104 protein-coding genes and 2 pseudogenes (2 of these 106 only partly in view) are annotated in these 112,013 nt (G+C 74.0%); 66 read left to right on the top strand and 40 right to left on the bottom strand.

Annotated features, from left to right (window positions below; genetic code table 11):
• Together ACWCHM_RS14395 and ACWCHM_RS14390 are read left to right on the top strand one after the other, a co-directional pair.
• On the top strand, positions 1-2,984 hold the 3' portion of the coding sequence (locus tag ACWCHM_RS14395; RefSeq protein WP_454222726.1) for a non-ribosomal peptide synthetase. It extends 154 nt beyond the left edge of the window; 2,984 of the gene's 3,138 nt are visible here — the last part of the coding sequence; its start codon lies off the left edge, out of view; its stop codon occupies positions 2,982-2,984.
• Positions 2,981-8,497 carry a non-ribosomal peptide synthetase/MFS transporter gene (locus tag ACWCHM_RS14390; protein WP_454222724.1) on the top strand — a complete coding sequence of 1,839 codons (5,517 nt, stop codon included), beginning with the start codon at positions 2,981-2,983 and terminating at the stop codon, positions 8,495-8,497. The genes ACWCHM_RS14395 and ACWCHM_RS14390 overlap by 4 nt, the downstream gene beginning before the upstream one ends.
• Before the next feature lie 216 nt (positions 8,498-8,713).
• Here the strand turns inward: ACWCHM_RS14390 and ACWCHM_RS14385 are convergent, their stop codons facing one another.
• Together ACWCHM_RS14385 and ACWCHM_RS14380 are read right to left on the bottom strand one after the other, a co-directional pair.
• Positions 8,714-10,045: a hypothetical protein gene (locus tag ACWCHM_RS14385; RefSeq protein ID WP_454222723.1), complete on the bottom strand. Its 1,332-nt coding sequence runs from the start codon at positions 10,043-10,045 to the stop codon at positions 8,714-8,716.
• A gap of 40 nt (positions 10,046-10,085) precedes the next feature.
• The gene (locus ACWCHM_RS14380; protein WP_454222722.1) at positions 10,086-10,601 is read right to left on the bottom strand and encodes an NUDIX hydrolase; all 516 of its coding nucleotides are present in this window, start codon (positions 10,599-10,601) and stop codon (positions 10,086-10,088) included.
• A 54-nt stretch (positions 10,602-10,655) separates the two neighbouring features.
• Here ACWCHM_RS14380 and ACWCHM_RS14375 point away from each other — a divergent pair, with 54 nt between their 5' ends.
• From ACWCHM_RS14375 to ACWCHM_RS14360, 4 genes are all read left to right on the top strand, one after another.
• Entirely contained in the window at positions 10,656-11,417 is a 762-nt protein-coding gene (locus ACWCHM_RS14375) for a class I SAM-dependent methyltransferase (protein ID WP_454222721.1), read from the top strand.
• A gap of 95 nt (positions 11,418-11,512) precedes the next feature.
• Positions 11,513-11,932 carry a YciI family protein gene (locus ACWCHM_RS14370; RefSeq protein WP_204961092.1) on the top strand — a complete coding sequence of 140 codons (420 nt, stop codon included), beginning with the start codon at positions 11,513-11,515 and terminating at the stop codon, positions 11,930-11,932.
• A 5-nt stretch (positions 11,933-11,937) separates the two neighbouring features.
• A complete protein-coding gene (locus tag ACWCHM_RS14365; protein WP_454223083.1) occupies positions 11,938-13,212 on the top strand; it encodes an RNA polymerase sigma factor in 1,275 nt (424 codons plus the stop codon).
• Positions 13,213-13,242: 30 nt separating this feature from the next.
• A complete protein-coding gene (locus tag ACWCHM_RS14360) occupies positions 13,243-13,728 on the top strand; it encodes a type II toxin-antitoxin system PemK/MazF family toxin (protein WP_204961093.1) in 486 nt (161 codons plus the stop codon).
• 53 nt (positions 13,729-13,781) lie between these two features.
• Here the strand turns inward: ACWCHM_RS14360 and ACWCHM_RS14355 are convergent, their stop codons facing one another.
• Positions 13,782-14,432 (bottom strand): GGDEF domain-containing protein, encoded by a 651-nt coding sequence (locus tag ACWCHM_RS14355; RefSeq protein WP_204961094.1) that lies wholly within the window; start codon positions 14,430-14,432, stop codon positions 13,782-13,784.
• 268 nt (positions 14,433-14,700) lie between these two features.
• Between ACWCHM_RS14355 and ACWCHM_RS14350 the strand changes: the two genes are divergently transcribed.
• The 3 genes from ACWCHM_RS14350 (at position 14,701) to ACWCHM_RS14340 (ending at position 16,922) form a co-directional block, all read left to right on the top strand.
• Positions 14,701-14,940 (top strand): DUF397 domain-containing protein, encoded by a 240-nt coding sequence (locus tag ACWCHM_RS14350; protein ID WP_204961095.1) that lies wholly within the window; start codon positions 14,701-14,703, stop codon positions 14,938-14,940.
• Positions 14,941-15,088: 148 nt separating this feature from the next.
• A complete protein-coding gene (locus ACWCHM_RS14345; protein ID WP_374760088.1) occupies positions 15,089-15,970 on the top strand; it encodes a helix-turn-helix domain-containing protein in 882 nt (293 codons plus the stop codon).
• 97 nt (positions 15,971-16,067) lie between these two features.
• Positions 16,068-16,922 (top strand): SAM-dependent methyltransferase, encoded by an 855-nt coding sequence (locus tag ACWCHM_RS14340; RefSeq protein WP_454222719.1) that lies wholly within the window; start codon positions 16,068-16,070, stop codon positions 16,920-16,922.
• A 45-nt stretch (positions 16,923-16,967) separates the two neighbouring features.
• Here ACWCHM_RS14340 and ACWCHM_RS14335 read toward each other — a convergent pair whose 3' ends face one another.
• Positions 16,968-17,786 (bottom strand): MOSC domain-containing protein, encoded by an 819-nt coding sequence (locus tag ACWCHM_RS14335; RefSeq protein ID WP_454222718.1) that lies wholly within the window; start codon positions 17,784-17,786, stop codon positions 16,968-16,970.
• A 71-nt stretch (positions 17,787-17,857) separates the two neighbouring features.
• Here ACWCHM_RS14335 and ACWCHM_RS14330 point away from each other — a divergent pair, with 71 nt between their 5' ends.
• The 3 genes from ACWCHM_RS14330 to ACWCHM_RS14320 all read left to right on the top strand — a co-directional run bounded on the left by ACWCHM_RS14330 (position 17,858) and on the right by ACWCHM_RS14320 (position 20,734).
• Positions 17,858-18,685 carry a DedA family protein gene (locus tag ACWCHM_RS14330; RefSeq protein ID WP_454222717.1) on the top strand — a complete coding sequence of 276 codons (828 nt, stop codon included), beginning with the start codon at positions 17,858-17,860 and terminating at the stop codon, positions 18,683-18,685.
• 107 nt (positions 18,686-18,792) lie between these two features.
• On the top strand, positions 18,793-19,710 hold the full coding sequence (locus ACWCHM_RS14325; protein ID WP_454222716.1) for a hypothetical protein: 918 nt from the start codon (positions 18,793-18,795) through the stop codon (positions 19,708-19,710).
• Positions 19,711-19,759: 49 nt separating this feature from the next.
• On the top strand, positions 19,760-20,734 hold the full coding sequence (locus tag ACWCHM_RS14320) for a pirin family protein (protein WP_454222715.1): 975 nt from the start codon (positions 19,760-19,762) through the stop codon (positions 20,732-20,734).
• A 190-nt stretch (positions 20,735-20,924) separates the two neighbouring features.
• Here the strand turns inward: ACWCHM_RS14320 and ACWCHM_RS14315 are convergent, their stop codons facing one another.
• On the bottom strand, positions 20,925-21,197 hold the full coding sequence (locus tag ACWCHM_RS14315; RefSeq protein ID WP_281898200.1) for a DUF2795 domain-containing protein: 273 nt from the start codon (positions 21,195-21,197) through the stop codon (positions 20,925-20,927).
• A 159-nt stretch (positions 21,198-21,356) separates the two neighbouring features.
• On the opposite strand from ACWCHM_RS14315, the gene ACWCHM_RS14310 reads away from it, so the two are divergent.
• The 5 genes from ACWCHM_RS14310 to ACWCHM_RS14290 all read left to right on the top strand — a co-directional run bounded on the left by ACWCHM_RS14310 (position 21,357) and on the right by ACWCHM_RS14290 (position 24,788).
• The gene (locus ACWCHM_RS14310; RefSeq protein WP_204961100.1) at positions 21,357-21,770 is read left to right on the top strand and encodes a DUF2267 domain-containing protein; all 414 of its coding nucleotides are present in this window, start codon (positions 21,357-21,359) and stop codon (positions 21,768-21,770) included.
• Between the two features lie 233 nt (positions 21,771-22,003).
• The gene (locus tag ACWCHM_RS14305) at positions 22,004-23,023 is read left to right on the top strand and encodes a TerC/Alx family metal homeostasis membrane protein (RefSeq protein ID WP_204961101.1); all 1,020 of its coding nucleotides are present in this window, start codon (positions 22,004-22,006) and stop codon (positions 23,021-23,023) included.
• A 110-nt stretch (positions 23,024-23,133) separates the two neighbouring features.
• Positions 23,134-23,724: a sulfite oxidase-like oxidoreductase gene (locus ACWCHM_RS14300; RefSeq protein WP_204961156.1), complete on the top strand. Its 591-nt coding sequence runs from the start codon at positions 23,134-23,136 to the stop codon at positions 23,722-23,724.
• A 1-nt stretch (position 23,725) separates the two neighbouring features.
• A complete protein-coding gene (locus tag ACWCHM_RS14295; protein WP_454222714.1) occupies positions 23,726-24,481 on the top strand; it encodes a ferredoxin reductase in 756 nt (251 codons plus the stop codon).
• A 16-nt stretch (positions 24,482-24,497) separates the two neighbouring features.
• The gene (locus tag ACWCHM_RS14290; RefSeq protein ID WP_204961103.1) at positions 24,498-24,788 is read left to right on the top strand and encodes a DUF6510 family protein; all 291 of its coding nucleotides are present in this window, start codon (positions 24,498-24,500) and stop codon (positions 24,786-24,788) included.
• Here ACWCHM_RS14290 and ACWCHM_RS14285 read toward each other — a convergent pair whose 3' ends face one another.
• Together ACWCHM_RS14285 and ACWCHM_RS14280 are read right to left on the bottom strand one after the other, a co-directional pair.
• Entirely contained in the window at positions 24,789-25,820 is a 1,032-nt protein-coding gene (locus ACWCHM_RS14285) for a LacI family DNA-binding transcriptional regulator (RefSeq protein ID WP_454222712.1), read from the bottom strand.
• 196 nt (positions 25,821-26,016) lie between these two features.
• Entirely contained in the window at positions 26,017-27,102 is a 1,086-nt protein-coding gene (locus ACWCHM_RS14280; RefSeq protein WP_204961105.1) for a hypothetical protein, read from the bottom strand.
• 255 nt (positions 27,103-27,357) lie between these two features.
• Here ACWCHM_RS14280 and ACWCHM_RS14275 point away from each other — a divergent pair, with 255 nt between their 5' ends.
• Together ACWCHM_RS14275 and ACWCHM_RS14270 are read left to right on the top strand one after the other, a co-directional pair.
• Positions 27,358-28,659, top strand: coding sequence for an NAD(P)/FAD-dependent oxidoreductase (locus tag ACWCHM_RS14275; RefSeq protein ID WP_454222711.1), 1,302 nt, complete (start codon positions 27,358-27,360; stop codon positions 28,657-28,659).
• Positions 28,660-28,794: 135 nt separating this feature from the next.
• A complete protein-coding gene (locus ACWCHM_RS14270; RefSeq protein ID WP_239486105.1) occupies positions 28,795-29,130 on the top strand; it encodes a hypothetical protein in 336 nt (111 codons plus the stop codon).
• Between the two features lie 75 nt (positions 29,131-29,205).
• Here the strand turns inward: ACWCHM_RS14270 and ACWCHM_RS14265 are convergent, their stop codons facing one another.
• Together ACWCHM_RS14265 and ACWCHM_RS14260 are read right to left on the bottom strand one after the other, a co-directional pair.
• Positions 29,206-29,562 (bottom strand): STAS domain-containing protein, encoded by a 357-nt coding sequence (locus ACWCHM_RS14265; RefSeq protein WP_204961107.1) that lies wholly within the window; start codon positions 29,560-29,562, stop codon positions 29,206-29,208.
• A gap of 113 nt (positions 29,563-29,675) precedes the next feature.
• On the bottom strand, positions 29,676-30,023 hold the full coding sequence (locus ACWCHM_RS14260; protein WP_204961157.1) for an STAS domain-containing protein: 348 nt from the start codon (positions 30,021-30,023) through the stop codon (positions 29,676-29,678).
• A gap of 249 nt (positions 30,024-30,272) precedes the next feature.
• On the opposite strand from ACWCHM_RS14260, the gene ACWCHM_RS14255 reads away from it, so the two are divergent.
• The 5 genes from ACWCHM_RS14255 (at position 30,273) to ACWCHM_RS14235 (ending at position 34,749) form a co-directional block, all read left to right on the top strand.
• Positions 30,273-32,048, top strand: coding sequence for a SpoIIE family protein phosphatase (locus ACWCHM_RS14255; protein WP_454222710.1), 1,776 nt, complete (start codon positions 30,273-30,275; stop codon positions 32,046-32,048).
• A complete protein-coding gene (locus ACWCHM_RS14250; protein ID WP_454222709.1) occupies positions 32,045-33,082 on the top strand; it encodes a cobalamin B12-binding domain-containing protein in 1,038 nt (345 codons plus the stop codon). Before ACWCHM_RS14255 ends, ACWCHM_RS14250 begins: the two co-directional genes overlap by 4 nt.
• 85 nt (positions 33,083-33,167) lie before the next feature.
• Entirely contained in the window at positions 33,168-33,515 is a 348-nt protein-coding gene (locus ACWCHM_RS14245) for an STAS domain-containing protein (RefSeq protein ID WP_204961110.1), read from the top strand.
• A 128-nt stretch (positions 33,516-33,643) separates the two neighbouring features.
• Positions 33,644-34,090, top strand: a complete 447-nt coding sequence (locus tag ACWCHM_RS14240) for a response regulator (RefSeq protein ID WP_454222708.1) — start codon at positions 33,644-33,646, stop codon at positions 34,088-34,090.
• Between the two features lie 143 nt (positions 34,091-34,233).
• Complete coding sequence (locus ACWCHM_RS14235; protein ID WP_281898183.1) at positions 34,234-34,749, top strand: ATPase; 516 nt, start codon at positions 34,234-34,236, stop codon at positions 34,747-34,749.
• A gap of 66 nt (positions 34,750-34,815) precedes the next feature.
• Here the strand turns inward: ACWCHM_RS14235 and ACWCHM_RS14230 are convergent, their stop codons facing one another.
• The 3 genes from ACWCHM_RS14230 to ACWCHM_RS14220 all read right to left on the bottom strand — a co-directional run bounded on the left by ACWCHM_RS14230 (position 34,816) and on the right by ACWCHM_RS14220 (position 37,374).
• Complete coding sequence (locus ACWCHM_RS14230) at positions 34,816-35,646, bottom strand: hypothetical protein (RefSeq protein WP_454222707.1); 831 nt, start codon at positions 35,644-35,646, stop codon at positions 34,816-34,818.
• 274 nt (positions 35,647-35,920) lie between these two features.
• Entirely contained in the window at positions 35,921-36,346 is a 426-nt protein-coding gene (locus ACWCHM_RS14225) for an OsmC family protein (protein ID WP_454222706.1), read from the bottom strand.
• Positions 36,347-36,423: 77 nt separating this feature from the next.
• Positions 36,424-37,374, bottom strand: coding sequence for a serine/threonine-protein kinase (locus ACWCHM_RS14220; RefSeq protein ID WP_454222705.1), 951 nt, complete (start codon positions 37,372-37,374; stop codon positions 36,424-36,426).
• Between the two features lie 198 nt (positions 37,375-37,572).
• Between ACWCHM_RS14220 and ACWCHM_RS14215 the strand changes: the two genes are divergently transcribed.
• The 5 genes and pseudogenes from ACWCHM_RS14215 to ACWCHM_RS14195 all read left to right on the top strand — a co-directional run bounded on the left by ACWCHM_RS14215 (position 37,573) and on the right by ACWCHM_RS14195 (position 43,972).
• Positions 37,573-37,806 (top strand): hypothetical protein, encoded by a 234-nt coding sequence (locus ACWCHM_RS14215; RefSeq protein ID WP_204961115.1) that lies wholly within the window; start codon positions 37,573-37,575, stop codon positions 37,804-37,806.
• A 154-nt stretch (positions 37,807-37,960) separates the two neighbouring features.
• Positions 37,961-38,707: a response regulator transcription factor gene (locus ACWCHM_RS14210; protein WP_454222704.1), complete on the top strand. Its 747-nt coding sequence runs from the start codon at positions 37,961-37,963 to the stop codon at positions 38,705-38,707.
• A 37-nt stretch (positions 38,708-38,744) separates the two neighbouring features.
• Positions 38,745-40,208: pseudogene (locus tag ACWCHM_RS14205) on the top strand (HAMP domain-containing sensor histidine kinase); the annotation flags it as partial.
• A gap of 167 nt (positions 40,209-40,375) precedes the next feature.
• Positions 40,376-42,746 (top strand): annotated as a pseudogene (locus ACWCHM_RS14200) (glycosyltransferase family 39 protein).
• Complete coding sequence (locus tag ACWCHM_RS14195; RefSeq protein WP_281898174.1) at positions 42,746-43,972, top strand: glycosyltransferase; 1,227 nt, start codon at positions 42,746-42,748, stop codon at positions 43,970-43,972. The pseudogene ACWCHM_RS14200 and the gene ACWCHM_RS14195 overlap by 1 nt, the downstream one beginning before the upstream one ends.
• Before the next feature lie 87 nt (positions 43,973-44,059).
• Here ACWCHM_RS14195 and ACWCHM_RS14190 read toward each other — a convergent pair whose 3' ends face one another.
• Genes ACWCHM_RS14190 through ACWCHM_RS14145 form a run of 10 tightly spaced genes read right to left on the bottom strand, consistent with a single transcriptional unit; the run spans position 44,060 to position 53,741 of the window.
• On the bottom strand, positions 44,060-45,163 hold the full coding sequence (locus ACWCHM_RS14190; protein WP_454222702.1) for a LacI family DNA-binding transcriptional regulator: 1,104 nt from the start codon (positions 45,161-45,163) through the stop codon (positions 44,060-44,062).
• A gap of 39 nt (positions 45,164-45,202) precedes the next feature.
• A complete protein-coding gene (locus ACWCHM_RS14185) occupies positions 45,203-45,865 on the bottom strand; it encodes an SDR family NAD(P)-dependent oxidoreductase (RefSeq protein WP_281898170.1) in 663 nt (220 codons plus the stop codon).
• Positions 45,862-46,644, bottom strand: coding sequence for an HpcH/HpaI aldolase family protein (locus tag ACWCHM_RS14180; RefSeq protein WP_204961122.1), 783 nt, complete (start codon positions 46,642-46,644; stop codon positions 45,862-45,864). Before ACWCHM_RS14180 ends, ACWCHM_RS14185 begins: the two co-directional genes overlap by 4 nt.
• The gene (locus ACWCHM_RS14175; RefSeq protein ID WP_204961123.1) at positions 46,644-47,723 is read right to left on the bottom strand and encodes an ABC transporter substrate-binding protein; all 1,080 of its coding nucleotides are present in this window, start codon (positions 47,721-47,723) and stop codon (positions 46,644-46,646) included. Before ACWCHM_RS14175 ends, ACWCHM_RS14180 begins: the two co-directional genes overlap by 1 nt.
• The gene (locus ACWCHM_RS14170) at positions 47,720-48,580 is read right to left on the bottom strand and encodes an ABC transporter permease (RefSeq protein ID WP_454222701.1); all 861 of its coding nucleotides are present in this window, start codon (positions 48,578-48,580) and stop codon (positions 47,720-47,722) included. The genes ACWCHM_RS14175 and ACWCHM_RS14170 overlap by 4 nt, the downstream gene beginning before the upstream one ends.
• The gene (locus tag ACWCHM_RS14165) at positions 48,577-49,368 is read right to left on the bottom strand and encodes an ABC transporter ATP-binding protein (RefSeq protein ID WP_228544614.1); all 792 of its coding nucleotides are present in this window, start codon (positions 49,366-49,368) and stop codon (positions 48,577-48,579) included. The genes ACWCHM_RS14170 and ACWCHM_RS14165 overlap by 4 nt, the downstream gene beginning before the upstream one ends.
• A gap of 2 nt (positions 49,369-49,370) precedes the next feature.
• The gene (locus ACWCHM_RS14160) at positions 49,371-50,309 is read right to left on the bottom strand and encodes a polysaccharide deacetylase family protein (protein WP_088645263.1); all 939 of its coding nucleotides are present in this window, start codon (positions 50,307-50,309) and stop codon (positions 49,371-49,373) included.
• Positions 50,303-51,739, bottom strand: coding sequence for an MmgE/PrpD family protein (locus tag ACWCHM_RS14155; RefSeq protein ID WP_454222700.1), 1,437 nt, complete (start codon positions 51,737-51,739; stop codon positions 50,303-50,305). Before ACWCHM_RS14155 ends, ACWCHM_RS14160 begins: the two co-directional genes overlap by 7 nt.
• The gene (locus tag ACWCHM_RS14150) at positions 51,736-52,767 is read right to left on the bottom strand and encodes a quinone oxidoreductase family protein (RefSeq protein WP_421488561.1); all 1,032 of its coding nucleotides are present in this window, start codon (positions 52,765-52,767) and stop codon (positions 51,736-51,738) included. The genes ACWCHM_RS14155 and ACWCHM_RS14150 overlap by 4 nt, the downstream gene beginning before the upstream one ends.
• Entirely contained in the window at positions 52,764-53,741 is a 978-nt protein-coding gene (locus ACWCHM_RS14145) for an asparaginase (RefSeq protein WP_454222699.1), read from the bottom strand. Before ACWCHM_RS14145 ends, ACWCHM_RS14150 begins: the two co-directional genes overlap by 4 nt.
• Positions 53,742-53,970: 229 nt before the next feature.
• On the opposite strand from ACWCHM_RS14145, the gene ACWCHM_RS14140 reads away from it, so the two are divergent.
• A complete protein-coding gene (locus tag ACWCHM_RS14140) occupies positions 53,971-54,660 on the top strand; it encodes a helix-turn-helix domain-containing protein (RefSeq protein WP_454222698.1) in 690 nt (229 codons plus the stop codon).
• A 1,401-nt stretch (positions 54,661-56,061) separates the two neighbouring features.
• Here ACWCHM_RS14140 and ACWCHM_RS14135 read toward each other — a convergent pair.
• Complete coding sequence (locus ACWCHM_RS14135; protein ID WP_454222697.1) at positions 56,062-56,472, bottom strand: VOC family protein; 411 nt, start codon at positions 56,470-56,472, stop codon at positions 56,062-56,064.
• Positions 56,473-56,663: 191 nt separating this feature from the next.
• Between ACWCHM_RS14135 and ACWCHM_RS14130 the strand changes: the two genes are divergently transcribed.
• From ACWCHM_RS14130 to ACWCHM_RS14115, 4 genes are all read left to right on the top strand, one after another.
• Positions 56,664-56,975 (top strand): hypothetical protein, encoded by a 312-nt coding sequence (locus ACWCHM_RS14130; RefSeq protein WP_204962142.1) that lies wholly within the window; start codon positions 56,664-56,666, stop codon positions 56,973-56,975.
• 15 nt (positions 56,976-56,990) lie between these two features.
• Positions 56,991-58,409, top strand: a complete 1,419-nt coding sequence (locus tag ACWCHM_RS14125) for a class I SAM-dependent methyltransferase (protein ID WP_454222696.1) — start codon at positions 56,991-56,993, stop codon at positions 58,407-58,409.
• On the top strand, positions 58,402-60,459 hold the full coding sequence (locus tag ACWCHM_RS14120; protein ID WP_454222695.1) for a sulfatase-like hydrolase/transferase: 2,058 nt from the start codon (positions 58,402-58,404) through the stop codon (positions 60,457-60,459). The genes ACWCHM_RS14125 and ACWCHM_RS14120 overlap by 8 nt, the downstream gene beginning before the upstream one ends.
• Before the next feature lie 214 nt (positions 60,460-60,673).
• Entirely contained in the window at positions 60,674-61,957 is a 1,284-nt protein-coding gene (locus ACWCHM_RS14115) for a citrate synthase (protein WP_281898154.1), read from the top strand.
• Positions 61,958-62,027: 70 nt separating this feature from the next.
• On the opposite strand, the gene ACWCHM_RS14110 is transcribed toward ACWCHM_RS14115, so the two are convergent.
• Positions 62,028-63,434 carry a glycosyltransferase family 4 protein gene (locus tag ACWCHM_RS14110; protein ID WP_281903086.1) on the bottom strand — a complete coding sequence of 469 codons (1,407 nt, stop codon included), beginning with the start codon at positions 63,432-63,434 and terminating at the stop codon, positions 62,028-62,030.
• 325 nt (positions 63,435-63,759) lie between these two features.
• Here ACWCHM_RS14110 and glgX point away from each other — a divergent pair, with 325 nt between their 5' ends.
• Genes glgX through treZ form a run of 3 tightly spaced genes read left to right on the top strand, consistent with a single transcriptional unit; the run spans position 63,760 to position 69,954 of the window.
• Positions 63,760-65,880, top strand: coding sequence for a glycogen debranching protein GlgX (gene glgX, locus ACWCHM_RS14105; RefSeq protein WP_281898152.1), 2,121 nt, complete (start codon positions 63,760-63,762; stop codon positions 65,878-65,880).
• 1 nt (position 65,881) lies between these two features.
• A complete protein-coding gene (gene treY, locus ACWCHM_RS14100; protein WP_454222694.1) occupies positions 65,882-68,224 on the top strand; it encodes a malto-oligosyltrehalose synthase in 2,343 nt (780 codons plus the stop codon).
• The gene (treZ, locus tag ACWCHM_RS14095) at positions 68,221-69,954 is read left to right on the top strand and encodes a malto-oligosyltrehalose trehalohydrolase (protein ID WP_281898148.1); all 1,734 of its coding nucleotides are present in this window, start codon (positions 68,221-68,223) and stop codon (positions 69,952-69,954) included. The genes treY and treZ overlap by 4 nt, the downstream gene beginning before the upstream one ends.
• A 290-nt stretch (positions 69,955-70,244) precedes the next feature.
• Here treZ and ACWCHM_RS14090 read toward each other — a convergent pair whose 3' ends face one another.
• Positions 70,245-70,481 carry a GntR family transcriptional regulator gene (locus ACWCHM_RS14090; protein ID WP_204924556.1) on the bottom strand — a complete coding sequence of 79 codons (237 nt, stop codon included), beginning with the start codon at positions 70,479-70,481 and terminating at the stop codon, positions 70,245-70,247.
• Positions 70,478-70,711, bottom strand: coding sequence for a GntR family transcriptional regulator (locus ACWCHM_RS14085; RefSeq protein ID WP_204924555.1), 234 nt, complete (start codon positions 70,709-70,711; stop codon positions 70,478-70,480). Before ACWCHM_RS14085 ends, ACWCHM_RS14090 begins: the two co-directional genes overlap by 4 nt.
• A gap of 321 nt (positions 70,712-71,032) precedes the next feature.
• Here ACWCHM_RS14085 and ACWCHM_RS14080 point away from each other — a divergent pair, with 321 nt between their 5' ends.
• A complete protein-coding gene (locus tag ACWCHM_RS14080; protein WP_454222693.1) occupies positions 71,033-72,217 on the top strand; it encodes a helix-turn-helix domain-containing protein in 1,185 nt (394 codons plus the stop codon).
• 64 nt (positions 72,218-72,281) lie between these two features.
• Here the strand turns inward: ACWCHM_RS14080 and ACWCHM_RS14075 are convergent, their stop codons facing one another.
• On the bottom strand, positions 72,282-73,907 hold the full coding sequence (locus ACWCHM_RS14075; RefSeq protein WP_454222692.1) for a cellulose-binding domain-containing protein: 1,626 nt from the start codon (positions 73,905-73,907) through the stop codon (positions 72,282-72,284).
• A 366-nt stretch (positions 73,908-74,273) separates the two neighbouring features.
• On the opposite strand from ACWCHM_RS14075, the gene ACWCHM_RS14070 reads away from it, so the two are divergent.
• The 4 genes from ACWCHM_RS14070 (at position 74,274) to ACWCHM_RS14055 (ending at position 78,831) form a co-directional block, all read left to right on the top strand.
• The gene (locus tag ACWCHM_RS14070) at positions 74,274-75,206 is read left to right on the top strand and encodes a hypothetical protein (RefSeq protein WP_454222691.1); all 933 of its coding nucleotides are present in this window, start codon (positions 74,274-74,276) and stop codon (positions 75,204-75,206) included.
• 55 nt (positions 75,207-75,261) lie between these two features.
• On the top strand, positions 75,262-76,530 hold the full coding sequence (locus tag ACWCHM_RS14065; RefSeq protein ID WP_454222690.1) for a sensor histidine kinase: 1,269 nt from the start codon (positions 75,262-75,264) through the stop codon (positions 76,528-76,530).
• A complete protein-coding gene (locus ACWCHM_RS14060) occupies positions 76,527-77,153 on the top strand; it encodes a response regulator transcription factor (RefSeq protein WP_204960303.1) in 627 nt (208 codons plus the stop codon). Before ACWCHM_RS14065 ends, ACWCHM_RS14060 begins: the two co-directional genes overlap by 4 nt.
• A 103-nt stretch (positions 77,154-77,256) precedes the next feature.
• Positions 77,257-78,831: a pentapeptide repeat-containing protein gene (locus ACWCHM_RS14055; RefSeq protein WP_454222689.1), complete on the top strand. Its 1,575-nt coding sequence runs from the start codon at positions 77,257-77,259 to the stop codon at positions 78,829-78,831.
• A gap of 79 nt (positions 78,832-78,910) precedes the next feature.
• Here the strand turns inward: ACWCHM_RS14055 and ACWCHM_RS14050 are convergent, their stop codons facing one another.
• Positions 78,911-79,402, bottom strand: a complete 492-nt coding sequence (locus ACWCHM_RS14050; protein WP_281898140.1) for an FBP domain-containing protein — start codon at positions 79,400-79,402, stop codon at positions 78,911-78,913.
• 65 nt (positions 79,403-79,467) lie between these two features.
• Here ACWCHM_RS14050 and ACWCHM_RS14045 point away from each other — a divergent pair, with 65 nt between their 5' ends.
• Positions 79,468-80,022: a TetR/AcrR family transcriptional regulator gene (locus tag ACWCHM_RS14045; protein ID WP_454222688.1), complete on the top strand. Its 555-nt coding sequence runs from the start codon at positions 79,468-79,470 to the stop codon at positions 80,020-80,022.
• A gap of 41 nt (positions 80,023-80,063) precedes the next feature.
• On the opposite strand, the gene ACWCHM_RS14040 is transcribed toward ACWCHM_RS14045, so the two are convergent.
• The 4 genes from ACWCHM_RS14040 to ACWCHM_RS14025 are packed head-to-tail and all read right to left on the bottom strand — an operon-like array spanning position 80,064 to position 82,438.
• Positions 80,064-80,228 carry a hypothetical protein gene (locus tag ACWCHM_RS14040; protein WP_454222686.1) on the bottom strand — a complete coding sequence of 55 codons (165 nt, stop codon included), beginning with the start codon at positions 80,226-80,228 and terminating at the stop codon, positions 80,064-80,066.
• On the bottom strand, positions 80,225-80,446 hold the full coding sequence (locus tag ACWCHM_RS14035; RefSeq protein WP_088645242.1) for a helix-turn-helix domain-containing protein: 222 nt from the start codon (positions 80,444-80,446) through the stop codon (positions 80,225-80,227). The genes ACWCHM_RS14040 and ACWCHM_RS14035 overlap by 4 nt, the downstream gene beginning before the upstream one ends.
• On the bottom strand, positions 80,446-80,925 hold the full coding sequence (locus ACWCHM_RS14030; RefSeq protein WP_454222685.1) for a DUF2975 domain-containing protein: 480 nt from the start codon (positions 80,923-80,925) through the stop codon (positions 80,446-80,448). Before ACWCHM_RS14030 ends, ACWCHM_RS14035 begins: the two co-directional genes overlap by 1 nt.
• 31 nt (positions 80,926-80,956) lie before the next feature.
• On the bottom strand, positions 80,957-82,438 hold the full coding sequence (locus tag ACWCHM_RS14025) for a glutamate--cysteine ligase family protein (RefSeq protein WP_204960297.1): 1,482 nt from the start codon (positions 82,436-82,438) through the stop codon (positions 80,957-80,959).
• A 162-nt stretch (positions 82,439-82,600) separates the two neighbouring features.
• Between ACWCHM_RS14025 and ACWCHM_RS14020 the strand changes: the two genes are divergently transcribed.
• Positions 82,601-82,936: a DUF3817 domain-containing protein gene (locus tag ACWCHM_RS14020; RefSeq protein WP_204960296.1), complete on the top strand. Its 336-nt coding sequence runs from the start codon at positions 82,601-82,603 to the stop codon at positions 82,934-82,936.
• Positions 82,937-83,010: 74 nt separating this feature from the next.
• Here ACWCHM_RS14020 and ACWCHM_RS14015 read toward each other — a convergent pair whose 3' ends face one another.
• Positions 83,011-83,553 (bottom strand): hypothetical protein, encoded by a 543-nt coding sequence (locus ACWCHM_RS14015; protein WP_454223081.1) that lies wholly within the window; start codon positions 83,551-83,553, stop codon positions 83,011-83,013.
• Positions 83,554-83,698: 145 nt separating this feature from the next.
• Here ACWCHM_RS14015 and ACWCHM_RS14010 point away from each other — a divergent pair, with 145 nt between their 5' ends.
• The 4 genes from ACWCHM_RS14010 to ACWCHM_RS13995 all read left to right on the top strand — a co-directional run bounded on the left by ACWCHM_RS14010 (position 83,699) and on the right by ACWCHM_RS13995 (position 89,618).
• Positions 83,699-84,817, top strand: a complete 1,119-nt coding sequence (locus ACWCHM_RS14010; protein WP_454222684.1) for a baeRF2 domain-containing protein — start codon at positions 83,699-83,701, stop codon at positions 84,815-84,817.
• Positions 84,810-86,573: a thiamine pyrophosphate-binding protein gene (locus ACWCHM_RS14005; RefSeq protein ID WP_454222682.1), complete on the top strand. Its 1,764-nt coding sequence runs from the start codon at positions 84,810-84,812 to the stop codon at positions 86,571-86,573. Before ACWCHM_RS14010 ends, ACWCHM_RS14005 begins: the two co-directional genes overlap by 8 nt.
• Before the next feature lie 203 nt (positions 86,574-86,776).
• Entirely contained in the window at positions 86,777-88,159 is a 1,383-nt protein-coding gene (locus tag ACWCHM_RS14000; protein ID WP_281898127.1) for a hypothetical protein, read from the top strand.
• A gap of 319 nt (positions 88,160-88,478) precedes the next feature.
• The gene (locus ACWCHM_RS13995; protein ID WP_204960293.1) at positions 88,479-89,618 is read left to right on the top strand and encodes a SigB/SigF/SigG family RNA polymerase sigma factor; all 1,140 of its coding nucleotides are present in this window, start codon (positions 88,479-88,481) and stop codon (positions 89,616-89,618) included.
• 74 nt (positions 89,619-89,692) lie between these two features.
• Here ACWCHM_RS13995 and ctaD read toward each other — a convergent pair whose 3' ends face one another.
• The 4 genes from ctaD to ACWCHM_RS13975 form a co-directional block, all read right to left on the bottom strand.
• On the bottom strand, positions 89,693-91,693 hold the full coding sequence (gene ctaD, locus ACWCHM_RS13990) for an aa3-type cytochrome oxidase subunit I (RefSeq protein ID WP_281898124.1): 2,001 nt from the start codon (positions 91,691-91,693) through the stop codon (positions 89,693-89,695).
• An 88-nt stretch (positions 91,694-91,781) separates the two neighbouring features.
• The gene (locus ACWCHM_RS13985; protein WP_281898123.1) at positions 91,782-92,510 is read right to left on the bottom strand and encodes an ATP-binding protein; all 729 of its coding nucleotides are present in this window, start codon (positions 92,508-92,510) and stop codon (positions 91,782-91,784) included.
• A 112-nt stretch (positions 92,511-92,622) separates the two neighbouring features.
• The gene (locus ACWCHM_RS13980) at positions 92,623-93,780 is read right to left on the bottom strand and encodes a glycosyltransferase (protein ID WP_454222680.1); all 1,158 of its coding nucleotides are present in this window, start codon (positions 93,778-93,780) and stop codon (positions 92,623-92,625) included.
• 88 nt (positions 93,781-93,868) lie between these two features.
• On the bottom strand, positions 93,869-94,849 hold the full coding sequence (locus tag ACWCHM_RS13975) for a glucosyl-3-phosphoglycerate synthase (RefSeq protein ID WP_281903084.1): 981 nt from the start codon (positions 94,847-94,849) through the stop codon (positions 93,869-93,871).
• A gap of 248 nt (positions 94,850-95,097) precedes the next feature.
• On the opposite strand from ACWCHM_RS13975, the gene ACWCHM_RS13970 reads away from it, so the two are divergent.
• The 8 genes from ACWCHM_RS13970 (at position 95,098) to ACWCHM_RS13935 (ending at position 103,410) form a co-directional block, all read left to right on the top strand.
• Entirely contained in the window at positions 95,098-96,132 is a 1,035-nt protein-coding gene (locus tag ACWCHM_RS13970; protein WP_204960288.1) for a Gfo/Idh/MocA family protein, read from the top strand.
• Entirely contained in the window at positions 96,125-97,213 is a 1,089-nt protein-coding gene (locus ACWCHM_RS13965; RefSeq protein ID WP_421488547.1) for a zinc-dependent alcohol dehydrogenase, read from the top strand. The genes ACWCHM_RS13970 and ACWCHM_RS13965 overlap by 8 nt, the downstream gene beginning before the upstream one ends.
• A gap of 136 nt (positions 97,214-97,349) precedes the next feature.
• On the top strand, positions 97,350-98,093 hold the full coding sequence (locus ACWCHM_RS13960) for a DUF5753 domain-containing protein (protein WP_454223079.1): 744 nt from the start codon (positions 97,350-97,352) through the stop codon (positions 98,091-98,093).
• Complete coding sequence (locus ACWCHM_RS13955) at positions 98,084-98,293, top strand: DUF397 domain-containing protein (protein WP_454222679.1); 210 nt, start codon at positions 98,084-98,086, stop codon at positions 98,291-98,293. Before ACWCHM_RS13960 ends, ACWCHM_RS13955 begins: the two co-directional genes overlap by 10 nt.
• Before the next feature lie 307 nt (positions 98,294-98,600).
• Positions 98,601-100,892, top strand: a complete 2,292-nt coding sequence (secA2, locus tag ACWCHM_RS13950; protein ID WP_421488545.1) for an accessory Sec system translocase SecA2 — start codon at positions 98,601-98,603, stop codon at positions 100,890-100,892.
• A 177-nt stretch (positions 100,893-101,069) separates the two neighbouring features.
• Positions 101,070-101,810, top strand: coding sequence for a GAF and ANTAR domain-containing protein (locus ACWCHM_RS13945; RefSeq protein WP_204960284.1), 741 nt, complete (start codon positions 101,070-101,072; stop codon positions 101,808-101,810).
• A gap of 214 nt (positions 101,811-102,024) precedes the next feature.
• Positions 102,025-102,528 (top strand): DUF2231 domain-containing protein, encoded by a 504-nt coding sequence (locus ACWCHM_RS13940; RefSeq protein WP_204960283.1) that lies wholly within the window; start codon positions 102,025-102,027, stop codon positions 102,526-102,528.
• A 111-nt stretch (positions 102,529-102,639) separates the two neighbouring features.
• Positions 102,640-103,410 (top strand): class I SAM-dependent methyltransferase, encoded by a 771-nt coding sequence (locus tag ACWCHM_RS13935; RefSeq protein WP_454222678.1) that lies wholly within the window; start codon positions 102,640-102,642, stop codon positions 103,408-103,410.
• A gap of 72 nt (positions 103,411-103,482) precedes the next feature.
• On the opposite strand, the gene ACWCHM_RS13930 is transcribed toward ACWCHM_RS13935, so the two are convergent.
• A complete protein-coding gene (locus tag ACWCHM_RS13930; protein ID WP_454222677.1) occupies positions 103,483-103,881 on the bottom strand; it encodes an ankyrin repeat domain-containing protein in 399 nt (132 codons plus the stop codon).
• Between the two features lie 143 nt (positions 103,882-104,024).
• Here ACWCHM_RS13930 and ACWCHM_RS13925 point away from each other — a divergent pair, with 143 nt between their 5' ends.
• The 10 genes from ACWCHM_RS13925 (at position 104,025) to ACWCHM_RS13880 (ending at position 110,838) form a co-directional block, all read left to right on the top strand.
• Positions 104,025-104,477 carry a cysteine dioxygenase gene (locus ACWCHM_RS13925; protein ID WP_204960280.1) on the top strand — a complete coding sequence of 151 codons (453 nt, stop codon included), beginning with the start codon at positions 104,025-104,027 and terminating at the stop codon, positions 104,475-104,477.
• A 56-nt stretch (positions 104,478-104,533) separates the two neighbouring features.
• Positions 104,534-105,025: a rhodanese-like domain-containing protein gene (locus ACWCHM_RS13920; protein WP_204960279.1), complete on the top strand. Its 492-nt coding sequence runs from the start codon at positions 104,534-104,536 to the stop codon at positions 105,023-105,025.
• Between the two features lie 51 nt (positions 105,026-105,076).
• Positions 105,077-105,667 (top strand): winged helix-turn-helix domain-containing protein, encoded by a 591-nt coding sequence (locus ACWCHM_RS13915; protein WP_454222676.1) that lies wholly within the window; start codon positions 105,077-105,079, stop codon positions 105,665-105,667.
• 284 nt (positions 105,668-105,951) lie between these two features.
• The gene (locus ACWCHM_RS13910; RefSeq protein WP_204960277.1) at positions 105,952-106,560 is read left to right on the top strand and encodes a winged helix-turn-helix domain-containing protein; all 609 of its coding nucleotides are present in this window, start codon (positions 105,952-105,954) and stop codon (positions 106,558-106,560) included.
• 350 nt (positions 106,561-106,910) lie between these two features.
• Positions 106,911-107,579: a uridine kinase gene (locus tag ACWCHM_RS13905; protein ID WP_454222675.1), complete on the top strand. Its 669-nt coding sequence runs from the start codon at positions 106,911-106,913 to the stop codon at positions 107,577-107,579.
• Positions 107,580-107,790: 211 nt separating this feature from the next.
• A complete protein-coding gene (locus ACWCHM_RS13900) occupies positions 107,791-108,189 on the top strand; it encodes a TraR/DksA family transcriptional regulator (RefSeq protein ID WP_088647439.1) in 399 nt (132 codons plus the stop codon).
• 271 nt (positions 108,190-108,460) lie between these two features.
• Positions 108,461-108,652, top strand: a complete 192-nt coding sequence (locus ACWCHM_RS13895; RefSeq protein ID WP_281898105.1) for a hypothetical protein — start codon at positions 108,461-108,463, stop codon at positions 108,650-108,652.
• Positions 108,653-108,656: 4 nt separating this feature from the next.
• On the top strand, positions 108,657-109,085 hold the full coding sequence (locus tag ACWCHM_RS13890) for a DUF2267 domain-containing protein (protein ID WP_204960274.1): 429 nt from the start codon (positions 108,657-108,659) through the stop codon (positions 109,083-109,085).
• A 166-nt stretch (positions 109,086-109,251) separates the two neighbouring features.
• Positions 109,252-109,557 carry a hypothetical protein gene (locus tag ACWCHM_RS13885; protein WP_145920322.1) on the top strand — a complete coding sequence of 102 codons (306 nt, stop codon included), beginning with the start codon at positions 109,252-109,254 and terminating at the stop codon, positions 109,555-109,557.
• 9 nt (positions 109,558-109,566) lie between these two features.
• Positions 109,567-110,838, top strand: coding sequence for a cupin domain-containing protein (locus ACWCHM_RS13880; protein ID WP_454222674.1), 1,272 nt, complete (start codon positions 109,567-109,569; stop codon positions 110,836-110,838).
• Between the two features lie 107 nt (positions 110,839-110,945).
• On the opposite strand, the gene ACWCHM_RS13875 is transcribed toward ACWCHM_RS13880, so the two are convergent.
• The gene (locus ACWCHM_RS13875) at positions 110,946-111,605 is read right to left on the bottom strand and encodes a hypothetical protein (RefSeq protein ID WP_454222673.1); all 660 of its coding nucleotides are present in this window, start codon (positions 111,603-111,605) and stop codon (positions 110,946-110,948) included.
• Positions 111,602-112,013, bottom strand: the 3' end of a protein-coding gene (locus ACWCHM_RS13870; protein WP_454222672.1) for an FtsK/SpoIIIE domain-containing protein. It continues 2,273 nt past the right edge of the window; the window shows 412 of its 2,685 coding nt (coding positions 2,274-2,685); its start codon lies off the right edge, out of view; it ends in the stop codon at positions 111,602-111,604. The genes ACWCHM_RS13875 and ACWCHM_RS13870 overlap by 4 nt, the downstream gene beginning before the upstream one ends.

Raw genomic sequence — 112,013 nt, 5'->3', positions numbered from 1 at the left:
AGGTGGTCGCCCGGCACGAGGCGCTGCGTACCCACCTGCGGGTCGACGACGGCACCCTGGTGCAGGTGGTCCGGGAGCACGAGCCGCCCCGGCTGCCCGTCGACGACCTGCGCGGGCTGACCGAGCCGGAGCGGCTGCGGCGGTCCAACGCGCTGCGCGCCGAGCTGGCCCGGACCCCGATCCCACTGGACGCGCCGCCGCTGTGGCGGGCCCGGCTGATCCGCTTCGACGACGGGTGGACGCTGCTGCTGGTGGTGCACCACGCCGTCTTCGACAGCCACTCGGCGGTGCTGTTCGGTGCCGAGGTCGCCGCGTTCGCGCGGACCGCGTCGACCGGTGTGCCGGCCGCCGTGCCGGAGCTGCCCATCCAGTACGCCGACTTCGCGGTGTGGCAGCGCGACCAGCTCGCCGGCGTGGAACGGGACCGGCAGCTCGCGTTCTGGACCGGGCACCTCGCCGGTGCCCCGAAGGTAACCGGCCTGCCGCTGGACCGGCCCCGCCCGGCGCAGCTCGGCTTCGCCGGTGACGAGGTGCGCTTCGACCTGCCCGCCGGCCTGCTGGACCGGGTCACCCGGCTGGCGGCCGGGTCGGCGGCGACGCCGTACATGGTGCTGCTGGCCGCTTTCGCGGCGCTGCTGTCGCGGATCTCCGGCGACACCGACGTGGTGGTCGGGGTCTCCACCGCCGGCCGGGAGACCGCCGAGCTGACCCCGCTGATCGGCATGTTCGTCAACCCGGTGGCGTTGCGCTGCGACGTCGGCGGCGACCCGCGCTTCACCGACCTGCTCGGCCGGGTCCGCGACGGGCTGGTCGACGCCCTGGAGCACGGGCAGACCCCGTTCCAGGCGATCGTCGAGGCGGTCGCCCCGGAGCGGGACCCGTCGGTGCAGCCGATCTTCCAGACCGCGCTGAACTTCATCCCCGACTCCGGGCTGGACCCGGTGGAGCTGGGCACCACCAAGGACGACCTGGCGTTCGACATCACCACCGGGGAGAGCCGGCTGGTCTACCGGACTGCGCTGTTCGACCGGGTCACCGCCGAGGCGGTGGTGGCCCGCTACGTCCGGCTGCTCGACGCGGCGGTGGCCGACCCGCGCCAGCCGGTCTCCGCGCTGCCGCTGCTCGCCGACGCCGAACGGGACCTGGTGCTCGGCGGCTGGGCCGGGACGGCCACGGCCGGACCGTCGGCCACGGTCGTCGACGAGGTGCAGCGGCAGGTGGCGGCCACGCCGGCGGCCACCGCGCTGGTCTGCGACGATGTCAGCCTCACCTACGCGCAGCTCAACGCCGCCGCGAACCGGCTGGCCCGGGTGCTGGTGGGCCGGGGTGTCGGCCCGGAGTCCCGGGTGGCGTTGGCCCTGCCGCGCGGCCCGGAGCTGCTGGTGGCGATCCTCGCCGTGCTCAAGGCGGGCGGCGCGTACGTGCCGGTGGACACCGGCTACCCGGCGGGCCGGATCGGCTACCTGCTCACCGACGCCGCGCCGGCGCTGGTGCTGGCCGTGACGGAGACCGCCGCCCTGGTGCCGGCCGACGCGCTGCTGGTCGACGGGGTCGCCGGCCCGCACGCCGACAGTGGTGCCGCCGCCGACGGGGCGGACCTCACCGACGCAGACCGGGTCGCCCCGTTGCGCCCGGAGCACCCCGGCTACGTGCTCTACACCTCCGGCTCGACCGGCCGTCCCAAGGGTGTGGTGGTGGAGCACCGGGCGATCGCCGCGTACCTGGCCTGGGCCCGGGACACCTACCCGGGACTGGCCGGCACCGCCCTGCTGCACTCGCCGGTCTCGTTCGACCTGACGGTCACCGGGCTGCTCGGTCCGCTCACCGCCGGGGGCACCGTGCGGCTGGCCGGGATCGACTCCCCGGCGGCGCGGGTGGGTGGCCGGCCGACCTTCCTCAAGGTCACCCCGAGTCACCTGCCGCTGCTGGAGGAGGCCCTGTCGCCCACCACCGACCTGGTGATCGGCGGCGAGGCGCTCACCGGTGAGCAGCTCGCCGACTGGCGGGCCGCGCACCCGGACGTGGCGGTGGTCAACGAGTACGGCCCGACCGAGGCCACCGTCGGCTGCGTCGCCGCCCGGATCGCCCCCGGGCAGCCGGTGCCCGCCGGCCCGGTGTCGATCGGCCGGCCCACCGCCACCAGCCGGGTGTACCTGCTCGACGCGGCGGGGCAGCCGGTCCCACCGGGGGTGGTCGGTGAGCTGTACGTCGCCGGTGACCAGCTCGCCCGGGGATACCTGGGCCGGCCCGGCCTGACCGCCGAGCGGTTCCTGCCCTGCCCGTACGGCCCGCCGGGGCAGCGGATGTACCGCACCGGTGACCTGGCCCGGTGGCGGGCCGACGGCACCCTGGACTACCTGGGCCGCCGCGACGACCAGGTCAAGGTGCGGGGGATGCGCATCGAGCTGGGCGAGATCGAGGCGGCGATGCGGGAGCACCCGGAGGTGCACCAGGCGGCGGTGGCCGTCCGCACCGACTCGGGTGAGCCGACCCTGGTCGGCTATCACGTCGGCACCGCCGAGGAGACGCACCTCGCCGCCGAGCTGGCCCGGGAGCTGCCGGCGCACCTGGTGCCGGCGGCGTTCGTCCGGCTCGACGCGTTGCCGTTGACCCCGAACGGCAAGCTGGACCGGGCCGCGCTGCCCGCCCCGCCGGAGTCCGTCGCCGGGGACGGCTACGTCCCCCCGCGCACCGACGCCGAGACCCTGGTCGCCGAGGTGTACGCCGACATCCTCCAGGTGGAGAAGGTCGGCGCGCTCGACGACTTCTTCGCCCTCGGCGGCAACTCGCTGCGCGGCATGCGGGCGATGGCCCGGATCCGGGCCGAGGTGGACGTCGACCTGCCGATGCGGGCGCTGTTCGGCAGCCCCGTGGTGGCCGACCTGGCCGCCCAGATCGAGGCGCAGATCGCCGCCGAACTGGACGAGCTTTCCGAGACCGAGGTCGCCGCGTTGCTGGCGGCGGAGAAGGACACCCCCACATGACGGACCTGAAGGATTCCCGGGAGGCCGCCCGGGCGGCGTTGATCGCCCAACGGTTACGCCGACGGCAGGCCACGCCCGCCGCCCGCATCACGCCCAGGCCCGAGGGTGTCGAGGTGCCGCTGTCGTACGCCCAGGAGCGGGTCTGGTTCATGGACCAGCTCGCCCCGGGTGAGGCGGCGTACCACATCGCGGTGCCGTTGCGGGTGCGTGGCCCGCTCGACGTCACGGCGCTGCGCGCCGCCCTGGCCGCGCTGACCGCCCGGCACGAGTCGCTGCGCAGCCGGTTCCCCGCCGACGCCGACGGCAAGCCGACCGTGGTGGTCGCCGACGCGGTCGAGGTGCCGTTGACCGTGGTCGACGCCCCGGACGAGCGGGCCGCGCAGGAACTGGTGGAGGCGGCCTCGCTCGCGCCGTTCGACCTGGCGGCCGGGCCGCTGCTGCGGGCCCTGCTGATCCGGCTGGCCGCCGACGACCACGTGCTGTTCCTCAGCAAGCACCACATCGTCGGCGACGGCTGGTCGGTCGACGTGCTGCTGCGCGATCTGATCACCGCCTACCAGGGGGGTGAGCTGCCCACCCTGCCCGTGCAGTACGGCGACTTCGCGGTCTGGGAGGCGCAGGAGCTGGGCGGCCCGGCGGCCCGGTCGCATCTGGACTGGTGGAAGTCCCGGCTGGCCGGGATCACCCCGCTGGAGCTGCCGCTGGACCGTCCCCGCCCGGCCACCCAGACCTACCGGGGCGACTTCGTCGAGTTCCGGCTCGACCCGGCGCAGACGGGACGGCTGACGGCGCTGACCCGGGAGTCCGGTGGCACCCTGTTCATGACCCTGCTCGCCGCCTACCAGGTGTTCCTGGCCCGGCACGCCGGGCAGGAGGACTTCGCGGTCGGCGCGTCGGTGGCCGGCCGGTCGGCCCCGGAGCTGGAGAACGTCGTCGGCATGTTCATCAACATGCTGCCGCTGCGGGCCGAGCTGGGCGGTGACCCGACCTTCACCGAGCTGCTGGAACGCACCAGGCGCAGCGTGCTGGACGGCTTCGAGCACGCCGAGGTGCCGTTCGCGAAGGTGGTCCACGAGTTGGGCCTGCCCCGTGACGTCAGCCGCTCGCCGGTGTTCCAGGCGATGTTCGTGTTGCAGAACTACGAGATGGGCCGGTTCACCGGGGTCTCCGACGCCACCGACGTGACGTTCGACTGGACCCCGATGGAGCTGCGGGCCACCCGGTTCGACTTCGAGCTGCACGCCGTGGAGACCGTCGACGGGCTCTGGGGCAAGCTGGTCTTCAACACCGACCTGTTCGACCGGGACACGGTGACCCGGATGGCCGACCGCTGGTGCACCCTGCTGCGGGCGGTCGCGGCCACCCCGGACGTGCCGGTCTCGGCGGTGGATCTGCTCCCCGCCGACGAGCGGGCGCTGCTGGCGTCCTGGAACGACACCACCGCCGACTTTCCGACCGCCGAGACGCTGCACGGCCCGATCGAGGCGGCCGCGGCGGCCACCCCGGACGCGGTGGCCGTCACCATCGAGGGCGTCTCGACGACGTACGCGCAGCTCAACGCCGCCGCGAACCGGGTGGCGCACCGGCTGCGGGCGGCCGGCGTCGGCCCGGAGACCCTGGTCGGGGTCTGCGCGGAGCGCTCCGTGGAGCTGGTCGCCGGGCTGCTCGGGGTGCTCAAGGCCGGTGGGGCGTACCTGCCGTTGGATCCGGAGTACCCGGCCGACCGGCTGGCGTTCATGCTGACCGACGCGGCAGCGCCGGTGGTGCTGGTGCAGGAGCAGTTGCGTGACGTGCTGCCCACCGTCGACGCGACGGTGCTGGCGCTGGACGACCCGACCCTCTGGGCGGACCAGCCGTCGACCGACCCGACCCCGCTGGCCGGCCCGGAACACCTGGCGTACGTGATCTACACGTCGGGGTCGACGGGTCGCCCGAAGGGCGTGCCGAACACCCACCGGGGCATCGTCAACCGGCTCGACTGGATGCAGAAGACCTATCGGCTCGACGCCGACGACGCGGTGTTGCAGAAGACCCCGGCCAGCTTCGACGTGTCGGTGTGGGAGTTCTTCTGGCCGCTGCGTACCGGGGCCCGGCTGGTGCTGGCCAAGCCCGGCGGGCACAAGGACGCCGGCTACCTGCGTGACGTGCTGGTGGCCGAGCGGGTCACCACCGCCCACTTCGTCCCGTCGATGCTCACGGTGTTCCTGGCCGAGGAGGGGGTGGAGGCGGCCACCGCGCTGCGCCGGGTGATCTGTTCCGGTGAGGAGCTGCCGCTGGCCTCGGCGGTCGACTTCACCGCCCGGCTGCCGCACTGCGCCCTGCACAACCTGTACGGCCCGACCGAGGCGGCGATCGACGTCAGCGCCTGGCACTGCGACCCGGCGCTGCTGGCCGGGTTGACCGGTGTGCCGATCGGTGGGCCGATCGCCAACCTGCGGCTGCACGTGCTCGACCCGGCCGGTCGGGAGTGCCCGGTCGGGGTGGCCGGTGAGCTGCACATCGGCGGGGTGGGCCTGGCCCGCGGCTACCACCTGCGGCCGGCGCTGACCGCCGAACGGTTCGTGCCGGACCCGTTCTCCGGCGAGCCGGGCGCCCGGCTGTACCGCACCGGTGACCTGGCCCGCTGGGTGCCCGACCCGGCGGGGCCGACGACCGGGGCCGACCCGGCCGGGGTGATCGAGTTCCTGGGCCGGATCGACCACCAGGTCAAGCTGCGTGGCCTGCGCATCGAGCTGGGCGAGATCGAGAGCGCCCTGCGCGAGCAGCCCGGGGTGGCCGAGGCGGCGGTGATCGTCCGCGAGGACAGCCCCGGCGACAAGCGGCTCACCGCCTACCTGGTGGGTGCGGCCGAGCATGCCGCGCTGAAGACGGCGCTGAAGGAGACCCTGCCGGAGTACATGGTGCCGGCCGCGTTCGTCACCCTGGACGCGTTGCCGCTGACCCCGAACGGCAAGCTCGACCGCAAGGCGCTGCCCGCGCCGGTGGTCACCCGCGAGGCGTCGGTGGCCCTGGTGGAGCCGCGCGACGACACCGAGCGGCTGCTCGCCGGGATCTGGTCGGAGGTGCTGGGCGTGCCGACGCTCGGCATCGACGACGACTTCTTCGACCTGGGCGGGCACTCGATGCTCGCCACGCAGGTGGTGGCGAAGATCCGCCGGGCCGAGCACGGCGGCCGGGCGGTCGGCGTGATGGACCTGTTCCAGCAGCGCACCATCCGCGAGCTGGCCGCGTTCATGACCGGTGACGCCGAGGCGGCCGGCCCGCGTCGGCTGCTCTACGAGCTGACCAAGCCGATCCCGGCCGGCAGGCGGGTGCTCAGCTACGTCTGCGTCCCGTACGGCGGCGGCAGCGCCATCGTCTACCAGCCGCTGGCCGACGCGCTGCCCGCCGGGCACGCGCTGTGGTCGCTGGCGATCCCCGGCCACGACGTCGGGCTGACCGAGGACGCCCTGCCGTTCGACGAGCTGACCAGCCGGGTGGCCGCCGAGATCGTGGAGCGGATCGAGGGTCCGCTGGCCCTCTACGGCCACTGCGGGGTGGGCAGCGCGATCATCGCCGAGGTGGCCCGCAAGGTGGAGGCCGCCGGGCGGGAGCTGGAGGTCGTCTACATCGGGGCGATGTTCCCGTTCGCCCGCCCGAAGGGCGCGTTCGCGGCGTTGCGTAACCGGCTGGAGCAGTTGAGCAGCAACCGGCACTACGCGAGCTGGCTCAAGAGCATGGGGGTGGACACCGACGAGCTGGAGCCGGAGCAGGCCGACCGGATCATCAGCAACATGCGGGCCGACTCCCGCGCGTCGGAGGAGTACTTCACCGGGCTGCTCGACCGGGGCGCGGAGAAGCTGCGGGCGCCGATCGTCTCGGTGGTCGGCTCCGAGGACCCGGTGACCGACTACCACTCCGAGCGGTACGCGGAGTGGCAGTTCCTCAGCGACACCCTGGGCCTGGTGGTGCTCGACCAGGCCGGGCACTTCTTCCTCAAGTACCGGGCCGACGAGCTGGCCGAGATCGTCACCCAGGTGCACCCGGCCGTGCGGGCCGGGGACGTGACGGCGTTGGGCCCGGCGGTCCGGGGTGAGGACGCCGGCTGGGTGGTCACCGACCATCAGCGCGTCGGCGACACCGACCGGCCGGCCCCGGCGGTGGTGAAGCCGAGCATGGCCCGGTTCGTCGCGGTCACCGCCGGGCAGCTGGTCTCCACCACCGGCTCGGCGTTGACCGCGTTCGCCCTGCCGATCTGGCTGTTCACCCGGACCGGGTCGGTGGCCGACCTGGGCCTGCTGTGGGCGTTGGCGCTGATCTGCGGGGTGCTGATGCTGCCGGTGGCCGGCGCGCTCACCGACCGGGTCAGCAGGCGACGGATCATGATGATCGCCAGCTGCGTGTCCGGCTCCATCCAGCTCGTGTTGGCCGCCCTGCTCTGGACCGACAACCTGGCGCTGTGGCACATCTACGGGCTGGTGGCGTTGAGCCAGGTGGCCGGGTCGTTCCAGCGGATCGCCTTCCAGTCGGCGGTGCCGCAGCTGGTGCCGAAGCGCTACCTCGGGCACGCCATGGGCATCACCCAGCTCTCCAGCGGGTTCGCGATGCTGCTGATGCCGGTCTTCGCGGCCGGTCTGCTCGCCGCGATCGGCCTCAAGGGCATCCTGCTGATCGACGTGGCGAGCTACCTGGTGGCGGTGCTGACGCTGGCCGTGGTCCGCTTCCCCGACCTGCTCGGCTGGCGGCCCCGGGAACGGCTGCTGGTGGCGATCGCCAACGGCCTGCGCTACTCGTGGCGGCACCGGGGCTTCCGGCTGATGCTCGGCTACTTCGCGCTGGGTAACGTCTTCCTGGCCCCGGCGCTGGTGCTCACCACCCCGCTGGTGCTGTCGTTCGGCACCGCCACCCAGGTGGCGCAGGTGGCGCTGGCCGAGGCGATCGGCGCGGTGACCGGCGGGGTGCTGATGTCGCTGTGGGGCGGGCCCCGGCAGCGGCGGATGATCGGGGTGCTGATCGGCAACCTGGGCACCGCCGTCGGCTGTGTGCTGATCGGCCTGGACGCCTCCGTCGTCATGATCGCCTTCGGGGCGTTCTGGCTGGCCATGGCGATGACCACCGCCCAGTCGATCTACGCCACGATCGTCCAGGTGAAGGTGCCGCAGCGGTTCCACGGCCGGGTGTTCAGCCTGAACCAGACGATCTCCTGGTCGACCCTGCCGATCGGTTTCGCGCTGCTCGCCCCGGGTGCGACCGCGCTGTTCGAGCCGATGCTCGCCGACGGCGGGGCGCTCGCCGGTTCGGTGGGCGCGGTGATCGGCACCGGTCCCGGCCGGGGCATCGGCTTCGCGTACGTCTGCTTCGGGTTGGCCCTGGTGCTGATCACGCTCGGCGGGTTCGCGATCCGGACGCTGCGCCGGTTCGACATCGAGGTGCCCGACTCGCTCCCCGACGACCTGATCGGGGCGCAGGAGCGGCAGCGGCGGCTCGCCGAACGGGCGAAGGCCCGCCCGGAGCCGGCGTCGGTGGCCGGCTGACCATCCGCGCGGGCACGACGACACCCGTCGTGCCCGCGCGGCAGCGGGACCCCCGACCGCGGCGGTCCCCGGGGACGGTGCCGCCCCGGGGGCGTACGTCGCGGTCGGGCCTGGTCGCGGCGGCCGGTCCCCGTACGCCGCAATCCGGTGGCGTCGGCCCCTCGACAGTGCCGGCTCCCGGGCGGTGCCGGCCGGGTCAGGTCGCCCCGGTGCCGGTCACCAGGACTCGACCGGGTCGGCGAGGTCGGTGTCCGCCGGCTCCCGGGGCTCGGCCACCCAGGCGGAGAAGACCGGCAGCCCGTGCCACGGCCCCGGTTCGCCGTCGCGGCGGTCGGTGGCCACCGCCAGCACCGCGTACGGGTGCCCGAACCGCAACTCGACGCTGCGGCGTACGCCCTGCGGCGGGAGGCTGGTCAGGGCGAACGCCCCGGTCACGGCGGCGGCCTCGAAGCCGTACCGGCCGTAGTCGGCCACCACCGCCTGCCGGGCCTCGACGCCCACGTCGACGCCGAGCAGCCCACCCAGCGCCCGCCCCACCGCCGCGAACCCCAGCCCGGGGGCGGTCAGGTCGTGCTCGTCGCGGGCCGACCAGCAGGGCAGCACCGCCCGGTGCCGTTCCTCCCGGCCGTCGCGGGCGGCGGTGCGTACCGGCTCCTCACGCAGGGTGCCGAGGGGACCCGTGCCCAGCGGCAGGTCGAACAGCGACCGGCGGGCCGGCTCGCCGTCGACCGCCGCGCCGGCCAGCGCGTAGCCGGCGGCGAGCACGTCGGCCGGCGGGACCGCCGGGTCGGCGAGCACCGAGAGCACCACCAGGCCGGCCCCGTCGCGTTCCACCGCACCGGCGGCGTGCACGGCGACGTCACCGGCCGGCCCGGTCGCCGCGATCCAGGCCCGGTGCCCGTGCTCCGGGCTGCGCAACGCCCGGGTCAGCCGCCCGGCCCAGCCGCCGCCCGACCCGGCCGGTCCGTGCCCCTGGTCCGGCCCGTGCCCCGCGCCCGGCCGGTGGGCGGGCCCGTCGTCCGGTAGGGCCGCCTCGCGGGGGGCGTCGGGGCCGAGTGCCGTGCCGGGCACCAGGTCGAACGGGGTGGCCCAGGAGATCCGGGTGGCCAGGGCGCTGGCCAGCGCCAGTAGCACCCGGGGGGAGACGGTCAGCGGGAACCTGTCGATCAGCCCGAGGGTGTGCTCACGGGCCCAGGCGTCCAGGCCCGCCCGGTCGGGCAGCGGGCCGGTGGCGGTGCTCCGGGGCAGCCCGTCCCACCAGCCGGCCAGCGGGCCGGGGTCCGTGCCGGGCCGGTGCCAGACGGCGGTGGCCGACGGCACCAGCGGGTGCGGCCGGTCCAGCAGCGTGGCGGCGGCCCGCGCGGCGACCGCCCCGTCGACACCGAGCACCTCGGTCAGTTCGGCCTGTTGTGCGCCGGTGGCGGCCGGTGCGGCGAGCGCCAGCAGCAGCCAGGCCCCGAGCGGGGAGGCGACGTGGTGCCGGTCGCCGAGGTCGGCGTGCAGCCGGGCGGCGTACCGGGCCAGCGGGTCGTACGGGAGCGTCGTCATGCCCCCACTGTGCCCACCGGGCGGGCCGGTGGCACCCCGGTCAGGACCAGAGTTCGAACGGTTCGTCGATCCGTTCGCCAGCCAGGAACGCGGTGAGCAGCGCGGGCAGTCGACCCGGGTAGAACCGGGCGGTGCTGGTCACGATCTCCTCGGCCGGCCACCAGCGGAACCCGAAGTAGTCCTCCACCTCGTAGTCGAGCCGGTCCGCGCCGTCGACGTCCGGCGCGGCGGCGTCGAGGCGTACGGTCAGCACCACCTCGTCCTGGACGTGGCGCAACCGGCGGTGGATGAAGCTGGCCCGCCGTCGCCAGGTCGGCGGGCCGAGCTGCGCGGCGGTGACCACGAAGCCGGTCTCCTCCCGCAGCTCCCGCAGAGCCGTCTGCGGGTACGTCTCACCGGGGTCGACGCCCCCGCCGGGCAGCTCCCACCAGGTGCCCAGCCGGGGATGTTCCGGGTCACGGGTGTGGAACAGCAGGATCAGGCCGTCCCGGTCGCGGACCACCAGCCGGACGGCGGTGCGTTCGACCACCGGCAGGTCCCGGGGCAGTTCGGTCATGGGCCTCCCTCGACGGGGCACCGGCCGGGCGGCGGCGGTGCGACGATGGCGATCATGGTGGAGCTCTTCGGTGCGGTGGCGGACGACTACGACGAGATCCGGCCGGGCTATCCGGCCGCCCTCGCCCCGACCATCCTCGCCTATCACGGCGGACCCCCGTCCCGGCTGGTCGAGGTCGGAGCGGGCACCGGCCTGGCCACCGCGCTGCTGCGCGACCTGGTCGCCCCGGACGCAGCGGCCCACCCGGCGCGGGTGACCTGCGTCGAGCCGGACCCGCGGATGGCGGCGGTGCTGTCCGCCCGGTTCCCCGACGTCGAGGTCGTCCTCGCCCGGTTCGAGCAGTGGTCGCCGCCCCCGGCCGGGGTGCCCCTGCTGGCCTGCGCGTTGGCCTGGCACTGGCTCGACCCGGGCACCCGCAACCGGCGGGCCCACGACGCGCTGACCCCCGGCGGCACCCTGGCCGTCTTCGCCCACCGCTACGACTACGTCGACCCGGCCCAGTCGGCGGCGATCCGGGCGGCGTTCGAGTCGGTGGACCCGGTGCCGCACCACGACCGGCCGGAGGACTGGTTCCACGCCGACATCACCGACAGCGGGCTGTTCACCGACGTCCGGTCGGTGGCGTTGCGCCGGGCGGTGCCGCTGACCACGGCGCAGTACCAGCGGCTGGTCGGCACCTTCTCGCCGCAGTTGCGCCGGCCACCGCGGTTGCGGGAGCGGGTCGTCGAGGCGATCGGCGGTGCGGTCGACGGTTTCGGCGGCACGGTCACCCTCGACCTGCGGACCACGCTGGTGCTGGCCCGCCGACCCGGCTGAGAAAAAGTCGTCGGGTGGTCGTGTCGATCCGGCCGGGTGCCCGTTCGACCTGGGGGTGAGAGGGTCGAACGGCGACCCGGTAGCGAGGAGCGACGATGGCCAAGTACATGCTGATCATGCGGAACACCGACGATTCCCTGGCGGCGATGATGAAGATCCCCTTCGAGGAGATGCTGGAGACGATGGGGCGGTTCAACGACGAGTTGATCCGCGCGGGCGTACTGGTCGCCGCCGAGGGCCTGGAGGACCCGGCGCAGGGCGTGGTGGTCGACTACAGCGGGGAGACCCCGGTCGTCACCGACGGCCCGTACGGCGAGACGAAGGAGCTGTTCGGCGGCTTCTACCTGCTCGATGTGGCGTCCAAGGACGAGGCCGTCGAGTGGGCCCGGCGGATGCCGGCGCTGCCCGGCAGCAAGTGCGAGGTGCGCCGGGTCCCCGGTATCGACGAGTTCCCGCAGGACAACGAGTTCATCGTCCGGGAGCGGGCGTGGCGCGAGCGGACCGGCCAGCTCTGAGCACGGTGCCCACCGACGACCCGCCGGGTGCCGAGTCGGCCCGGCGGGCCGTCGAGGCGCTCTGGCGTATCGAGTCGGCCCGGATCGTCGGCGCGCTGGCCCGGTACACCGGCGACTTCGCGCTCGCCGAGGACGTCGCCCAGGAGGCGGTGGCGCAGGCCCTGGTCGGTTGGGCGCGTGACGGGGTGCCGGCGAACCCGGTGGGGTGGCTGCTCACCACCGCCCGGCGGCGCGCGGTCGACGCGTTCCGCCGTCGGGCCGCGCTCGACGACCGGTACGCGGTGCTCGCCGGCCAGCTCGCCGGTCCGGTGTCCGGGGCCGGGGAACTGCCGTGGGACCCGGACCGGGTCGACGACGACGTGCTGGCGCTGATGTTCGTGGCCTGCCATCCGGTGCTCGCGCCGCCGGCCCGGCTGGCGTTGACGCTGCGGGTGGTCGGCGGCCTGTCCAGCGAGGAGATCGCGCGGGCGCTGCTGGTGCCGGTGCCCACCGTGCAGGCGCGGATCACCCGGGCCAAGAAGGTGATCGCCGCCGCGCGGGTGCCGTTCGCGCTGCCGGAGCCACCGCAGCGGCGGGAACGCCTCGGCGCGGTCCTGGGCGTGCTCTACGTGATCTTCACCGAGGGGTCGACGGCGACGACCGGTGACGACCTGCTCCGCCCCGACCTGGCGTACGAGGCGATCCGGCTGTGCCGGATGTTGGCCGCGCTGCTGCCCGGCGAGCCGGAGGTGCACGGCCTGCTCGCCCTGTGCGAGCTGACCGCCGCCCGGTTCCCGGCCCGGGTCGACGCCGACGGCGAGGCGGTGCTGCTGGCGGACCAGGACCGGCGGCGGTGGGACCGGTCGGCGATCCGTCGGGGGACGGCCGCGCTGCGCCGGGCCATGGCGTCGGGGCGTGGCCTCGGGCCGTACGGGTTGCAGGCGTCGATCGCCGCCTGCCACGCCGCCGCCCCCTCGGTGGAGCGCACCGACTGGGCCCGGGTGGTGCTGCTCTACGAGGCGTTGGGCCGGGTGGCGCCGTCGCCGGTGGTCGAGCTGAACCGGGCGGTGGCAGTGGCGATGGCCGACGGGCCGCAGCCGGCGCTGGCCGTGGTGGACGAGGTCGCCGCCACCGGCCGTCTCGCCGGGTCGCACCTGCTGCCCGGCGTCCGGGGTGAGCTGCTCGCCCGGCTCGGCCGGACCGCCGAGGCGCGGGCCGAGTTGGAGTTCGCCGCCAGGCTGTGCCGCAACGTGCGGGAACGGGCGGTGCTGCTGCGCCGGGCGGACGGCCTCGACGGGTGATCCGGCCCGGCTGGCGGTAGGCTGCCCGCCGTGGCAGGTCTGTTGAGGAACGTGGCGTCCCGGTTGAGCCGGGTGACCGGCGCGCAGCGCGCCACCCCAGGTCCGATCCCGGCGCAGCTGGCCCGGCGGCGTCAGGTCAGCGCCCTGCAACGGCGGGAGCTGTCGTACGCCCCGGAGCCGGACGGACAGGCCGACCCGGGGGAGATCGTCTGGACCTGGGTGCCCTACGAGGACGACCCGAAGCAGGGCAAGGACCGTCCGGTGCTGGTGGTCGGCCGGTCCAGCCGCACCCTGTTCGGGTTGATGCTGTCCAGCCAGAGCGAGCGGGACGGCCAGCGGCACTGGCTGGCGCTGGGCCCGGGGGAGTGGGACCGGGAGGCCCGCCCGAGCTGGGTACGGCTGGACCGGGTGCTCACCATGCGCGAGGACGGCATCCGCCGCGAGGGCGCGGTGCTGGACCGGGGGCGTTTCGACCGGGTCGGGCAGGCGCTGCGGGCCGGCTACGGCTGGCGCTGACCCGTCCCGTCATGCCGTCACGTCGTGGCGCGGTGCCGCCTCGGCCGGGCGGCTCAGCACTCGGCGAGGCGGGCGACGTCGAGCAGTTGCCGGGGTGACTGCCGGCTGGTGACGCCCTTCGCCCGGTACATCGCGGCGTCGGCCTGGCAGAGCGCGTCGGCGAGCTGGGTGGGGCCGGTGACCGGGGCGAGCCCGACCGAGGCGGTGACCCGGACGCTGCACGGGCCCAGCGGGATGGGTGCGGCCATGGCCTCGCAGAGCCGCCGGGTGGCGTGGTCGATCCAGCGCCGGTCGACCGAGGGGCTGGCCAGCAGGCCGGCGAACTCGTCGCCGCCGAGCCGGGCGACCAGGTTGTCACCGGCGAAGGCGGCCAGCCGCTGGGCGACGCTGATCAGCACCTGGTCGCCGGCGGCGTGCCCGTAGCTGTCGTTGACCTGCTTGAAGTCGTTGAGGTCGAGGACCACCGCGATGAGGGGCTGCCCGCCGGCGTCGGTGAGCAGCGCGGCGGCCAGCCGGTAGAAGGCCCGCCGGTTGGGTAGCCCGGTGAGCGGGTCGTGGCTGGCGGCGTGCCGTTCCGCGGCCAGCTCGGCCTGCAGGTGCTCCAGTTCCGCCTCGGCCTGTAGGGCCCGGCGGCGTAGCTGCCACACCGAGACCAGGGCTCCGGCTGCGGAAACGCCGGACGCGACGGTCAACGGATCCGGCACGGGTCCTCCCTCGCATGTCGGCGCACGACCCGCGCGGCGGCGGCCGTCGTGCCCCGCCGGGTCGTCGTTTGCCCAGGTGAAGCCCTGAGTCTGGTAACCCAAAGTGAACGGATAAGTACCCGTCCATGTGCGCTATCATGCTCGCTGTCCGAAGCAGATGCAATAGCAGATGCACGTGCAGCACGGCCGGATCTGATGTCGCAGCGCCCCTTCGACACCGCAACGTCCCCTCGCGACAGTGGTTCCGCACCCCGACAGAAAGACACCCATGCAGCAGCCTGAGAACGGCGTCCCCACCACCCAGCTGCCCCCGCTGAGGTGGGAGAAGAGCCGGCGCAGCAACCCCAGCGGCAACTGCGTCGAGTTGGCCGAACTGCCCGGCGGAGCCGGCATCGCCGTGCGCAACTCTCGCCACCCCGAGGGGCCCGCCCTGATCTACACGGTGGACGAGATAACGGCGTTCGTCCTCGGCGCCCGCGACGGTGACTTCGACCATCTGATCGACTGAGGCCCGGCGGTCCCGCCCACGGGACCGTATCCGTCCGGAGGATGTTCACCTCACCGTCGGTTCATGGCATGCTTACTCGTCGGTCGGGCGGGGGCCAGGGACCGTGATCGGGTGTAAGGGCATGCGCGGAGGGGCGGGGCACGTGACGATGGTTGCCGCCGAGGGGGGACCGGCCACCGGCCCCACGGTGTTGCGGATGCTGCTCGGCGCGCAGTTGCGCCGGCTGCGGGAGGCCAAGGGTGTCACGCGGGAGGGCGCAGGCTGGGAGATCCGCTCCTCGGAGTCGAAGATCAGCCGGATGGAGCTGGGCCGGGTCGGCTTCAAGGAACGCGACGTCGCCGACCTGCTCACCTTCTACGGGGTGACCGCCGTGCAGGAACGCGAGGCACTGCTCAAGCTGGCCCGCGACGCCAACAGCCCCGGTTGGTGGCACCGATACGGCGACGTCCTGCCCGCCTGGTTCCAGTCCTACCTGGGCCTGGAGGCCGCCGCCGCGCTGATCCGCAGCTACGAGGTGCAGTTCGTCCCCGGCCTGCTCCAGACCCCGGAGTACGCCCGCTCGGTGGTCCTGCTCGGCCACCGGGGGGCCGCGGTCGACGAGGTCGACCGGCGGGTGGAGCTGCGTATCCAACGCCAGCAGGTGCTGCACCGCACAGACCCGCCGCAGCTGTGGGCGGTGGTCGACGAGGCCGTCCTGCGCCGACCGATCGGCGGCCCAGAGGTGATGCGCGGGCAGTTGACCGCGCTGATCGAGGCGACCCGCTCGTCGCACATCCGACTCCAGATCATCCCGTTCGACGCCGGCGGCCACGCCGCCGCCGGTGGGGCCTTCACCATCCTGCGCTTCGGCGACGACGACCTGCCCGACATCGTCTACATCGAGCAGTTGACCAGCGCCCTCTACCTCGACAAGCGGGAGGACCTGGACTACTACGCCGCCGCGATGGAGCGGCTCTGCGTCGAGGCCACCCCGCCGGAACGTACGCCCGAGGTGCTCACCCGGCTGCGTGACGAGCTGTACCCGCAGTGACTGCCGCACCGGGTCGCCGGCCCCGTCAGGGCGGCCTCTACGATGATCGACCGGAGACAGTGGACGGACGCCATCGACGATCGGATGGCGCGGAGTCATGGAGGACCCTGTGACCGCCGATGCCCCGACGGGCGCCGCCCAGCACCCCAGCGACCGGATCGACACCTCGGTCGCCCATCCGGCCCGCCGCTACAACTACTGGCTGGGTGGCAAGGACAACTTCCAGGCCGACCGGGACTCCGGCGACGCGATGGCCGCGGCCTTCCCGACCGTGCGTACCGCCGCCCTGGAGAACCGCCGGTTCCTGCAACGCGCCGTCGCCCACCTGGCCCGCGAGGCAGGCGTACGGCAGTTCCTGGACATCGGCACCGGCATCCCCACGGCCAACAACACCCACGACGTGGCCCAGGCGATCACCCCGCAGGCCCGGGTGGTCTACGTCGACAACGACCCGATCGTGCTGGCCCACGCGCGGGCGCTGCTGACCAGCTCGGCCGAGGGGGCCACCGCCTACATCGACGCCGACCTGCGCGAGCCCGAGAAGATCCTGCACCACCCCGAACTGCGCCGCACCCTCGACCTGGACCAGCCGGTCGCCCTGATGCTGGTGGCCATCCTGCACTTCGTGACCGAGACCGAGGACCCGTATGGGGTGGTCGGCCGGTTGCTCGCGGCGCTGCCGTCGGGCAGCTACCTGGCCGCCTCGCACGCCACCTACGACCACCTGCCACCCGCCGTGGCCGAGCAGGCCCGGGCGGGCAACCGGAGCGGCAACCCGCCCGGGATGATCAACCTGCGCAGCCGGGACGAGTTCGCCCGCTTCTTCGACGGCCTCGACCTGGTCGCGCCCGGCCTCGTCTCGGTGGCCGAGTGGTGGGCCGAGGACGAACCGCAGCCCCGGCCGACGGTCGAGGAGGTCAGCGTGTACGGCGCGGTCGCCCGCAAGCCCTGACCGGAAGCCGGCCGTCCGTGCGCGGCCGGGCACCCGTCCGTGCGGTCAGGCCGGCTCGACCCGGTCCCCGACGGCCACCCGGCCGCCCCGTAGCACCACCGCGTACGCCCCCACGCAGGGCTGTGGCCCCAGGCCCGGCAGCGGGACCACCCGGTTGCGTCGTGCCGGCTGCCGCAGTGCCTGCGGGGCACGGGGGAGCGGGCCGTGGGCCAGGGTGGGCACCGCGCAGCGGGGCGTCGGCGCGAGCACCCGCAGCACCACCTCCGGGCCGATCCGCAGTTCCCGGCCCACCCAGTCGTTCTCCACGAACCCCCGGGCTTCGGTCGCGACGACCAGGTTGGGCCGGTAGCGCGGCACCGCCTCCCGGGGCAGGTCGAGCGCGTCCAGGCTGGCCGTGGTGACCAGGTGCACCGGCGCGAAGTCGACCAGGCTGCCCGGCGGGGCGACGCCGCCGAGCGGGTTGCCGGTCACCGGCACGTCCGCGTCCACCCCCTCGGCCAGCACCGCGTCCGGGTCGGCCCGGTCCAGCAGGGCGTCGGCGGGCACCGCGTCGGTGAGCGTGACGTCCCGGCCGAGCAGCCGGGACAGGGCGGCGTCCAGGCCGGCGTCGGGATGGTCCAGGACGGTGCCGTCGGGGAAGGTGAGGCGTGCCCGGTCGGGGGCGTCGCCTGTCGCACGGACGCCGAGCAGGGCCGACCAGCGTCGGGGCCGCTTCGCGCTGCCCACCCGCCCGGTGTCGTGGTCGAGCACGGCGAGTCGACGGTCGCCGGCCACCCCGCGACCGTCCACCGTGGCGTCGGGCAGCGCCTCGCCCAGCATCGACTTGACCGGATACCGCCACAGTTCGGTCAGTCGTCCCGGCACCGGCCCAGCGTACCGGTGCGGTGTCGCCGGTACGCGTGGTCGATTCGTCGACCGGCTCGTAACTTTGTCGGATGATCCCACGCTCCCTGGCGCTCAGCCCCCGTACGGTCGTCTCCGCCGCCGAGCCCCCCTCGGACGGGCCGGTGGGGTTCGTCACCGGTCTGGTGGAGCGGCTCGGCGGGCCCGGCGCGGGGCTGGCGGTGGCGCTGGAGAACCTCTTCCCGCCGATCCCCAGCGAGGTGATCCTGCCGCTGGCCGGCTTCGCCGCCGCCCAGGGGCGGATCAGCCTGGTGTCGGCGATCCTCTGGACGACCCTCGGGTCGGTGGTCGGCGCGTGGATGCTCTACGGCATCGGCGCCGCGCTGGGCCGGGACCGGATGCGGGCGATCGCGGCCCGCCTGCCGCTGGTGAAGCTGAGCGACGTGGACCGTACCGAGGCGTGGTTCCTCAAGCACGGGGTCAAGGCGGTGTTCTTCGGCCGGATGATCCCGATCTTCCGCAGTCTGATCTCCATCCCGGCGGGGGTGGAGCGGATGCCGATCATGACGTTCCTGCTCTACACCACGCTGGGCAGCCTGATCTGGAACACCACCTTCGTGATGGCCGGGTTCCTGCTCGGCGACAACTGGCACGTCGTCGAGGAGTACGTCGGGTCGTTCCAGAAGGTCGTCATCGTGGTCTGCGTCGCCGCCGCCTGCTGGTTCGTGGTGACCCGGGTCCGCCGGGCGCGGGCCGCCCGCGCCGACGCCCCGGCCGCCGACGCCCGGTCCGCCAACGCCCGCCCGGCCGCCGATGCCGCGCCCGGGGGTGACGTCGTGGGGCAGCCGGACGTCGCCGACGGCACGCCCTACCGGGGGACCGTCTACCGGGGCGGACTCTGGGGCCGCGACACCGACTGACCGGCGCGGCGACCGGGTGGCGGCCGGGCACACCGACCGCGCCCGGAATGATCCGTTGCGGCGGCCGGGCCGTACTGCTGTGCGGGGACCGGGACAGGGGAGGCACGATGGCGGAGCCGGGGCAGGAGCACCGTCCGACGACAGGGGAGCAGCGACCGGTCTTCGAGCCGGTGATCGAGGTGACCGGGGAGCCGGTCGGGGTGACGGCGGAACCGGCGTACCGCTCACCCTGGCCCCGCAGCGCGCGGCTGCTGGCCGCCGCCGCGGTGCTGGTGGTCGCGCTCGGTGCGATCGCGGTGGTGGTGACCATGGCGAACCCCGACCGGCTGGGGATCGTCTCCTCCGGGGACCGCGCCGCCGCACCCCCGGCGTCGGTGAGCGCCGACCCCGGCGGCGCGGGCGCCGCCGAGGCCGACGGGCGGACCCTGACCGCGCCGGTCGACGGGCTGCGCCGGGCCACCTTCGAGCTGGTGGACGGGGTGACCTCGTTCCGGCTGCGCACCGACGACCTCGGTGCCGACCTGTACCGGATCAGCAGCCCGGCCGACGCCGGACTCACCCCCCGGCCCCAGGTCGCGGGTGAGCGGGTGCAGCTGCGGGTGACTCGCAAGGACCGGCCCGGCCGGGGCGTCGTCGACGTGACGCTCAACGCGCGGCTGACCTGGCGGTTGCGGCTGGTCGGCGGGGTCAGCGACCACGTCCTCGACCTCACCGGCGCGCGGCTGTCCGGGGTGGAGTTGATCGGCGGCGCGGCCCGGATCGACCTGCGGCTGCCGCCGACCACGGGCACCCGCACCGTCCGGATGACCGGCGGCGTCAACCAGTTCGTCGTCCACGCGCCCGACGGCCCCCCGGTCCGGGTCCGCGCCGCCTCCGGCGCGGGCAGCGTCGTCTGGTACGGCGACCGGCGCGACGGGTTGGCCCGGGGCGCGACGGTCGGCTCGCCGAACTGGGACCGGTCACCCGACCGGCTCTACCTCGACCTGGTGGCCGGGGCGAACACCGTCACCGTCGTCGAGGACTGAACCGCCCGGGACCGGAGCCGTCGCGGGCCGGCCGGCATAGAGTCGGGCGGTGGACCGTACCGAATCGTTGCCGGCACAGACCCGACCACCCGGCGTCGCCGCCGAGGACCCGGGCAGCGTGCTGCTGCCCGGCCACGACGTGCCGCTGGGCCGGTACACCACCGTGCGCCGGCTGTTGCCGCAGCGGGCCCGCCGGATGGTCGGGGCGTGGTGCTTCGTCGACCATTTCGGCCCGGACGACGTGGCGCAGCGGCCCGGCATGGAGGTGCCGCCGCACCCGCACACCGGGTTGCAGACGGTGACCTGGCTGCTCGACGGGGAGATCGTGCACCGCGACAGCCTCGGCAACGTCCAGCCGATCCGTCCCGGCCAGCTCAACGTGATGACCTCCGGGCACGGCATCGCCCACTCCGAGCGGTCCCCGGCCAGCCATCCGCCGCTGATGCACGGGGTGCAGCTGTGGGTGGCGCTGCCCGACCCGGCGCGCGCCGGTGCCGCCGGCTTCGCCCACCACGCCGATCTGCCCCGCTGGCGCTCCGGCGACTGGGAGCACACCCTGCTCGTCGGCGAGCTGGCGGGCGAGGCGTCCCCGGCGGTGGTGCACACCCCGCTGCTCGGCGTGCAACTGGCGGCGCACGGCCCGGGCCCGGCGACGCCGCGCCTGCGGCCCCGCTTCGAGTACGCCCTGCTGGCGATGTCCGGCCGGGCCCGGGTGGACGGCGTGTCGCTGGAGCCCGGCGCGCTGCTCTACCTCGGCACCGGGCGGGACGGGTTGGAGTTGACCGCCGAGCCGGGCAGCCGGCTGATGCTGCTCGGCGGCGAGCCGTTCGACGAGCCCCTGGTCATGTGGTGGAACTTCGTCGGCCGCTCGCACGAGGAGGTGGCCACCGCCCGGGCGGACTGGATGGCCGGTCGGGACCGGTTCGGGCGGGTCACCGACGACCCGGCCCCGCCGCTGCCCGCCCCGGAACTGCCGACCGTCCGGTTGAAGGCCCGGGACCGCCGGGGTGACCTGCACGGTTGACCGATCCGCCCCGGTGGTGTGCTCGCCCACAGTCTCGCCGAAATCAGCCGTACGGGTGATGGCGTGACCTATGATGATCGTGGCAGCGATGCCCACCCGGTTCGGGTGGCCACCCGGCGGTTCGCCGGTGAACAGGCACGCGTGCGCCCCAGGTCGCGGTTCGTGACCCGGGGCGCCCGCCTGTTCGGGGTCAGATGCTCCGCAGGTGCTGCGCGACCCGCTGGTGCTGCTTCTCCCTCGCCTGCTGTGCCCGCCGGGCGGGGTCGACCTCCGGGGCGGGATCGATCCGGGCCGAGCGGGCCACCTCCGCGTCGTTGGCGTAGTCCACCGGCGGCAGCGCCCGCAACGCCCGCAGCACGTCAGGTGGTGCGCCCTCCCGTTCGGCCTGACGCACCACGGCGTCCTTCGCCGCCGGGTAGTCCAGGCTGGACAGGTACCGCAGGACTTCGGTCCGACTGGCCATCGGTGGGCCTCCTCGCCGCCTCGATCCGGTCACGATCGGCGGCGGTTACCCGTCCGGTGGCAGGTCACGCGCCCACGGGCGGAAAACCCCGGTGGGCGGTGTCGTTTCCGGGTCGTCCCGGCGGGTAACCGGGCCGCCTCATGTCGAAGGGAGCCCCGCATGAACTACGACACCTTCGTCGACCAGGTGGCCCGGCGGGTCCGTACCGACCCGGAGCGGGCGGTGGTGCTGGTCCACGCGACGCTGGCCACCCTCGCCGAACGGTTGACCGGGGGTGAGGTGCTCGACCTGGCGACGCAGCTGCCCGCGCCGTTGCGGCTGGCACTGCGGCCGGGCCCCGGCACGGAGGCGGCCGAGCAGTTCGGCGCGGCCGAGTTCGTGGCCCGGGTGGCGCGGCGGGCCGAGCTGGACGAACCGGCCGCCCGGGACGGGGTGCGGGTGGTCTTCGGCGTCGTGCACGAGGCGGTCAGCGGTGGTGAGTTCGACGATCTGGTGACCCGGCTGCCCCGCGACTACCGCGACCTGGTGGAGCCGGCCCTCGCCCCCGGAATGGGCGCCCCGCGCCGGGCCTGACCCACGGTCGGGCCCGGGTCGGTGGGCGGCGCACAGCGGTTGACCAGGGCAACCACGGTGGGACTGGCTTGGCGGGTCGTCCGGATCTGGCCTAACCTGGTCGGCACGAGGGGAGTACTTCCCACGAACCATTCCGGTCAGTACGGCGCGCTCCGGGTGCGCCTCGGGTGGTTGCCCACGACGAACGTGGGTGAAGGAGACCTCGAACATGGCACGGTGTTCGAGGAGGCTCCATGACCGATCTGTCGTACTTTGCCGCCGGTGGGTTGTCGTCGGTCGGCACCCCCACCCTGTGGGCGGTGACCATCGTCGGCGTGCTCGCCCTGCTGGTGCTCGACTTCCTGGTCACCCGACGCCCGCACGAGGTGTCGATCCGGGAGGCGCTGGGCTGGTCGGCGTTCTACATCGCGCTGCCGTTGGCGTTCGGCGGGTGGGTCTGGTGGCGCTTCGGCTCCCAGCAGGGCGTCGAGTACCTGACCGGCTACCTGGTCGAGAAGTCGCTGTCGGTCGACAACCTCTTCGTGTTCATGCTGCTGCTGGCCGCCTTCGCGGTGCCCGCCGTGCTCGCCCAGCGGGTGCTGCTCTACGGCATCGCCGGCGCGCTGGTGCTCCGTGCGGTCTTCATCGCCCTCGGCGCGGCGGCCTTGCAGACCCTCGACTTCGCGTTCCTGATCTTCGCCGTCATCCTCATCGCCACCGCGGTCAAACTCCTGCGCGACGCCCTCACCGGGCACGAGCAGGAGGTGGACATCAACAAGATGCGGTCGGTGCGGCTGCTGCGCCGGTTCATGCCGGTGGTCGAGGAATACCACGGCACCCGGATGACGATCCGGCAGCACGGCCGACGGGCGCTCACCCCGTTCGCCCTGGTGGTGGTCGCGGTGCTCGCCACCGACATCGTCTTCGCGGTCGACTCGGTGCCCGCCGTCTACGGCATCACCGAGGACCCCTACCTGGTCTTCGCCACCAACGCCTTCGCCCTGCTCGGGCTGCGGGCGCTCTACTTCGTGCTGCACGCCGCGCTGAGCCGGCTGGTGCACCTCAGCTACGGCCTGGCGATCATCCTGGCCTTCATCGGCGTCAAGCTCGGCCTGCACTGGGCGCACGGCATCTGGCCGGGCGTGCCGGAGATCCCCACGCTGGCCTCGCTCGGGGTCATCATCGGCGTGCTGGTCGTGGTCACCCTCACCAGCCTGCGGGCCACCCGTGACCGGGAGCCCGGCGACGCCGAGGTGGTCGTCGACAAGCACTGACCGTACGCGACCGGCGGCGGCCCGCGACGGGGCCGCCGCCGGTCGTGGCCCGGTCCGCCGGAACCCTCCCGCCAACGCCTCCCAGGTGGTACGACTGACGGGTGGGCATCGTGTCACCGGGCTTCCAGGGCCGCCGTCGGACGACCGACCCGGCCCTGCCGCCGGGGCAGTACCTGACCGAGGACTTCCCGGTGCTGTCCGCCGGGCCGACCCCCCGGGTCCCCCTGGACCGGTGGGAGTTCGTCCTCACCACCGAGACCGGCGACGAGGTCCGCTGGTCCTGGGCGGAGCTGATGGAGCTGCCCCAGGAGACCCCCACGGTGGACATCCACTGCGTCACCCGGTGGTCGAAGTTCGGCACCAGCTGGCAGGGCGTCTCGCTGGACGTGCTGCTCGACGGCGTGGACACCGCCGCCGACTACGCCCAGGCCCACTCGTACGGCGGCTACACCACCAACCTGCCGCTGGACGACCTGCGCGACGGGCAGGCGTGGGTGGTGCACGGCTACGACGGCGAACCGCTGCCCGCCGAACACGGCGGTCCGGCCCGGCTGCTGGTGCCGCACCTCTACTTCTGGAAGTCCGCCAAGTGGGTACGCGGGCTGCGGCTGACCGTCGAGGACGAACCCGGGTTCTGGGAGACCGCCGGCTACCACGACTACGGCGACCCGTGGCGCGAGCAGCGCTACCAGGGCGACTGAGGTGACCTCGGCGGGTGGTCGGCCGGCCACGCCGCTGGGCTGGCGGGTGGCCCGGCTGGCGCAGCGCCGCGTCGAGACGCCCACCGCGCAGACCCTGGTCCTGTCGGTGCCCGGCTGGCCGGGGCACCTGCCGGGGCAGCACGTCGACGTCCGGCTCACCGCCCCCGACGGCTACCAGGCGGCCCGGTCGTACTCGCTCGCCGGGCCCGTCGACGGCGACCGGATCGCGCTGACCGTGCAGCGGGTGCCCGACGGCGAGGTGTCGCCGTACCTGACCGACACCTGGGCCGAGGGCGACCCGGTGGAGGTGCGCGGCCCGGTCGGCGGCTGGTTCGTCTGGCGGCCCGAGCGGACCGCGCCGGTGCTGCTGGTCGCCGGGGGCTCCGGGGTGGTGCCGCTGATGGCGATGGTGCGGGCCCGCCGGGCCGCCGGCAACCGGGTGCCGTTCCGGCTGATCTACTCCGTCCGCACCCCGGCGGACGTGATCTACGCCGACGAGCTGCGTACCCGGGCCCGCGACGACGCCGGCCTGGACGTCAGCTACGTCTACACCCGGCAGGCCCCCGACGGGTGGCGGGGCGAGCCGCACCGGATCGGGCTGGCCGACGTGAACACCCACGGCTGGCCGGCCGACCTGGAGCCGCTGTGCTACGTCTGCGGCCCGACCGGCTTCGTGGAGACCGTCGCGGATCTGCTGGTGGGGCTGGGTCACCCGACCCGCCGGGTCCGCACCGAACGGTTCGGGCCGACCGGCTGACCGGCGAGGAGAACCGATGACCGAGATGTCCTACCTGGACGGCAACATGCTCGACGGGCCGCTGCGGGAGCTGTTCGCGGTGGACCTGAGCGCGGCGACCGGACGGTGCGCGTCCTGCGGCATGGTCGGCCCGCTGGCCGGCCTGCGCGTCTACGCCCACGCCCCCGGGCTGGTGGGGCGCTGCCCGGCCTGCACCGAGGTGATGCTCCGGCTGGTCCGGGCCCCCGACCGGGCCTGGCTGGACCTGCGCGGCGCCAGCTACCTCCGGGTGCCGGTGCCGCCGACCACACCGCCGTCCCTGCGCTGATCAGCGCGGCGCGGCGGCGACCGACGCCCGACGCACCAGCTGACCCGGCAGGGCCACGTGCCGGGCCACCCGACGGCGGGCGCCCTTCGGCCGGTCGAGCAGCTCCACCATGGTCTCGACCGCCCACGCGCCCATCCCGTGGTGCGGCAACGCCACGCTGGTCAGGGCGGGGAACAGCCCGTCGGCGACGACCTCCTGGTTGTCGTGGCCGACCACCGAGAGTTCCTGCGGGACGCGCAGACCGAGTTCGGCCGCCGCCCGGTAGACGCCCATCGCCATCGCGTCGGTGAAACAGAACAGCGCCGTCGGGCGGTCGGCCGCGGCGAGCAGGGCCCGGGCCGCCCGGTGCCCGCCGACGGGGTCACCGGCGTCAGCGCGCACCAGCTCCGGCCGGTACGGCACCCCGGCCGCCCACAGCGCCTCCCGGTAGCCGAGCAACCGGCCCTGAGCGGCGGGGACGTCGTCGACGGTGGTGACGAAGCCGATCCGCCGGTGCCCGTGGGCGAGCAGCTCCCGTACCGCCGTCGCCGCACCGCCGCGCTCGTCCGGCACCACCGAGGGGAGCGTGGCGTCGGCGCTGCGGGCGTTGAGCAGCACCACAGGCATCGGGCGCAGCTCGTCGGGGACCCGCACCACCCGGTGGTCCGTGGTCGCGTAGAGCACCCCGTCGACCCGGTGCCGGGCCAGCGCCCTGATCTCCCGCCGTTCGACCTCGGGATCGCGGCCGGTGGTGAGCAGCAGCACCCACCCGCGCGCCGACGCGGTCTCCTGCGCGCCCAGGACGAGCCGCCCGGCCCGGCCGGTGGCCGCGACGACGTCACCGAGCAGCCCCAGGGCGTACGACCGTTGCAGCCGCAGTCCCCGGGCCAGCCCGTTGGCCGCGTAACCGAGCTGGCGGGCCACCGTCTCGACCCGTTCCCGGGTCTGTGCGCTGACCCGGGTGCCGGACTTGTTGTTCAGCACGTGGGACACGGTGGTCACCGAGACGCCCGCGGCGGCGGCGACGTCCCGGATGCTCGCCTTCGGTCCCATCGCTTCACCTTCGCGTCGTTCGTGGCTCGGCCGTCGGGCCCGACGGTCCGACAACGCTAGCCGACCGGATCCACCCGTGGAGATCACCAGCGGCCCACTTGCGGGATGGTCGCCCGGCGGTGCCGGCGGGTCGCCGGGCGGTGGTCCGCCCACGCGGCACCGCCCGCCGGCCCACCGGCGGGCGGCACCGTCCGGTTCAGATCCGCGAGGTGAAGGCGACGAGCACCTGGTACGGCGCGGGCGTGCCGGTGTTGTCGAAGCAGATCACGTCCACCGGGGCGTCCACCGCGTACGACCACGGCTGGGTCAGGTTGCAGTAGTTCGGTCCGGTGCCCTGCGCGGTGACCTGGGCGTGCGTCTCCTTCTGCCCGAGCTGCTTGAAGGTGACCAGGTAGCGGCCGGCCGGGGCGAGCGGCGCGATGGTGTTCACGCCCACCCCGAGCTGGGAGTTGTCGTTGGTGGGGCCGCCCGCCGCGCTGGCCAGGTGACCGAAGAACGTCGGCGGGGCCAACGACCCGACCACCGACCGTCCCCGGTGGTAGGACAGGGTGAAGTCGGTGTTCACCGGCGCGCCGGCCTGGTCGAAGCAGAACACGTAGACCAGCACGTCGGAGCCGGAGGCGCCCCACCTGGCGACGGTGCACCGGCGCGGCGCGGCGTTCGGCTGGATCGCGGTGGCCTGCACGTTGCCGGCCAGCACCCCGGCCAGCCCGACCCCGGGCAGCTTCACCGACCACTGTCCGACGCCGACCGGGGCCAGCGCGGCGGGGGCCCCGGTCGACACGTACGACTGGACCAGGCCGCTGACCCCGCCCTGGACGTAGGCGTGTGCGGTGCCGGCCGGCAGCACCCCGGAGCTTGCGGTCCACAGCACGGTGAACCGGCTGTCGTCGCGGGTGCCGCCGGGGGCGAAGCACTGCACGTCGACGATCTCGTCGGTGCCCGACTGGAACCAGCGCACCACCGTGCAGTAGTGCCCGGCCCGGTCCACCGGGGTCACGTGCGGCACCCCGCGCGCACCGGCGCCGATCTGCGGGAAACGCACCTGGAAGCGGCCCGGGGCGAGTTTGATGCCGGTGGCCCAGGCGGCCGGGAAGGCGGTCTTCCAGGTGCCCCACTGCCGGCTCGTGTCCAGCACGGTCCAACTGGTGACGGTGGGGTTGTCGACGTAGGCGAAGCCCCAGCGGTCCGCGGTGGCCGCCGTGGCGGGTGCGGTCGGCGCGAGCCCCACGGCCGCCAGCAGGGCGGCCAGTACGACGGCGACGACACGACGAACTCTCATCTGTCCCTCCTTGGTGGTGGTCGAACAGAAACTCAGCGTGAGCGGAAGGCGTGCCGAAAGCAACGGTGTCGCCTACCCGGTGTGACTACAGTCGGGAGCCCGTCACTGAGGTATCAAACGGGCCGCGACGGCCTCGTCCACCGGCGGCGTGGGCGGCGCGGACGGTGACCCCGGGTCGCCCGCCGCCCGCCCCGGCGCGCGGGTGCCGGGGCGGGCGCCACGTTTGTCAGGCGGACCGCCGGGAAGGGAACGGACATGACGAAACCTCGGGTGGTGATCGTGGGGGCCGGTTTCGCCGGTTACCACGCGGCGAAGACGTTGCGTCGGCTGGCCGGCGGGCGGGCCGAGATCGTGCTGCTGAACTCGACCGACTACTTCCTCTACCTGCCGCTGTTGCCCGAGGTGGCCGCCGGGGTGGTCGAGCCCACCCGGATCTCGGTCCCGCTGACCGGCACCCTGCCCGGGGTCCGGGTGGTCGTCGGCGAGGCCGACCGGGTCGACCTGCGCCACCGCTGGGTCGGTTTCACCAACCCGGAGGGGGAGCGGGGTCAGCTCGCCTACGACCGGCTGGTGCTCTGCGTCGGCAGCGTCAACAAGCTGCTGCCCATCCCCGGTGTGACCGAGTACGCCCACGGTTTCCGGGGCCTGCCCGAGGCGGTCTACCTGCACGACCACGTGGTCCGCCAGATCGAGCTGGCCGAGCAGGCGCAGGACCCGGCCGAGCAGCAGGCCCGCGCCACCTTCGTGGTGGTGGGCGCGGGGTACACCGGCACCGAGGTCGCCGCGCACGGGCAGCTCTTCACCGACGCGTTGCACGCCCAACGTCCCCGGTTGACCGTCCGGCCCCGGTGGATGCTGCTGGACGTCGCCCCCCGGGTGCTGCCGGAACTGGACGAACGGATGTCGCGCACCGCCGACCGGGTGCTGCGCCGCCGGGGGGTCGACGTCCGGATGGGCACCTCGGTCGCCGAGGCCACCGCCGACGGGGTGCACCTCACCGATGGCGGGTACGTCCCGACCTGCACGCTGGCCTGGTGCGTCGGGGTCCGCCCCGACCCGTTCGTGGCCGAGTTGGGCCTGCGTACCGAGAAGGGCCGGCTGGTGGTCGACGAGTACCTCAACGTCCCCGGCTTCCCCGAGGTGTACGCCTGCGGCGACGCCGCCGCCGTGCCGGACCTGACCCGCCCCGGGCAGCTCTGCACGATGACCGCCCAGCACGCCCAGCGGCAGGGCAAGCTCGCGGCACACAACATCGCCGCCTCCTACGGGCACGGCAGGCGTCGTCCGTACCAGCACCACGACCTGGGCTGGGTGGTCGACCTGGGCGGAAAGGACGCGGCGGCGAACCCGCTGAAGGTGTCGCTGTCGGGGTTGGCCGCCAAGGCGGTCACCCGGGGCTACCACCTGCTGGCGATGCCGGGCAACCGGGCGCGGGTGAGCGCCGACTGGGTGCTCGACGCCGCGCTGCCCCGCCCGGCGACGCAGCTCGGCCTGGTCCCGGCCCACGCCGTGCCGCTGGAGAGTTCCTCGCCCGAGGTGCCGATGCGCACCCGCTGAGCCGGTGCCGGCCGGACGGCCCCGGTACGCCCGGGGCCCGGCTTCACTCCCGTGGGGTGAGGGGTGCTCACCCGCCCGGGACGGACCATCGGGGCGACCGGAGGTCTTCCGAGGAACGCGGAAGGGTAGGTCGTCATGAAGAGGATCGTGGAGATCGTCCCGGCCCGTCCCGGCTGGTACTCCCGCTGGCAGGTCGGCCCCGAGGTGACCCGGTGCTACCCGGTGAGCCTCTGGGCGCTGGTGGAGGAGGCCGACGGCTCAGGCCGCGAGGTGGTGGGGATGGACTGCGCCGGGCAGTGGCCCGGGGCGGAGCACAACGAGTCGGGTGGGGGATTCGTCAGGTACCTGTTCCAACTGCCCGATTCCGGTCCTCCGGAGGACGTCGAACCCCCGTCGTCCGCCGCGCCCCGGTCGACCGGGCCGCGCCGGCAACCGGCAGTCGAGGCACAGGAGGCCGCCGTCAGCGCGTGACGGCGAGCCGCCCGGGCCCTCCTCCCGGCCCCCGGCCCCTGGTCCCAGGGTCGGGGGCCACTGCGGCCGGACGGTTCAGCCCACCTCGGGGACGTCGTCGACGGCGCCGGCCGCCGGCTGCTCCTGCCCCGCCAGCAACTCGGCCAGGCCGGTGCGGTCGAGCAGTTGCTGGAGCCGGGCGTTGACGCCGGTCAGCCGGACCGGGCCGGCCCCACCCTGGCGCAGCACCACGAACGCGCTCAGCCCCGACGAGTCGCACAGGCCGACCCCGCTGAGATCGATGACCAGCGCGCGGTGACCGTCCGCGCGGACCCTGGCCGCCGCCTCGACCAGCTCCGGCGCGGTGTCGAAGTCGAGGTCGCCGGTCAGCCGCAGCCGGGCGGTGCCGGCGTCGGGCCGGGTCACCTCGATGGTCAGAAGCTGCGGGCGCATGCCCCCATGTTCCCAGCATCAGGTGATCGGGAAACGCCGGGGTTCGCCCGGCGCGGTCCCCCCGCAGGCCCGCCACGGGTGCGCAGCCCCGGTTTCTGCGCCCGGTGACCGGTTCAGGCGGACGCGGCCCGGTGCTGCGGCGCGGGGGCGGACTGCGGCGGCACCTGACGGGCCAGCAGGCCGGTGACCCCGGTCATGTCGAGGATGGTGGTCAGGAAGCGGGGGACGGCCCGCAGCCGGACCAGCGTCCCGACCCGTTGCCCCTCCCGCCAGGCGTGCACGATGACCGACAGGCCGGTGCTGTCGATGAAGGTCAGCCCGGAGAAGTCGAAGACGACCACCGCAGGGCGCTCCACCAGCAGCCGGTCCACCTCCACCCGCACCGGTCGGGAGGTGGCGTAGGCCAGCTCACCGCCGACCGACAGGACCGGCGTCGCGGGGTCGGAACGGTCCACCGACATCGTCAACGGGGCGGTCTCGGGTTTCCTTCCAGGGGGCACCACAGCACGCCTTTCCGCAGGGCCGACGGTCGGGCCGGACTACGCCGGATCGTAACAACCCGCCGGTGGGTCCGCAGGGGTGCGCGTGCGCGCAGGACGCCGTGCGGTGGCGGTGCCCGCGTTCCGGCGTAGGCTGAGCGGAACAGATTGGAACATACGACCTACATCCGGGATGTGCCGGATGGCGACAGGGGGAGTGGGGCTCAGCTGGTGAGTGCTGCCGACGTCAGGGGCTTCGAGCCGGGCGACGGACGGATCTCCACGCCGAGTGCCGGTCGGGCCGCGGCGCGGTCCGTCGGGCTGCCGCCGTTGGCCCCCGACCGGAGCGGCCCCGACCCCGTCCGGCCCGACCCGGACCGCGTCGACCCGGCCTGGCCCGAGGTCGTCGAACACTTCCGGGAGGGCCTGGTCGTCTGCGACGCCGACGGGGTGGTCCGGCACGTCAGCCCGGTCGCCGGGCGGCTGCTGCCCGAGGTGACCCCCGGCCGCCCGCTGGCCGCCGCCGGTCTCGCCGTGCTGACCGCAGCCGCCGCCGAGCCCGACGGGTTCGGGCACCACGGCCGGCGGCTGCGCATCCGCCGGGTGCCGCTGTCCGGCTCCCGCAGCTGTCTGTACGTCGAGGACGTCACCGACATCGTCTCCCGGGCCGACGCGCTGCTCGCCGAGCGGGCCCGGTCGGCCTTCCTCGCCGTGGTCGGCGAGAAACTGGGCAACCCGCTGCATCCGGACCGGGCCGCCGCCGCCGTGGTCCGGCTCACGGTGCCCACCCTGGCCGAGGTGGCGGTGCTGGTGCTGGCCCCCCGCTCCGGGCGGGCCCGCTGGTGGCGGGCGACCCGGGCCGACGACGAGTCGCCCACGGTGGACAGCGGCATGCTGCCCGCCGCCACACTGCCCCCGGCGATCGTCGAGGGGTTGTCCGGTGTGGAGCCGCACACCGTGGACTGGCTGGCCGACCAGGCGGTCGAGGCCGGCTGGCTGCCGGGGCTCAGCGCCCGCGAGGTGACCGCCCGGGTGGTTCCGCTGCCCGGCCGGGACGCCCCGGCGGGTGTGCTGCTGGTGGCCCGGCGTACCCGCTGGTATGACGACGCGGACGTGGAGCTGGTGCGGGCCTTCGCCGCCCGGGCCGGCGCGGCGCTCACCACCGCGGTGCTCTACCGCAACCAGGCCGAGGTGGCCGACACCCTGCAGGCCAGCCTGGTGCCGGTGGAACCGGCCGAGGTGGTCGGGGTGCAGTGGGGCACGGCGTACCGGCCCTCCCAGGCGAGCCTGCGGATCGGCGGTGACTTCTACGGCGCGCACCGGCTGGCCGACGGCGGTGCGGTGTTCTTCCTCGGTGACGTCTCCGGCAAGGGGGTGGAGGCGGCGGTCTTCACCGGCCAGCTCCGCCAGTGTCTGCAGGCGCTCTACCGGGTCGAGTCGCGGCCCGGCCGGCTGCTCAAGCTGCTCAACGACGCCCTGCTGGAGACCACCCAGGCGCACGGGCAGGGCCGGTTCGCCACCATGGTGCTCGGGGTGGTGCGTCCGCACCGCGACGGCGGACTGTCGCTGACCCTGGCCGGTGGTGGGCACCTGCCGCCGCTGGTGCTGCGCGACGGCGGCGAGGTGGAGACGGTGCCGCTGAGCGGCATGCTGATCGGCGTGGTGCCCGACCCCCGCATCGGCGAGGTCACCGTCCGGCTGGCGGTGGGGGAGACCTGCCTGCTCTACAGCGACGGGGTCACCGAGGCCCGGGGCGGTCGGCGCGGCGACGAGCAGTTCGGTCAGGACCGGCTGGTCCACGTGGTCACCGGGTGTCACCGGATGCCCGCCGCGGCGCTCGCCGAGCGGGTCGAGCAGGTCACCTGCGACTGGCTGGCGCACGGCGACCACGACGACATCGCGGTGCTCGCGCTGCGGGCCACCGGACCGGGTGGCCGCTCCCGGCGGCACCTGCACTCCGTGCCGGCCGTGCCGGACCCGGCCGGGGAGAGGACGTCCCGACCGTGACCGTCCCCGCCGACCCGTACCGGGCCTTCGGCGACTTCCTTGCCTGCCTGGAGGAGGCCGACGAGTACGGCGCGATCGAGGTGGTCACCGGGCTGCTCGACGTCGGCGTCCCGGCGGAGCGGGTGCTGCTCGACCTGGTCGCCCCGGCGCAGACCGAGGTGGGCGAGCGGTGGGCCCGCAACGAGTGGAGCGTGGCGCAGGAGCATGCCGCGACGCACATCAGCGAGCGGGCGGTGGCGGCGGTCGCCGGGTACGCCGATCCGCGTCCGACCCGGGGCCGGATCGTGGTGGCCTGCATGGACGGTGAGTGGCACGCCCTGCCGCCCCGGCTGGTCGCCGAGGTGCTGCGGCTGCGCGGCTGGCAGGTGACCTTCCTGGGGGCCAGCGTGCCGGCCGCCCACCTGGTGTCGTACCTGCACCGGCACGACGCGTACGCGGTCGCGCTGGCCTGCGCCCTGCCGATGCGGTTGCCGCAGGCGCACCGGATGATCGAGGCGTGCCGGCGTTCGGACGTACCTGTGGTGGTCGGTGGCCGGGGGTTCGGCCTGGACGGCCGGTGGGCCCGGCGGCTCGGGGCCGCCTGGGCCCCGGACGCCCCGGGCGCGGCCGACCTGGTCGCCGACGAACGGACCCTGCGCCGGGTGCCCCCGGCGGACCTCGCCCATCTCGCCGACGACGAGTACGCCAGCCTGGTGAAGCGGCGCGGTGAGCTGATCGACTCGGCGGTGGCGGACCTGCTGGCCCGGGTGCCGTCGGTCGTGGACTACACCCCGGCGCAGTGGGACGCCACGACGGGCGATCTGGGATATATCGTGGACTTCCTGGCCGCCGCCGTCTACGTCGACGACGCGGCGCTGTTCACCGACTTCGTGTCGTGGCTGGTGTCGATCCTGACCAGCCGGGGGGTGCCGGCTGGGTCGGTCGCCGACACCCTGGGTCACTACGGGCGCGTCCTGCGTGACTTCCCCCGGGCGGCGCGGTTCCTGGCGCTCGGCACGGCGGCGACCGTGGCGTCCGGCGGGGTACGGCACTGACGCGCCGCGCGGGCCCCCCGGGGAACGCTGCGTATACTTGCTGCACTGCAAGGGTCTGCCTGTGGTGGGAGCGAGAGGGACGACGTTGACCTTCACCGTGACGCATGCCGGGCGGGGCGACGGCGGCGTGTGTCTGCGGCTCGCCGGCGAGCTGGACCTCAGCTCGGCCGGGGCACTCAACACCGAGATCGACCGGCTCGCCGCGGACGGTGAGCGGCACCTGCTGCTCGACCTCACCGAGCTGACCTTCTGCGATTCCACAGGCATCGCGGCCTTCGTCCGGGGGGACAACCTCGCTGCCGCCCGGGGTGGCTGGCTGCGGCTGTGCGGGGCGACCGGCCGGGTGGACCGGGTCCTCCAGATCACCGGCCTGGCCGACGTGCTGCTCTTTCAGCCCGACACCGCCGACCCGCGGTCGCCGTCCACCCGTTGATGGGTTAAATTTCCCCGCCAGCGGCTGACCGCGCAGTTCCCGCGCCGCGGGTGACCGCGTTCGGTCGGGCCGCCAACGGGGTACCGAGACCGTCGTCCCCCGCTCGCCGACACAGACAGGTTGGACCCATGGACCGAGGCGCCACGAACCCCGTCCGCATCCTGGTGGTCGACGACGACCCGGGTGACGTGCTGATGATCGAGGAAGCCCTGGCGGACTCCGGCATCGCCAAGATCATCGACGTGGTCGGTGACGGTCAGGAGGCGATGGAGTTCCTGCGGCAGCAGGGGCGGCACGTCGACGCCCGGCGACCCGACGTGATCCTGCTCGACCTGAACATGCCCCGGATGGACGGGCGGCAGGTCCTCGGCGAGGTGAAGCAGGACGACGACCTGCGCACCATCCCGATCGTGGTGCTGACCACCTCCAACGCGGACACCGACATCGTGGGCAGCTACAGCCTCCAGGCCAACGCCTACGTCACCAAACCGATCGACCTGGACGACTTCAACGACGTCGTACGCCGGATCGACGAGTTCTTCGGTCGGGTCGTGGTGCTGCCGAAGCGTTCCTGAGCAGCCCGGGGCGTCCCCCGGACGACGGTCTCGGGAGCCGCCCCGCAATTGCTGAACATTTTTCTCGAACCGCCCCGGGGGTCGTCGGCTGGCGCGAGGATCGAGCTGGGACAGACGTACCAGCTTCCTGGGGGGCGACACGTATGAGGTTCTCCGTCGTTGAGTCCGGCTACGACCGGCGTCAGGTCGATTCCTGCCTGGACGAGCTCGGAGTCCGGTTGACCCGCCTCGCCGCGCGGGCGGAGGTGATCGCCGACGCGGGGCGGGACTGGGACCAGATCCGCCAGGAGACCACCCTGCTCCTGGCGCTGGTCGACCGGCGGCGGGTCGACGCCGACCGGGGCGCGGCCCGGCCGGCGGCCGACGAGCTGCTGGCCCGCGCCCGCGCCGAGCTGGACGCCGCCCGGGAGGAGGCCCGGCAGTTGCGCGAGCGGGTGTACGCCGAGGCGGTGCAGGCCCGCCGCGAGTTCGAGGCGTCGCTGCACGAACGGCGGCACCGGGCGGCCCGGGTCGACCAGATCCTGACCGGGCTGAGCGTCGACCCGGTGCCGGTCGACACCCCGACCGCAGCCGCCGGGGGTGTGCCGGCCACCCGGGTCGCCACCGGCACCGACGAGGTGACTGTCGACCAGCCGGAGCCGGGCACCCGGGTCGCCTGACCGGACACCCTGCCGGCCGTGGCCCGGCCCCGCCGCCGCCCGACCCGCGGTGCCGGCAGTGCCGGGTCAGGTCAGCGCGTCGACCACGGTGGTGGCCCGGTCCTCGTGCCGCGCGTACGCACCCGGGTAGGCGGAGATCTGCACGGCCTGCGCGGCGGCGGTGATGCTGAGCTGCCGCCAGCCGGGGATCTCGGCCAGCGCGGAGTAGAACGCCCGCGCCGCGTAGGTGGGGCGCATCAACTCGGCGACCGTGCCCCAGCCGCTGCTCGGGCGCTGCTGGAACAGGCCCACCGAGTCGTGGTCCGAACCGCTGCCCTGGTGCGGGTGCTCGTACGACTCGGGCAGCACGTCGCTGGCGAGGTTGTGCAGGTCGCTCTCCTGCATCGCGGTGGCGACGGCGACCACCAGGCCCCGGCGCGGCACCCCCAGCTCGACGCCGACCTCGACGATCACCTGGGCGTTGGCCATCTGTACCGGGGTGAGCCCGGCGACCGGGCGGGGTCGGGCCGGCCGCTGGGGTTTCGGTGTGGCGGTGCGGCTCGCCGACGGGGCGGGGTCGGCGGAGGTGGGGGCGCCTGACGGCAGGGCGGTGCGCTCCCGGGCCCGGGAGGCCCGCTGCTCGTCGATGGCCCGGTCGGCCAGCACCTCCTGCACCGGCCGGGGCTGCCTGTCGACCCGGTGCATCCCGGCCAGCGCGACGAGCCCCAGGCAGCAGGTCACACCCCCGACGAGGGCGATCCGGGCGGGGGTCGAGGCGAGCGTGGCACGGGCACCCCGGCGGGGCGGCTCCGGCGCGCGGTGCCGGCCGATCCTCCGTTCGTCCGAGGCCTCCGGGGTCGAAGGGGTGGTCGGGCGGTTCCGGGGCGGTTGCCGCGCAGCGGTCTCGTCGGGGTGCACCCGACGAGGTTAGAGAGGTTTCGGCCGTAGACCGGCGGCGGTATGGGTGGCCTACGCCACAATCGGCCGGAATCCGCCCGGATATTCCCCGTATCGCCGTGCCAAAGCCGCGAAACGGTTAGGCGGTATTTGTCGGTCCTGACCGTCGAAGCGCGGAGGAATCGGGCGGGCGGCGGCCCTGGCGGTGCCGCCGGACGGGCCTCCGCCGAACGGGTGAGCCGGTTCCGCCGACCCGATGGGACCGGCTCACCCGGACGTGGCGGGATTCGCCGGTTCAGTGCCTGCCGTTCTCGGCCGCGCTCACCGTCAGCCGGTGCCGGCTGCTGTCGTCGCTGGAGAACGGCCACAGCCGGTCGGCGTACGCGACCAGCTCGGCCAACTGCCCCCGGCTCAACCCGGCCGAGGAGATGCTGGCGTGCACGTCGGCCCGGTACCGGCCGTCGTCGTCGCGCCCCAGCTTCGCCTCGGCGGTCACCTGCACCGTGTGCGCCTCGTCGGTGATCTCCCCGGCCGCCTCGACCGCCGCGTGGTGCAGGCAGGAGGCGAAGGCGGCGGCCAGCAGCTGCTCCGGGGTCAACCCGGTGCAGTGCGGTGCGAGCGGCGACGCCAGCGCGGTGGACAGTTCGCCGTCGTCGGTGCGTACGTGCCCGCCCGTGGCGGTCGCGCTGGCCTCGTGCAGCCAGGAACTCGGATCCGGCATCGCGTTCCCCCCTCATCCGTCGGCCGGGTTCCCGGCCACGAACGGGTGAAACGCCCGGGACACGCCGACGGCCGGGATCAGACCTGTCCGGTCCGGGACCAGTCGGGCAACGCCACCGCCTCGGTCGCCTCGGCCGCCGCCCGTTCGGTCCACGGCGACACCGGCGCGGCGCGGGGCCGGGGCACCGAGGCCAGCATCGGCACGTAGACCCGGGCGTCGACCACCTCCGCCAGCTCCAGGGCCGCCACCAGACTGGTGGGCCGCTCGCGCGGGTCGTCGGCGAGGCAGCGCCGGCACAGGTCGGCCACCTCGGGCGGCAGCCCCGCGACCGGCGGCAGCGGCTCCGGCGTGATCTTGCGGCGGGCCCCGACCAGCTGGGTGGCGGTGGTCCCCGCCGCGTACGGCAGTCGTCCGGTGAGGCAGTAGTAGAGCAGGACACCGAGGGCGTACATGTCGGCGGCGGGGGTGGCCGGCTGCCTGTCGAACTGCTCCGGCGCCAGGTACGCCGGGGTCCCCACCAGCATGCCGTCCGGGCTGTGGTCGGGCGCTCCGGCCGGGGTGGCGATACCGAAGTCGAGCACCTTCGCCCCCGACGGGGTGAGCATCACGTTGGCGGGCTTGACGTCGCGGTGCACGATCCCGTGGGCGTGCGCCGCGGCGAGCGCGGCGGCCACCTCGGCGCAGACCCGGACCGCGATCCGCCAGTCCAGCGGGCCGGCCCGCAGGTGCGCGGCGAGGGTCTCGCCCTCCACCAGCTCCATCACGATGTACGGCAGCTCCCGGCCGGGCAGGGGCGTCGAGGTGCCGAAGTCGTGCACGCTGGCGACGTTCGGGTGCACCAGCCGGGCGGCGGACCGGGCCTCGGCCCTGATCCGTTCGACCGAGGTCTGCTCACCCCGGTGGGCGGGGGACATCAGCTTCACCGCGACCGGCCGGTCCAGCACGACGTCGTGGGCCCGCCAGACCTCCGACATCCCACCCATGCCGATGCGCTGTTCGAGCTGGTACCGCCCGGCCAGCGTCCTCATCGACCCGCTCCCGTCCATGCCGACCGCGTCGCCGGGGTGGCGATGGCGCTGTCGAGCCGGTACCCGGCCGCTGCGCTGGGCAAACCGTGCCCGCTGCGCCCCGGACCCGGGTGGACCCGGTCGAGCCACCCCGGCCGGGCCCCGGGTGCGGTAGCTTGCCGTCAGTGGCCCGCGACCGCCGGCCGGAGGGAGGCCCCGATGGGCGAGGTGACCGTACGCTTCGTCGGCGGGCCGGCCCACGACCTGGTCCGTGTTCTGCCGGCCGACCCGGCCGGGACGCCGCCCGCCCGCTGGGTGCTGCGCCACCCGGACGCCCCACCGGCCCCCGGCGGGGGCGGCCCCGACCACCTCTACCAGCGAGACCAGCCGGCCGGCGACGACCACTGGACGATGTCCTTCGTGCACACCTACCCGACCGGTATGAGCCAGTAACCGCCCGCCGCACCGGCCCGTGCATGACCGGGCGCGATCCGGGGAACCGCCCCCCGGCCCCGCCCGGCCGAGTACGGTCGAGTGGGGCCGCGCGCACAGCGGGCGCACAGGATGGGCACAGGGCAGCGCCAGTAACCGGTCCCACGATGGGGGCATGGTGACCGAGGGGCAGACCGCACCGCACCGGATCGAGTTGCGCCGCCCGGACGGCGAACCCGTCCGGGTGCTGGTGGTCGACGACGAACCCACCCTGACCGACCTGCTGTCGATGGCGCTGCGCTACGAGGGCTGGCAGGTGCGCAGCGCGGGCAACGGGATGGCGGCGCTGAGCGCGGCCCGCCAGTTCCAGCCCGACGCGGTGGTGCTCGACGTGATGCTCCCCGACCTGGACGGCTTCCAGGTGCTGCGCCGGTTGCGCGAGCACACCCCGACCGTGCCGGTGCTCTTCCTGACCGCCCGCGACGCGGTCGAGGAACGCATCGCCGGGCTCACCGTCGGCGGCGACGACTACGTCACCAAGCCGTTCAGCCTGGAGGAGGTCATCGCCCGGCTGCGCGCCCTGCTGCGGCGTACCGGCTTCGCGGTGACCGCCCGGGAGGAGGCCGTGCTCACCGTCGGCGACCTCACCCTCGACGAGGACAGCCACGAGGTACGCCGGGGCGACGACCTGATCACCCTGACCGCCACCGAGTTCGAACTGCTGCGCTACCTGATGCGCAACCCGCGCCGGGTGCTCAGCAAGGCGCAGATCCTGGACCGGGTGTGGAACTACGACTTCGGCGGGCAGGCCAACGTCGTCGAGCTGTATATCTCGTACCTGCGCAAGAAGATCGACGTGGGACGCGCGCCGATGATCCACACCCTGCGCGGCGCCGGCTATGTCCTCAAGCCCGCGCCGTGACCCGGTCGGTCGCCTCCGCCGCCGGCTGGCTCACCGGTTGGCGGGCTGGTCACTGCGTCGCCGGCTGGTGCTCACCGTGGTCGCGCTGCTGGCGCTGGTCAGCGTCGGCATCGGCGGGCTGACCACCGTCGCGCTGCGGCACTTCCTGATCACCCAGGTCGACACCCAGCTCGTCGGGGACAACCGCCGATTCGACACCCGGCTGCCCTGGGACCGGACCCCGGGCCAGCCCCGCCCCCTCGACCAGGCCAGCGGCCGGCAGGGGCAACCCGACCCGCCACCGACCTACCCGGTCGGCTCGATCGGGATGCGGATCATCCCGCAGGAGCAGCCCTCGGCCCGCATCCGCAGCGCCTCCGGCACGACCGAGGCGCTCACCGCCGCCGACGTCGCCCCGCTGACCAGGTTGCCCGCCGACAGCAGGCCGCACACCGTCGACCTCGGCGAGCGGGGCGACTACCGGGCGGTGGCCCGCCAGGTTCCCGGCGGCGACATCCTGGTCTTCGCCATCCCGCTGAGTCTCGTGCAGGAGACCGTCTGGTGGATGGTCGTCGCCCAGGCGGGCGTCGCCGCCGCCGGACTGCTCGTCGCCGGCAGCCTGGGCGCGTTGATCGTCCGGGCCACGCTGCGCCCGCTGAACAGGGTGGCGGCCACCGCGGGGCGGGTCGCCGAGCTGCCGCTGGACCGGGGCGAGGTGGCCCTGTCGGTACGGGTGCCCGCCGCCGACACCGATCCGCGTACCGAGGTGGGCCAGGTGGGCGCGGCGCTGAACCGGATGCTGGGTCACGTCGCCGCCGCGCTCGCCGCCCGCCAGGCCAGCGAGACCCGGGTACGCCAGTTCGTCGCCGACGCCTCGCACGAGCTGCGTACCCCGCTGGCCGCGATCCGGGGCTACGCCGAGGTGGCCCGGCGGGGCCGCGACCGGGTGCCCCCGGACGTGGCCCATGCGCTGCGCCGGGTCGAATCCGCCAGCACCCGGATGACCAGCCTCGTCGACGACCTGCTGCTGCTGGCCCGGCTGGACTCCGGCCGGCCGCTGGCCACCGGGCCGGTCGACCTGACCGCCCTGGTGGTCGACGCGGTCAGCGACGCGCACGTGGCCGGTCCCGAACACCGGTGGCAGCTCGACCTGCCCGACGAGGCGGTGGAGGTGCCCGGCGACGCCGTCCGGCTGCACCAGGTGGTGGCGAACCTGCTGGCCAACGCCCGGGTGCACACCCCACCCGGCAGCATCGTCACCACCCGGCTCGCCCCGGTGCCCGGGGCAGTGGAGATCAGCGTCACCGACGACGGCCCGGGGGTGCCGGCGGAGCTGCGCGACGAGGTCTTCGAACGGTTCGCCCGGGGCGACAGCTCGCGGTCCCGGGAACACGGCAGCACCGGCCTGGGCCTGGCCATCGTGGCCGCCGTGGTGGAGGCCCACCACGGCACCGTCGCCCTGGAGAGCCGACCGGGCCGCACCGTCTTCACCGTGCGGTTGCCGGACTCCACCGGGCCCGCACCGCGGGACGCCGACCCGCCCACGCCGCCGTATTCCGCCGCGCCCTCGTCGCGTCATTCCGTCGCCCCCGCGTTGCCGGAGGCCGGCGCAGCGGGGCCGCCGGATTCCACAGCCAACGCATAGCCAGGGCACGGGAGCGACCCAACCGGCCCGGCCAGGCTGGCCGTATGGACAGAACCGAGAGCCTGCTGACGACGCCGGCCAGCGCGCCGGACGCCGCGACCGCACCGCCGTCGGGCCAGCCCGACGCCGCGACCGTACCGCCGGCCCGGTCGGCGTCGGTCCACCCGGGCGCAGACGACGCCCCACCACGACGTGACCCGCGCTGGGTGAGACCCGCGCTGGCGGTGCTGCTGCTCGGCACCGGCCTGCTCTACCTGTGGGGCCTGGGGGAGTCCGGCTGGGCGAACTCGTTCTACTCGGCGGCGGTGCAGGCCGGCTCCGAGAGCTGGAAGGCGTTCTTCTACGGCTCCTCCGACGCGGCCAACTCAATCACCGTCGACAAGACGCCGGCCGCGCTGTGGCTGATGGCCCTGTCGGTACGCATCTTCGGGCTGAACAGCTGGGCGATCCTGGTGCCACAGGCGCTGCTCGGCGTCGCCTCGGTCGGCGTCCTGTACGCCACCGTCCGCCGCTGGTACGGCCCGGCCGCCGGCCTGATCGCCGGGACGGTCCTGGCGCTCACCCCGGTCGCCACCCTGATGTTCCGGTTCAACAACCCGGACGCGCTGCTGGTCCTGTTGCTGGTGCTCGGGGCGTACGCCACGGTCCGGGCGGTGGAGACGGCCAGCACCCGGTGGATCGTGCTGGTCGGGGTGCTGGTCGGCTTCGGCTTCCTCACCAAGATGCTCCAGGCGTTCCTGGTGATCCCGGTCTTCGCCGGGGTCTACCTGCTGGCCGCGCCGACCGGCTTCTGGCGGCGGATCCGGCAGCTGCTGCTGGCCGGCCTGGGCCTGGTCGTCGCCGCCGGCTGGTGGGTGGCCACCGTGGAGCTGGTCCCGGCCAGCGCCCGCCCGTACATCGGCGGTTCGCAGAACAACAGCATCCTGGAGCTGACCCTCGGCTACAACGGTCTCGGCCGGATCACCGGTGACGAGGAGGGCAGCGTCGGCGGTGGCCGGATGGGCGGCGGCGGTGGGCCGTTCTCCGGACAGACCGGCTGGCTGCGGATGTTCGACACCGAGGTCGGCGGCCAGATCTCCTGGCTGCTGCCGGCCGCGCTGATCCTGCTCGTCGCCGGCCTGGTGCTGGCGGGTCGGGCGGCGCGCACGGACCGCCGTCGCGCCGGGCTGCTGCTGTGGGGCGGCTGGCTGCTGGTCACCGGGCTGATCTTCAGCTTCATGTCCGGCATCTTCCACGCCTACTACACGGTGGCCCTGGCCCCGGCGGTCGGCGCGCTGGTCGGCATCGGCACCGTCCTGCTCTGGCGGGAACGCCGGGCCGCCGCCGGAACCGTCACCCCCGGTCACCGGTTCCGCGGTGCCCACCGCGCCGACCGCCGCCCCGGGTGTCGACGCCGCGACGGCCCCCGTGACCGCACCGGTGACCGGTGGTCGCCGGTCGCTGCGGTGGCGGGGGTGGTTCGCCACCGGCACCCTCGCCGTCACCCTTGCGGTGACCGCCTGGTGGTCGTGGCGGCTGCTGGGCCGCAGCGCCGACTTCCAGCCCTGGCTACGGCCGGCCGTGCTGGTCGGCGGGCTCGCCGTGGCGGTGCTGATCCTGCTCACCCGGCGGCTGCCCCGGCGTCTGGTGCCGGTGGTGCTGGTGCTGGGCGCGTCGGTCGCGCTGGCCGGCCCGGCGGCGTACGCGGCGCAGACCGCCGGCACCCCGCACACCGGGGCCATCCCGACCGCCGGCCCGGCCGTGCAGGGCGGCTTCGGCCCCGGTCGTGGCGGGCCCGGCGGCCGGATGGGCGACGGCATGGAGTTCCCCGGTGGTGGCGGCTTCCCTGGTGGTGGCTTCCCGGGCGGCAACCGGGACGGCGGCACCGGCCAGAACGGTCAGCCCCCCGGCTTCCCCGGCGGTACCGCCAACGGCGGCACCGGCCAGTTCCCCGGCCTCCCCGGCGGCACCGGCCAGGACGGCGGCACCGGTCAGGACGGGGGCACCGGCCAGGACGGTGGGCGTACCGGGGGTGGCCAGGGACGCATGGCCGGCGGGATGGGCGGCCTGCTCGACTCCCGGGAGCCGAGCGCCGCGCTGAAGGCGCTGTTGACGGCCGACGCCGACGACTACACCTGGATGGCGGCGACCGTCGGCTCCAACAACGCTTCCGGCTACCAGCTCGCCACCGGCCGTCCGGTGATGGCGGTCGGCGGCTTCAACGGCAGTGACCCGTCGCCCACCCTGGCCCGGTTCCAGGAGTACGTGGCGGCCGGGAAGATCCACTACTTCATCGGCGGGAGTGGCTTCCGGGCCAACGGCGGCAGCTCCGCCTCCCAGGAGATCACCACCTGGGTCACCGAGAACTTCACCGCGCAGACCGTCGACGGAGTCACCGTCTACGACCTGACCAGCGCCGGACAGGAGGCACAGTGATGACCACGATCGGCAGCCCCCGGCCCGCCGTCGAAACCCGGACCGGCACGCCGACCGCCGTGCTCGACGTGGTGGTGCCGGTCTACAACGAGGAGGCCGACCTCGGTCCCTGCGTACGTCGGCTGCACCAGCACCTCAGTGCGCACTTCCCGTACCCGTTCCGGATCACCGTGGCGGACAACGCCAGCGTCGACGGCACCCTCGCCGTGGCCGAGGCGCTCGCCGCCGAACTCCCGCACGTCGAGGTACGGCACCTGACCGCCAAGGGACGCGGCCGGGCCCTGCGGGTCGCCTGGTCGGCGTCGGACGCCCCGGTGCTGGCGTACATGGACGTGGACCTGTCGACCGACCTGGCCGCGTTGTTGCCGCTGGTCGCCCCGCTCATCTCCGGCCACTCGGACCTCGCCATCGGCACCCGGCTGGCCCGGACCTCCCGGGTGGTGCGGGGCGCCAAACGGGAGGTGATCTCCCGGGCCTACAACCTGCTGCTGCGGGGCGCTCTCGCCGCCCGGTTCTCCGACGCGCAGTGCGGCTTCAAGGCCATCCGCGCCGACGTGGCCCGGGAGCTGCTGCCGCTGGTGCAGGACACCGGTTGGTTCTTCGACACCGAGCTGCTGGTGCTCGCCCAGCGCGCCGGACTGCGCATCCACGAGGTGCCGGTGGACTGGGTCGACGACCCGGACAGCCGGGTCGACATCGTGGCCACCGCCCTGGCCGACCTGCGCGGCATCGGCCGGCTGGGGCGGGCCCTGGTCACCGGGGCGTTGCCGCTGGCCGCGCTGCGCGCCCAGTGGGGCCGGGCACCGCTGGCCGCCGCACCGGCGCGGGTGCCGGCCGGGCTGCCCGGCCAGCTGGCCCGGTTCGCCCTGGTCGGCGTGGTCAGCACGGTGGCGTACCTGGTGCTGTTCGTGGCGACCCGGGGGATGCTCGGCGCGCAACCGGCGAACCTGCTGGCGCTGTTGGTGACGGCGGTGGGCAACACGGCGGCGAACCGCCGGCTCACCTTCGGCATCACCGGCCGGCGGGCCGCCGGCCGGCACCACCTGCAGGGGTTGCTCGCCTTCGCCCTCGGCCTGGCGTTGACCAGCGGCGCGCTCGCCGCCCTGCACGCGGCCGGCACCCCGTCCCGGCCGGTCGAACTGGCCGTGCTGGTGGTCGCGAACCTGGCCGCGACGGCGCTGCGGTTCCTGCTGCTGCGCCTGGCGATGCACCACCGCCGGGCCTGACCGGCCGGGCGGCGGGGCGGGGCGACCTCCGCGCCCTGCCGGCACCGGCCGTGCGGCGGGGGGCCGCAGGACCGGGTCGGCCGGGCGTCAGTTCACCGGGGTGACCACCGCGCCCGCGGAGTGCTCTCGTAGGTGTTCTCCGTGGGGCACCTCGGGCAGCGCGACGGTACGCGCCACCGGCTCCGTGGCCCCGGGGGAGAAGTCGGCGGTGGTCGCCCGGACGACCAGTTCCGGGTCCAGCCGTACCGACGTGGTGCTGCCCGAGCCGAGCAGGGTGAGCAGGGCGTGCAGGGCCTGCGAGCCCATGTCCCGCAGCGGGGTACGGATCGAGGTGAGCGGCACCAGGAGTTGGGCGTCCACGTCGATGTCGTTGTAGCCGACCACCGCCACCTCCCGGCCAACCCGCAGGCCGTGGTCGCGCAGGGTGCCCATCGCCCCGATCGCGGCGAAGTCGTTCACCGCGAAGACCCCGTCGGGGCGGCCGGTGTCCAGCAGCCCGGCCATCGCCGACGCCCCACCGGCGACGTCGAAGGTGGACGGTGCGACCCACCGGGGGTCGACCGGCACGCCCCGGGCCTTCGCCGCGGCGAGGAAGCCGGCGACCCGGTCGGCGGAGGTGCTGGCGTGCCCGGGACCGGCGATCACCGCCAGCCGCCGGCAGCCCACGTCGATCAGGTGCTCGGCGGCGAGCCGACCACCGAGGCGGTCCCGGCCGGTCACCGAGGGGAAACCCCGGGAGGCCCGACTGACCAGCACGAACGGAACCCCGTCGGCGGCCAGCCGGGCCAGCATCGGATCGTTGCGGCGGGCGTCGCCGATGATCAGCCCGTCCACCCGTTCCCCGATCAACCGCCGGATACGCACCGCCCGCGCCTCGTCGTCGTCCCAGCTGCTGCTGACCACCGCCTGGTAGCCTGCGGCGGCAGCGGCGGCGTCGATGCCCTCGAAGACGGTGGCCAGCACGATGTCGGTGATCCGGGGCACCAGCACGCCGATCACCCCGGTCTTGCCGCTGCGCAGGCTGGCCGCCCAACGGTCCGGGTGGAAGCCCAGTTCCCGGGCGGCGGCGACGATCCGGGCCGCGGTCGCCGGGGCGACCCGGACGTCGTCGCCGCGTAGCACCCGGGAGACCGTGGAGACGTGCACACCGCAGTGGCCGGCGACATCGCGCAGGGTCACCCGCTTGTTCACTGTGCCTCCCGTGCCGGACCGGTACCCGTACCCGGCAACCTAGCTGAGATGACTGCCCCCGTTCACATCGAAGGTCATGCCGGTGACCGTGGCGCAGGAATCGGAGAGCAGGAACAGCACGATGTCGGCGATCTCCTGTGCCGAGGAGACCCGGCCCAGCGGCATCCGGGCCCGCAGCCGCGCCTTCTGTTCGGCGGTGAGCCGGTCGTGCATCGGGGTGGCCACCGGGCCGGGCGCGACGGCGTTGACCCGTACCCCCTGCGGTCCGAAGTCGACGGCCAGGTGGCGCATCAGGCCCAGCACCCCGGCCTTCGCCGCCGCGTACGCCGTGCCCGACAGCCGGGTGCCGCCGTCGCGGGCGTTGAGGCTGCTCATCAGCACCAGCGATCCGCCGCCGGCCGCCGCCATCCGGGGCACCACGGCCTGGCTGACGACGAACGCGGCGGTGAGGTTGTTGCGCAGGGTGCGTTCCCACTCGGCGAGGCTGGTCTGTTCGATGCCACCGGCGCTGACCACCCCGGCCAGGTGGGCCACCCGGGTCGGGGTGCCGATCGCGTCGACGAACTCGCCGACCGCGACCGGGTCCGCGGCGTCCACGCCGGTGGAGACGTCCAGCACGTGCACCGTCTCGCCCCGGGCGCGGGCGGTGGCGACCACCGCCGCGCCGATGCCGCTGGCTCCGCCGGTCACCAGCAGGCTCACGACGTACCGCCGAGGATCTCGTCGCGGGCCCGCCGGTAGGCGTCGGAGAGCAGCATCTCCGGCTGGGAGTAGACGACGAAGCGGACGCCCCGGTCGATCCAGCGGCGGGCCTCCTCGGCGGAGTAGGCCAGCATGCCGGCGACCCGGCCGGCGGCGACGACCCGCTCGACGAAGTCGACCGCGTGCTTCTCCACCTCCGGATGGGTGGGCTGGTAGCCCAGGCCCAGCTTGACCGACAGGTCGGCCCGGCCGAGCATCAGCACGTCGAGGTCGGCGGCGAGGATGTCGTCCAGGTTGGCCAGTCCGGTGGGGGTCTCGACCAGGGCGACGACCGTGGTGTTCTGCCCGGCCCAGGTCAGGTAGCGGTCGAAGTCGCCCCGGGCGGTGCCGTGCCCGGCGGCCCGCGCCGCCGAGCACAGCGTCCGGTCGCCGACCGGCGGGTAGTGGGTCAGCCGGGCTGCCTCGACGGCCTGCGCGCCGGTCTCCACCAGCGGCAGCACCACCCCGCCGGCACCGCTGTCCAGGGACCAGAGCAGGTCCTTCTCCTCGATCCGGCGCAGCCGGACCAGCGGGGTGGTCCCCGCCGAGCCGGCCGCCCGGACCATCGCCAGCACGCTCTGCTCGTCGGCCGCGGCGTGCTCGGTGTCGACGACCAGGAAGTCGTAGCCGAGCGCGCCGAGGATCTCGCCGATCGCCGGTTCCTGGAGCAGGGTCAGGCTGCCGAGGGCGACGCCACCGTCGCGCAACACCTCGGCCAGCCGGCTCGGACGGGGAAACATCAGGACTCCAGCTTCTGGACGCTGCCGCAGTCACGGTTGACCGGCACCTCGCCGACGATCTTCAGGGCGGCGTCGACGACGGAACCGTCGTGCCACTCACCGACCTCGGGCAGCTTCTCGATGATCTTGTTGTCGAGCAGCCACTTGCCGTCCTCGGCGACCACCGTGGCGGTGTCCACCCGGCCGTTCGGGTCCATGTACGGCCACTGGTCGGTGCCGTACAGCTTGGTGATCGTCTCCGCCGGCACCTTGGTCCGCTCGGCCACGATCTTGATGACGTCGTCCTTGTTGGCCGGGTCCTGGTAGTAGCGCACACCCTCCAGCCAGCCGGCCATCCACCGGGCCGCGACCTCGGGCCGCTTGCTGATGAAGTCCTGCGACATGGTGATCAGGCCCTGCTCCTGGTTCGGGGCCACCTCGTTCATCGCCAGCACCCGCTTGGCCTGCCCGTCGGTGATGAGCTGGTACGCCAGCGGCTGCACCACGAAGCCGGCGTCCACCGCACCGCTCTTGAGCGCGTTGGCCGTGTCCGGGTAGCTCAGGGTCACGATCTGCCCCAGGTCGGACTGCTTGAGCCCGACCTCACCCAGCGCCCGGTCCAGCCAGTACTCGGTGGTCGACCCCTTGGCCAGGATGGCGACCTTCTTGCCCTTGAGGTCGGCCACGCTCTTCAGGCCGCCGTCGAAGGCCTGGGTCCGGGCCAGCAGGAGGTTGTCCGAGGCACACCGGTACTGCTGCCGGTCGGCCACCGCCCGCACCCGCAGCCCCTGGTTGACCGCGTTGAACAACGCGCCACCGGTGCCCGGGATGTTCACGTCCAGCTTGCCCTGACCCTGCACCGCGAGCCGGGAGTAGATGTCGGCGTTGCTGAACTCCACCTCGACCTGGTGCTTGCCGAAGAAGCCCTTCGCGTCGGCCACCATCATCGGGGCCAGCGAGAGGATCTCCAGCGAGTTGACAGTCACCTTGTCGGTACCGCCGGAGCCTGTCGACTCCGCGTCGTCACCGCAGGCCGCGGTGCCGAGCAGCAGGCTCGCCCCCAACAGCGCGGCGATGACACCCTTGTTCTTGATTGTCATGATTGGCCCTCCGTCCAGCTGAAGAAGCGCCGCTGCACGCGCAGCGTCACCGTGGTGAGGAAAAAGCCCATCGCCGCGATCACCGCGAGCGTGGCGTACATGTTGTCGATCTGATAGATCTGCCAGTACCGCCAGGTCATCGACCCGACGCCGTCACTGGCGGCGAGGAACTCACCGGCGATCGTGCCCAGCAGGGCGAGCCCCGCGGCCAGCCGGATACCGGCGAAGATGGACGGTAGGGCCCCCGGCAGGACGATCTTCCAGAGGATCTGCTGCCGACCGGCGCCCAGGTTGCGGGCCATCAGGATCAGCCGCTCGTCGACCTGGAGCACCCCGGACATCGCGTTCACCACCGCCGGGAAGAACGAGATGATGCCGGCGAGCACCACGATCGGCCGGCCACCGGTGCCGAAGATGACCAGCAGCAGCGGCAGGATCGCCACCACCGGGATCGGGTACGTGATGGCGATCAGCGGATCGATCAGCACCCGCACCCACCGCGACCGTCCCATCGCGATGCCCAGCAGCGTCGCCGGGATCACCCCGAGCAGGAAACCGAGCAGGATGCGCTGGGCGGTGATCCCGATGTTCGGCAGCAGCTCCCCGGAGGAGAACAGGTCGACCAGGGCCTGCACGCACTCCGACGGGGCCGGGAAGAAGGTCTTGTCGATCAGCCCGGCCATGCTGCCGACCTGCCACAGCGCCAGCACCACGACCACCGGCACCATGCTGCCCAGCCCGCTGCTGAGCAGCTTGAACCCGCGACCCGGTGGGCGTTCCGCGCGGGGGTCCACCGCGTAGCGGACCACGGGTTCGTCGGTCGTCCGCTCCTGGGTCGGCACGCTCTGCTCGCTCATCGGTCCCCCTTCGCTTCCGCCCACTCGGCCGCCAGGGTGGCGTCCCGCAACTGCGCCCACAGGTGGCGTTTCAACTCGGTGAACCGCGGGTCCAACTCGACGTCGCGGGTACGCGGCCGGGGGAACGGCACCCGGATCTCCTCGACCACCCGGGTCGGCCGGGGACCGAGCACGATGATCCGGTCCGCCAGCAGCAGCGCCTCCTCGATGCTGTGCGTGATGAACAGGACCGTCTTGCGGTGCCTCGACCAGACCTGGAGCAGCTCGTCCTGCAACAGGGTCCGGGTCTGGGCGTCCACCGCCGCGAACGGCTCGTCCATCAGCAGGACCTCGGGGTCGCTGGCCAGCGCGCGGGCGATCCCGGCCCGCTGGCGCATCCCGCCGGACAGCTCGTGCGGCTTGTTGTCGGCGAACGCCTCGATGCCCATCATCGTCAGGTGCTCCCGGGCCACCTCCCGCCGCCGGGCGGCGGGCACCCCGCGCAGTTCCAGGCCGAACGCCACGTTGTCGGCGATGGAGCGCCACGGGATCAGCGCGTAGTCCTGCCAGACGATCGAGGTGAGCGGGCCGGCGGCGGTGCGCTCCCCGACGAACCGGATCTCCCCGTCGTCCGGCCGGCGCAGCCCGCCGAGCAGGCCGAGCAGCGTCGACTTGCCGCATCCGCTCGGACCGATCACGCAGATGAACTCCTGCGCCTCGATCGTGGTGCTGAGGCTGCCGACCACGGACAGCCGGCTCCCGTCGGCCCGGGGATACCCCTTGGCCACGTTGTCGATCTCGATACGCATGGTCACTGCCCTCCGTGGGCCGGCAGGTCGGAGTAGTTGTGGTGCCACCAGTCGGCGATGTCGCGCCGCCTGGCGAACCAGACGCCGGGCAGGTCCTGCGCCCAGGCGATCAGGTCACGCAGCGCGGAGGCCCGCCCGGCCTGGCCGATCAGCCGGGCGTGCAGCCCGATCGAGATCATCTTGGGGGAGGTCTCGCCCTCCTCCCACAGGTACTCGATGCCCCGCCGGCAGTTCTCGAAGAAGTCGGTCGGATTGCCGTAACCGGGGCTGAAGGCGAACCGGCCGTCGTTGTAGGTGTGGGTGTACGGCACCACCAGGTGCCGCTGCCCTGCCACCTGCACCCAGTACGGCAGGTCGTCGTTGTAGGCGTTGGAGTCGTAGCGGAAGCCGCCCTCCTCGACCAGCAGCCGCCGGGTGCGGTCCGACGGGGCGTACCGGGAGTACCAGCCGACCGGGCGCTCCCCGCACAGCTCGGTGATCGTCGCCACCGCCTGCCGGATCTCGGCGCGTTCCTCGTCCTCGGTCATCCCCGACGGCTCCCGCCAGCGCAGGCCGTGCGAGCAGATCTCGTGCCCGGCGTCGACGAACGCCCTGGTCAGTGGCCGGTTACGGGCCAGCGCCTCGGCACAGCCGTACACGGTCACCGGGGTCTGCGTCCGGTCGAACAGCCGCAGCAGCCGCCACGCGCCGGCCCGGCTGCCGTACTCGTAGACCGACTCCTGGGACAGGTCCCGGTGCTCGGCGCTGGTCGGCGTGTACGAGATCTCGCCGACCCACTCGTTGACGCTGTCGCCGTCGAGGAGGCTGTGTTCGGCGCCCTCCTCGTAGTTGAGGCACAGGCTCACCGCCACCCGGGCGCCACCGGGCCACTCGACGCGGGGGAGGTCCCCGCCGTAGCCGATGAAGTCCCGCTCGGTGCCGGGTTCGACTCTGATCACCATGTCGTCGTGTCCTTTCTGCCGGATGGGCCGGCCCCAGCGGGAACCGGCGGCGGACCGCCGTTCGGATTCGGTGCCCCGCCGCGCACCAGCGCGGTGAGGTCTCGCAGTCGGGTCGCCCCGGGCGCGCGGGCCAGCCCGTGCAGCAGCTCGGCCGCCCCGCCCGGCACCCCCGGGGTACGCAGCAGCGCGGCGTCGACGGCGGCCAGGTCGTCGGCCGTCATCGGGTCCTCCCGGTCGCCGTGGTGGAACCGGGCCCGCCCGGTCAGCCGGGCACCGCTGCGGGTGGTCACCTCCACCACCGCCGGTCGGCCCGCCGGATATCCCTGGTCCAGGCCGGGGTCGTGGCGTACGGTCACCCGCTCGGCGAGCCGGGCGGCGCGGGCCCGTCGGTCGTCCGCCGACCCGTCCGGGACGCCCGGGTCGGTGCCGAGCAGCCCGCAGGCCACCACCCACGGGATGCTGAACTGGCGGGCCAGCCGGCCGGCCGGACGCCGCTCGGCGAGCAGGGCCGCCCCCGCGTAGGTGTGCACGGTCACCGCCGCCACCTCGTCGGCGGGCAGGTCCCGGGCCATCGCGCGGGCCACCGTCCAGGCGGTCAGGGTGTGCGCGCACACCCCGACCGGCTTGAAGTACGCGTCGGGCAGCAGCGGTCGGGGCAGCAGCGCGGCGTCCACCGGCCGGTCGGTGAGGCCCTGGTGGACGGTCCGGCCGAGGTGCGGCAGCGCCGGGCCGGTGGCCGGGAACCCGGCGGTGGCGAGCCGGGCGACGGTCAGGCCGTTGGCGCTGCCGAGGCCGGGCAGCAGGTAGTGGGCGGGGTTACCCCGCCGGGTGTCGGCCTCCGGCCCGGCCAGCGCCACGGTCAGCGCCAGGTTCACCGTCGCGGCCAGTCCGGCGGCGTCCTGCCCGGCGACGGTCCCGGCGGCGGCCGCCGCTGCGCCGACGCCCCACCCGCCGTGCGGGTGCACCCCGGGGCGGGGTGCGCCGAGCAGCAGCCCGAGCCGGGCACCCACCTCCCAGCCGACCGCCAGCGCCCGCAGGAACACCCGCAGGCTGTGGTCGTCGGCCTCGGCGGTGGCCAGCGCGGCGGCGTACGCGTGCAGCCCCGGGTGCCCCCGGGATTCGCGCAGACCCTCATCGCACTGGCTGACGGTGATCGCCGCCGCCGTCACCGCGGCGGCCCGCGCCGGCTGGTCCGTCCCGCCCGGCGCGGCCAGCAGGCTGCACGGGCCGTCCGGGTCGCCGGCGGTGTCCAGCCCGGCGGGCAGGTGCCCACGGGCCGCGACGGCGTTGGCGGTCAGCCGGGCCGCCACCTGCCGCACCAGCACCTGTCCCGCGCCGGTGGCCAGCAGCGTGTCGGCGGCCTCGACGGCACCGGCGACGAGCGTGGCCAGCACGTCACCGCGGGCATCCCCCCGCCGGTGCCCGGTCACGGTGTGATCACCTGCTTGCCGAGCACCCGCCGGTCGGCGAGCGCCTGGTGGGCCCGGCCGGCGTCGGCCAACGACAGGACCGCGTCGACCCGGGGGGTGAGCTGTCCCGCCGCGACCAGGCCCAGCACCCGGGCGATCTCGTCGGGGCGCTGGCTGCGCGAGCCGCGCAGCTCGTACTCGTTGCGGAAGGTCTCGATGAGGTCGAGGTGCGGGTGCTCCCCGGCGTGGCCACCGCCGACGATCAGCCGGCCGGTGGGGGCGAGGGTGCCCAGCGCGGCCTCGAAGACGTCGCCGCCGATGTGTTCGACGATCACGTCGAAGCCCGCACCTCCGGTGATCTCCCGGGCCTCGGCGGCCCAGTCGGGATTCCGGGTACTCAGCACCGCGTCCGCGCCGAGCGAGGAGACGAAGTCGGCCTTCGCCGGGTCGCCGATGAGGCCGACCACCCGGGCGCCGCCCAGCTTGGCGAGCTGGACCACCGCGTGCCCGAGCCCACCGGCGGCCCCCGGGGCGAGGACCCACTCGCCGGGGGCGAGCCGGCCGATGGAGTACAGGGTGCGCCAGGCGGTGCCGAAGGAGATCGGGGTGGCGGCGGCGACCACCGGGTCGAGGTCGCCGATGTCCAGCAGGCCGCGCGCCGGGGCCACCGCGTGCCGGGCGTACCCGCCCCACCTGGTGATGCCGGGCATGTCGGCGTTCGGGCAGAGGTTGGCCCGCCCGGTCAGGCAGCGGGGGCAGCTCTCGCAGGGCGTGTTGGGCAGCACCAGCACGCGGTCGCCGGGGGCCCGACCGGTGACCCGGGAGCCGAGCCGTTCCACCACGCCGACGACCTCGCGGCCGAGCACGTGCGGCAGCCGCAGCGGCATCCGGGACACCCCGCTGCGAAGGTCGGCGTCGAGGTGGTTGACGGCGACGGCGAGCACCCGCAGCACGACCTCGTCGGGGCCGGGGTCCGGCAGGTCGACCTCGGTGAGGGTGAGCGTCTCGGGGCCGCCGTACCCGTTCATGGTCACTGCTTCGGTCTTCACGCGTGACGTCCTTCCACCATGGTGCGCAGGGCTTCCGGCACGGCGCCGGGTTCTTCGACGGCCAGGGCGAGGGCCAGCGCCACCCGGGCCTGGGTGCCGGTGAGGTCACCGGCGAAGAGCGCGCCGGCACGGGCGAGGGTCGCCCCACCGCCGGCGTAGACCGGGCGGACCCGGCCCGCGCCGGTTCGGCTGGTGATGACCACGGGTACGCCGCGTCGGCCGGCCTCCGCGATGGCCTCGGCGACCGCGGGTGGGGCGTTGCCCGCGCCGAACGCCTCGACCACGATGCCGGCGGCCCCGGCGTGCAGCGACGCGCGCAGGTGGGTGCCGTCCACGCCCGCGACGAGCTTGACCAGGTCCACCCGGGGCAGTCGGGCGGGGACCGGCAGGTGCGCGTAGTGGCCGCCCCGGGCGGCTGTCGACACCCGCAGCACGCCGTCGGGGTCGACCAGGGCCAGCACGCCGGCCGTGCCGCCGGAGAACGCCGAGACCGCCGAGGTGTGCACCTTGCGGCTCTCCACCGCGGCGTACGCGACGCCGCCCATGACCGTCGCCGCGCCGAGCGGCCGGGGCGCGGTGACCACCCGGATCGCGTCGGCGAGGTTGCGCCCCGCGTCGGAGTCGGGCTCGTCGGCGCCGCGCTGGGCCCCGGTCAGCACGACCCGGGCGTCGGGTCCGGTGAACTGCCCGGTCAGGTAGGCGGCTTCCTCCAGCGTGTCGGTGCCGTGGGTGACGACCACCCCGGCGAACCCGTCGGCGAGCTTGGCCCGTACCGCCCGGACGGTGGTCAGCATGTCGTCCAGGGAGAGCGTGAAGCTCGGCCGGCAGGACAGGTCGAAGCCGTGGATCTCCGCGTCGGTCGTACCGATGACGTTCTTCAGCAGGTCCGTGACGGAGTCGGTCACGGCCAGGCCCTCGTCGGGGTCCCACCGCGACGCGATCGTCCCACCGGTTGCCAGAACCGCGATCCGCACCAGCCACACCCCCTTGCGCAAACGATTGCTCAGTCGAGGTGATGACGGTTGCACAAACGTTCGTCCTGCACAAGAGCTGCGAGAACGTGAACCCGTAGAAGTTATGGATTGGTGGCCGGGGCGATGACGCCCTGATGTCGTGCCTGTTGCGGTGTCCGTCGCCGTCCGGTTCCCCGGGACGCCGGCGTCGGGTCGCGGTGATAGGCCGACGGCGTGGCAGGCTGGGACCGTGTACCGGGAACGGCCCGCCGGGGTGATCGACGGCGCGGTGCTCTGGGCGAGCGAGAGCCGCCCGGACGCCCCACCGACCCGGGTGCTGCCCGACGGCTGTCTCGACCTGCTCTGGTCCAGCCGGGCGGGCCTGCTGGTCGCCGGCCCGGACCGCACGGCGCAGCTCAGCGTGTCGGTGCCGGGGGAGCGGTGGCGCGGCGTCCGGCTGCCACCCGGGGTGGGCCCGGCCGTCTTCGGCGTTCCCGCCGACGAACTGCGGGACCTCCGGGTCCCCCTCGACGCCCTCTGGGGGCGTGCCGCCGTCCGGCTCGCCGAGCAGCTCGGCACCGCGCCCACCGCCGCCGCCCTGGCCGTGGTCGCGGCCGACCGGCTCGCCCGGTCCGGCGGCGTCGATCCGCTCGGCCCCCGGGTGGCCGCGCTGCTCGCCGCCGGCGCCACGGTCACCGCGACCGCCGCCGAGATCGGCCTGGGCCCGCGTGCCCTGCACCGGCGCAGCCGGACCCTCTTCGGGTACGGCCCCAAGACCCTCGCCCGCATCCTGCGGCTGCACCGGGCCCTGGCGCTGGCCCGGCGTGGCGTCGGACTGGCCGAGGTGGCCGCCCGCGCCGGCTACGCCGACCAGGCCCACCTCACCCGCGAGGTGAGGGACCTGGCCGGCGTCGCACCGACCACTTTGCTCGCCCGCTGACCACCGCCGTGGCGGGACCGGGCCACCGATCTCGTGCCCCCGCGCCGCGCGTCGTGCCGTCGTGCGCTCGCGTCGTGCGTCGTGCCGTAGTGCGCTCGCGTCGTGCGTCGTGCCGTAGTGCGCTCGCGTCGTGCGTCGTGCCGTCGTGTCCTCGCGCCGTGCGTCGTGCCGTCGTGTCCTCGCGCCGCGCGTCGTGCCGTCGTGTCCTCGCGCCGTGCGTCGTGCCGTCGTGTCCTCGCGCCGTGCGTCGTGCCGTCGTGTCCTCGCGCCGTGCGTCGTGCGCCCGGCGCGTGCGCGCGCCCGGTCCGGTGCGGATCGTGCGCTGCGCCCCCTCGGGTCGTGCGCCGCGCGCCTTCAGCCGGTGGCCCGAGTCGTCGGGTTCTCCGCGGTCCCGTCGGGCCACCCGCTGTATCCGAGTCCTGCTGGCCGGCCGTCACCCGACCGTGGACGCACCTGACCGGCCTCCCGGCCGGCCCCGGGTCGCGTCGCCGTCCGGCCGGCCCGAGTCGCCGTCCGGCCGGCCCGAGTCGCCGTCCACCCGGCCCGCGTCATGGCGGCCGGGCCGGCCGACGATATGCGGTGCGGGTCCTTTCGAACTGATGACGCTGACGAATCACCCGCCGGGCTGCCGAATCACCGCCGGGCTGCCGAATTACCCGCCGGGCTGCGGCAGGTGGTAGCCGCCACCTGCCGCAGGACCCTTCGGTTGGCGTGGCATGCGCGTCGCTGTACGGGCTGGCGGATGGGGTTTGGTGTGTCTGGCGGGCTGGTGGTCGGGTTGTGTCATGTGACTGATGTGTGGGCTGGTGGTCGAGTTGTTGTGTCCGGGTTGGTGGTCCGGTTGCGCCGAGGTGGGGCGGTTTCTTCTCGCTCCTGGTGGCCGAGCAGTTGCGTCGCCGATGTGCGGGATGGCTGTCGGGGTTCGGGTGCCTTTGGTCGTCAGGCTGCGCCACGGGAACTTGGGTGTCTCGGGCCGGGCGCTGGATGCTGCGGGACCGGATCCGGCCCCGGCTGCCGTCGCCGAATCCGCCCGGCCGGCACGGGCCCTGCGCCGCCGCACCTCGCCAGGGGGACCTTCACCCGGGTGTCGTCGTCCCACCGAACAGGGGAGGTGCGGCGAACGGGCGTGTCGGACGGCGGCCCGGACGGCGGTCCGGTCGGGGTGAACCGTCAGCGTCATCAGGTCGAAAGGACCCGCACCACATACCTGTGACCCGCTTGCCCCTGCCCCTGCTCGGGGCGGATCCTCCTGCGGGCAGGCGGGCAGGCGGGCAGGCGGGCAGGCGGGCAGGCGGGCAGGCGGGCAGGCGGGGTGGGAGGGGCGCGGCAGGCCCGGGGGCGTCCGGGAGCGCGGCGACGTCGGCGGATCGGCTCCCGTCCCGTGACGGTGGAGCCGGTCGGTCAGCTCCGGTCGGGAGTGGTGCCGAGGGGCGCGAACAGGTCCACGCCGTTGCCGTCGGGGTCGTGCAGGATGGCGTACCGCTGGCCCCACACCGCGTCCCACGGGGCTACCTCGCCGTGGAAACCCGCCTCGGTGAGCATGGTCCAGTACCGGTCCACCTCGGCCGGGTCGGCGCACAGGAAGGCGAGGCTGGCGCGTGGGCTGCCGCTGGGGGGCGTCCATTCGGGGTGGAAGCTCCGCAGCATGGTCACCGTGTCCCAGGCCAGCCGCAGCCCACCGGGCAGGGTCACCTCGACGTGGTCCTCGTGGTCGGCCCCGGCGGGGATGTCCAACCCGAGCCGACGGTAGAACTCCAGGGTGCGGGCCATGTCGTTGACCGCGGTGCCGATGAGATCGAAACGGGGCGTCATGTGGCCAGGGTAGGGCGAGGCGAGCCCCGGGGTCTTGAACGGAACGGACCGGGCCGAGGAGACCATGTGCCCCTCGCGGCCGGACCGGACGACGTACGGTGTCAGGGGAGCAATCCGCCTTTAAGGTGTAAATACCCCATCGGGGTGCACCTGTCGGCGGTCCATGACGGCGAGGGAAGGGAGCGGGCCCGATGATGCACCTGGCCTACCTGGACGCGGGGTCCGGCAGCCTGATCGTGCAGGCGGTTGTCGGCGGAACAGCGGGCGCAGCGGTCGCCGCGAAGCTCTACTGGCGGCGGGTGGCGGCCCGGTTCCGCCGCCAGCCCACCGAAGCCGCCGAGGCCACCACGTCCGGCCAGACCGCCGGGCACACCGGGTCCCCCGCCACCGACCCCGCCGTGACCGGTCAGCCCTCCGGGACCGGGCCCGCTGCGACCGGGCCCGCTGCGACCGGTCAGCCCGCCCCGACCGAGCGGCAGCCGCGTCAGCCCGCCGGCAACTGACCGGTGGGCGTACCGATGACCACCGCCGACCTGCGCATCCGACCGGAACCCGGTTCCTTCCGCGACCCCGCCAACCGGGTCTTCCACCTGGGCGACCAGGTGCTGCGCGGCCTCGGCCCGCAGGGTGCCGCCGACTGGCAGGCGCTCGCCGGCAGCGAGTTCTTCGCCGCGCTACTCGCCGAGGGCAAGGTCTGCGGCACCGTCCCGGTCGACCCGGCGACGCTGCCGGACACCGGGTGGACGATGGTGCTGCGGCACGAGCGCATCCCGTTCGTCTCGCACCCCTACGAATGGTCGTTCGGCATGTTGCGGGATGCCGCCCTGCTGCACCTGGAGATCCTGCACCGGGCCCTGGAGGCGGGCTTCACCACCAAGGACGGGTCGGCCTACAACCTGCAGTGGCGCGGTGCCACACCCGTCTTCATCGACATCGGCTCGTTCGCGCCGCTGGGCGGGGGCGAGCCGTGGGCCGGCTACCGGCAGTTCTGCCAGACCCTGCTCTATCCGCTGCTGCTCCAGGCCCACCTGGGCGTGGACTTCCAGCCCTGGCTGCGGGCCCGGGTCGACGGCATCACCCCCGATCAGCTCCGACCGTTGTTCCGGGGCGTGCGCCGGCTGCTGCCCGGGGTGCCGACGCACGTGCACCTGCACGCCGCGATGCAGGCCCGGCACGCCGGGGCCAGCAGCAGCGCCGTCGCCGCCCAACTGCGCGACGCCGGCTACTCCCGGGACCTGGCCCTGGCCACCGTACGACGGTTGACGCGGTTGGTCCGTCGGTTGGACCGTCGGGTGGCCGGCGGCCACTGGGTCGACTACCAGCGCACCTGCGGCTACACCACGGCGGACCGGGCCGCCAAGGAGAGCTTCGTCGAGGCGGCGGTGGCGGGCGTCGCCGCCGGGCTGGTGCTCGATCTCGGTGCCAACGACGGCCGGTACGCGCGGATCGCCGCCCGGCACGCCGCCCAGGTGGTTGCCGTCGAGCAGGACCCGGCCGTGGTGGACGCCCTCTACCGGGCGCTGCGGGCCGAGGGCGACCAGCGCATCCTGCCGCTGGTGATGGACCTCGCCGACCCGTCGCCCGGCGGCGGCTGGCGGGGGGTGGAACGGGCCGGGTTCGCCGAGCGCGCCCACGCCGACGTGGTGCTCGCCCTCGCCGTGGTGCACCACCTGGCGATCGGCCACAACGTGCCGCTGGCCGAGGTGGTCGACCAGTTGGTCGGGTACGTCCGTCCCGGTGGCCGGCTGGTGGTGGAGTTCGTCGATCCGCAGGACCCGATGGCGCGGCGGCTGCTGGCGAACAAGCCGGCCGGGATCTTCCCCGACTACCGACGCGACGAGTTCACCCGGCTGCTGAACGCCCACTGCCGGATCGAGCGTCAGTGCGAACTGCCCTCCGGCACCCGGACGCTCTACCAGGCGGTGGCGGGTGGCTGAGCCGACCCTCGCCGGTGCGCCGAACCGGCCCGCCTCCGTTGCGCCACCCGCGCCGCAGGGGTGCGTGCCGTCCGCCCGGCGGGTCGAGTTGCGCCGGGCGGCGGAGGTGGTCGCCCTGGTCGGTCTGGTGGTCACCCAGCCGTTGCTCGACGTGCTCGGGCGTAGCCCCGACTTCTTCCTGTTCCACCGGGCCACCAGCAGGGACGTCCTGGTGCTGGTGGCGCTGGTCACGCTGGTGCCCGGTGCCGCCGTGGTGCTGCTCGGGGCGGCGACCCGGCCGGCCGGGGCCCGGGTCCGGGCGGGTGCCCACACGGTTATCGTCGGGCTGCTGCTGGCCGCGTTGGCGGTGCAGGTGGGCCGGCAGGTGACGCCGTTGCGGGGCGTACCGCTGGTGGTGGTGGCGGTGCTGGCCGGGGTGGCCGGGGCGGTGGCACACCGGCGCTGGTCGCTGCCCGGCCGGGTGTTGCGGGTGGCCGCCCTCGGGCCGCTGGTCTTCGTCGGGTTGTTCCTGTTCGCCTCGCCCGCCTCGGCGGTGGTGCTGCCCCGCGCGCACGAGGGTGCCGCCGGGGTGGCCGGTCCGGGCTCGCACCCGCCGGTCGTCATGATCGTCCTGGACGAGTTGCCGCTGGTGTCGCTGCTCGGCCCGGACGGACGGATCGACGCGGCCCGCTACCCGAACTTCGCCGAGCTGGCCGGTGGCTCGACCTGGTACCGCAACGCGACAGGCGTCAGCGGGTGGACGCCGTACGCGTTGCCGGCGATGCTGACCGGCCGCTACCCGTCGACCCCGTCCGCCCCGCACTACTCGCAGTACCCGGACAACCTTTTCACCGCCCTCGGCGGCCTGTACGACATCCGGGCGCAGGAGAGCATCACCCGGCTCTGCCCGCCCAGCCGCTGTGACCAGCCGGTCGCCCCCGAACAGGGGCTCGGCGTGCTGGTACGGGAGAGCGGCGCGCTGCTGGGCCGGATCGCCGCCCCGGTGGACAGCCGCATCGACCCGCAGGAGTCGTTCCGGGAGCAGACCGCGGCCGAGGTGGGCCTGGACGCCGCCGAACCGGTCCCGGCCGACCCGAAGTTCCGTTGGGACAGCCTGAACGACAACCAGCCGGCGCGGTTCACCAGTTTCCTGGCCGGGCTGCGTCCGGCCGACCGGCCGACCCTGCACTTCCTGCACCTGCTGATGCCGCACGCGCCGTGGGCGTTCCTGCCGTCCGGGGCGCGGTACGACGCACCGGACGACCTGCCCAACGACGGCGCGGGCTGGGCGGACCTGGCCCGGGCCCGGCACCTGGCCCAGCTGCGGTACACCGACCGGCTGGTCGGCGAGACGCTGCGGACGCTGCGCGCCACGGGCCTGTACGACAGGTCGCTGGTCGTGCTCACCGCCGACCACGGGGTGAGTTTCGCCCCGGACTGGCAGGGGCGGGGGATGGGCGCGATCGAGCACGCGCCCGGCGAGGTGGCCTGGGTGCCGCTGTTCGTCAAGCAGCCAGGTCAGCGCGCCGGCCGGGTCGACGACCGCAACTGGGAGCACGTGGACCTGCTGCCCACGATCGCCGACGCGGTGCACGTGCGGGTCCCGTGGCGGCTGGACGGGCGGTCGGCGGAGCAGCCCGCCCGGGAGCGGACCGAGAAGTACTTCTACGACCGGCCCGGTGAGCGGGTGGTTCTTCCCGGCGGGGTGCCGACCCGTCCCGCGCCGTCCGTCCCGCACCCGCTGGTCGGCACGACGGTGGGGGAGGAGCCGACGGACGGCACCGCCTCGGTGGCGCACCTGGGCGCGTTCGACCACGTCGATCCGGCGGCGGGGGAGCTGCCGGCCCTGGTGTGGGGGACCGTGCCCCGGCAGGTGCCCGACGGCACGCTGCTCGCGGTCGCGGTCAACGGCCGGGTCGGCGCGGTCGTCCCGGTGGTGCCCGCGGACCCGGGGGGTCGCCGGTTCGCGGCGTTCCTCCCCGACGACCATCTTTTCCGGCCCGGGGCGAACCGGCTGGACCTCTACCGGGTGGGTGCCGACGGTGCGTTGCGCCGGTTGACACTTTCCTAATCTTTCGTCGGCTTTCGCCGCTTTCTACCGTGCCGTTCCGGGCGTCCGTTCCCGGCTGACCCGCCCGCGCCGGGCGGGTTTCCGGGCCGCCGGGTCGGGAAACGGGTGACGCATACCTCACCGCAGAACCACGGCGGGCGGTATCCCCGCGACCGCGATTACGGTAAAAGCGAAGGCAATTCAACGAAGATTCGCCGGCGAAGCGAGGAACCACATGACGGAAGTGAAGCTCGACCACCCCGGTGGGCAGCTTTCGATGCCGGTGCAGGGCGCGGTCGAGGGCCCTGCGGGCATCGGGGTCAGTAAGTTGCTCAAGGAAACCGGGATGACAACATACGACCCCGGTTTCGTGAACACCGCCTCCTGCTCTTCCGCGATCACCTACATCGACGGTGACGCGGGCATCCTGCGGTACCGCGGCTACCCGATCGATCAGCTGGCCGAGAAGTCCTCCTTTCTGGAGGTCTCGTACCTGCTCATCTACGGTGAGCTGCCCACCCAGCAGCAGCTGGGCGAGTTCAGCGAGCGGATCCGACGGCACTCGCTGCTGCACGAGGAGATGCGCCGGTTCTTCGACGGCTTCCCCCGGGACGCCCACCCGATGGCCGTGCTGTCCTCGGCGGTCAGCGCCATCTCCACCTTCTACCAGGACAGCCTGGACCCGTTCGACTCCGAGCACGTGGAGATGTCCACGGTCCGGCTGATGGCGAAGGTCCCCACCATCGCCTCGTACGCCTACAAGAAATCCATCGGTCAGCCGCTGCTGTACCCGGACAACTCGCTGGGCTACGTGGACAACTTCCTGCGGATGACCTTCGGCGTGCCCGCCGAGCCGTACGAGGTCGACCCGGTGGTGGCCCGGGTGCTGGACATGCTGCTCGTCCTGCACGCCGACCACGAGCAGAACTGCTCGACCTCCACCGTCCGGCTGGTCGGCTCCAGCAACGCCAACCTCTTCGCCTCGGTCTCGGCCGGGGTGAACGCCCTGTTCGGCCCGCTGCACGGCGGGGCGAACCAGGCGGTGCTGGAGATGCTGGAGAAGATCGAGGCCGACGGCGGCGACGTCGCGTCCTTCGTCCGCAAGGTCAAGGACAAGCAGGACGGCGTGAAGCTGATGGGCTTCGGCCACCGGGTCTACAAGAACTACGACCCGCGGGCCGCCATCGTCAAGAAGGCCGCCCAGGACGTGCTCAACCGGATGTCCAAGCCGGACCCGCTGCTGGACCTGGCCATGCAGCTGGAGGAGATCGCGCTCGCCGACGACTTCTTCGTGTCCCGCCGGCTCTACCCGAACGTGGACTTCTACACCGGCCTGATCTACAAGGCCATGGGCTTCCCCACCAAGATGTTCACGGTGCTGTTCGCACTCGGCCGGCTGCCCGGCTGGATCGCCCAGTGGCGCGAGATGATCAGCGACCCGGAGACCAAGATCGGCCGGCCCCGGCAGATCTACACCGGCGCCCCGGAGCGGGAGTTCACCGCCATCGGGCAGCGCTGACCCTCCCGGTCACGCACGAAGGCCGCCGACCCGTCGCGGGTCGGCGGCCTTTGTCGTGGATACGGCGGGCTCAGCGCAGGCCGGCGGCGACCAGCAGGTTGCCCGCCGGGACCGGCGCGGTGACCCGGCCGGTGGCCATCCGCTGCTCGGCACGCCGGGCGGTGAACGCGGCGTCCCCGGCGATCGCCGAGGCGTACGCCGTCGCGGTGCGCGCGGCGATCGCCGACCAGCCGTACTGCTCGTGGACCATGGCACGGGCCCGGCGGGCCAGCACCCTGGCGCGTTCCCGGTCGGACAGCAGCGCGTGCACGGCCTCGGTGAGGTCGGCCGGGTCCTCCGGGGCGAAGGTCACCCCGGTCACCCCCGGCTCGACGATCTCGGCCAGCCCACCGGTCTCGGCGACCGCGAGCGGCGCGCCGGCCGCCGCCCCCTCCAGGGCGACCATCCCGAACGGCTCGTAGATGCTGGGCACCGCGAAGCAGTCCGAGGCGGCCATCACGGCCGGCAGGTCGGTGCCGCCGAGGAAGCCCGGCATGGCGACCGTGCCGCCGAGCCCGAGCCGGTGCACCTCGGCCTCCAGTTCGGCCTTGTACGGCCCGTCGCCGACGATCACCGCCCGCAGCCCGGGGTGCCGCTCGCGCAGCCGGGGCAGGCCGGCGAGCAGATGCTGGACGCCCTTCTCATAGACCAGCCGCCCGGCGAAGGTGACCAGCGGCCCGTCCCCGGCGAACCGGGCACGGGCCGAGGTGACCGCCGAGGCCGGTACCTTCCACCGGTGCGGCTCGACCCCGTTGGGCACCACGTCGACCCGGCCGATCGGCACGTCGAACAGCGCGTTGACCTCGTCGCGCATGTAGCCGGAGCAGACGATCACCCGGCCGGACTCGGCGGCCAGCCACTGCTCCACCCCGTGGATGGTGCGGTTCATCTCGCCCGGCAGCCAGCCCTGGTGCCGGCCGGCCTCGGTGGCGTGGATGGTGCTGACCAGCGGCACGTCCAGGTGGGCGCGCAGCGTCATGGCGGTGTGTGCGACAAGCCAGTCGTGGGCGTGGATCACGTCGTACGCGCCGGATTCGGCGGCCCGCAGCGCGGCCCGGGTCAGCGTGTGGTTGAACGCCATCGTCCAGGCCAGCAGCGAGTCGGTGGCCAGCGGGAAGGTCACCGGGTCCTCGGCCGCCCGGACGATCCGCACGCCGTCGGCGTACTCCTCCAGCGGCGCGCCGTCGGTGTGCCGGGTGACCACGGTGACCTCGTGCCCGGCGGCGGCCAGCGCCACCGACAGGGCGTGCACGTGCCGGCCGAGCCCGCCCACCAGCACCGGCGGGTACTCCCAGGAGAGCATCAGGATGCGCCGGGTGCGCGGGGGCACGCCGGAGCCGCCGCCCTGCTGGGGGACCGGGGGCCGGGAGGAGGGGGTGGGCCGGCAGGTCCGGTCCACAGCGGTCGCGAGCTGTTCGCTGACCCGCAGGGTGGTCACATCAATCTCCGTCCATGCGCACGCGATCACGCCGGCAACGGTGACGGCGAGAGGGGGGCGGTGGTGGGGGTGGCCGAGGGCCGAGTGGTGACGTGCCCGCGCGGGCGCGTCGCGTCTAGCAAAGGGCATCGGGCGGCCCGGCGCATCTCGAAAGGGCCTATCGTGACGGACGACACCCGACGGTGCGTGACCCCTCGGACGGGTGGATGTCGGGCGCCGTCCGAACGGGTGGATTGGCCGGACCGGGCGCGGGGCATTAGCGGCGTGCGCACCGGCGGTCTCCGACCCGGCCGGTGCGCTCATGATCATGGGCCTAAGGAGCGACATGCAGGTCTGGCCGGGTGAGCGTTACCCCCTGGGCGCCACCTATGACGGGATGGGCACCAACTTCGCGATCTTCTCGGAGGTCGCCGAGAAGATCGAGTTGTGCCTCTTCGACGAGTGGGACACCGGCGCCGAGCGCCGGGTCGAGCTGCGTGAGGTCGACGCGTACGTCTGGCACGCGTACATCCCGGGGATCGAGCCGGGCCAGCGGTACGGCTACCGGGTGCACGGCCCGTACGACCCGGCCAACGGGGTCCGGTGCAACCCGCACAAGCTGCTGCTCGACCCGTACGCCAAGGCGGTCGACGGGGAGGTCACCTGGGACCCCGCCGTCTACGACTACGAGCTGGGCGGCGACCCGGACCGGATGTCGCAGACCGACTCGGCCCCGTTCATGCCCAAGTCGGTGGTGGTGAACCCGTACTTCGACTGGGGCAACGACCGGCCGCCGCGCACCCCGTACCACCACTCGGTGATCTACGAGGCGCACGTGCGCGGGCTGACCATGCGCCACCCCGGCATCCCGGAGGAACTGCGCGGCACCTACGCGGCGATCGCCTCCCCGGTGATGATCGACTACTTCCGGCAGCTCGGGGTGACCGCCGTCGAGCTGATGCCGGTGCACGAGTTCGTGCACGACCACCGGCTGGCCGACCTGGGCATGCGCAACTACTGGGGCTACAACAGCATCGGCTTCTTCGCCCCGCACCACGGCTACTCGGCGCTGGGCCGGCTCGGCCAGCAGGTGCAGGAGTTCCGGGGCATGGTCAAGGCGCTGCACGCCGCCGGCATCGAGGTCATCCTCGACGTGGTCTACAACCACACCGCCGAGGGCAACCACCTGGGCCCGACGCTGAGCTTCAAGGGCGTCGACGCGCCCAGCTACTATCGGCTGTCCGAAGAGGACCGACGCTACTTCGTCGACTACACCGGCACCGGCAACAGCCTCAACGTGCGCAGCCCGCACTCGCTGCAACTCATCATGGATTCGCTGCGCTACTGGGTGACCGAGATGCACGTCGACGGGTTCCGCTTCGACCTCGCCGCCACCCTGGCCCGCGAGTTCTACGAGGTCGACAGGTTGTCCACCTTCTTCGAGGTGGTGCAGCAGGACCCGGTGGTCAGCCAGGTGAAGCTGATCGCCGAGCCGTGGGACGTCGGCCCCGGCGGCTACCAGGTCGGCAACTTCCCACCCCTGTGGACGGAGTGGAACGGCAAGTACCGCGACACGGTGCGCGACTTCTGGCGGGGCGAGCCGGCCACCCTGGCCGAGTTCGCCTCCCGCATCTCCGGCTCGGCCGACCTCTACCAGGACGACGGCCGCCGCCCCTTCCACAGCATCAACTTCGTCACCTGCCACGACGGGTTCACCCTCAACGACCTGGTCTCGTACAACGACAAGCACAACGAGGCCAACGGGGAGGAGAACCGCGACGGCGAGAGCCACAACCGGTCCTGGAACTGCGGCGTCGAGGGGGAGACCGACGATCCGGGTGTCACCGCCCTGCGCGCCCGGCAACGGCGCAACTTCCTGGCCACCCTGATGCTCTCCCAGGGTGTGCCGATGATCGGCCACGGCGACGAGCTGGGCCGCACCCAGCGTGGCAACAACAACGCCTACTGCCAGGACAGCGAACTGGCCTGGGTGGACTGGGAACACGCCGACGACGAACTGCTGGCCTTCGTCCGGCGGCTCACCGACTTCCGCAACCGGCACCAGGTGTTCCGCCGCCGCCGGTTCTTCACCGGCCTGCCGGTGGGTGGCCGCAACGCCGGGACGGGGCTGCCGGACCTGGCCTGGTACACCCCCGACGGCCGGGAGATGACCGGCGAGGACTGGGGCAACGACTTCGGCCGCTCGGTGGCCCTGTTCGTCAACGGCGACGGCATCCCCGAACGCGGCCAGTACGGTCAGCGGCACCGCGACTCATCGTTCGTGCTCTGCTTCAACGCCCACGACGCGCCGCTGGACTTCACCCTGCCCGGCGCGGAGTTCGGCCAGCGCTGGGAGCTGGTGATCAGCACGGCGGAACCGGAACCGGAGAAGCCGACGGTGGTCGAGGCGGGCGGCACGGTCTGCGTGCCGGACCGCTCCCTGGTGGTCCTGGAGAGGACGGTCTGACATGCCCGCACAGCCCCGACCCGACTCGACGGCGACGGTCGGGTCGACCTACCGCGTCCAGGTCCGACCCGGGTTCGACCTCGACACCACCGCCGGGCTGGCCGACTGGTTCGCCGCGCTGGGTGTCACCCACCTCTACAGCGCCCCCCTGCTCACCGCGACCCCCGGTTCCACGCACGGCTACGACGTGGTCGACCACCGCGCGGTCAACCCGGAGCTGGGCGGGGAGACCGGCCGGCAACGGCTGGTCCGCGCGTTGCGGGCGGCCGGGCTGGGCCTGGTCGTCGACATCGTGCCCAACCACGCCGGGGTCGCCCAGCCGGCCGCCAATCCGGCCTGGTGGGACGTGCTGCGCCGGGGCCGGGATTCGGCGTACGCCGACTGGTTCGACATCGACTGGGAGCGGGGCCGGCTGCTGTTGCCGGTGCTCGCCGACAGCCCCGACGCCGTCGACGACCTCAAGTTGGTCGACGGGGAGCTGCGCTACCACGAGCACCGGTTCCCGGTCGCCGACGGCACGGGAGCGGGCAGCCCCCGCGAGGTGCACGACCGGCAGCACTACGAGCTGGTCTCCTGCCGGCGCGGCGACACCGAGCTGACGTACCGCCGGTTCTTCGCCGTGTCCGACCTGGCCGGGCTGCGGGTGGAGGACCCGGCGGTCTTCGACGCCACCCACGCCGAGGTGCTGCGCTGGGTGGCCGCCGGTGAGGTCGACGGCATCCGGGTCGACCACCCCGACGGCCTGCGCGACCCGGCCGGCTACCTGGCCAGGTTGCGCGCCGCCGCCCCGCACGCCTGGCTGGTGGTGGAGAAGATCCTGGAGTACGGCGAGGAACTGCCGGACTGGCCGGTCGACGGCACCACCGGCTACGACGCGCTGGCCGCGGTGTGCGGGCTGTTCGTCGACGGGCGCGCGGAGGGCGACTTCACCGCCCTCGACGCCCGGCTCACCGGTCACCACACCTCCTGGCAGGACCTCACCCACGCCACCAAGCTGGCGGCCGCCACCCGGCTGCTCGCCGCCGAGCTGAGTCGGCTCGCCGCGCTCGCCCCGGAGCTCGACCGGGACGCCACCCGGGCGGCCCTGGCGGAGCTTGCCGCCTGCTTCCCGGTCTACCGGGGCTACCCGCCGCACGGGGCCCGGCACCTGGCCGCCGCCCGCGCCGAGGCGGGCCGGCGTCGACCCGACCTCACCGCCACCCTGGACGCGGTGACCGCGCTGCTGCGCCGTCCCGGGCACGAGCTGGCCGCCCGGTTCCCGCAGCTCACCGGCGCGGTGATGGCCAAGGGGGTGGAGGACACCGCCTACTACCGGTGGAGCCGGTTCGTGGCGCTGAACGAGGTCGGCGGCTCACCCGCCCACTTCGGGGTGCCGCCGGCGGAGTTCCACCGGTTCGCCGCCGCCCGGCAGGTCCGTTGGCCGGCCGGCATGACCACGCTGTCGACCCACGACACCAAGCGCGGTGAGGACGTCCGGGCCCGGCTGGCCGTGCTCGCCGAGCTGCCGGCCCGCTGGGCGGAGCAGGTCGGCGACTGGATGGCCCGGACACCGCTGGCCGATCCGGCCTTCGCCCACCTGGTCTGGCAGACCGCCGTGGGGGCCTGGCCGATCGGCCGGGACCGGCTGCACGCGTACGTGGAGAAGGCCGCCCGGGAGGCGTCGGTCGCGACGAGCTGGGCCGACCCCGACCCGACCTTCGAACGCGACCTGCACGCCCTGGTCGACCGGATGTACGACGACCCGCAGTTGCACGCCGAGATCACCGCGTTCACCGACCGGATCACCCCGGCCGGCTGGTCCAACGCGCTCGGGCAGAAGCTGGTGCAGCTCGCCATGCCCGGGGTGCCCGACACCTACCAGGGCACCGAGTTGTGGGAGAACTCCCTGGTCGACCCGGACAACCGCCGCCCGGTCGACTTCGCCGTACGCCGGGAGTTGCTGGCCCGGCTCGATGCCGGCTGGCAGCCGGCGGTGACCGCCGACGGCGCGGCCAAGCTGCTGGTGGTCTCGCGCACGCTGCGGCTGCGCCGCGACCACCCGGAACTGTTCGACGGCTACCGGCCGGTGGCCGCGCACGGGCCGGCCGCCGCGCACGTGGTCGCCTTCGACCGGGGTGGGGCGGTCGCGGTGGCCACCCGGCTGCCGGTGGGGTTGGCCCGCGACGGCGGCTGGCGCGACACCCGCCTGTCGATGCCCGGCAACAGTGTTACCGACGTGTTCACCGGCCAGGTCTACAGTGGGTCTGAGCTGCTCCTTCATGATCTGCTGGGCAGCTATCCGGTGGCTCTGCTCGCGCCCACCGCCCTGCTGGCTCCCACCGACCCCGCGGAGGCTGCCGCATGACCGAGTTCACCGTCTGGGCGCCCGACGTCGCCCGGCTGCGGCTGCGCCTGCCCGGCGTCGCCGACCACGACATGCGGATCGGGCCGGACGGGTGGTGGCGGGTCGAGGTGCCCGACGCCGGCCCCGGCACCGACTACGCTTTCCTGCTCGACGACGAGGACACCCCGCTGCCCGACCCGCGCTCGGCGTGGCAGCCGGCCGGGGTGCACGGGCCGAGCCGGCGCTACGACCACGCCGCCTTCGACTGGACCGACCAGGGCTGGACGGGCCGGCAACTGCCCGGCAGCATCCTCTACGAGCTGCACATCGGCACGTTCACCCCGGAGGGCACCTTCGACGCGGCGATCGGCCGCCTCGACCACCTGGTCGACCTCGGCGTCGACCTGATCGAGCTGCTCCCGGTCAACGCGTTCAACGGCGAGCACAACTGGGGCTACGACGGGGTGTGCTGGTTCGCCCCGCACGAACCCTACGGTGGGCCGGACGGGCTGAAACGCCTGGTCGACGCCGCCCATGCCAAGGGGCTGGGGGTGATCCTCGACGTCGTCTACAACCATTTCGGGCCCTCCGGGGCCTACGCGCCGAGCTTCGCGCCGTACCTGAGCGAGCAGAGCAACCCGTGGGGCCGCACGGTCAACCTGGACGGCCCGCACTCCGACGGGGTACGCCGCTACATCATCGACTCGGTGCTCATGTGGCTGCGTGACTACCACGTCGACGGCCTGCGGCTCGACGCCGTGCACGCGATGCCCGACTCCCGGGCGGTGCATGTCCTGGAGCAGTTGGCGGTCGAGGTGGAGTCGCTCGCCACCCACCTGGGCCGGCCGCTGTCGCTGATCGCCGAGTCCGACCTCAACGACCCCCGGCTGATCACCGCCCGGGAGGCGGGCGGCTACGGCCTGCACGCGCAGTGGAACGACGACGCCCACCACGCCCTGCACACCCTGCTCACCGGGGAACGCCAGGGCTACTACGGCGACTTCGGCTCACTGGAGTGCCTGACCGACGTGCTGACCGGGGCGTTCTTCCACGCCGGCACCTGGTCCAGCTTCCGCAACCGCACCCACGGCCGCCCGGTGGACCGGCACACCGTCCCCGGGCACCGGTTCGTGGCGTACCTGCAGAACCACGACCAGGTCGGCAACCGTGCCACCGGCGACCGGATCTCCGCCGGGTTGTCGCCCGCGCTGCTGCGGGTCGGGGCGATGCTGCTGCTGACCGCGCCGTTCACCCCGATGCTGTTCATGGGGGAGGAGTGGGCGGCGAGCACCCCGTGGCAGTTCTTCACCAGCCACCCCGAGCCGGAGCTGGCGGCGGCGGTGGCCACCGGCCGGCGGCGGGAGTTCGCCGCGCACGGTTGGCCGCCCGGTGACGTGCCCGACCCGCAGGATCCGCAGACCTTCCTGCGGTCCCGGCTCGACTGGGCCGAGCTGGACAAACCCGAACACCGCGAGATGTACGAGTTCTACCGGCGGCTGATCGCGCTGCGCAAGAGCCGGGCCGACCTGTCCGACCCCCGTCTGCACCGGATGGAGGTGCGCCACGGCGACCAGTTCCTGGTGGTCCGCCGGGGCGGGTGCCTGGTGGTGGCGAACCTCGCCGGCCGGCCGCAGCGGGTCACCCTGCCCGGGGTGGCCCGTCGGGTGTTGCTCACCACCGGGGAGGGCGTCACCGTGATGCGCGACCGGGTGGAGCTGCCGGCGGAGACAGCGGCGATCGTGGCGCTCTGAGGCAGTGGCGGTTTTGCGGCCCGGTCCCGTGTCGGGCGCGCGTGGTGTTCGGCCTGGTTTCCGGGCCGGCCTCGCGACGGGCCGCTGCCGCTGCGGCGGCGGGGAGCGCCGGGGCCTGTCCGGCGACCGGTCGTCACGCTGGGTCACGGGCGCGGCGGACCGTAATACGGGTGGGAGGGGTATTCCTGTCAGGCATATTTATGCCTGTGTGTCATAAGCCCGAGTGCAAACATGTACTCCCCGGGTCCGACCCACGCTGGGCGACGAGTACCGCAACATAGACGGTCCGCTCAGGACCCTTCGAACAGCTTCCCGGTCACGTATGTGCCCTTGCCTTGTCGCCCCTGAAGCTCCCCGGTGATCTGGAGATGCTCGATCGCCCGGCGCACCGTGCCGATGGAGCAGTCGTACTGCTGGGCGAGTTCAGGCAGTGAGGGGAGCTTGTCGCCCTCCTTCAGTTGCCCCGAGGCGATCGACTTCCGGATGTCGTTGATGACCACCCGGAAGGTCGGGACGTAGCCGTTCACGAGCGATCGACGACGTAGGTGCCACGACCGGTAAAGGTCACCACCAGTCCTCGGTCACGCAACAGCCTGATGGCGGCCCGTACGGTCCCCCTGCTGACGCCGTACTCCTGTTGAAGGTGACTTTCGCTGGGAAGCGGCTGGCGGGGCTTGAGTCTGCCCGCGTCGATCTCCTTGGTGAGGAGGTCTGCGAGCTGAACGTAGAACGCCACCGGAGACATCTCGTCAACCATGCGCGGACCTTATGGATAGCCAGCCCGATCATGAGCGTCAAGTACGGGCAACCCGTATAGAACAGGCTGTACAGGTAGGACGGGATGGATTACCCTGGGTGAGTCTCCGTAAACCTGCGCGAGGGAGTGGTATGCCCTGGTGGAAGTGGTACCAGTGTTCGGTGGATTCGGGTGGGGAAGACGCCAGCCGGGCGGATCGCGGCGAGCAGATCGATGCGGCTGAGCGGGAGGCGGCCCGGCGTCGACTGCTCGCGCAGGCCGAGGCGGAGCGGATACCCGTGGCGGACACGACGCGTGCCGTGTCGGATCGGCGGTGGCGGCGTGGGCGGTGACGACCTTCCGGTCGGGCGACGGGTGGCGCGCTGGCGGGTGCGCCGTCGGATGAGCCAACAGGTCTTCGCCGACCGGCTCGGCAAGTCGAAGAGTTGGGTGGACAAGGTCGAACGGGGGGTCCGCACGCTGGACCGGTACTCGGTGATCCAGGAGATCGCCGAGGTGCTGCGGATCGATCCGGCGCTCCTGCTCGGCACCCAGCTGCCGTCGTCAGATCGGACCGGCGCGCTGGATGGGGTGGACGGGCTGCGCGCCGCCCTCGCCCGCTACGACCCCACTGCGGCGGCGGTGTCGTCGGCGGAACTGGAACGGCACGTCGCGCACGCCTGGTTGACCTACCAGCACGCCCACTACGCACAGGTGGTGCGGGCACTGCCGGGGTTGCTCGACGCCGCCCGCAGCCGGCACGCGACAGTGCCCGAGGGGGCGGCGGAACTGCTGGTGCGGACGTACCGGCTCACCTCGGCGGTGCTGGTGAAACTCGGTGAGGCCGACCTCGGGTGGTTGGCCGCCGACCGGGCGGTCGCTGTGGCCGGTGACGATCCGGCACTGGCGGGGACGGCGGCGGTGGCGGTGGGGCAGGCGCTGCGCGCGCTGGGCCGTGGGCGGCTGGCGCTCGCGGTGACGGTGGCGGCTGCGCGCCAGGTCGCCCCGAGGCCGGTACGCGACGCCCCGCCGGTGCGGCAGGCCCTCTGCGGAACGTTGCTGATCGAGGCCGCACTGGCCGCCGCCGAGCACGGTGACCCCCGTCGGGCCGACGAGTTGATCGACCTGGCTGCCGGTATCGCCGTCCGGGTCGGGGCCGGCGACGATCCGCACCACTGTGGTTTCGGGCCGGTCGCCGTCGAGCTGGCCCGGGTGGTGGCGGCGATCGAGGCGGGCGACGCCGACGAGGCGGTCCACCGGCATGAACAGGTGGTCCGTCGGGAGGGTTGGCGGCGCCTGCCGGCCGAGTACCGCGCCGCCTACCTGGTCGACGCCGCGCGGGCGTACCTCCAGGTCGGCGACCTGTTCGGGGCCGGTCGGGTGCTGATCGACGCGGACGGCATCGCGCCGGCCGAGGTGCGGTGCCGGCCGGTGGGCCGTACGGTGATCGCCGAGCTGGCCCGGGGGCGGCCGACGACGGCCGGCGTCGCGCGACTGGCCACGCTGGTCGGCCTCACCACCCGGTGACCGGGGCTGCCTGTGGGTGGCCCGGCCGGTCCGACCGGCCGGGCCACCCGACGGATACCGGCGGTTACAGGGTGACCTGCCGGCCGCCGAGGGTCACCACGAGCCGTCCGTCGGCGGCGAAGGACCACCCGATGGCCCCGGTGTACGACGCGCAGCGGGAGCCGTTGCTGCCGTTCCAGAACTGGTTGGAGCTGTCACTGTTGCCGACGATCTTGTCGTTGGACCCGCTGCCGCTACGGCACGAGGTGTTGTTCCGGAACACCGAGCTGCCGCCGTCGAACGAGAAGTTGCGCTCGGTGTTGTCGATGCCGAGGTTGTTCGAGACGGTCATCGTGCCGAGGTTGCGGTTGTAGGTGAAACCGTGCTTGCCGTTGCGGAAGGCGATGTTGCGCCGGACGATGTGGTTGACCCCGATGTCCTCGCCGCCGAGCTTGAAGCCGTTGCGGTCACCGTTGCCGTTCTGCGTGCCGTTGCTGAGCGTGCCGTTGTTGTAGGCGAGCGAGTCCTCGATGGTGACCGGGCCGATCGGGCCGGTGTCGGTCTTGGTGTAGAGGTCCCACCCGTCGTCGATGTTGTTGTGCGACACCGCGTACCGGAAGATGTTGCCGGTGCCGACGGTGAGTTTCGCGGCGAAGCCGTCGGCGTCCTCACCGTCGGAGTCGGCGTTGTCGTGCGACTCGGCGCTGAGCACCAGGTTGTTGGCCGGCCACTGGTCGCGGGGGGTGCTGGAGGCGATCCGGGAGAGCTGGAGGCCGCTGTCCCGGTTGAACCGGGTCACCGTCCGCTCGATGATGTTGTTGCTGCCGCCGACGAAGATCCCGTTGTCGCCGGCCCGCTCCACGATCAGGCCCTGGACGTGCCAGTACGACCCGTTCAGCGCCAGCCCCCGATTGGCCGGGTCCTCGCTCATCGCCGAGAAGTTCAGCACCGGCTTCTCGCCCGGGTAGGCGAACAGCTTCTTGCGGGCACTGGCGGTGCCGTTGTTGCCCGGCTCGATGGTGACGGTCTGCGCGAGCTGGTAGGTCCCGGCCCGCACGTAGATCGTCCCGCCGGCGGGTATCCGGGTGATGGCGGAGGCGAGGGTGGTCGGGTTCGCCTGGGTGCCGGCCGCGCCGGCGCCGCCGTTGGTCGCCACGTACAGGGTGCTGCCGCTGGGCGGCGGGGTCGTGGGTGGCGGCGTGGTCGGCGGGGGCGTGGTGGGCGGCGGGGTGGTCGGGGGTGGGGTGGTCGGGGGTGGGGTGGTGGGCGGTGCCGTGGTCGGGGGCGCGGTGGGGCCGCCGCAGGCCACCCCGTTGACCGCGAAGCCCGTCGGCGTCGGATTGCTGCCGGTCCAGGTGCCGTTGAAGCCGAACGTGACCGTGCCGTTGGTGCCGAGGGCGCCGTTGTAGTCGGCGTTCGCCGCGCTGACGGTGCTGCCGCTCTGGCTGAAGGTGGCGTTCCAGCCCTGGTCGACGCGCTGCCCGGCGGTGAACGACCAGGTGGCCGCCCAGGAGCTGATCGGGTCGCCGAGGTTGGTGAGGGTGACGCTCGCGGTGAAACCGCCTGACCACTGGCTGGCCACCGTGTAGTCGACCCGGCAGCCGGCGGCGGCCTGGGCCGCGTTCGCGGTGACCACCGCGCCGGCGGTGGTGAGCGCCGTCGCGGCGACTGCGGAGATCCACCACGCCGTACGGCGCTGGCGAAGGATCATGGTTCTCTCCTGTGGATGTGGTGAGGGAGCCCGCACGGGGGACCGGCGACTCCGGTGCCCGGCGGGGTCGGTGCGGGCGGGCCCGTCCTACCGGCCCGTCACGGGAGGGACCCCTCGCGCCGGACCAGCCCGGATCGTCGGACGCGAGATGTTGCCGGCGGGACGACCGGGGCCGGTCCCGACGCGCTGACCAGTCAATTCGAGTAGGTAAGCGCTTTCCGTCCCACGGTACTGACCGTTTTCGATGCCGTCAATCGGCAGGCGGCCCACCTCCTCCCTGGGGAGGAGTCGATCTCCGACCGGGGGTCGTGACCGGGGCTCCCGGTCGGACGCGGTCGGGCCGCCGACCGACGAACGTCTACAGGCATGACTCACCTGATGTCCCGGGCGGCCCGACGGCACCGCCCGCTGGTTCTGCTCAGCGCCGCGATGGCGGTGCTCGCCGTGGTCACGGCCGTCGGTATGGTCGCCGACCCCCGGGTGCTGACCGGCGTGCCGATCTGGCTCAAGCCGTTCAAGTTCTCGGTGTCCTTCGTCGTCTACGGGATCACCCTCGCCTGGATGCTGGCCCAACTGCCCCGCCGCAGCCGGGTCGGGGAGTGGGCCGCCAGCGTGGTGGTGGCCACCGCCCTGATCGAGATGACGGTGATCGTCGGGCAGGTGCTGCGCGGAACGACCAGCCACTACAACGCGACCAGCCCGCTCAACGCGGCGCTCTGGCGGGTGATGGGCGCGGCCGTCATGGTGCTGTTCGTCGCGCACGTCGTCGTCGCCGGCACCCTGCTGGTGCGGCGGGCCGGGGACCGGGTCACCCGGTGGGCGATGGGGTTCGGGCTCGGCGTGTCCGCGCTGGGCATGCTGGTGGCGGTGCCGATGACCCAGCCGGGCCAGGCACCGGCCGACGCCGGGATCACCGGTGCGCACAGCGTCGGGGTGCCCGACGGCGGACCGGGGCTGCCCGTCCTCGGCTGGAGCACCACCGGCGGCGACCTGCGGATCGGGCACTTCGTCGGGCTGCACGCCATGCAGGCGCTGCCGATTTTGGCCTTCCTGCTGCGCCGATACCTGGGCCGCCGGCTCGACGAGACCGACCGGGTCCGGTTGCTGGCCGTCGCGGGCACCGGGTACGGCGTACTCACGCTGCTGTTGACCTGGCAGGCGCTGCGCGGGCAGCCGCTGCTGCGGCCGGACCTGACCACGGTCGCCGCGCTGGCCGCCCTGGTGGCCGCGACCGCGCTCGCCACGACGGCGGTGGTGGTGTCCCGGCGGCGTCGTCCGGACCTGGCGCTGGCCGCGTGACCGCCACCCACCAGGCGGGTCCGGCGCCGGTCCTGCGGTCCGTAGGCTGATCGGCGTGGGCTGGCTGGGACGGCTGTTCGACACGCGGGACACGCTGGTGCGGATGGTCCTGCTCGACTTCAGCGGCCTGTGCTACCTGCTCTTCGGCACCAAGACCGGGCAGCCACCCACGGGCCGGCAGTGGGCGCTCGCGGCGGCCGCCTTCGCCGTCGCGTTGCTGGCCCACCGCCGGCCACTGCTCAACCTGACGGCGCAGACCGCGCTGCTGGTGGCCGCGATCGTGGTCCTCGACGACACCACGATCAACCAGGTCGGGGCGAGCTGGGCGTTGCTCGAGGTGGCCATGCGGTCCCGGCGACCCCGCACCGGATGGTGGGCGGCGGTGGCGTTGACCGTGGTCGCCGCGTTCGACCCGTCCGGGCACACCGGCCGGGGAGTCACCGGCACGGTGTTCGGGTTGCTGGTCGACGTCGGCCTGCCGCTGCTGATCGGCACCGTGGTGCGGACCAACCGGGAGCTCGGCCGGCAGGCCGACGAACGGGACCGGGCCGAGCAGTTGCACCGCGACTCGGAGCAGCGGGCGGCCCGCGCCGACGAACGCAGCGCCATCGCCAGGGAGTTGCACGACGTGGTGGCCCACCACGTGGCCTCGATGGTGCTGCGCGTCGGTGTCGCCCGGCACGTCCTCACCGATCTCGACCCCCGGGTGGGTGCCGTCTTCGACGACGTGCACGCCACCGGGACGGCGGCGCTGGCGGACCTGCGCGGGCTGGTCGCGGTGCTGCGCGATCCCGACGTGGCGCACGGCGACGCGACGTTGACCGCGATCGAGCCGTCGGCGCTGCCGGCCGCGCTCGGGGCGGCGGTCGACCGGGCCCGGCAGGCCGGGGTTACGGTGGAGGCGAACGTCGCCCCGGCGGTGGGCGCCCTCGACGCGGTACGCGGGCTGGCGGTGCTGCGGTTGACCCAGGAGGCGCTGACCAACGTGGTGAAGCACGCCGGAACGTCCGCGCGGGCGCGGCTGACCGTGTCGGTGATCGACGACGCCGTCCACTGGGAGGTGGCCGACGACGGGCGGGGCTGGGCGCCGGCGGCGGTGCCACCCGGCGGTGGGCACGGCCTCACCGGCATGCGGGAACGGGTCGAGGTGCTCGGTGGGCGGCTGGACGCCGGCCCCGCCGGCACCGGATGGCGGGTCCGCACGGTGCTGCCCGCCGTGGCGTCGACCGAGGCCGGCCCGTCCCCGGCCGCCGGCCCCCCTCCCGGCGGTACGGCTACCCCGCCGCCCGGGTCGGCCGGTCCCTACCCGGCGCGGCGGTCGTGATCCGGGTGCTGCTGGTCGACGACCAGCACCTCATCCGCGCGGGCCTGCGCATGCTCTGTGACGCGCAGCCGGACATCGAGGTGGTCGGGGAGGCCGACAACGGACGCGACGCGGTCACCCTGGCCGCCCGGCTCGTCCCCGACGTGGTGGTGATGGACCTGCGGATGCCCGGCGTCGACGGGATCACCGCGACCGGCCGTATCCTCGCCGACCGGCCGGCGACGCGGGTGCTGGTGCTGACCACGTTCGGCGACGACGACCACCTCTATCCCGCGCTCACCGCCGGGGCCTGCGGGTTCCTGCTCAAGGACGCCCCACCCGGCGAGCTGGTCGACGGGGTGCGCCGGGCCGCCGCCGGGGGCAGCCCGTTCAGCGAGGAGGTGCTGCAACGGCTGGTCCGCCGGGCGGTGCACGCCCGCGCCGAGCCGTCCCGCCCGGTGGCCGGGCTGACCGCCCGCGAACAGGACGTGCTCGCCCTGGTGGCCGAGGGGCTGTCGAACACCGAGATCGCCGACCGGCTGCACATCGGTGTGACCACGGTCAAGACCCACATCACCAGCCTGATGACCAAGACGGACAGCCCGAACCGGGTACGCCTGGCCCTGTTCGCCCGGGGCGGCTGACGCGTACGCCGCGCCGCCCGCCCGCCCGGGGCCGGTGTCGGTCGGTCCGGCTATCCTGCGCGACGCCGGGGCGTCCCGGCGGGGGCTCGGGTGGGGAGGTCGGGTGACGGTCGGACAGGCGGAACCGGCGTTTCAGGAAGCCGTCCGCGCGGTGACGCAGGAGACGGGCGCGGGCCGGCTCGCCGCCCTGCGTAGCCTCGGTGAGCTGGTGGCCGGGCATCCCGGGCTGCGGTCCCGGGCGGTCGCGGCGCTCGCCGACGGGCTGCGGGCGTCGACGGACGCCGACGGGTGGGACACCGACGCCCGGCGGGAGGCGGGCCGGGTGCTGGCCGTGCTGCTGCGCCCGGCGGCGCAGACCCCGGCCGGGTCGGTGGACCCGGGCGTCGACCCGGAACCACCGTCCGCCGTCGACCTCGACCTGCGGGCGGCCACCCTGGTGGATCTCGACCTCGCCGGCGCGGTGCTGGGTGCGGCCCGGTTCGCCGACGCCCGGTTCCTCGGGGCCACCTCGTTCGCCGACGCCCGGTTCACCGGTGTCGCCGACTTCGCCCGCACCCTCTGGCACGGCTCGGCCCGGTTCACCCGGGCCCGGTTCCTCGACCATGCCGCATTCGGTCGGGCCCGCTTCCGCGCCGACGCCGATTTCACCGACACCCGGTTCGCCGCGTTCGCCTGGTTCGGCCGGGGCGAGGACGAGTGGTGGGAGGACGACCCAGCCTGGGAGACCGTCGAGGAGACCTCCCCGGCCCCCTGGGACGAGCCGAACGAGGCCGACCCGCACTGGCCCGTCGCCGTGCTGATGGGTGACTACCAGGAGTGGAGCGAGGGTGGCGACGGTGCCCGCTTCGTTGGACCGGTGTCGTTCCGGCAGGCCCGCTTCGCTGGTCCGACCTGGTTCTTCAAGGCGCGGTTCGCCGCCGCCGCGACGTTCCGGCAGGCGCGGTTCGCCGGTCCGGTCCACCTCGACCAGCCCACCGTGGACCTCACCGCCGCGACCTGGGCCGGCGCGGCCGACGACGGCCCGGTGTGCTGGCCGCTGGGCTGGACGCCGGCGCTGGCACCGGCCGGGCCGGACGGGGCGCAGCTGGTGCCCGACGACTCCGTCCGGCCGTACGCTGGCCAGCTCGCCGACGCCGACCCGGACGTGCGCCGGGCCGGGCTGGCGGCCCTCGCCGACCTCGGCGACGCCCGGCCGGAGCTGCGGCAGCGGGTGGTGGACGCGGTCTGCGGCTACCTGCGGATGCCGCTGTCGTTCGACCTGGCCGGGCCCCGCACCGACGGGCAGGCCGCCGAGCTGGAGCTGCGGCGCACCGCGCAGCGGATGCTCGCGGCGCGGCTGCGTCCGTCGACGGACACTCCGGGTGGGCCGCCGCACTGGGCGGGAACGGACCTCATGCTCTGTGGGGCCACCCTGGTCGACCTCGACCTCGGCGGTTGCCACGTCGGCCACGCCGACTTCACGGGTGTCCAGTTCCACGGCGGCACCGGGTTCGCGGGGAGCGTCTTCACCGCGGCGACCTTCACGCTCGGCGGTGGCGTCGGGCGGGCGTCGTTCCACGGCCCGGTCAGCTTCGCCGGAGCGCAGCTCGACCGTCGGCGCAGTGTGCGCGAGGTCCTCGGCGAGGTGGCGGGCCGGGCCGGGATGGTGCTCGACGAGGCGGTGTCACCCCCGGGGTGAGCGTCGCCGCGTGGCCCGGTGCGCACCGGACCGCTGTCGCGCGGTCCCGCCGCCGGCCACGCCGCCCCGTCGGTCGGGGTCAGCCGGTCACCCGGGCGACGAACGCGGCGACGTTCGTCGTCAGCCGCTGGACCTTCTCGGCCGTGGTGAGCGACTCCTGCATCCGGGTGCCGGGGCCGGGGTCCTTACGTCCGCGGACGTAGAGCGGGCAGGCGAGGTCGGTGCAGAGGTAGGTGCCCACCGAGTTGCCCTGCTGCCCGGCTTTGCCGGCCCTCGGCGCGACCATCAGGCTGACGCCACCGGCGGGTGAGGTCAGGCAGATCGCGCACAGGCCACGCGGTGGCTGCCTGGTGGTCGGGGTGGGGCAGCGCAGCACCAGGGCGGTCCGCCGGCCGGCCACCTCGGTGACCAGGTAGGCGCGGTCGGGGGCGCGGGGGTCGCGCCAGCCGAGATAGTCCAGGTCGGGCCAGGGGCGCCCGGCCAGGTCGCGGGGGACGTACAGCCGCTTGCTCTCGCCCTTGGTGCAGTTGACGAACGCGGAACGGATCTCCTGCTCGGTCAGTGGCTCCATAGCGGTCACGGTAATTTGCCTAAAAACTTTAGGCAAACGCATAATGAGTTATGGCACGTGCGGGCTTGACCACGGAACGTCTCACCCGGGCCGGCGCGGAGCTGGCCGACGAGGTCGGGTTCGACCGGGTGACCCTCTCCGCGCTCGCCCGGCGCTTCGACGTACAGGTCGCGAGCCTCTATGCGCACGTGCGCAACTCCGGGGACCTGCGCACCCGGATCGCCCTGCTGGCCCTCGACGAGCTGGCCGTCCGGGCCGCCGACGCCCTGGCCGGCCGGGCCGGCCGGGACGCGCTGGCCGCCCTCGGCGGCGTCTACCGCGACTATGCCCGCGCTCACCCGGGCCGGTGGGCCGCCGCCCAGCTCAGGCTCGACCCGGCCACCGCCGCCGCCAGCGCCGGCAGGCGGCACGCCGAGCTGACCCGGGCCATCCTGCGCGGCTACGACCTGCCCGAACCCGACCAGACCCATGCGGTACGGCTGCTCGGCAGCGTCTTCAACGGCTACGTCAACCTCGAACTGGGCGGCAGCTTCGACCACAGCGCCCCCGACACCGGGCAGAGCTGGACCCGGGTCCTCGACGCCCTCGACGCCCTGCTGCGGAACTGGCCGACGCCCTGACCGCCGTCGCCGGCACGCCCGCCCGGGTCGGCTCGGTGGCGTCAGCGTGGGCGGCGGGCGAGCCGGACGCCGATGGCGACCGCGCCGATGACCAGCAGTCCGCCCAGGAACTGGAGCCCGGGGGAGTCGTCGGACTCGCCGAGCACGACGCCGGCCACCCCGGCGGCCAGGAGCACGGCGGCGGCGGGGGCGAGCAGGTACCTCACGGCGTCGGCTCCCCGTCGTCGACGAATTCGAGCAGGTCGCCCGGCTGGCAGTCGAGCACCCGGCAGATCGCCTCCAGGGTGCTGAACCGCACCGCCTTGGCCCGGCCGTTCTTCAGCACGGCCACGTTCGCCGGGGTCAGCCCGACCCGCTCGGCGAACTCACCGACGCTCATCTTGCGTTTGGCCAGCTCGACGTCGATGCGTACGACGATGGGCATCAGATCACCGCTTCCATGTCGGAGCGCAGCGTGGTGGCCTGGCGCAGCAGCGCCCGCATCACCACCATCAGCAGTCCGAGCACGGTGACCCCGACGGACAGCAGGAACAGCAGCATCGGCAGGCCGGGGTCGTCGGCGTGGAACCCGACGTAGCCGAACACGCCCACCAGCGTCAGCCACCCGGCGGCGACCGCCCAGACGATGGCGTCCACCCAGGCCAACGCGGGTTCGCTGAAGATCCGGTCGTCGCGGACCAGGGTGAGCAGCCGCCAGGTGGCGACGATCACCACCTGGACGCAGAGCACCCAGAACACCGTCACGGCGGTGGCCGGCCAGCGCAGGTACGCCTGCTCGGGCGACTCCCGGGCCAGGTGGGCGAACTGGCCGGGCAGCGACATGGTCTGGAACAGCACCAACACCGCGAACAGGACCACGAGAAAGACTCTGAGGGCGGTGACCGCCCAGCGCGCCGTCGTCATGTATCGACTATCGCTCGCAACCTATCGAAAGTCAATCGGTTACCGGCCACTCGTGGACCGGCAGGTTGCTGTGCATCAGCTCGACGTACTGGCGGACCACCTCGCGCAACGCCTCCGGCCGGTCGAGGTGGTCGGCCGACTCCAGCCGGTGCAACGTCGCCACCTGCCAGCTCGCGCCGTTACGTCCGGTCAGGCAGCGCTGCTCGATGATGCCCAGCAGCCGGTCACGTTCGGCCGGGTCCACCCCCCACCGGTCCAACCCCTGGTGGGCCAACGGCAGCAGTCGGCGCAGCACCAGCTCGGTCGCCGGCAGGTAACCCAACCCCGGCCAGTACACCTGCGCGTCGATGCCGTGCCGGGCCCCACTGGTGAAGTTCTCCTCCGCCGCGCTGAACGACATCTGCGACCACAGTGGCCGGTCCGACTCGGCCAGCGCCCGGACCAGCCCGAAATAGAACGCGCCGTTGGCGATCGTGTCCACCACCGTCGGCCCGGCCGGCAGCACCCGGTTCTCCACCCGCAGGTGCGGACGGCCCTTCCACACGTCGTACACCGGGCGGTTCCAGCGGTAGATGGTGCCGTTGTGCAACCGCAACTCGGCAAGCCTCGGCACCCCACCGGCGGCCAGCGTCTGCGCCGGGTCCTCCGGGTCGCAGACCGGCAACAGCGCCGGGAAGTAGCGCACGTTCTCCTCGAACAGGTCGAAGACGCTGTTGATCCAGCGCTCACCGAACCACACCCGCGGGCGAACCCCCTGGGCCTTGATCTCCTCGGAGCGGGTGTCGGTGGCCTGCTGGAACAGCGGCACCCGGGTCTCGCGCCACAGCTCCCGGCCGAAGAACAACGGCGAGTTCGCGCCCAGCGCCACCTGGACGCCGGCGATCGCCTGGGCGGCGTTCCAGTAGCCGGCGAAGTCGGCCGGGCTGACCTGGAGGTGGAACTGGGTGCTGGTGCAGGCGGCCTCCGGGGTGATCGTGTCGGCCGTGGTCGCCAGCCGCTCCACCCCGCTGATCGCGATCCGCAGGTCCTCGCCCCGGGCGGCGAAGATCTGCTCGTTGAGCAGCGCGTAGCGCGGGTTCGACGACAGCGCCCCGGCGGTCAGGTGCCCCGGCTCCAGGGTGGGCAGGATGCCGATCATCACCATGTGGGCGTCGACCGTGCGGGCCTTCTCCTCCGCGGCGTTCAGGCTGGCGCGTACGTGGGACTCGAACTCGGCCGTGCCGGTGCCGACGAGCCGCCGGGGCGCGACATTGATCTCCACGTTGAACTGGCCCAGCTCGGTCTGGAAACTGGGATCGGCGACGGCGGCGAGCACGTCGGCGTTGCGCATCGTGGGCCGGGAGTCGTCGTCGACCAGGTTCAGCTCGATCTCCAGACCGGTCATCGGCCGCTCCACGTCGAACCGGGACTCCCGCAGCATCTCGGCGAAGACGTCCAGACACCGGCGGACCTTCTCCCGGTAGCGGGCCCGGTCCTCCCGGCTGAACGTGCGCGCTCCGACTTCCTCGCCCATGGCCACCGCCCTGTCACCGTTGGTCCCGACAAACCTCGCACGTCCCCGGCGAACCGGGAAGACCCGAAGGACCCTTACCTACCCACCGGCGACCCGGGTGATCCCCGTCGCCCGCCGCCCGTCACGGGCCGGCAGGCCACGGCTGCTGGATAGCATGGCGCGATGCGCGAGAAGACGACCCGGCTGTTCGTGGCGGCGGCGATCGCCGAGGCCTGCTCCTGGCTGGCCCTACTGGTCGGCATGGCGGTCAAGTACGGCCCGCCGGGCAACGAGATCGGCGTCCAGGTCTTCGGGCCGATCCACGGCGCGCTCTTCGTCGCGTACGGCCTGCTGGTGCTCGCCGTGGCCCGGCTGCACCGGTGGTCGCCCGGGGTCACCTTCGTCGCCCTGGTCTGCGCGGTGCCGCCCTTCGCCACCCTGCTCTTCGAACGCTGGGCCGCCCGCCGGGGCCTGCTGCGCAGCACCGGGGAGCAGCGCCCGCTGACCCCGGTCGGCTGACCACCCCCGGCCGCCCGTCGCCGCCTGCTGCCGCGCGGGCCCTGACCCGTCGGGTCGGGCGCGGCCGGTCGGCGTCAGACGAGGACCACGGCGGCGGCGACCAGCAGCACCAGCACCGCGCCCAGCACCGCCTGGATCAGCAGCGGTGGGCCGAGGTGGCTCCACATCGTGGCGGTACGCGGGGTGAGCAACTGCCCGGTGGTCAGGTTGACGATCCGTTCGATGCGGGGCGGCAGGTCGACGTCCTGCGGGCGCAGCGTGAGCTGCACCCAGTCGGACGGGTGCACCGCGCTCTGCGCCAGGTGCCCGTGCAGCTCCACCTCGTAGAGTTGGCCCTGGTCGTCGCGCAGCCGGACCGGGGTGACCAGGAACTCCGGCCCCTTCTTGAGGTCCTTCCACTTGCGGCGGGCGCCGCCGCCGGACTGCGACAGCGCCGTGCGCACCAGCATCACCAGCAGGCCCGCCACGCTCGCCGCGGTCAGCACCGCCACCAGCACCGGCTGGCCGATGCGCACCTCGCGGGTGTAGCCGTCCATGAACCGGACGACCCGCCCGGTGAATATCCGCTGCGTCGGGCGGATCACCCGATTACGGAGATCGCTGTCCATGTTCACCACCGAGAGTCCGGTTCCGTTCACTGATGGTATCCGTCTTCCGGGTCGAATGACATGAATGAACCGACGGTCACGTCCCCCGGCCCGGCCGAGGTGACATCCCCGGCGGCGCGGGTAAGCGGGCGGCCGAGCCGGAAAGGGGTCGAGCATGCAGCTGTCCTTCCTGCACCCGCTCTACGACCGTCCCGGGCCGTGGTGCTCGGTCTACCTGGACGCCTCCCGGGACACCCAGGACGCGCGTCCGGCGCTGGACCTGCGCTGGCGGGCCCTGGCCGGGCAACTCGCCGCCGACGGCGCGGACGAGCCGACCATCGCGGCGTTGGACCGGGTGGTCCGGGGCCACGACCCGCTGCCCGGCGACTACGGACTCGCCGCGTTCGCCAACCGGGGCCGGGTGGTGCTCTCCGAGTACCTCGCCGCGCCGCCCCTGCGTGACCTGGCCGCGTACGCCCCGCTGCCGCACGTCATGCCGTTGCTCGCCCAGCGCGGGGAACAGGTCGCCTGGGTCCGGGTGCTCGCCGACCGCACCGGCGCGGACGCCGTCGCGGTCAGCGCCGGCGGGGTGCCCCGACGGGCCCACGTCACCGGCCGGCAGAGCTACCCGCTGCGCCGGGTGCAGCCCGGCGGCTGGTCCCAGTCCCGCTACCAGCGGGCCGCGACGGAGGCCTGGCACCACAACGCCGGGGACGCCGCCGCGGCCACCGCCGAACTGGCCGACCGGGTCGGCGCGGACGTGGTGGTGGTCGCCGGGGACGTCCGGGCCACCGGGATGATCGCCGCCCAGCTGCCGGCCCGCTGGCAGGACCTGGTGGTCCGCACCGACGCCGGCTCCCGGGCCGGCGGCGCCGACCCGGCGGCGATGGACGACGTCACCGTGCAGACCATCGCCGAGGTCGCCGACCAGCACGTCAGCGCCGCGCTGGACCGGTTCGGCACCCAGCAGGACGTGGGCGTCGGGCTGGACGCGGTGGTGGCCGCCCTGCAACGCAACCAGGTCGACACCATGCTGCTGGTCGACGACCCGTCGGCCGACGGCGAGCTGTGGATCGGCCCCCGGGCCACCGACATCGCCACCGCGCCCGACCAGCTCGCCGCCGTGGCCGACCCGCAACGGGTCCGGACCGACGCCGCCCTGGTCCGGGCACTGGTCGGCACCGACGCCGACCTGACCGTCCTCGGGCCGGACGAGGCCCCCGACCTGGCTGACGGCGTCGGCGCGGTGCTGCGCTACGTCGACCCGGCCACCCCGGGACGCGACCATGGCTGACCGCACCGTCGCGCACCTGGTCGTGGAGCGGTTGCGGGCCTGGCGGGTGCCCCGCGTCTTCGGCTGCCCGGGGGCGGCGATCGCCCCGGTGGTCGGGGCGCTGGACGCCGCGGGCGGGGACCCGGAGTTCGTCCCCGCCCGGCACGAGGAGAGCGCCGCCTTCATGGCCACCGGGCACGCCAAGTTCACCGGCGGCATCGGGGTCTGCCTGGCCACCCAGGGCCCCAGCGCGGTGCACCTGCTCAACGGCCTGTACGACGCGAAGCTGGACGGCAAACCGGTGGTGGCGATCCTCGGTGAGGACGTCACCGGGCCACTCGGCGAGGTGCACGAGGAGATCGGGCTGAGCCGGCTCTTCGGCGACGTGTGCCACCAGTTCGTCCGCTACGGGCGTACCCCGGAGCAGGTGCCGTCCCTGCTCGACCAGGCGTTCCGGACCGCTGCGGCGACCCGGAGCCCGACCTGCGTGGTGCTGCCCCGGGCGTTGCAGGAGGCCGCCGTGGCGCACCTGCAACCACACCCGGCCGGGGTGTTCACCGCGACCCCCGGCGAACCGCTGGCCCGGGTGCTGCCGCACCAGGCCGACCTGGACGCCGCCGCGGCGCTGCTCACCATCGGTCAGCGGGTGGCGATCCTGGTCGGGCAGGGCGGTCGGGGCGCGGCGGAACAGATCGTGGCGCTGGCCGACCGGCTGGGCGCCGGGGTGGCCACCTCGCTGCTGGGCAAACCGGTCCTCGACGAACGGCTGCCGTTCCACACCGGTGTGCTCGGCGAGGTCGGCACCACGGCCGCCGCGCAGCTCATGGGCGGCGCGGACACCCTGCTGCTGGTGGGCACCAACGACCCCTGGACCGACTACTTCCCGCTGCCCGGCCAGACCCGCACCATCCAGATCGACATCGACGGGCGACGCATCGGCACCCGGTATCCGGTGGACGTGCCGCTGGTCGGCGACGCCACCGAGACCCTGCGCGCGCTGCTGGGCCAGGTCGCCGACCGCCCCGAACGGCAGTGGCGGGCCACCGTCGAGAGCACCGTCGACAGGTGGCGCAGCCAGGCCGCGGCGCACGCCGCAGAGCCGGCCGAGCCGGTCAACCCGCAACTGGTCCTGCGGGAACTGTCCGCCCGGCTGCCCCACGCCGGGTCGGTCGCCGTCGACGTCGGCTCGGTGCTCTCCTGGTACGCCCGCCACCTGCTGCTGCCACCCGGGGTCGACGCGCAGCTCTGCGGTGCCCTCGGCTCGCTCGGCTGCGCCCTGCCGTACGCGCTGGCCGCGAAGCTGGCCCGCCCGGACACCCCGGTGCTCGCCCTGCTCGGCGACGCGGCGATGCAGCTCAACGGCCTCGCCGAGCTGATCACCGTGGCCCACCGCTGGCAGGACTGGGCCGACCCCCGGCTGGTGGTGCTGGTGCTCAACAACCGGGACCACGCCGGGCTCGGCGACGGCCGCCGGCAGCCGGGCGTGCCCGGTCGCCGCGCCGACGTGCCGTACGCCGGCTGGGCCCGGCTGCTCGGCCTGCACGGCGTCCGGGTGGACCGGCCGGAACTGGTCGGCGCGGCCTGGGACGAGGCGCTCGCCGCCGACCGGCCGTGCGTGCTGGAGGCGGTGGTGGACCCGGCGGTGTCGCCTGGCGCTCCGGAGCCGTCCCTGGCCGACCTGCGGGGTCTGTTCGCCGACGGCGACGCCACCCGACGCATCCGGGACCGGATGATGGCGGCCGAGCGGCAGATCGTCGAGGCGGAGGATCTCGTCTAGTCTCCGGGCCCGGTGCCCGGTCCGGTCGACGCCCACCCCGGCCGGCCCGGGCCGCGCTGGGCGGTCGCCGACCGGGGCGCACCGGCAGGGCGTACCGGCGGGCGGGTCGGGGATCGCACCGGTCAGGGCGCGATGCCCCGTTTAGACCCCGAAGGGGCGGGAAGCCGGGCCGCGTGGTGAGCGAACGAGGCGGGGTGGAGCCGGTGCGGACGGCACCGGCCGGGCCGACGGCCCAGGGCGCCGGCCTGGCCGGCGACCGGATCGTCACGGCCGGCAGCACCGCACGGGTGCTGGTGGCCGCCGCCGCCCGCGCGCTGCGCGGGGTGGACTGCGCCGACCTGGGACACGCGACGTCCGCCTCCCGGTTCGCCGTCGCGCGCAACGCCGGCCGGGGGCCGCTCACCGTCGCCCAGGCCGGCGAGGTGGACGGGGAACGGGTGGCCGGCTGGATCGCCGACCAGTACCCCCGACAGCGGTACCCGGCGGTGCTGCTGGGCGCGCCGCACGCCGCCGCCGTGCACCTCGCGGTGGCGCTCGGGGTGCCCTGGCTGCCCACCGGCTTCGAGATGACCGCCCACTGGACGCACGGCGCGGTGGACCGTCCCGCCGCCGCGCTCGACCAGGGGGCCGCGTTCGCCGCCCGGATCCTTGCCGGCAACTCCGGTCTGCACCTGCGTCAGGTGCACTGCCCGGCGAGCCGGGGCGCGTCGGCCGGCACGGCGCTCAGCCTGGTGGCCCGCTGGCGGGTGCTGCCGGTGGCGTACGCCAGGTTCCTGGCCGACCGGCTGACCCCCGGGGCCGCGGTGCTGCTGGTCGACGACGCCCGCCGGTGGCCGGTGTCGGACTCCGGGCAGGGGCACAGCTTCCAGCTCGGCTGCCCGGCCAGCGGGCTGCGGCCGGTGGACTTCCACCCGGACTCGCCCGCCCTACGTCAGGTGCTACGGGCCGCCGGGGCGACCGGGGACGGGTGGGAGCCGCCGGCGGTCACCGCCGCCGGGGAGTCCGCCGAACACGGGGTGGAACCGGAGTTCGTCCGCGCGCTGGGGCACTGGGCCGGTGGTCGGGGCCACGAGCTGCGCCAGGTGGGGGTGCCGCACCCGGGGGCGCTCAGCGCGGCCACCGCCGACCTGTACCGCAGCTGGCTGCGCCGGGCCGGCAAGACGGGCGACCGGCTGGTGGTCGAGTGCGGCCGGGTGTTCGATCCGTGGCAGGTGGTGCGGGCGGGGCTGGTGCCGTACTGGTGCGAGAACGCCACCCGGCGCAGCGTCGAGGAGGTGGAGTGGTGGCTCGCCGGCAGTGAGCCGTTCAGTTCGGTGGACGTGCTGCCGGAGTCGCCGGGGCTGCGCTCACCGGCCGTGGCGGGGCTGCCGCAGTGGCTGGCGGTGGCGGCGTTCGGCCGTCGCCGGCGGGCCCTGGACCGGACCGCCGCCCGGGGCTACCCGGTGGCGTCGGTGGCCACCCGGCGGGCCACCGAGGTGCTGCGCGGGCAGCCGTACGACCTGCCGACACCGCCGCCGCTGAGCGTCGGTGACGCGCTGGCCGGGCTGCGCGAGGCGGGTGCGCCGCTGGGGCTGGCCGTGTCCTGACCGGCCGGGTCCCACGGCGCGGCCGGATCGGGGACGGCCGGCGGGTCGCCCGGAAAGGGGACGCCGGGGGTGTCCGCGCCGCCCGGCCGGAGCCGGCACACCGAAACATCCTCGCGAACCCGGGGACGCGTGGTTGAGTACCTGGGGAGCGGGAAGACCGCTCGCCGCGACGGTCCGCCGCGTGGCGGCCGGTCGTTGCCCGCGCGTGTCCGGTGATCCCGGCACGGCACGTGAAACCCCACTTCCGACCCGGTGCGTGGTGCCACCACGCGCCGAACCGGCCCGATCCGGGCGGGGGACCTTCCTGAGGGAGGCGCGGATGTTCGGACAGACCACCACGACCACACCACCTCCGACCGACCGGGGGCTGGAGGACCTGGACGCCGCCGCGCTGGCGTACGCCGCGCGGATCGCCGGCCTGCCACCGGAGCGCCGGGGGGAGGCCCGCGAGGACCTGGTCCGGTTCGCCCTGCCGTTCGCCGGCCGGCTGGCCCGTCGCTACCGGGGCCGGGGTGAGCCGTTGGAGGACCTGGAGCAGGTGGCCCGGCTCGGCCTGGTCAACGCCGTTGACAGGTACGACCCCGAGCGGGGTTCGTTCACCGCGTACGCGGCGATCACCATCGTCGGGGAGATCAAGCGGCACTTCCGGGACCGTACCTGGGGGGTGCACGTGCCCCGCCGGCTGCGCGACCTGATCCTGGAGGTCGGGCAGGCCACCTCGGCGTTGACCAGTGAGCTGTCCCGCGCGCCGAGCGTGGCCGAGCTGGCGGCCCGGCTGGAGACGCCCGAGGAGGAGATCCTCGCCGCCCTGGAGTCGGCGGCCGGCTACAGCCCCGCCTCGCTCAACGCGCCGGTCGGCGGGGAGAGTTCCGCCGAGTTCGGTGACCTGGTCGGCGAGTCGGACAACGCGCTGGAGTCGGTGGACGACCGGGTGACCGTCAGCGGGTTGCTGCACCGGCTGCCCTGGCGGGAGCGGCGCATCCTGGCGATGCGCTTCTACGGCAACCAGACCCAGGCGGAGATCGCCGCCCGGTTCGGCATCTCCCAGATGCACGTGTCCCGGCTGCTGTCGCGGGCGTTGACCTGGCTGCGTCAGGCGATGCTCGCCGACACCCCGCCGCCCTGGTGCAACGGCACCGCCGAGACGGACACCGGCCGCAACCGGATCGCGGTCAAACGCACCGCGGAGCGGACCGTGGTCGAGGTCGGGGGCGAGATCGACCGCGACGGCGCGGACCAGTTGCGCCGGATGATGCTGGAGGCGGTCGCCGGGCAGCCCCGCGAGCTGGTGGTGGACCTGGACGGCGCGGGCGGGGTGGACGCCGGGGGTATCGCCGCGCTGGTGGCCGGCCGGGACGCCGCCCTGCGGACCGGGGTGCCGCTGCGGCTGACCCGGGTGCGGCCGGCGGTGCGCCGGTCGCTGGCCGCCGCCGGCCTGCCCGCCACCGTGGACGCCTGAATCGACCCCGTCGGCCCGAGCCGACATCGGGCCGGCACCGCCTCGCGGTGCCGGCCCGACGGTGTGCCGGTCGGTCAGCGCTGCCCCGGGTCGTCCCTGTCGTGCGGGTGCCGCCACCGCTGCGGGGTGTCGGGGTCAGTGTCGTCGGGCCGGTCGTCCTCGGGGGCGTCGGAGTGCGCGAAGCCGGGCCGGCGGACGTCCTCCGGTTCGGGCACCACCACCGGGCGGGCGCCCGACTGCGGGGCGGGCTGGTACTCCACCGCCTCCCGGGCCCCGTGCGCGCCCTCGGCCGCCGGCGACTCGGGGACGTGCCGTTCGTGGTGCAACTCGTCGTGCAGTTCCTGCGGCGGCCGGGTGGTGCGTTGCGGCAGGTCCCGGCCGAGGTCGGCGACGAGTGGGCCGTACTTGGCGTCGAAGGCGGGGCGTTCGGAGCGGATCCGGGGCATCCGGTCGAAGTTGCGCAGCGGCGGCGGGCAGGTGGTGGCCCATTCGAGGGAGTTGCCGAAGCCCCACGGGTCGTCGACGGTCACCAGTGCGCCGTACCGCCAGGACTTCCAGACGTTGTAGAGGAAGAACAGGGTGGACGCGCCGAGCACGAACGAGCCGACCGTGGAGATCATGTTGAGCGTGGTGAAGCCGTCGCCGGGCTGGTAGTCGGCGTACCGGCGGGGCATGCCCTCGTCGCCCAGCCAGTGCTGGACGAGGAAGGTGGCGTGGAAGCCGACGAACATGGTCCAGAAGTGCAGCTTGCCGAGCCGTTCGTCGAGCAGCCGGCCGGTCATCTTGGGGAACCAGAAGTAGACCCCGCCGAACGCGGCGAACACGATGGTGCCGAACAGCACGTAGTGGAAGTGCGCCACCACGAAGTACGAGTCGGTGACGTGGAAGTCCACCGGCGGGCTGGCCAGCAGCACCCCGGTCAGGCCGCCGAGCAGGAAGGTGACCAGGAAGCCGATGGCGAACAGCATCGGCGTCTCGAAGGTGAGCTGTCCCTTCCACATGGTGCCGATCCAGTTGAAGAACTTCACCCCGGTGGGCACGGCGATCAGGTAGCTCAGGAAACTGAAGAACGGCAGCAGCACCTGGCCGGTGGCGAACATGTGGTGCGCCCACACGGTCATCGACAGCACGGTGATCGCGACCGTGGCCAGCACCAGCCCGGTGTAGCCGAAGATCGGCTTGCGGCTGAACACCGGGATGATCTCGGTGATGATGCCGAAGAACGGCAGCGCCACGATGTAGACCTCGGGATGGCCGAAGAACCAGAACAGGTGCTGCCACAGCATCGGCCCACCGGTGCCCGCGTCGTAGACGTGCGCGTCGAGCAGCCGGTCCGCCCCCAGCGCCAGCAGCGCGGCGGCCAGCAGCGGGAAGACCAGGATCACCAGGACGGCGGTGAGCAGCATGTTCCACGTGAAGATCGGCATCCGGAACATGGTCATGCCGGGGGCGCGCAGGGTCAGCGTGGTGGTGATCAGGTTGACCGCGCCGAGGATGGTGCCCAGGCCGGAGACGACCAGACCGACCACCCACAGGTTCGCCCCGATGCCCGGGGAGTTCACCGCGTCGCTGAGCGGGTTGTAGGCGGTCCAGCCGAAGTCGGCGGCGCCGCCGGGGGTGAGGTAGCCGCCGACGACCATCGTCCCGCCGAACAGGTACAGCCAGTACGCGAACGCGTTGAGCCGGGGGAACGCCACGTCCGGGGCACCGATCTGCAACGGGACGATGTAGTTGCCGAAGGCGAACACCAGCGGGGTGGCGAAGAGCAGCAGCATGATCGTGCCGTGCATGGTGAACGCCTGGTTGTACTGCTCGGGGGAGAGGAACTGCATTCCCGGTCGGGCCAGCTCGGCCCGGATGAGCAGGGCCAGCACCCCGCCGATCAGGAAGAACACGAACGCCGTGGCCAGGTAGAGCAGACCGATCTGCTTGGCGTCGGTGGTGCCGAGCAGCCGCAGCAGCTTGTTGCCGGGCAGCGTCGGGCGGACCGGTCCGGGGAAGCCGCCGAACCGGGCCGGGGCGAGGATGGCCGGCCCCCGGTCTCGGGCGGGTTCCGTGGTTACCCGTCTGGGCATGGCTCTCTCACCCCGTCGTGACGACAGAAAGGACGGGCGCGACTACCCGCCCTCCGCCCATGTAACCAGGCGACAGGGGGAATTTCGGTCAATTCGCCGGCAGGAGTGCCCACACCACCTTGCCGTCGGCCAGCGGGGAACTGCCCCAGCGCTGCGCCATCTCCCGGATCAGCAGCAGCCCCCGACCGCCCTCGGCGGACAGGTCCGGGCTGGCCGCCCGCGCCGCCGTCCGGCTGCCGTCGGCCACGGCCACCCGCAGGTACGGCTGGTGCAGGGTCAAGGTGATCCGCATCGGGGTGTGGGCGTGCCGGACCACGTTGCCGACCAGCTCGCTGAGCACCAGCGACGCCGGCTCCACCAGGTGCGGCACGTTCCACCGGGAACACGCGTCGCCGACCAGCTCACGGGCCCGCCGGCAGGCCCCCGCCACCGGCTCCAACCGGGCCCGCAGCCGGGGCGCGGCGGTCGCCCCGGCCCACCGGGTCGCCTCCGCGCAGTCCTGCCGCACCGGCACCACCCGGCAGGTGGTGGAGGTGGCCAGCCAGGCGGCGGCATCCGGCGGGGGAGAGCAGAGCACCATCGGCACGGCCGGCCAGTCGGCCGCCTGCCGGGCGGTGGCGGCGAACACCGACAGCGCCAGCCGGTCGGCGACGGTCACCCGGCCCAGGTCGACCACCAGCGCGTCGGGCAGCGTGGTCAGGCAGCGGTCCAACACGGTGTGCACGGCGCGCATGGTGCCCAGGTCGAGCGCGCCGGCGAGGCGTACGACGGTCACCGGTGACTCGTCGCTGACCTCGCAGGTGATCCGGCTGACCATCGGCCCCTCGATTCCGCTCGTGGTGCTGGGGAGAACCGCCAGGTACCCGCGGCCCGGTGGACCGAAACCGGGCCCGGACCGTGACGGTCCGGGCCCGGTCGGGGCGGGTGGCTCAGGCCGCCTGGAGCTGCGGTTGCCGGGCCGCGGCGCGGACCGTCTCGTAGAGGGCGACGTACCGCCGCGCCATCACCGCCGGGGTGAACCGTTCGGCGGCCTCCCGCCGGCACTCGTCCGGGTCGAGTCGCCGCGCGGCCAGCAGCAGCTCACCCAGTTCGTCCTCGTCGTCGGTGAGCAGTCCGGTGCGCCCGTGCTCGACCAGTTCGGGCAGGCAGCCCCGGGCGGTCGCCACCACCGGCGTGCCCAGCGCCAGCGACTCCACCACGGCCGTCCCGCCGGGCTCCTCCCAGCGCAGCGGGAACAGCGCCGCCCGCGCCCCGGCCAGCAGGTCGTCGCGCTCCCGGCCGGCGACCGTGCCGACCCAGCGGACCAGGTCGCCGTCGAGGTGCGGGGCGACCTCGTCGTGGAAGAACCGCACGTCCGGGTTCTGCCGGGCCCCGTCGCCCGCCGCCGCCAGGTCCGCCGGCCGGTGGTAGGGCCCGACCGGGCCGGCGAGCACCAGCGGCACCCCGGTACGCCGGGCCAGCCGGACGCCGACGTCCTGCCCCTTGCCCGGGTTGATCCGGCCCAGGATGACCGTGTAGTCGCCCTTCACCGGCCGGGGCGTCCGGTCGGCGTGCACCGCCAGCGGGGTGGCCAGGTGCACGTGCCCGACGGCGTGCTCCCGCAGCGCCCGGGGGGCGCGGGCCAGCTGGGCGGCGGAGACCCCGTTGACCCGTACCCGTGTCCCGCCGTCGAGGGTGCCGTACAGCTCGGGGTGCTTGGCCAGGTCCCAGTGCAGGGTGTGCAGCACCGGCGGGGCGGCCGGCCCCATCGCCGTCAAGGTGGCCAGCCCGACCGCCTCCACGTGGTCGTGCACCAGGTCGATGTCGTCGCGGCCGTGCACCTGCCGGACCACCCCGGCCAGGTGCGCCTGGGACACCCCGCACACCTGGTTGTACGGCCGTTGCAGCGCCGCGAACTGCCCGTCGGCATAGACCGAGAACTTCTCGTCCACCGGCAGGGTGCTCGATCCGACCGAGGCCAGCACGACCTTCACCCCGAGCCGGCGCAGCTCCGGCACCAGGGTGGCGACGACGTTCTCGATGCCGCCGTAGCCGGGTGGCGGCACGGACAGCCACGGGCCGGCGTTCATCAGCACGGTGAGGCTCATGGTCGGGACTTCCTCTCGGGACGGACCGGGTCCCGGGCGGGTCTCGACCCCGCGCGTCGGGTGACGTCGCCGCCGGTGCGGCGCGTCGTCACGCGGCCACCCGCCGACGCGGCAGCCGGGGCCGCAGCTCGGCCAGGGGCGGGCGTTCCTGCACCGAGACGTCGTTGACGACGACCTCCCGGTCGAGATTCGGCAGCGCCTCCGAGCCGCCCCGACGGAACTGGGTCAGCAGGGTGCCGGGGTGGGTGCCCGGGGCGGCCCAGCCCCGCCGCTGCAACCGCGCCCAGGCGGTGTGCATGATCTGCGCGGACATCCGGCCCAGGGCCGCGGTGTCCTGGTGCCGGTGCTTGCGCTCGCCCAGGTCGACCTGGGCCAACGCGTCCAGGCCGACAAGTTCCAGCAGGTCGATCAGCATGGCCGTCTCGACCCCGTAACCGGTGACGAACGGCACCCGCTCCAGCACCTCGCGCCGACCGGCGTACTCGCCCGCGAGGGGCTGCACGAAACCGGCCAGCTCCGGCCAGAACAGGTTCAGCAGTGGCCGGGCCATCAGCTCCGTCACCCGCCCGCCACCGTCGGTCTCGACGCTGGTCGTGCCGACCAGCGGCCGGTGGTAGAAGCCCTTCACGAACTCCACCGACGGGTCGACCAGCAGCGGGCCGATCAGGCCGGTCACGAAGTGCGGCCGGAACTCCCGCAGGTCGGCGTCGACGAACGCGACGATGTCGCCCTCGGCGGCGGCCAGCCCGGCCCAGAGCGCGTCGCCCTTGCCGGTCAGCCGGGGCAGGCCCCGGGTCATCTCGTCCTGGCCGACCACCTCCGCGCCGGCGGCCCGGGCGACCTGCGCGGTGCGGTCGGTCGACCGGGAGTCGACCACGATCAGCTCGTCGACCAGGGGGACCCGGTCCATCAGGTGTTCCCGGATCGTCGAGACGATCGCCCCGACGGTGGCTTCCTCGTTGCGGGCGGGCAGCACCACGCTGACCCGGTTCTCCCCCTTGGCTCTGATCAGCCGTCGCGTGGGCCAGTCCTGCGCCGACGTCGTCCGGTAGGTGGCCCATGCCTCCACGACAGGGGAGACGATCGGTTCTGTGTCCCGCACTGGCAAACCCCCAGATCCATGGCGGAAAACGCAGACTTGGTTTTCCCGTCTCTGCACATTCGTTAACTGGATATTGCCTAACAGCTTGATCACGGCGGCTCCACCGGCTGGTTCCCGGCAGATGAACGCTGTGTTGCGGTGACCGCCGGGTTTGGCCCCGCCGCGCCGGGGCAGTGCTGTGCGCGGTGGTGGTGACCGCGTCGAGAGGGCCAGGTATGCGTACGTGTCGGGTGGGGCTGGTCGGGGCCGGTGGGGTGGCGCACCGTCACGCCCGTGTGCTGGGGAGTTTCGCCGACGTCGAACTGGTCGGGGTCACCGACGTGACCCGGTCGGCCGCCGCCCGGCTGGCCGACACGCACTCGACCCGGGCCTTCGCCGACGTCGACGACCTGCTGGCCGCCGGCCCCGACGCGGTCTACGTCTGCGTGCCGCCGTTCGCCCACGGGCCGGTGGAGGAGGCCGTCATCGCCGCCGGGGTGCCGATGTTCGTGGAGAAGCCGGTCGCGGTCGACCTGGACACCGCCGAACGGATCGCCGCCCTGGTCGAGCAGCGGCGGTTGCTCACCGCCGTCGGACACCACTGGCGCTACCTGCACGTGGTGGCGCGGGCCCGGGAACTGCTCGCCGACCGTCAGGTGCGGATGGTCAACGGGGCCTGGCTGGACAAGGTGCCCCCGGTGGCCTGGTGGCCGGTGCGGGACCGCTCCGGCGGCCCGGTGGTCGAGCAGGCCGCCCACGTGCTGGACCTGACCCGGGCGCTGGTCGGCGAGGCCGTCGAGGTGACCGCCTACGGCGACGGCAACCCGCCCCCGGTCGACGACGCCGACATCGACTCGGTGACCGCCGCCACGCTGCGCTTCGCCTCCGGCGCGGTGGGCACCCTCGCCGCCGCCTGCGTGCTCGGTTGGAAGCACCGGGCCGGGCTGGAGATCCTCGCCGACGGGCTGGCCCTGGCGCTGACCGAGGACGGTCTGACCGTCCGTGACGCCGACGGGGAACGCCACCTCCCGGCCGACCCCGACGCCGCCCGGAGCGCCGTCGACCGGGCCTTCGTCGACGCGGTCACCGGGGTCGGCGACGACATCCGGGTGCCGTACGCGGAGGCGCTGCGCACCCAACGACTGGCGGTCGCGCTCGCACAGAGCGCCCGCACCGGTCGCCCCGTCACCCTGCCCACCGGCCCGGCCGCGCTCACGCCGGTGGCCGGCGGCGTGCCGGCGACACCCGTGGGCACGGCCGCCGATGCGTGACACGGTGGTGGTGGTCAGCGGCCCGGGACGGGTCGAGCTGGCCGAACAGGAGGCCGGTGAGCTGCGCGACGGCACGGTCCGGGTACGGACCCGCTACAGCGGCATCTCCGCCGGCACCGAGCTGAGCTTCGTCAAGGGCACCAACCCCTACCTCAACGTCACCTTCGACACCGGCCTCGGCCTGTTCCGGCCCGGGACGGCCAGCACGCCGTACCCGGTCACCCGACTCGGCTACATGCAGGTCGCCGAGGTGGTGCAGAGCCGCACCCCGGCGATCGCCGTCGGCACCGTCGGTGCGATGACCTACGGCCACCGCACCGGGTACGTCGCCGACCCGCTGGCCGAACGGTTCGTGCCGCTGCCCGACGATCTCGATCCGCTGCTCGGCGTCTACGTGGCGCACATGGGGCCGATCTGCGCCAACGGGCTGCTGCACGCCGCCGCCGACCTGTACGGCACCGACGTCCGCTCGCTCGGCGACGGGGTGCGCGGCCGACGGGTCGCGGTGGTCGGCAGCGGCGTGGTCGCCCTGCTCACCGCCCTGTTCGCCAGGCAGCACGGTGCCGCCTCGGTGGTGGTGGTCGACCCGACGCCGCAGCGCCGCCAGGTCGCCGAGGCACTCGGTCTGGAGACCCTGGACCCGGACGCCGACGACCCCGCCGTCGTGCTCAAGACCAGGTGGCACCACAGCGCCGGGGACCGGGGCGCCGACGTGGTGTTCCAGTGCCGGGGTCAGGACTGGGCGCTGCACCTGGCGCTGCGCCTGCTGCGCCCCCAGGGCACCGTGATCGACCTGGCGTTCTACCAGGGCGGCGCGGACGCCGTCCGGCTCGGTGAGGAGTTCCACCACAACGGGCTGTCGCTGCGCTGCGCGCAGATCGGCCGGGTGCCCCGGGGTCTCGCCCCCACCTGGGACCGGGAACGCCTCTCCGCCGAGACGATCGACCTGCTGCGCCGGTACGGCGACCTGATCCGCACCCACCTGGTCTCGGCCGTGGTCCCGTTCGCGCAGGCACCCACCCTCCTCACCGACCTGGCCGAACGTCGCCGTCAGGAACTCCAGGTCGTCCTCACCGCCTGACCATCCCGACGGCCTCGCCCCGCCCGCCTCGCCCCGGTGATCAAGAGGTTTACGTCATGGTGGAACGGATTCTTGACGTAAACCTCTTGATCACTGCGGTGAAGGGGCGGCAGGTGGGGGCGGCCAGGCCAAGGCGATCACCGAGGCGGGCTACACGGCCGAGAGTCTCGCCGGCAAGCTCGGTCTGCATCCGAAGACCGTCGCCCGTTGGGCAAATCCTGGGCACATTCCGCAGAGTCGCCACCGGGCCACCGTCGCAGAACTGCTGGAGCGAGATGTCGATGCCCTCTGGCCGGACATCGTCAAGCGGCGCGAGCCGGTCTGGTTCCGGCCCTGGGTCGACATCGAGCGGGAAGCCACCACCTTACGGGCCTTTCAACTTGCCTGGATGCCCGGCCTGCTCCAGACCGAGGCGTACGCGCGGGCGACGCTGACCGGCGGAACGCTGACGGCCGAGGCGATGGACGAGCTGACCGATGCGCGGCTCGGTCGACAGGCGATCCTGCACCGTGAGCGCAGCCCCCTGCTGGTCGCCGTCCTGGACGAGGGCGTCCTGCGTCGACGGGTCGGTGGCAGTCGGGCGCTGATGGCGGCCCAGCTCGGGCACCTTCTCGCCTGTGCCGAGCTGCCGAACGTGCAGCTGCACGTCGTCCCGGCCGACGCGCCGAGCTATCCGGGGCTCGACGGGCCGTTCGTGATCGCCGACCTGCCGGAGGGGGCGAGAGTGGCGCATGTCGATGGTCCGGCGCAGGCGCAGATTCTGGACAAGCCCTCTGACCTTGTTAACCTTGAGCGGCGGTGGGAGCGTATCCGTGGGGAGGCGCTCCCTCGTGGACGGACCCTGGATCTCCTGAGAGAAGCGGCTGCATCATGGACCTGACCGCTGCGCGGTGGCACAAGAGCACGAAGAGCGGCGGCAACGGCGGCAACTGTGTCGAGGTCGCGGGCAACCTTTCCGGTGTCGTCCTGGTGCGGGACACCAAGGACCGGGACGGCGGGGTGCTCGCGTTCGCCCCGGCGGCGTGGCGTGGCTTCGTCGACTTCGCGAGCCGGTGGGAGTCGGCTCGTGCGGCACGGTGACGTGATCCAGGAAGTTGATCTATAGCGCCCCAGCTCGGTAATTCTGCATCCCCGCGCACGCGGCGGTGATGGCCCGCCGGGCCCGACCGGCGGCGCGATCGCCCGCCTCCCCGCGCCCGCGGGGCTGGCCTGGCTAATCATCGACGACCGTCAGCCTGCGTCCCGGTCGACCAGCTGCCCGCCACCTTCCGGTGGGCCGCCGGCGCACCTCGCTGACCTGCCCGGATGGGCCGGGAACCGGACAGCGGGATCGCAACGTGCGGACCGGGCAGCCTTTTCCGCCCGGGTTCGCGTACCGTTGCCGCTCATGGGTGTGTCGCAACGGTTGAAGAGCAGGTTCCGCCGGTTCCTCCAACGCCCGGGGACGACGGTCGACCTGGCTCCCCTGGAGAAGCTGCTGCCGCGGATCGCCGCGCGCGAGGACGAGCTGTCGGCGCTGGACGACGAGGCGCTGACCGAGGCCGCCGGTGCCGCGACGGAGTACGTGGACATCTGCGCCGTCGGCCGCGAGGCCGCCCGCCGGGGCCTAGACCAGCGGCCGTACGACGTGCAGCTGCTGGGCGCGATGGCGCTGCTGTCGGGCAAGGTCGCCGAGATGGCCACCGGTGAGGGCAAGACGCTGACCGCCACCGTCGCCGCCTACGGGCACGTCCGGCTGGGCAACGGCCCGGTGCACGTGCTCACCGTCAACGACTACCTGGCCCGCCGGGACGCCGAGTGGATGACGCCTGTCTACCGGCTGCTCGGGCTGAGCGTGGGCTGGGTCAACGAGGCGTCCACCCCGGCCGAGCGGCGGGAGGCGTACGGCTGCGACGTCACCTACGTCTCGGTCAGCGAGGCCGGTTTCGACTTCCTCCGCGACCAACTCGTCACCGACATCGCCGACCGGGTCCAGCCGCCGCTGGCCACCGCCATCGTCGACGAGGCCGACTCGATCCTGATCGACGAGGCCCGGGTGCCGATGGTGCTGGCCGGCTCGACCGCCGGCGAACAGGACCCGGTGCACGCCTCCGCCGCGCTGGTGCGCGGCCTGCGCAAGGGCCGGCACTACACGGTCGCCGAGGACGGTCGCAGCGTCGCCTTCACCACCGAGGGCCTGGCCGCCGTCGAGGCCAAGCTGGGCGGCATCGACCTGTACGACACCGAGCACGTCGGCCAGCTCTCCGCGGTGAACGTGGCGCTGCACGCGCACGCCCTGCTGCACCGGGACGTCGACTACATCGTGCGGGACGGCTCGGTGGAGCTGATCGACGAGATGCGCGGCCGGGTCGCCCAGCGCCGTCGCTGGCCCGACGGCCTGCAGGCCGCCGTGGAGGCGAAGGAGGGGCTGGACGCCACCGCCGAGGGCGAGGTGCTGGGCACCATCGCCGTGCAGGCGTACATCGCGCTCTACCCCAAGCTGTGCGGCATGACGGCGACCGCGGTGCTGGTCGGCGACCAGCTCCGGGAGTTCTTCGGCCTGGAGGTGGCGGTCATCCCGCCGAACACCCCCTGCGTCCGGGAGGACGAGCCGGACCGGATCTACGCGACCCGGGCCGAGAAGGAGGAGGCGCTGATCGACGAGATCCGGCGCTGTCACGAGGCGGGCCGTCCGGTGCTGGTCGGCACCCTCGACGTGAAGGAGTCCGAGGGGCTCGCCGCCGGCCTCCAGGCTGCCGGGGTGCCGTGCGTGGTGCTCAACGCCAAGAACGACGACGAGGAGGCGGCGATCATCGCCGAGGCCGGCGCGTACGGCGCGGTGACCGTCTCCACCCAGATGGCCGGCCGGGGCGTGGACATCCGGCTCGGCGGCAGCGAGCAGGTCGACCAGGAGCGGGTCGCCGAACTCGGCGGCCTCTACGTGATCGGCAGCGGCCGGCACGACAGCCGCCGGGTCGACGACCAGCTGCGTGGCCGGGCCGGCCGGCAGGGCGACCCGGGCGGTTCGGTCTTCTTCGTCAGCCTGGAGGACGACCTGGTCGTGCGGCATGCCGGCGAGACCGTCCCGGCCTCGCCCCGGATGAACGCCGACGGTCTGGTCACCGACGAGCAGGTCGACTACGCGGTGGAGCACGCCCAGCGGGTCGCCGAGGGCGTCAACCACGAGATCCACCGCAACACCTGGCGCTACAGCGTGGTCATCGAGCAGCAGCGGATCGCCCTGGCCGAGCGCCGGGAGCGGCTGCTCACCTCGGACGTGGCGGCGCTGATGCTGCTCGACCGGATGCCCGACAAGGCCGGCGAGATGGACGAGGACCTGCTGGCCCGGGTGGCCCGCTCCATCGCGCTCTACCACACCGACCGGCTCTGGGCGGAACACCTGGCCGAGTTGTCCGAGGTCCGCGAGGGCGTGCACCTGCGGGCGCTGGGCCGGCTCGACCCGCTCGACGAGTTCCACCGGGCGGCGGTGCCGGCGTTCACCAACCTCATCCCCGAGATCGAGACGCGCACCCTGGCGACCTTCGAGGAGACCGAGTTCGCCGAGGACTGGGAGCCGGACGCCGCCAAGCTGGTGCGGCCCAGCGCCACCTGGACGTACCTGGTGCACGACAACCCGTTCGGCTCGGAACTGGACCGGCTGATCGCCTCCGTCGGCCGTCGGCTCGCCGCCGCCCGCTGAGCGGCCCGGGAACCCCTCCGGCGCGGGATGTGCCGGAGGGGTTCCCTTTACGCGGTTTCGACCCGGTTTTGCGAGGGTAGTAGCCCGGGGCCCACGACTCGGGAGAGAGATCATCACGATGACACAGGCAACGACGCCGGTGCCGGTCGGCAGGGGTACGACGGAGCCCGCAGGCCGGTGAACCTGGACATGCGGGAGCTGACCATCGACACGCTCGGGGTACTGGAAACGGCCGCCCTGCTGCGGGAGCTGACCGCGGGCCTGATCGCGGTCGACGACTTCGACGAGGCGCTGACCGAGCTGGTCCGGATCGCCGCGGATGCCGTCCCGGGGGCGCTCTGGTGCGGTTTCACCGCGCTGCGCGCCGGTGAGCCCGCCGGGGTGGCCGCCTCGGACCCCCGGCTGGCCGAGCTGGATGACCTGGGGCACGGCGCGGAGTCACCCGCGATGGACGCCATCCGCCGCCGCGAGATGATCATCGCGGCGGACCTGACCGTCGAGGACCGGTGGCCGGCCTGGACCGACCGCGCCCGCCGGCTCGGCGTGCGCGGGGTGATCTCCGCCCCGGTGGACGTCGACGAGCGGGCGATCGGCTCGATCAACCTGTACGCCGGCCGGCCCGGCACGCTGGGCACCCGGCACCAGCTCACCGCGATGCTGCTCGCCGAGCACGCGGGGTTGCTGCTGGCCGCCGTGCGGGACCGGGCCCGGCGGGCCGAGCGGGCCGGCGAACGCGACGGCGCGCTGCTCGGGGAGAACGTCGTCGGCCAGGCCGTCGGGGTGATCATGACCCAGCGGGGCTGCCCGGCCCCGGAGGCCCTCGACGTGCTGCGCAGCGCCGCGACCTCGCTGGACATCCCGCTGCGGGAGGTGGCCGAACGGCTGGTCACCACGGTCTCCCGTCCCCGCGAGTCCTGACCGCCTCCGGTCCGGTTGAGCCACTCACCCGGGCCGACCTGGCGGCATCGACCCGCGAGGATGCCGCCAGGTCGCCGCCCCTGGTTCCCGGACGCCCGTAGCCGACGGTGTCGTTTCTCCCCGGACCCGCGAATCCCGGCCCGACCGTTTCGTCGGAGCGACCCCCGGGTAGCACCCTGGACCGGTGAGCTGAGCCGATTCCGGGGAGGAAACGATGGAGAGCCGCCTGAGGGTGCAGGGGCATCCCATCCAACCGATGCTGGTGACGTTCCCGTTCGGGCTCTTCGTCAGCGCCACCGTCTTCGACCTCGCCGACGTGGCGGGCGGTCCGGCGTTCCTCGGCGAGGTCGGCTACTGGACGGCGGTCGCCGCGCTGGTGGCCGCCGGGCTCGCCGGGGTGGCCGGCATGATCGATCTGTGGGACGTACGGCCGGGGCCGCACCGTCGCACCATGGTCACCTTCAACATGGTCAACGCGGGCATGGCCGCGCTCTTCCTGCTGTCCTGCCTGGTCCGGGCGGATTCCCCGCAGCGCGGTGCGACCGGGGTGCTGCTGGTGACCGAGCTGGTCGCGCTGCTCGTCGGTGCGGTGGGCGTCGGGTTGGGTGCCCGGCTAATGCGCCAGTTCGAGTCCGGCCGAGGCGAGCCGACCGGCTTCGACAGCCTTGACGGTGTGCCCGCCGGCTCCACCGTGGAGATCCTCCGCCCCGCCCCCTGATCGCGCCCCGCCCCTACCACCGTCGCGCTGTCCGGCGGTGGTCGCGGGGGTCCGCGCCGCCCTGCGGTAAACGGGTTGCCGTGCCGAACGGCCCTGCCGCAGGGTGGACGGATGGTCGAGCCGAGCTGTGCGGAGCTGATCGCCGAGGCCGCCGCCGCCCCCGTCGACGGTTGGGGCTTCGGCTGGCTGGACGGTAGGGCCACCGAGGAGCGTCCACCGTGGGGCTACGCCCGTCAGGTGGCCGCGCGGATGGCGACGGTCACGGCCGCGCTGGACATCGACACCGGCGGCGGCGAGGTGCTCGCCGAGCTGCCCCAGCCGCCGCCGCTGCTGGTCGCCACCGAGGCGTGGCCGCCCAACGTCGCGGTCGCCCGGCGTACGCTGCGACGGGTCGGCGGTCGGGTGGTGCAGATCGCTCCCGGGTCCCGGCTGCCGTTCCGGGCGGCCGCCTTCGACCTGGTGACCAGCAGGCATCCGGTGGACACCGGGTGGGCGGAGATCGCCCGGGTGCTGCGCCCCGGCGGGCGCTACCTGTCCCAGCAGATCGGCGCCGGCACCATGCGGGAGCTGAGCGAGGCGGTGCTGGGCCCGTTGCCGCCGCCGGCCACCCGGCACACCGCGCAGGCGGTGGCCGCCGCCCGGACCGCCGGCCTGCACGTGGCGCGGCTGGAGCAGGCCACCCTGCGGGCGGTGTTCCACGACGTCGGCGCGGTGGTCTGGTTCCTGCGCAAGGTGGTCTGGACCGTGCCGGACTTCGACGTCGACCGGTACCGCCCACAGCTCGAACGGCTGCACGCGCACATCCGTGCCGAGGGCGCTTTCGTGGCCCACTCCCGACGCTTCCTGATCGAGGCGGTCAAGCCGACCGACGGGCCCGCCTGAAGGACCCGTGGTGGCGGGTGACGCCAGGGCATCCGGCGTGGGGACGGCGCGCCATCGGTTCCGGCGGGTCGATCACACGTGGCGGGTGGTGAGCAGGGTGACCATCTCGGGCAGGTCGAAGAACCGGGCCGTCTCCACCGCCGACGGGGTCCCGTGGTCGGGGTCGGCTCCGGTGTCGAGCAGGGCGCGTACCGCGTCGGTGTTTCGCCGGAACACCGCCGCGGCGAGCGCGGTCTGCCCTCGGTCGTTGACCCGGGTGTGGTCGGCGCCCCGGGCCAGCAGGGCGGCGACGGTCTCCGGACGGGCGTGGTAGGCGGCCAGGATGAGCAGCGTGTCGCCCTTGTCGTTGGTCAGGTTCACCGGCAGCCCGGCGTCGACGTGGCCGCCGAGTTCCGTGGCCTCGCCCGCGCGGGCCAGGTCGAACATCCGGTGGGCGAAGGCCAGCGTCTCGGCGTCGAACTCCTCGGTCATCCGCCCAGCCTAGAGGCCCGTGCCCCGGTCACCGCCGGTGACGGGAAGCGGCCGCCAGGCGTGTCCCAGCATGCGGTATTACCTACTAAACCTATAGGCTTTGCAGTCTAGAGTGTCGGGGGACGCACCACACGGGAGAAGACATGACCAGCATCCACGCCACCGACCTGCTCACCGTCGCCGGCCGGTACGCCGACCCGGCCACCTGGGCGGTGCCACTGCGGTTCGACCCGACGCAGCGGTGGTACACCCGGCTCGCCTCGGCCGAAGACCACGAGGTCTGGGCGTTGAGCTGGCTGCCCGGCCAGGGCACCGACCTGCACGACCACGGCGGTTCCTCGGGCGCCTTCCTGGTCGTCGCCGGTGAGCTGACCGAGCAGACGGTCTCCGGTGGGCGGCTGCGTCCGCACCGCCTCGCCGCCGGCTCCGGTCGCCGGTTCGGCCCCCGGCACGTGCACACGGTGACCAACCGCGGCGACCAGCCGGCGGTCAGCGTGCACGTCTACCTGCCCGCGCTGCGTCACATGACCCGCTACCACCTCGTCGACGGGCGACTCCGGGTCGCCGAGGTCGCCCGGGCCGGCGTCGCCTGGTGACGCCGCCCGCCCCCGATTCCCCCACCCGCCGGCTCGCCCATGGAAGGACCGCGACGATGCCGCAGCACTGCACCCTCACCGAGAGCTGTCCGGCCCCACCCCCGGGTTCCCGCGGCATCGACGAGATCCTCGCCGAGGCCCGTACCCGACTGCGTCGGCTCGACCCCGAGCAGGCGCACCTGGCCCACCGGAGCGGGGCGCTCATGGTCGACATCCGGCCGGCGGCCCAGCGGGCCGCCCACGGCACCGTGCCGGGCGCGCTGGTGATCGAGCGCAACGTCCTGGAGTGGCGGCTCGACCCACGGTGCCCGGCCCGGCTGCCCGAGGCGGTCGACTACGACCTGCCGGTGCTGGTGATCTGCCAGGAGGGTTACACCTCGTCGCTGGCCGCCGCCGCGTTGCAGGACATCGGCCTGCACCGGGCCACCGACGTGGTGGGTGGCTTCGTCGCCTGGCGGATAGCCGGGCTGCCGGCCCTGGGCCCGACGCCGTCGCACCGCACCCCGTCCTTCGCGCCGCCGGTGACCGCCGGCCGGACGCCACACTGACCGTCGCGCCCCACCGGGCGTGGCGGACGCACCGCCACACAGGAGGCTCCCATGTCCCTCGTCGCCCTCACCGCGCGTCCGCACCCGCCGGGCCGTCCCGACCGGGTGGTGCCGGGTCGGCCCCGATCCACGCCCTCGCTGACCATCACCCTCGACCTGACCGCCGGGCCGCTGACGCCCCGGCTGGCCCGTCTGGTCGACCTGCTCGGCGAACTGGCCGAGGCGGGGGAGGGGGTGGTCCGGCTGAGCGAGCCGACCGCACCGCGCCTGCTGTCGTCGCTGCCGGCCCCGCGGCCGGCGCCGGTGGCCGGGGAGCCCGTGCCGACCGACGAACACCCGCAGACCCTGCGGATCTCCGCCGGCACCCGGGTGGTGCGTCAGGGCGACCGGGAGATCCCGCTCACCCGTATCGAGTTCGACCTGCTGCTGTTCCTGGCCGAGCACCCGCACCGGGTCTTCACCCGGCTGCAACTGCTCGCCAACGTCTGGGGCTACGAACACGCCGTCGCCCGCACCGTGGACGTGCACATCAGGCGGTTGCGCGCCAAGCTCGGCGCGGACAACACGCTGGTGACCACCGTGTACGGGGTGGGCTACCGGCTCGCCGACGAGGCGAGGGTGCGGATCGACCGGTTCCGCTGACCTTGCGACCATTCCCTGACGCACCCGGCCCGCCCCGAGCCGGGTGCGTCGCGGCGTGCCGGCCGTGATCCAACCGGCGGGCACCCCCGTATCCGGGCACTTCGACGCTTCTGCTGTAATCATCTGGCTCGTACGCAGAGCGAGGGATCGGCTGCGAACTGTTCGTCAATTGTCACATTCATGCAACGCGGTCGCCCCTTGACCCTCGTCCAGGGGCCGGGAAGCATCGATGCAGCGGCGTCCCGGGCCGTGGGGAGATACCCGGACCCAGCCCAAGGAGGACCATGTCGGTCAGCCCCGCATCGTCGCGCGCCGGATGGCATACGTCCCAGCCCTCGGTCCCCGGTCGACCTCCCGGCGGTCAGCGACGCCCGGCCACCACGGCCACCCCTGTGCTCACCGTGACCCTCTCCATCCCGCTGGCCAGCGAGGAGTCGCTCACCGCGCCGGCCCGCCGGTTGCTGGAGGCGGCCCGGGAGATGCTGGAACGCGGCGAGGGCACCATCGCCACCACCGGGGTTCCCGCCGAACGACGACCCGACCAGGTCCCGGCCGGCCGGACGGCGGGGCGTTCCCTCGCCGCCACCATTCCGATGCTGCACATCCTGGCCTCCTCCCGGTCGGTGTTGCGCGACGGCGAGCCGCTGCCGCTGACCCGGCTGGAGTTCGACCTGCTGCTGCACCTGGTGGCCCACCCCCGTCGGGTGTTCACCCGGCTGCAACTTCTCAATGCCGTCTGGGGCTACGAGCACGCCGGGGTGCGCACGGTGGACGTGCACGTGCGTCGGCTGCGCGGCAAGGTCGGCGTCGACGTCCCGTTGGTCACCACGGTCTACGGGGTGGGCTACCGGCTCGCCGACGACGCCCGGGTCACCGTCGACCGCACCGGCTGACCCGTCGGGCCCGCCGCCGCCAACGCCCGCCGTCGGGTAGCCCCACCGGACCGCCGCCACCGCCCGCCGGCCGCCGTCGGGCAGCCCCACCGGACCGCCGCCACCGCCCGCCGGCCGCCGTCGGGCAGCCCCACCGGACCGCCTGCGTCGTGCCGTGCGCCGGCCACGAGCGGGTTCATCCGCTCCCGGAGCCACCGTCGGGCAAGAATTTTGTCGCCCCGAGTCCCGTCGACCGGACCGGAGCCCGGGTCGACGGCGGGCCCGGCACGACGACCCGACAGGTGTGTCCGGGCGGACACCGCCGCGGGTGCGCCGGGGTCGGTCGTCGGCCGACGGGGCACGATGGTCGGATGCGTGTCCGTCCGATCTCACCCGACCGGCTCGTCGCCGAGCTGACCGAACGGCTCCTCACGGTCGCGTCCGGGCCGACCGTCGACGGGGCCACGCCGCCGGCCCACCTGCGGGTCGCGGTGGACGGTCCCCCCGCCGCCGCCCCGGACGGGCTCGCCGCCGCGCTGGTCGACCCGCTGCGCGCCGGGGGCCGCCCGGCGTTGCACCTGCGCGCGGGGGACTTCCTGCGGCCCGCCTCCGTCCGCTTCGAGTTCGGCCGGACCAACCCCGACGCCTACTACGAGGGCTGGATCGACGAGGCCGGCCTGCGCCGGGAGGTGCTCGACCCGGCAGGTCCCGGCGGTACCGGACGGGTGCTGCCCTCACTGTGGGACGCCGAGACCGACCGGGCCAGCCGGGCGGCCTACCAGGAGCTGTCACCCGGCACGGTGCTGCTGGTCAGCGGGGCGCTCCTGCTCGGCGGGGGACTGCCGTTCGACGTCGCCGTGCACCTGGTGCTCTCGCCGGCCGCGCTGGCCCGGCGTACCGATCCGGCGCAGCGGTGGACCCTGCCCGCCTTCGCCAGGTACGCCGACGAGGTCGCCCCGCAGTCCTTCGCCGACGTGGTCGTGCGCGTCGACGACCCCCGGCACCCGGCCCTGGTGCAACGGACCGACGGGGCCGGCTGAAGCCGCCGTGCCGGCGGGACCCGCACCGGGCCGGCGGGACGGGCCGGTGGGAGGGCCCGGTACGCCCGCCACGACGGTGACGGAACCGGTGGTTTGACGGGACGTGCCGGTGGGTAATCGCCGGACTCACACGGCACGGATGATCTCACCGTGCCCGCCGAGCCCGGAGCGTGCCCTCAGGTCGCGCCGGTCCCAGGAAAGGCAGGCAGCGATGCTCGTCCACGACACCGTCGGTACCGCCCGCACCACGGCGGAGGCCGACCAGATCCGGGCGTCCCTGCGGGCCCGCTACGACGAGCTGTCCGCGGAGTACGAGCAGGCGGTCGCGCAGAGCCAGGTGCTGCGGCTGGTGGAGGTCGGTGACACCGCCGGCGACGACCAGGCCGACAGCGGCACCAAGACCGCCGAGCGGGACACCGCCCAGTCCCTGCTGCGCACCATCCTCGACCGACGGGCCCAGTTCGAGCACGCGCTGACCCGGCTGGACGAGGGCACCTACGGCTTCTGTGAGGGCTGCACCGCGCCCATCCCGGTGGAGCGGCTGGAGATCTTCCCGTCCGCCACCTCCTGCGTCGGCTGCAAGCAGACCCGGGAGCGGCGGGCCGCCTGACCCGGCAGCCGACCGGCCACCACGCCCAACCCGCACCGCTGATCGACTCCGGGGAGTCGGTGTAGCGGCATCCCCGCGTGGCGATGCCGCCACATCGGCCCGGTGACCAGGCGGCCGTACCTCACCCCGGCCGGGTGAGGGCGGCTCACCCGACTGACGGGCAGCCTCGACGGTGCCGGCCGCGCCCGCGGCCGGAGCATGCCCCGGTCAGGTCGACGGCCCGACGGGGCAGCGGTCGCACAGACCGCGCACGGGTACGGAGGTGACCGAGATGACGGCACGGGTGGTGGCGGATCCCCGACGTGGCGCGGTGCTGCACGTCGTCGGCACGGGTGGCGGCACCCGCCGACCGGAGCGGCCCGGACGGTTCGGCAGCCCGGCCCGGCAGGGGCGGGGCCCGGCGGGCCCACCCCGACGCGCCGACGACAGGCGTCGGGGCGGCGAGCCGAAGGACGGGGGGTGACCCGATGGCCGAGCAGCTGATGTCGGCGATCGAGTCCTCGGTGGACAAGACCAACCTGATCCTCAAGGACATCGAGGACGCGTACGGGTGGCCCCGGGCGCAGCGCAACCAGTCGTACGCCGCGCTGCGCACCGTGCTGCACCTGCTGCGCGACCGGATGACGGTGCAGGAGTGCGCGGAGTTCTCCGCCCAGCTCCCGGTGCTGGTCCGGGGCATCTACTTCGACGGGTGGCGGCCGGAGGACGTACCGGTGAAACTCAACCGGGACGACTTCCTCTACGAGGTCCGGCAGGGCTTCCCCTACGACGTCCAGGGCGGCCCCGAGCGGGTGGCCCGGGTGGTGCTGGACGCCCTGCGCCGGCACGTCACCCAGGGGGAGTGGCAGGACGTGAAGGCCGGCATGCCCCGTGACCTGCAACGGCTGATTCCCTGACCCGACCGGCCCTGGACCGCCGAGCCCGTGCGGTCCAGGGCCGGCGATCGGTCCCGCGCGTCGGACGGGCCGTCTACGGTGTGGTTAGAGAAGATCGTGTGGGGGGTACCACCCGCGTACGACAGACCCCGCCCTGCGGCGGGGCGGCACACCCGAGGGAGCACCCATGGCACTGAACGATGACGACATGCAGACCACCAGCGGCGGCGGCCTGGAGGGTCCGGCCGATGGTGGCGCGACCCCGGGTCAGCACGACGGTGGTGCGGACGGCAGCGCGGAGGGTCCGGCCGACGGCGGGGCGACGCCCGGTCAGCACGACGGTGGCGCCGACGGCAGCGCGGAGGGTCCGGCCGACGGCGGGGCGACCCCGGGTCAGCACGACGGTGGTGCGGACGGCAGCGCGGAGGGTCCGGCCGACGGCGGGGCGACGCCCGGTCAGCACGACGGTGGCGCCGACGGCAGCGCCCGCTGACCGACATCCATGACGACCATCGACCCGCCGGGCGGCCACGGCCGCCCGGCGGTCCCGTCGGCCGCGACGCGGGCGCTGGAGCGCTGCGTCAGCGTCGAACCGGCCAAGTTCGCCGCCGCCCACTGGGGCCGCGCGCCGCTGTTGTCGCGGGCCGCCGAGCTGCCCAACCCCGACGGGTTCACCGATCTGCTCAGCCCGGCCGACGCCGACGAGCTGCTCAGCCGGCGGGGTCTGCGTACCCCGTTCCTGCGGGTGGCCCGGGACGGCCAGCTGGTGCCGGCGGCCCGGTTCACCGGCGGCGGCGGCGCGGGCGCGGAGATCGGCGACCAGATCCTCGACGAACGTGTCCTGGAGCTGTACGCCGGCGGCGCGACGCTGGTGTTGCAGGGGCTGCACCGGCTCTGGCCCGCCCTGATCGACTTCGCCCGTGACCTGGGCACCGCGCTGACCCAGCCGTTGCAGGTCAACGCCTACCTCACCCCACCGGGCAACCAGGGGTTCGCCACCCACTACGACACCCACGACGTGTTCGTGCTCCAGGTCGACGGCCGCAAGCACTGGCGGATCCACCCGCCGGTGCTGATCGACCCGCTGGAGAAGCAGCCCTGGGGCGGCCGGGCCGACGAGGTGTCCGCCACCGCCGACGGGCCGGCGGCGCTGGACGTGGTCCTCGAACCGGGCGACGCCCTCTATCTGCCGCGCGGCTGGCTGCACAGCGCCCAGGCACAGGAGACCAGCTCGCTGCACCTGACCGTCGGCATCCGCGCGTTGACCCGGTACGCCCTGGTCGAGGAGCTGCTGGCGCTGGCCGCCGAGGACCCCCGGCTGCGGGCCGGGCTGCCGTTCGGCACCGACGTGGCCGACCCGGACGCCATCGAACCGGAGCTGACCGAGACGGTGGAGGCGTTGCGCGACTGGCTGCTGCGGGCCGACCCGGCTGCGGTGGCCGCCCGGCTGCGGGGTCGGTCCTGGCCGGCCGCCCGCCCGGCCCCGATCCGGCCGTTGGCACAGGCCGCCGCGCTCACCGCGCTGACCGCCGACAGCCGGATCGCCCCCCGGCCGGGGTTGCGCTGGCAGCTCACCCCGACCGCCGACGCCCGGGTGGCGCTGCGGTTGGTGGACCGCACCGTCACCCTGCCCGACCAGTGCGGGCCGGCGCTGCACGCCCTGCTCGGCTCCACCGGGCTGCGGGTGGGCGACCTGCCCGGCCTGGACGACGACGCGGACCGGCTGGTGCTGGCCCGCCGGCTGCTGCGCGAGGCGGTCGCCGTACCGGCGTGATTCGCTGTCGCCGTAGCGGCGTGAGCCGCTGTGGCGGTGCCGGCCTGAGCCGCTGTGGCGGTACCGGCGTGAGTCAGGCTGACCGTCCCGGGTGACGCCTGGGACGGTCAGCGGGCCGAAACGAGCAGCAGCACCGTGGTCAGCACCCCGGCGGCCAACACGATCGCCAGCGGGCGGGGGCCGAGCAGCGCGTGCCGGCGGTCCGCCAACCGCTTCGCCGGGGCCAGCCCGGCCACCGGACCGAGCAACGTCACCACCAGCGCCAGCACCGGCATGCCCACCGCCAGGTCACCGCCGTAGCGTTGGCCCATCGCGCGGGCGGCGGCCCCCAGGGCGTACGCGACGACCGCGCCGGCCACCCCGCAGAGCGCGAGCAGCGGGTTCACCGACCCCGGCAGCTCACCGCGTTGGCCGGTCCGGTCCAGCAACTCGCGGACCCCGCGCAACAGCGGCACCGGGTCGCCGGTGACGTCCCGGGCGGGCCCCGGCGGGTCGCCGGTCCGCCTGGTGCCCAGCCGGGACCGCAGCTCGGCCCAGAGGTGCCCGACCTCGGCGTCGACCCGCTCCAGCATCGAGCGGGCGTCGACGACCTCCTGCTCGGCGTCGTGGAGCTGGGCGGTGGCCTGCGCGACGGCACGCTCGGCGGCGGCCCGCTGCTGGTCGTGCCAGGCCTGCGCCTCGGCCCGCTGGGCGGCCACCCGGCCGGTCAGCTCGGCGAGCCGGCGCACGTGCGTGGCGTAGGTGTCACTGGGGACCGGTTGGTTCATCGGGACGGTCCATAAGGGATGATCACCTGTCCGGTGCGGTGCACCGCCCGGTCGAAGAACAGCCCCCGCCACGGACGCGGGTACCAGTCCGGCCCGCCGGAACCGGGATAGAGCGCCGAGCCCAGCTCGCCGCCCTGCACGTCCAGGGCCACCCACGCGCCGATCTGGTCGGTGCGGGCGGCCGGCCCGCCCAGGTCGGCCCGCATCCGGGCCACCCCCCGCCACCAGGCCAACACGTGGGTACGCCGTTCCGGCCCGTCGTGCAGGATGCGGCGCAGCCGGTCCAGGCCGGTCGATCCGGGCGAGCCGGTGGCCAGCGCCCCGGCCGCCGCGTCGACGGCGAACAGCAGCAGGTAGTGCGGGGTGCCCGGGGTGCCGGGGCGGGTCAGCGCGGTGGCCGTCTCGGCC

It is taken from the genome of Micromonospora sp. SCSIO 07396, from assembly GCF_053667945.1.
This window is presented reverse-complemented; position numbering and strand designations above follow the sequence as displayed.

What these genes read in the sequence shown, in the direction of transcription:
- ACWCHM_RS14340 (WP_454222719.1), top strand. Translation starts at nt 16,068, where the DNA reads ATGGAGGACCCTGTGACCGCCGATGCCCCGACGGGCGCCGCCCAGCAC.
- secA2 (WP_421488545.1), top strand. Translation starts at nt 98,601, where the DNA reads ATGGGTGTGTCGCAACGGTTGAAGAGCAGGTTCCGCCGGTTCCTCCAA.
- ACWCHM_RS13910 (WP_204960277.1), top strand. Translation starts at nt 105,952, where the DNA reads ATGTCGGTCAGCCCCGCATCGTCGCGCGCCGGATGGCATACGTCCCAG.
- ACWCHM_RS14215 (WP_204961115.1), top strand. Translation starts at nt 37,573, where the DNA reads ATGGGCGAGGTGACCGTACGCTTCGTCGGCGGGCCGGCCCACGACCTG.
- ACWCHM_RS14075 (WP_454222692.1), bottom strand. Translation starts at nt 73,907, where the DNA reads ATGATCCTTCGCCAGCGCCGTACGGCGTGGTGGATCTCCGCAGTCGCC.
- ACWCHM_RS14290 (WP_204961103.1), top strand. Translation starts at nt 24,498, where the DNA reads ATGACCGAGATGTCCTACCTGGACGGCAACATGCTCGACGGGCCGCTG.
- ACWCHM_RS14385 (WP_454222723.1), bottom strand. Translation starts at nt 10,045, where the DNA reads ATGACGACGCTCCCGTACGACCCGCTGGCCCGGTACGCCGCCCGGCTG.
- ACWCHM_RS14020 (WP_204960296.1), top strand. Translation starts at nt 82,601, where the DNA reads ATGCGCGAGAAGACGACCCGGCTGTTCGTGGCGGCGGCGATCGCCGAG.
- ACWCHM_RS14285 (WP_454222712.1), bottom strand. Translation starts at nt 25,820, where the DNA reads ATGGGACCGAAGGCGAGCATCCGGGACGTCGCCGCCGCCGCGGGCGTC.
- ACWCHM_RS13880 (WP_454222674.1), top strand. Translation starts at nt 109,567, where the DNA reads ATGACGACCATCGACCCGCCGGGCGGCCACGGCCGCCCGGCGGTCCCG.
- ACWCHM_RS14375 (WP_454222721.1), top strand. Translation starts at nt 10,656, where the DNA reads ATGGTGGAGCTCTTCGGTGCGGTGGCGGACGACTACGACGAGATCCGG.
- ACWCHM_RS14135 (WP_454222697.1), bottom strand. Translation starts at nt 56,472, where the DNA reads ATGACGCCCCGTTTCGATCTCATCGGCACCGCGGTCAACGACATGGCC.
- ACWCHM_RS14260 (WP_204961157.1), bottom strand. Translation starts at nt 30,023, where the DNA reads ATGTCGGTGGACCGTTCCGACCCCGCGACGCCGGTCCTGTCGGTCGGC.
- ACWCHM_RS14280 (WP_204961105.1), bottom strand. Translation starts at nt 27,102, where the DNA reads ATGAGAGTTCGTCGTGTCGTCGCCGTCGTACTGGCCGCCCTGCTGGCG.
- ACWCHM_RS14270 (WP_239486105.1), top strand. Translation starts at nt 28,795, where the DNA reads ATGAAGAGGATCGTGGAGATCGTCCCGGCCCGTCCCGGCTGGTACTCC.
- ACWCHM_RS14175 (WP_204961123.1), bottom strand. Translation starts at nt 47,723, where the DNA reads ATGACAATCAAGAACAAGGGTGTCATCGCCGCGCTGTTGGGGGCGAGC.
- ACWCHM_RS13935 (WP_454222678.1), top strand. Translation starts at nt 102,640, where the DNA reads ATGGTCGAGCCGAGCTGTGCGGAGCTGATCGCCGAGGCCGCCGCCGCC.
- ACWCHM_RS14325 (WP_454222716.1), top strand. Translation starts at nt 18,793, where the DNA reads ATGGCGGAGCCGGGGCAGGAGCACCGTCCGACGACAGGGGAGCAGCGA.
- ACWCHM_RS14310 (WP_204961100.1), top strand. Translation starts at nt 21,357, where the DNA reads ATGAACTACGACACCTTCGTCGACCAGGTGGCCCGGCGGGTCCGTACC.
- ACWCHM_RS14070 (WP_454222691.1), top strand. Translation starts at nt 74,274, where the DNA reads ATGACTCACCTGATGTCCCGGGCGGCCCGACGGCACCGCCCGCTGGTT.
- ACWCHM_RS14160 (WP_088645263.1), bottom strand. Translation starts at nt 50,309, where the DNA reads ATGGTGATCAGAGTCGAACCCGGCACCGAGCGGGACTTCATCGGCTAC.
- ACWCHM_RS14235 (WP_281898183.1), top strand. Translation starts at nt 34,234, where the DNA reads ATGAGGTTCTCCGTCGTTGAGTCCGGCTACGACCGGCGTCAGGTCGAT.
- glgX (WP_281898152.1), top strand. Translation starts at nt 63,760, where the DNA reads ATGCAGGTCTGGCCGGGTGAGCGTTACCCCCTGGGCGCCACCTATGAC.
- ACWCHM_RS14025 (WP_204960297.1), bottom strand. Translation starts at nt 82,438, where the DNA reads ATGGGCGAGGAAGTCGGAGCGCGCACGTTCAGCCGGGAGGACCGGGCC.
- ACWCHM_RS14390 (WP_454222724.1), top strand. Translation starts at nt 2,981, where the DNA reads ATGACGGACCTGAAGGATTCCCGGGAGGCCGCCCGGGCGGCGTTGATC.
- ACWCHM_RS14275 (WP_454222711.1), top strand. Translation starts at nt 27,358, where the DNA reads ATGACGAAACCTCGGGTGGTGATCGTGGGGGCCGGTTTCGCCGGTTAC.
- ACWCHM_RS13930 (WP_454222677.1), bottom strand. Translation starts at nt 103,881, where the DNA reads ATGACCGAGGAGTTCGACGCCGAGACGCTGGCCTTCGCCCACCGGATG.
- ACWCHM_RS14005 (WP_454222682.1), top strand. Translation starts at nt 84,810, where the DNA reads ATGGCTGACCGCACCGTCGCGCACCTGGTCGTGGAGCGGTTGCGGGCC.
- ACWCHM_RS13890 (WP_204960274.1), top strand. Translation starts at nt 108,657, where the DNA reads ATGGCCGAGCAGCTGATGTCGGCGATCGAGTCCTCGGTGGACAAGACC.
- ACWCHM_RS13915 (WP_454222676.1), top strand. Translation starts at nt 105,077, where the DNA reads ATGTCCCTCGTCGCCCTCACCGCGCGTCCGCACCCGCCGGGCCGTCCC.
- ACWCHM_RS13970 (WP_204960288.1), top strand. Translation starts at nt 95,098, where the DNA reads ATGCGTACGTGTCGGGTGGGGCTGGTCGGGGCCGGTGGGGTGGCGCAC.
- ACWCHM_RS13900 (WP_088647439.1), top strand. Translation starts at nt 107,791, where the DNA reads ATGCTCGTCCACGACACCGTCGGTACCGCCCGCACCACGGCGGAGGCC.
- ACWCHM_RS14315 (WP_281898200.1), bottom strand. Translation starts at nt 21,197, where the DNA reads ATGGCCAGTCGGACCGAAGTCCTGCGGTACCTGTCCAGCCTGGACTAC.
- ACWCHM_RS13955 (WP_454222679.1), top strand. Translation starts at nt 98,084, where the DNA reads ATGGACCTGACCGCTGCGCGGTGGCACAAGAGCACGAAGAGCGGCGGC.
- ACWCHM_RS13925 (WP_204960280.1), top strand. Translation starts at nt 104,025, where the DNA reads ATGACCAGCATCCACGCCACCGACCTGCTCACCGTCGCCGGCCGGTAC.
- ACWCHM_RS14330 (WP_454222717.1), top strand. Translation starts at nt 17,858, where the DNA reads ATGATCCCACGCTCCCTGGCGCTCAGCCCCCGTACGGTCGTCTCCGCC.
- ACWCHM_RS13905 (WP_454222675.1), top strand. Translation starts at nt 106,911, where the DNA reads ATGCGTGTCCGTCCGATCTCACCCGACCGGCTCGTCGCCGAGCTGACC.
- ACWCHM_RS13895 (WP_281898105.1), top strand. Translation starts at nt 108,461, where the DNA reads ATGACGGCACGGGTGGTGGCGGATCCCCGACGTGGCGCGGTGCTGCAC.
- ACWCHM_RS14380 (WP_454222722.1), bottom strand. Translation starts at nt 10,601, where the DNA reads ATGACCGAACTGCCCCGGGACCTGCCGGTGGTCGAACGCACCGCCGTC.
- ACWCHM_RS13980 (WP_454222680.1), bottom strand. Translation starts at nt 93,780, where the DNA reads ATGAGCCTCACCGTGCTGATGAACGCCGGCCCGTGGCTGTCCGTGCCG.
- ACWCHM_RS14240 (WP_454222708.1), top strand. Translation starts at nt 33,644, where the DNA reads ATGGACCGAGGCGCCACGAACCCCGTCCGCATCCTGGTGGTCGACGAC.
- ACWCHM_RS14130 (WP_204962142.1), top strand. Translation starts at nt 56,664, where the DNA reads ATGATGCACCTGGCCTACCTGGACGCGGGGTCCGGCAGCCTGATCGTG.
- ACWCHM_RS14030 (WP_454222685.1), bottom strand. Translation starts at nt 80,925, where the DNA reads ATGACGACGGCGCGCTGGGCGGTCACCGCCCTCAGAGTCTTTCTCGTG.
- ACWCHM_RS14035 (WP_088645242.1), bottom strand. Translation starts at nt 80,446, where the DNA reads ATGCCCATCGTCGTACGCATCGACGTCGAGCTGGCCAAACGCAAGATG.
- treY (WP_454222694.1), top strand. Translation starts at nt 65,882, where the DNA reads ATGCCCGCACAGCCCCGACCCGACTCGACGGCGACGGTCGGGTCGACC.
- ACWCHM_RS14345 (WP_374760088.1), top strand. Translation starts at nt 15,089, where the DNA reads ATGGTTGCCGCCGAGGGGGGACCGGCCACCGGCCCCACGGTGTTGCGG.
- ACWCHM_RS13875 (WP_454222673.1), bottom strand. Translation starts at nt 111,605, where the DNA reads ATGAACCAACCGGTCCCCAGTGACACCTACGCCACGCACGTGCGCCGG.
- ACWCHM_RS13940 (WP_204960283.1), top strand. Translation starts at nt 102,025, where the DNA reads ATGGAGAGCCGCCTGAGGGTGCAGGGGCATCCCATCCAACCGATGCTG.
- ACWCHM_RS14180 (WP_204961122.1), bottom strand. Translation starts at nt 46,644, where the DNA reads ATGTTTCCCCGTCCGAGCCGGCTGGCCGAGGTGTTGCGCGACGGTGGC.
- ACWCHM_RS13995 (WP_204960293.1), top strand. Translation starts at nt 88,479, where the DNA reads ATGTTCGGACAGACCACCACGACCACACCACCTCCGACCGACCGGGGG.
- ACWCHM_RS14085 (WP_204924555.1), bottom strand. Translation starts at nt 70,711, where the DNA reads ATGGTTGACGAGATGTCTCCGGTGGCGTTCTACGTTCAGCTCGCAGAC.
- ACWCHM_RS14010 (WP_454222684.1), top strand. Translation starts at nt 83,699, where the DNA reads ATGCAGCTGTCCTTCCTGCACCCGCTCTACGACCGTCCCGGGCCGTGG.
- ACWCHM_RS14050 (WP_281898140.1), bottom strand. Translation starts at nt 79,402, where the DNA reads ATGGAGCCACTGACCGAGCAGGAGATCCGTTCCGCGTTCGTCAACTGC.
- ACWCHM_RS14350 (WP_204961095.1), top strand. Translation starts at nt 14,701, where the DNA reads ATGCAGCAGCCTGAGAACGGCGTCCCCACCACCCAGCTGCCCCCGCTG.
- ACWCHM_RS14170 (WP_454222701.1), bottom strand. Translation starts at nt 48,580, where the DNA reads ATGAGCGAGCAGAGCGTGCCGACCCAGGAGCGGACGACCGACGAACCC.
- ACWCHM_RS14210 (WP_454222704.1), top strand. Translation starts at nt 37,961, where the DNA reads ATGGTGACCGAGGGGCAGACCGCACCGCACCGGATCGAGTTGCGCCGC.
- ACWCHM_RS14220 (WP_454222705.1), bottom strand. Translation starts at nt 37,374, where the DNA reads ATGAGGACGCTGGCCGGGCGGTACCAGCTCGAACAGCGCATCGGCATG.
- ACWCHM_RS13885 (WP_145920322.1), top strand. Translation starts at nt 109,252, where the DNA reads ATGGCACTGAACGATGACGACATGCAGACCACCAGCGGCGGCGGCCTG.
- ACWCHM_RS14305 (WP_204961101.1), top strand. Translation starts at nt 22,004, where the DNA reads ATGACCGATCTGTCGTACTTTGCCGCCGGTGGGTTGTCGTCGGTCGGC.
- ACWCHM_RS13985 (WP_281898123.1), bottom strand. Translation starts at nt 92,510, where the DNA reads ATGGTCAGCCGGATCACCTGCGAGGTCAGCGACGAGTCACCGGTGACC.
- ACWCHM_RS14165 (WP_228544614.1), bottom strand. Translation starts at nt 49,368, where the DNA reads ATGCGTATCGAGATCGACAACGTGGCCAAGGGGTATCCCCGGGCCGAC.
- ACWCHM_RS14225 (WP_454222706.1), bottom strand. Translation starts at nt 36,346, where the DNA reads ATGCCGGATCCGAGTTCCTGGCTGCACGAGGCCAGCGCGACCGCCACG.
- ACWCHM_RS13965 (WP_421488547.1), top strand. Translation starts at nt 96,125, where the DNA reads ATGCGTGACACGGTGGTGGTGGTCAGCGGCCCGGGACGGGTCGAGCTG.
- ACWCHM_RS13920 (WP_204960279.1), top strand. Translation starts at nt 104,534, where the DNA reads ATGCCGCAGCACTGCACCCTCACCGAGAGCTGTCCGGCCCCACCCCCG.
- ACWCHM_RS14115 (WP_281898154.1), top strand. Translation starts at nt 60,674, where the DNA reads ATGACGGAAGTGAAGCTCGACCACCCCGGTGGGCAGCTTTCGATGCCG.
- treZ (WP_281898148.1), top strand. Translation starts at nt 68,221, where the DNA reads ATGACCGAGTTCACCGTCTGGGCGCCCGACGTCGCCCGGCTGCGGCTG.
- ACWCHM_RS14370 (WP_204961092.1), top strand. Translation starts at nt 11,513, where the DNA reads ATGGCCAAGTACATGCTGATCATGCGGAACACCGACGATTCCCTGGCG.
- ACWCHM_RS14125 (WP_454222696.1), top strand. Translation starts at nt 56,991, where the DNA reads ATGACCACCGCCGACCTGCGCATCCGACCGGAACCCGGTTCCTTCCGC.
- ctaD (WP_281898124.1), bottom strand. Translation starts at nt 91,693, where the DNA reads ATGCCCAGACGGGTAACCACGGAACCCGCCCGAGACCGGGGGCCGGCC.
- ACWCHM_RS14195 (WP_281898174.1), top strand. Translation starts at nt 42,746, where the DNA reads ATGACCACGATCGGCAGCCCCCGGCCCGCCGTCGAAACCCGGACCGGC.
- ACWCHM_RS14265 (WP_204961107.1), bottom strand. Translation starts at nt 29,562, where the DNA reads ATGCGCCCGCAGCTTCTGACCATCGAGGTGACCCGGCCCGACGCCGGC.